Genomic DNA, 91,493 nt, shown 5'->3' with positions numbered 1-91,493 from the left:
CTCTCGCCGATCGAGAGCGGACCCGGCGTCGCGAACCCGCTCTGCTCCACCTCGCGGGACGTGACCTCCGGAGCCACCAGCGGCACCGTCGGGACCCAGCGCTCGAGGCTCGCGATGTCGGTCAGCGGGAGTCCGGGCAGGTAGACGGGGTAGCGGACCTGCCGGACCAGCGCCCGCGCCGTCGTCCAGGGCCCGCCCTGCGAGGCGGTGTAGCTGATGTAGCCGGACTGCGCCTCGCTGCGCGCGTCGGTCGACACCCGCCATCCGGGCAGCGCCACGACGCCGTCGCGCAGCGTGCTGAACGGGGTGCAGGGGAAGAGGAACGCGCCGGGCCAGTCGACGGCGGCCGGCGTCCCGGGCGGCAGGACGTCGTTCCAGGCCACGAGCCGCGCGATCCGGGGGACGGAGAAGCCCTGGTCCGCAGAGGTGTCGGGCGCGCTCACGAGGCGGATGGCGCTCCAGCGGCGGCTGAGCTCCGGGTCGAGGCGCAGGTCCCGGGAGCGCGGGGCGTCGACGGAGGCGGAGGCGGAGAACTGCGTCGCGTCCTCGTCGAGCGGGACCCTGGACGTGCGCCCGGACGAGTCGCGCAGCTCGGCGACGACGTCCCCGCCCGCGACCGGCCCGGTCAGGGTCACGACGACGGGTCCGGGCGGCTCCGGCTCCTCGCCGGTCGGATACGACGCGGAGTCGGGGCCGGGCAGCCGGAACCAGCCGCTGGTGACGCCGGGCCCGCGCCAGCCGGGCAGGTCGGCGCCGGCCATGGAGGGGCCGCCGGGGCCGGTCGTCGGGAGCGGCCCCGGACCGTCCGGGGGCAGGAGGCCGGTGAGCGGGTCGCGCTCGACCTGCAGCCGGTCGGCGATCCCGCACGACCCGCCGGACAGGCTGGCGACCGAGTCGGACGCGAGCGTGTACGAGTCGCGGCGCTGGACCGCGGTGCGGGCGAACGACAGGACCTCGATCGCGACGACGAGCACCACGACGCCGATCGCGAGGGCGGGGGCGACCCTCCTCCCGGTGTCAGCACTGCGGCCATGCTGACGCTGGACGTCAGGATCTCGGGGGGTACGGAGGGCCCGCACCGCGAACCACACCGCCACGACCGCGCCGAGGACCAGCACCGCGTCCGCGAACCGCACCCCGCCGAGCTGCGGCGAGAGCGTCGACCACGTGATCGCGTAGCTGGAGATCCAGTGCCACTGGTTGTAGCCCGCGAGCGTCAGCCCCGAGACGCCGGCCGCCACCGCGACCCCCACCGAGGCACGGCGGTACGACACCTCCGACCGCCGCCACGCATCGAGCGCGAGCAGCGTCGTCGCCGTCCCCAGCACCGCGAACGCCCCGAAGTGGTGCGTCCACTTCGTCGGCGTGAAGGCCAGCGCGACCAGGGAGAGCAGCGTGACCAGCACGACCCGTCGTCCGGAACCCACGAGCTTGTCGCGGGCGCCGAACAGCAGCGCCGCGAACGCGAGCACCAGCAGCAGCACGGGAGCGCGACGGCCGAGGTTGCCCTCCGCGTCGCCGACGGTCAGCAGCGAGGCGTAGCGGACGTACTCGTCGGTCCACGGGCGGTCGCCGCCGACGAGCGTGCGGATGCCGACCGAGTCCAGCACCGACGCCCACGTCTGGTCCGTGTAGACGAGCACGAGCGTCAGGCCCAGGGCGGCGATCCCGACGACGAGGGTCGTGCGGTCGAGCAGCCGCCACAGCGACGAGACGGCGACCAGCAGCGGCACGAACGCCATCAGGCCGGTCGGCGTGACGGCGAGCGTGAACCCCGCGATCGCGAGCGCCCCGATCAGCGCCACCCCGCTCGACCGCTCCACCGCCCGCTCGACCAGCACGAACACCAGCGCCGACCCGACGAGCACCCAGGGTTCCGGGCGGACGCCCAGGTCGTAGGGGAGCCACCAGGCGAGGTAGACGACGCCCGAGAGCAGCGGCAGTGGCGGGACGTCGAGGCGCGGCAGCACCGAGCGCGTCAGCAGGAACCAGCCGGCGATCCCGAGCACGGTCGCGGGCAGGCGCAGCCAGAACGGCGCCGGGTCGACGCCGGCGATCAGCGCGAGGACCTCGTAGAACCAGCCGAACGGCGTCTCCGGCGAGTTCAGCCACCGGAAGACGGTGCCGACCTGCCCGTTCTGACCCAGCGACCGGACGATCCCCGCGATATAGCCGTCGTCGACGGTCAGCGGCCCGATCACCTGCCACAGCAGCAGGCCGCCGACGACGCCGAGGTCGGCGAGCCATCGGCGCCCCGTGGTTGTGGCTCTTGTGACGTCCAGTGTCAGCATGGCCGCACTGCTGACATCCCGCTCCGAGCGGCGGGCCCACACCACCGCTCCCAGCGCCACCAGGAACGCGAGCACCGCCACGACCCCGAGCGCGACCTTCCACCCGCTCGCCGTCGTCTGGAACCGCGTGTCGGCGACGGCGGAGAACTCGAGGCCCGCCGACGTCGGCGCCCCGGTGAACGCCCCCGCGACGGCCGGGCGGACGTCGCCGTCGGCCCGCGCCACCTCCCGCCCGTTGACGCTCACGGTGGTCGCCCCGATCGCCGAGGACACGGTGAGCGCACCCGGCGGAATCGGCGCGAACGTCCGCCCGCCCGCGGTGACGGTGAGCGTCCCGCCGTCGGCCACCCGCACCGTGAGGCCCTGCAACGGCTCGGCCAGCGGGTCGGGCGTCAGCGGGGCGGTGGAGAACAGCACGGTGCCCGGCGGGACGGCCCGCGCGGCGTCGGCCGAGATCGCGAGCGACAGCGACTCCGGCTGGTACGGCAGCATCGGGATCGCCGCGGCCGTGGGCGCCGGGGACGACGGCCAGGCGTAGGTGACGACCGGCCGGTCCACCGGCGCGAACGGGAACGCCAGCGCCGCGAGCACCGACACGACGCCCGCGACGAGCGCCACCAGCCGGGACCGCGACTCAGCCGAGGTACTCACGCCCCGAGTAGGACTCCGCAGCCAGCGTCGGGAACCGGGTGAGCCCCCCGCGCGTGACCGAGCCGACGGTCAGGTCGTAGGCGTCGGTCGGGTGGTCGTAGACGATCCGGTCGACGTTGCCCCACTGCAGCGTGGGCGGCCCGCCCGCGGTCACCGTCGAGTAGACGCGCACGGTCGCCCAGGTCCGCTCCGACTGCACCATCGTGCCGCCCCACGACTCGTAGGTCGGGTTCGTCAGGATGAAGTCCGGCGTGTTCTCGGCGGCCTGGAGCCGGGCGGTCGGGGTCGGCGCGATCCCGTGCGCCACCGACACCTGGTTGACGCAGGGCCACAGCACGGCCGAGAGCTGGTCGGCGAAGACCGGCGGCCCGGATCCGTCGTCGGGACCCGTCAGCGTCTGCACCGGCTGCATCGCCGCGAGGTGCGGCGGGGCCACCGCGAGCGACGTCTCCGGCCCCGCGACCCGGTCCTCGGCCACGATGCGCACCGCGCTCGGCCGGTCGCCCGGCAGCAGGACCGGCACCTCCTGCCACTGCCGCGCGGTCAGCCCGTTCGCGGGGTTCACGGTGACGGCGGTCGTGCGCTGGGGCGTCGCGGGCGGGCCGTAGCCGAACTCGACGACGACGCGCTGCTGGTCCGGGTCGTTGCCGGCGACCGGGATGACGACGTGGGTCGCCGTCGACTCGGCCGGCACGGGGTACCAGCCGGTGGTCAGCGTGCCGGTGCCCGTCCCCTGCTGGGGGAGGCCGGGGTCGGTGGTCACCGCGTCGTGCCACATCGTCGGCCCCGTGCCCGCCGGGGCCGGACCGGGTGGGGGCACGGGCGGGTCGTCGGGACCGCCGTTGCCGGGCTCGGTCAGCGCGAAGTCCCCGGTCGGGACGGCGGGTGTCGCCGGCGCGCCGAGATCGGCGGGGCTGCGCTGCATCACCTCGACGGAGTTCGACAGCTGGCACGGCCGACCGGCGAGGGCCTGCAGCTGTGCCCCGGCGACCGACCAGCCCGGGGCCTGGATCACCGGCGCGTAGACCATCACCGCGACCATGAGCAGCGCCGTCATCACCACCGACGGCACGAGGACCGCGCGGTCGGGGGTGATGCCGTGCGTGCGGCGGCCCTGCCGTCGGCGCCAGGCGACGAACGCCGCGGCCAGCACGGCGAGCCCGATCCACCACCAGAACTGCCGCAGGTACAGCGGCCCGATGTGCGGGGCCAGCTGCTCCATGTCGGCCATCGACAGGTCGGGGTCGAGGTGCTTGCCGAACGGCTGACCGCGGTCGGAGTAGGGCTTCCAGGTGTTGGGCCCGGCGAAGCCGAGGACGGTCGCGCCGGTCAGCAGGGCGACCCCCGCGCCCGTCACCAGTGCCCCCGGGCGGCGGGGCAGCGGCGTCTGCAGCATCGCCAGCGCCAGCAGCAGGGTGCCCGGCGCGGCGATGGCGCCGAAGTGGTTCACCCACTTCGTCGGGCCGAGCGCGAGCAGGAAGAGCGCGACCGCCGTCGTGACCGCCGTGGACAGCGTGTACGCGTGGATCGGGCCGTCGCTGCGGCCCCGCCGCCCCGAGCCGATGGACACGATCACGAGCAGGACGAGCGTGAGCAGCACCGGGAGCCGCCGTCCCCAGGTCCCGGTCTCGATCAGGGTCCGGTAGTGCGCCCACTCCTCGTACCAGGGGAACGTCACGTAGTACCAGGAGTGGACGTTCGTGGCCTCGACGACGTCGCCGAGGGTCGCGTCGCCGAACCCGATCGGCAGCGCGATCGTCCCCGCCGCGATCACCGCGCCGACGACGCCGAGCCGCGTGCGCCAGGTCGTCGTCCGCAGCCACCGGAACACCCACGGCAGGGTCACGACGACGGGTGCGGCCGCCACCAGCCCGGACGGCGAGATCGTGACCGAGAGCGCCGCGAGCGCCGTCGCGGGGATCAGCGGCCCGACCGCGTCCCGGCGCCGGGCGATCTCGGCGAGCAGCAGCACCGCGGCGAACACCGGGACGATGAAGACCTCGGGCCGCAGTGCCATCCCGTACGGCAGGAACCACGCCAGGTGCGCGCCGAGCAGCGTCCACGGGACCCACCGGCGCCGTTCGATGCGGCCCAGGGCGGTCGAGAGCACCCCGCGCAGCAGGAACCAGGTGAGGAGGCCGAGCAGGAACGGCAGGAGCCGCATCCACAACAGCCCCCACCCGGGCATGCCGAGCCAGTTCCCGACGGACCCCCACATCGACATCAGGTACTGGCTGCCGACGAACGGGTTCTCCGTCGCGTCGAACATGTAGATCTGGTTCCCGACGAAGCCGTTCGCGCCCGCGTTGCGGGCCATCAGCAGGTACCAGGAGTCGTCGTTCTGCAGCGGACTCAGGACGATCCACGCCGCGCTGACGACCCCGACCGCCACGTCGGCGCCGTGGAACCGCGGGCGGACGAAGCCGTGGCTGCCGCGGCCCCACCAGCGTCTCGTCGCCAGGACGAGCGTCGCCGCGAGCGCGAGGACGTGCAGGATCAGCAGCGTGAGCTTGAGCGCCGACGGGACGCTGGAGTAGCGGTCGTCGGGGTGGATCGTCGCGGCCAGGCCCGGGGTGCCGGGGGCGTCGGTGGCGAGCTGCGCGACCTGCGGGGCCAGTCCGGCGCCGGCGAAGAGGGTCTGCCCGTCGCGGGTGAGCGTGGTCGTCGTGCCGTCGCTGGCGTAGCGGTAGACGCACGGCGTGAGCGGGAGGACCTCGTCGACGAGGGTCGCGCCGTCGCTGGTGACGGTGACCCGGCCGCCGGAGTTGGTGAACGTCAGGCCGCGGCCCGGGGTCCCGGCGCTGGCCGGCTGGGTCCGCAGGGCGTCGCCGCCGCCGCGCAGCGCCTGGCAGGGGACCTCCGCCGTCATCGCGAGCGGGCGGTAGGGGACCAGCGGCACGCTCGTGGAGGCCGCCGGCTGCCCGGCCTTCGGCCAGGAGACGACCGGGTCGTCCGCGGTCACCGGCGCGAAGGGGATCGCGACGCCGAGCAGGACGGTCACCGCGGCGAGCGCGGCCAGGAACCAGCCCGACCGCACGGTGGAGCGGGCGGTGGTCCGCGGGGGACCCTCCGTGGCGCGCACGGGGGTGTCCTCGACGACGGCCATGAGCAGGAACGGTATCGGCGGTGGTGAGGCGAGCGGAGCGACGGGGGTTCGATGCGGTGACCGGCCCGTGGGGGAGGGTGCCTACCATCGAGGTGTGACTTCGACGGGCGAGCAGCCGGCGGTCGGCCCGGTGGAGGCCGCAGTCGCGCCTGCCGCGCTGGGGCTGCGGGCACAGCTGGTGCGCTTCGTCCTGATCGGCGGGTTCGCCGCGTGCGTCGACCTCGGGCTCTACCAGCTCCTGCTGGTCCTCGGGGTCTGGGCGCCGCTCGCCAAGGGTGTGTCGTTCATCCTCGGCACCACCACCGCCTACCTGCTGAACCGCCGCTTCACGTTCGCCTCGTCCTCCGGCGGGGGCGCCAAGTTCGTCGGGTTCCTCGTGCTCTATGGCTCGACCTTCGCGGTGAACGTCGGCGTCGCCTCCCTGGTGCTGCACCTGATGGACGCCCCGACGGTGGGCACGCCGTTCCTCCCGGCGTTCGTGTCCTGGTTCGTCGCCCAGGCCTGCGCCACCACGATCAACTTCATCGTGATGCGCACGCTCATCTTCAAGGACTGATCGACCAAGATCTCGTTCCGCCGCGCGGAGTGGGGCGGGGACCGATCGGTCCGCGCGGCGCGTCCGGATCTTGCTGTGAGGCGGGTGGAACCGATCCGGCGCCGCACCACTCCAGGGTGGTGTGAGCAGCGATGAGCAGGAGTTCCGTCTCCGGGTCCTGATGAGCGACCAGGACGGACTGGCGACCCTCGAGCAGGCCCGGGCGCACGGGGTCAGCCGCGAGGCGGTGGCGCGGCGGGTGGCCGCGAAGCAGTGGGTGCGGGTCGGGTACCGGGTGGTGCAGGACGCCTCGCACCAGTCGACGCCGCGGTCGATGGTGCGGGCGGCGGTGATGTCCCTGGGCGACGACGCGGTGCTGGTGGGGGAGAGCGCGGCGTGGTGGTACGGCCTGCTCGAGCACCGGCCGCGGCACGTGCAGGTCGCGGTCGGTCGGGGAGCGCGCCGCCGGGAGCGCGCGGGGGTCGCGCTGGTGCAGCGGGACGTCCCGGCCGACGAACGGTCCCGGTACCGCAAGCTGGCGGTGACCACGCGGGTGGCGACGGTGCTCGACGCGGCGGCGACGCTCGGGTTGGTCGAGGGGGCGGCGCTGTTCGACACCGCCCTGCAGCGGGGCGCGGTCACCGTCGCCGGGCTGCGCGCGGGGCGGACCCGCCGCTCCGGACGCCCGGGGGCGGAGCTGCTGGGCCGGCTGCTCGCGCTCGCGGAGGGCGGGGCGGTGTCGGAGGCCGAGCGGCGCACCCACGCGCAACTGCGGGTCGCCGCCATCGTGGGCTGGGTGGCCAACCTGCCCGTGGAGCTGCCCGGGTTCGGGCGCGCGGTGCTCGACGTCGCCTTCCCCGAGCTCAAGGTGCTCGTGGAGGTCGACGGGTGGGCGTACCACCGCGACCTCCCGGCGTTCGTGCGCGACGCCGCGCGACAGAACGCGCTGGTCGCGGCCGGCTGGGTCGTGATCCGCACCAACTGGCACGAGATCACCGGCCGGCCCGAGGTGTTCCTCGCCCACCTCCGTCAGGTTCTCGTCACCCGCCGAGGAGCCAAGATCTCGTTCCGCCGCGCGGAATGGGGCGAGGACCGAGCGGTCCGCGCGGCACAACGAGATCTTGGTGCTCGGTTCCGACGGCGAGTGGCCACCACCCGCCGTCAGGACCGGGACCCCGTCACCTCTCTGGCGACGGGATTCCCGGCGGCGGATCGCCGATCTCGCCCTCGCTCTCGGTGCCCCAGACGGTCTTCTCGCCGCGGACCACCTCCGGCGCGACCGTGTTCGGCGCGTACGGCTGCAGCGCCTCGATGCGGCCCCAGTCCAGGGTCGCCTCGCCCTCCAGGTACGACGGCACGTCCTGCTGGCGCTCCAGCACCTCGATCCAGCCCATCGGGCCGCCGGCGGAGGGCTGCGACCAGGTCTGCCCACCGATCCGGAACTGCGAGGCGTCCGCGATGAGCCGGTAGGTCGGGACCTCCGCGATGCCGTCGGACACGTCGAACGGCCGCAGGCACGGCGACGCGAACTGCACCGGCCACTCCAGGTAGCCCGGCTGGGTCCCGACCGCCTCGGTGAACGGCACCAGCTGCGGCCCGCGCATCGGCGCGACGGCGAGCCAGCCGTCCGGTCCGAGCGAACGGTCCTGGGCGACGAGGCGCACCTCGTCGGCCGTCGCGCCCTTCGTCGTCGACAGGTTGACCTTGATCTCCCGCCACGGCGGCTCGTTGCCGCTGCCCCCGCCGAGCTGGTCCTGGCCGAGGATCTGGATGCGGCCGTCCGGGGACCGCTGGGCGTACTGCAGGAACAGGCTGTTCCCGCCGTCCAGCCGGCCCGCCACGGAGATCACCAGCGGCGTCGTCCCGTCCCGCAGCGCCGGGTCCACCGCCTGCCAGGGCGTGCGCAGCGTCCCGGTGCCCCGGCCCTCGGCGTCGTAGGTGCCCTGGACCTGCGAGGCCAGGTCGTTGCGCAGCGTGTACTCGTAGCCGGACACCCCGGTGCCGCCGCCGGTCGGCGGGACCTCGTCGGGGCGGAAGCCCTCGTTGACCGGGGTCGGGTCGACCAGCTGCGCCAGCGGGCTCGAGGCCGGCACGGTGTCCGGCGGGAGCGGTGCGGGCTGCTGGCCGGGCGCCAGCGGGACCTGCGGCGCGACGATCGGCAGCACGCCCCGCGCCGAGGGCACCACCCCGGTCGGCGGCGGCGCGGGCGGCAGGATCCCGGCGGCGGGGCTGCCCTCCACCTTGACCTGGTCGGCCAGCCCGCACGACGTCGAGAACCCGTGGCGCAGCACGTCGCCGCCGAGCGAGAAGCTGTCCCACTGCTTGTCGATCGCCTTGCCCATCGACGCCATCTGGAAGAGCACCAGCGCCCCGCACACGACGGCGATCGGCGCGGACCCGATCCGCAGGGCGCGGGCGCGCCGCTCGAAGGCGCTGCCCGAGCGCGACCCGCGCAGTTTGCGCACGCGGTCCCGGACCGGGGCGCTCGCCGTCGTCAGGAAGGTCGGAGTTCCCGACGACGAGGCCCGGCGCTCCTCCGGGATGCCCCGGAGGTGCTCGATGGCGGCCACGACGAGGAAGAGGAACGCGATCCCGAGCAGCAGAGTCGAGGCCTGGTGCCCGTCGTAGGAGGGCGGCTTGTCGTTCCAGGGCACGCCCCAGTTGTTGGTGTACCACCAGGTGTTCGGGCCGGTGAACGCGAGCGCGAGGGTCGCGAACACCGCCGCGAGGAACAGCGACCGGTTGCGGCGGGAGCGCAGCACGTCCGACGAGGTCGCGAGCGCGGTCAGCGCCGCGATCCCGGAGCCGAGCGCGGCGAAGGCGCCGAAGTGGTGGGTCCACTTCGTGGGCGTCAGCGCGAGCACGAGGAAGCCGAGCAGCGTCGTCCCGATCAGCCGCTGCGACGGCCCGAGCGCCGCGCCCTTGATGCGGTTGCGGCGCAGCAGCACGACCAGGCAGACCACGAGGCCGAGGATGAGCAGCAGCACCGGCGCCCGGCGTTCCAGCGACCCGTCCGCGGAGACCGAGAACAGCGACTCGTAGCGGACGACCTCCTGGTACCACGTGTAGTTCGGCCCCAGGTTGAAGCGGACCCGGTTGGCCTCCATCACCGCCGCGTAGGTCTGGTCGGCGAAGATCGCCACCAGCACGACGAGCCCGGCCGAGAGGATCGGCAGCAGCACCGGCAGCCAGCCCAGGCGGGCCACCCGCTCCTGGACCAGGCGGAACAGCGGCCGGGCGGCGGCGAGGAACGGGGCGACGGCCATGAGGCCGGTCGGGGTGGCGGCGAGCGCGAACGCGGCCGCCACGAGGCCCAGCGCGACCGGGGCGAGACGGCGGGTCGCTACCGCCCGCTCGACGGAGCAGAACGCCAGCAGCGCGGAGATCACGGCCACCGGCTCGGGGCGCAGGCCGTTGTTGAACGGCAGCCAGAACATCAGGAAGACCATCGCGGCGGCCCAGCCGGCGGCGGACGACCGGCGGACCTGCTGGCCCAGGCGCGGCAGCATCTCCCGGCTGATGAGCAGCCACGAGACGATGCCCATGAACACCGACGGCAGGCGGAGCCAGAGCACGGAGTCGCTGACCTGCACCCACACCGCGTACAGCTCGTAGAACCAGCCGAACGGCGCCTCGGGGACGTTGAACCAGCGGTAGAAGTTGCCGATGTAGCCGGCGCTCTCCCGGCCGCGGGCGATGCCGAGGATGTAGCCGTCGTCGGAGGTCTGGGACCCGATCACCGCCCAGACCGCGAGGCCGGCGACGACCACGCCGTCGCGCCAGGTCGGGACCCACCACCGGCGTGGGGCCAGCCGCGGCGCCCGCCGGCCGGCCCGGGTGTCGAGCACGTGCAGGGCCCACACCGCGCCGAGGAAGCAGAGGATCGCGAGCGCCCCGGCCGCGACCTTGAGCGCCGTGGCGGTGGTCTGGAAGCGGGTGTCCGGGGTGATCGAGACGCTGGTCCCGGTCGTCGGGTCGCGGGACTCGTCGAGGTCGGAGTAGATCCCGACCACCTGCGGGCGGAAGTCGCCCCCGAGGACGACGTCCGCGCCGGCGCCCAGGTTCAGCACGGTCTCGTCGAAGGCCGAGGCGATCGTGACGTTGCACGGGCCGGCGGGCACCGGCTCCTGCGCGGCCTGCTGGCCGCGGTCGGCGATCGTGAGCTGCCCGCCGTCGACGAAGACCTGCATCCCGACCTGCGCGCCCTGCGGGGACAGCGGCGGGGTCGTGGAGAAGACGGTGGCGCGCTGCGGCGTGCGGGCGTCGAGGCTGCGGATCGCCGCGCACGGGATCGTCGCGCTCATCGACTCCGGCCGGAACGCGACCAGCGGGGCGTCGACCGAGCGGGTCCCGGTGGTGGGGCTCGGCCACTGGATCGTCGCGGTGTCCTGGGTGACCGGCAGGAACGGGAACACCAGCGCGAGCACGGTCCCGAACAGGCCGAGCACGATCGCGATCCAGCGCCAGCGCCGGAGCACGCGCTCGTCGTCCCGTCCCGACGACGGGTCCGGCCGGCGGCCGTTCTCGGTGCGGGTGGCGGCGGGCGGGACCGAGTCCGAGGTCAGCACGAAGGGCGTCCTGACATGGTGGGGGGAACCTCCGGGGGGAGACGGAGCGGAGCGGAGCTCGACCGGACCGTCTGGCAGGGGGAGCTCATGCGCGGCGGAATCTCTCGCGTCGACCGAGCCGGACCAGGCGCAGCCACTCGCGCAGCGCCGCCGGGTCGCGCCGCTCCACGAGGAAGTACCAGCCGAAGCGCAGGTGCTCGATGGCGCCGAGCTTGCGCAGTCCGGGCTGGGCGAGCAGGTAGCCGCGGTTGCGGTAGGTGTAGTAGCGCTTGGTCGCGTCGCCCGGGTCCTGGGCGTGCAGACGGCCGCCGAGCATCGGTTTGAACTCGTCGGACCCGTCGGGGTGGACGTAGGCCGTCGTCAGGCACGTCCCGTAGGGAAGACCGGAGCGCATGAGGCGGCGGTGCAGTTCGACCTCGTCGCCGCGCACGAACAGGCGCAGGTCCGGCACCCCGACCACGTCCAGCGTCGACGCCCGGAACAGCGCGCCGTTGAACAGGTGGGCGATGCCGGGCATGAGCTCGCCGTCGCCGAACCCGTCGAGGTCGCTGCGGCGGCGCACCCAGGTCAGGCCCCGGCGCAGCGGGAAGGCCAGGCGTTCCGGGTCGGCGGCGTCCGCGATCACCGGCGAGACCTCGGCGAGCCCCCGGCGCTCGGCGACCTCGAGCAGCGTCGCGAGCACGTGCTCGTCGGCCGGCCGCCCGTCGTCGTCGGCCATCCAGAGCCAGTCCGCGCCCGCCGCGAGCGCGGTGAGCATGCCCAGCGCGTAGCCGCCGGCGCCGCCGAGGTTGTGCCGCGAGGGGAGGTAGGTCACCGGGAGACCGCAGCCCTCGACGACCTCGCGGGTCTTCTCGTCCGGTCCGTTGTCGACGACGACGAGGTGGTCCGGACGGCGGGTCTGGCCCGCGATCACGGCCAGCCCGTCGGCCAGCAGCTCGGGCCGGTGCCGGGTGACGACGACGGCGTGGATCGAGGTCATGAGCGCGCCGGCTCGTCGTCGACGACCGGCGCGCGTTCCCGGCCGATCCGCTTCAGCGTCTCCGGGCTCAGGGTCTCGAAGAGGTCCCGACCCTTGTAGTGGCTCACCACCTCGCGCAGCGGCCCCTGCTCCTTGATCTCCCCGGTGTCCATCCAGATCGCGGTGTCGCAGAGCTCGACCAGGAACTCGTCGGAGTGCGAGGCGAACACCAGCATCCCGGAGCGGTCGACGAGGTCGCGCAGGCGGTCGCGGGCCTTCTCGAGGAACGCGGCGTCGACCGCGCCGATGCCCTCGTCGAGAATGAGGATCTCGGGGTCGATCGAGGTGACGACGCCGAGCGCGAGCCGCACGCGCATGCCGGTCGAGTAGGTCCGCAGCGGCATCCGCAGGTAGTCGCCGAGCTCGGTGAACTCGGCGATCTCGTCGACCCGGCGCTCCATCTCCTTGCGGGACATCCCCAGGAACAGCCCGCGGATCAGGATGTTCTCCAGCCCGGAGATCTCCGGGTCCATCCCGACGGCGAGGTCGAACACCGGGGCGACGCGGCCGCGGATGCGGGCGCGCCCGCGGGTCGGCTCGTAGATGCCGGCGAGCAGGCGCAGCAGGGTGGACTTGCCGGCGCCGTTGTGGCCGACGAGGCCGACCCGGTCGCCCTGCTGGAGGTGCAGGTCGATGTCGCGCAGCGCCTCCACCACGGGCACCTTGGCGTCGGTGATCCGACCGCCCGCGCGCCCGAGGACGGACTTCTTCAGGGACCGGTTCTTCGCGTCGAAGATCGGGAAGTCGACGCTCGCGCCCTGGACATCGATCGAGACCATCTGACTCACACCCAGTACGCGACGCGGGATCGGTAGTTGCGCAGCGCGATCAGGGCCAGCGCCCAGCCGACCACGGTGATCACGCCGACGACGGCCCAGTGCGTCCAGCTCTGCACCTGCCCCACCAACGGCGCCCGGAAGATCTCGATGAAGTGGTAGAAGGGGTTGAGCTTCGCCAGCTGCTCGACGATGGCCCGCGCGCTGCCGGGCTCACCGCCGCGCAGCAGGTCCGGGGTCCAGATGATCGGCGTCATCGTGAAGAACAGCTGCATGAAGCTGGAGACCACCGGCGGGATGTCGCGGAAGCGGGTCGCGATGATGCCGAACAGCAGCGTGACCCAGAGGCCGTTCGCGACGATGACGACGAAGGCCGGGATCGCGAGCAGCGCGGTCCAGCTCAGGCCCGGGTGCAGGACGCCCTGCGTCCCGTCGGCCATCCGGTTGATCATCCGGTAGGGCTCGTCGAGCTGGCCGAAGAAGATCGCCAGCACGATGACGTAGACGACCACGTTGTGCGCGAAGAACAGGACCTGCCGCCACACCGTGCGGAACACGTAGATCATCAGCGGGGCCGGCAGGAACCGGATGAGGCCCTCGTTGGCGATGAAGGTCTCGGTCCCCTCCAGCACGCAGGCGCTGATGAAGTACCAGATCATGAAGCCGACGGTCACGTACGGCATGAAGGTGCCGATGGGCTGGCCGAACAGCTGGGAGTACAGCCCGCCGAGCGCCGCCGCCGTCACGGCCATGCTGATCGTGATCCACAGCGGGCCGATCGTGGAGCGCCGGTAGCGCTGCTTGATGTCCTGCCAGCCGAGGTGGCCCCACAGCTCACGCTGGGCGACCGCCTGGCGGATGTCGGCGAACGCGCGCTTCCACGACCGCGGGGACGCGCCGTGCAGGTCCGACCCCACCTCGTCGGCGCCCGACGGATCGTCGGCGCCGGGACGCGCGAGTGCAGGGACGGCCACGGCGGGTGAGCGTACCCGTGCCCCTCAGAGGTACTGGCCGGTCGTCCCCCCGCTCCCGACCTGCCCGGACGCGCCGCCGGCGCCCGCCGGGAGCCCGCGCCGCATCTGCTCGAGCTGCATCCGCGCCGCCATCTGCTGGGCGACCAGGGCCGTCTGGATGCCGTGGAACAGCCCCTCGAGCCAGCCGACCAGCTGGGCCTGGGCGATCCGCAGCTCGCCGTCGCTCGGGGTGTCCTCGCCGTCGAACGGGGCGATGATCCGGGCGAGCTCCTCGCGCAGCTCCGGGGACAGCGCGGACTCCAGCTCGGCCAGGCTGGACGCGTGGATCTCCTTGAGCCGACGGCGGCTGGCGTCGTCGAGCTCGGTGGCCCGCACCTCCTCGAGGAGCTGCTTGATCATGGTGCCGATCCGCATGACCTTCGCCGGCTCCTCGACGGCCGACGACAGGTCCTCGCGCTTCTCGTCGGACTCCTGACCGTCACCGCCGTCCGTGCCCTCGCCACCCGGCACCCGGACCGTCCCGACGGGCGTGCCGTCCGGTCCGACGATCATGACCTGGTCCCCCGCGGACACGCCGGACTCGCCGGTCTCCTCGCTCATGGCGTCCATCCTGTCGGATCCTCGCCGGCGGGCACGGTCCCCGTGCCGGCAATGGGGCACTGCCGGCACCCGGCGACAGGAGAGCCACACCGTCGGGGAGCCGTCACCGGACCTACGCCGGTCGAGCCCCTGGCCGACGGGCACCCTCCGCCGATCGAGCAGCGGGGCGACCGGCCTCGGCTACGGCGTGAAGCCGACGTACCGTACTGGAGCATGACGGTGGACGTCGCTCGGGTCCGGGGCCAGGTCCCCGCGCTCGGTGACGGCTGGGTCCACCTCGACGCGCCCGCCGGCATGCAGGTGCCCGAGCAGGTGGCCACCGCAGTGTCGTCCGCCCTGCGGGCCCCGGTGTCGCCGCCCGGCGGCGTGTTCCCGGCCTCGCAGCGGGGCAGCGCCATCGTGGAGGCGGCCCGCCGCGCGGTGGCCGACCTCGTCGGGGCCGAGCCGAAGGGCGTGGTGCTCGGCGCCTCCGCGGCCTCGTTGCTGGACCGGCTGGCCGACACGCTGTCGTCGTCGTGGGCCCTGGGGGACGAGGTCGTCGTGTCCCGCCTGGACGACCGCGCCAACACGCTGCCGTGGACCCGGGCGAGCGGGCGGGTCGGCGGGGCCGTGCGCTGGGCCGAGGTCGACATCGAGACCTGCGAGCTGCCGAGCTGGCAGTACGACGACCTGCTCGGCGCGCGCACCCGCGTCGTCACCGTGACGGCCGCCTGCAGCCACCTCGGCACCCGCACCGAGATCGCCGCCATCGCCCGGAAGGTCCACGCGCTGCCGGCGCCGCTGTCCGGGGTCGAGCCGCTCATGGTGGTCGACGCCTCCGCGGCCGCGCCCTACCTGCCGCTCGACCTGGAGACGATGGGCGCCGACGTCATGGTGCTCTCGGCCGCCGCGTGGGGCGGCCCGGCGGTGGGGGCGCTGGTGTTCCGGCAGCCGGAGCTGCTCGACCGCCTGCCTGCGGTGTCCTTCGACGCCGCCGCCCGGGGCCCGGAGCGCCTCGAGGTCGGGGACGCCCCGTACGCGCTGCTCGCCGGTCTGGTGGCGTCCGTGGACCACCTCGCCGAGCTCGACGACCGCGCCTCCGGCTCCCGCCGCGACCGCGTGCTCACCTCGATGTCCTCCCTGCGCGCCCACCACGACGAGCTGACCGCCTACCTCGTCTCGGAGCTGCGGTTCCTCCCCGCCGTCACCGTGATCGGCGACCCGGCCCGCCGCATCCCGACCGTCGCCTTCGTCGTCCGCGGCCGCACCGCCCAGGAGGTCGCCGAGCGCGTGGCCGACCAGGGCGTGTGCGTCCTGATCGACCCGGGCGACCAGGGCGCCCTGGAGGTCATCGGGGGCGCCGAGATCGGCGGGGTCGTCAAGGTCGGGCTCGCCCACTACACGTCGCGCGCGGACATCGACGCGCTGGTGGGGGCGTTGGCGCGGCTGTAGGGGCCCCTCGGCGGGATGTCAGCAGTGCGGCCATGCTGACACCGGACGTCACATTCGCGGGGGGTACGAGCCCGCCGGTCAGCCCTCCCGGACCGTCAGCAGGATCTTCCCGACGACGCCGCCGTCGTCCATCAGCTCGTGGGCGCGGGCGGCCTCCTGGACCGGGATGCGCTCGTGGACGATCGGCCGCACCCGGCCGGACGACACCATCGGCCACAGGTCCGAGCGCACCGCCGCGACGATCGATCCCTTCCCGTCCGGCCCGTCGGTCGGTCGGCCCCGCAGCGAGGTCGCGGCCACCGAGAGCCGGCGGGTCAGCATCTTGGCGAGGTTGATCTCGCCCTTGGCCCCGCCCATCAGCCCGATGATCACCATCCGCCCGCCGGTGGCCAGCGAGTCGAGGTTCGCGTCGAGGTTGCGGGCGCCGATGTGGTCGAGGATCACGTCGGCGCCGTGCCCGTCGGTCGCCTCCTTCACCAGCTCGACCAGGTCGCCGTGGTAGTCCAGGGCCGCGTCGGCGCCGAGGTCGCGGCAGACCTGCAGGCGGTCGTCGTGACCCGCCGTCGCGAGCACCGTCGCGCCCAGTGCCTTCCCGACCTGGATGGCGTGCGTCCCGATCCCGCCGCTCCCGCCGTGGACCAGCAGGGTCTGCCCGGAGCGCAGGCCGGCCGCGAGGACCACGTTCGACCACACGGTGCACGCGACCTCGGGCAGCCCACCCGCGTCGACGAGCGACACGCCGTCGGGAACGGGCAGGAGCTGCGCCGCGGGCACGGCGACCTTCTCCGCGTAGCCGCCGCCCGCGAGCAGCGCGCAGGCCTCGTCGCCGACGTGCCAGCCGCTCACGCCCGGGCCCACCGCGCTGACCCGTCCGGAGCACTCCAGGCCCGGGAGCTGCGAGGCGCCCGGCGGAGGCGGGTAGTTCCCCTGCCGCTGCATGACGTCGGCCCGGTTCACCCCGGCCGCGACGACGTCGAGGACGACCTCCCCGGTGCCGGGCTCGGGGTCGGGCTGCTCGATCCACTCGAGGACCTGGGGTCCGCCGGGCTCACGGATGGCGATGCCGTACACGACGGCGGACGGTATCGGCCTGGCTCAGGAGGCGCAGAAGCGCCGGGGCGACGGATATGATGGAGGAATGCCCACCTCGGAGGAGCCGCGCTGGCTGGACGCCGAGGAGTGGCGTGCCTGGCGCAACTTCATCGCGGGGCAGGCGCTCCTGCTCGGCCGCCTGGGTCGTGAGCTCCAGGACGCGCACGACCTGGCGTTCGCCGACTACGAGATCCTCGTCCGGCTCTCCGAGAAGTCCGACCACCGCCAGCGCATGACCTCGCTGGCCGAGGAGGTCGTGGCCTCCAAGTCGCGGCTGTCCCACCAGGTCGCCCGGCTCGAGGCCCAGGGCCTGGTCCGCCGCGAGGTCTGCGACTCCGACGGCCGCGGCGTCTTCGCCGTCCTCACCCCCGAGGGCTTCTCGCGTCTTGAGAAGGCCGCGCCGGACCACCTCCGCGGGGTCCGCGAGCACTTCGTCGACCTCCTGGACGAGGACGAGCGCCGCGTCATGGGCGACGTCTTCGAGCGCATCGTCGCGAAGCTCCGCCCGTAGGGCCGCCCGGTGTCAGCAATGGTCCGTTGCTGACATCTGACGTCAGGATGGCGCCACTCGCACATGCGGGGCCTTCGGGGACGGCCGGTCCTCCCGTCGCCTAGCCTGGCGCGCGGAAGCGTGGCAGAGCGGCCGATTGCATCCGCCTTGAAAGCGGACGTACCGAGAGGTACCGGGGGTTCGAATCCCCCCGCTTCCGCCCCTTCCTGACGACGGGTCAGGCCGGGTCGAGCTCGACCTCGACGTGCACGTCCGACCCGCCGTCGCGCACCGCCCGCGCGTGCCCGGACCGGTCCTCACCGCCGACGCGCAGCGAGACCGGCCCGCCGTCGCCGAGGAAGTTGCGCCACCACGTCTTCTGCCCCGGCGCGCCGATGCCGATCCACACGTGGTCGCCGTCGCGCCGGTAGGCGACGGGCAGCGAGTACACCTGGCCGGATCGTCGGCCGGTGTAGGTGAGCACCGCCAGCGCCCCCGAGCCCACGCCCGAGCGCACCAGGGGGAGCATCACGCGGTTCACCAATGAGGCCGCGGTCTGCAGGAACGTCATGACGCCGATGGTGCCCCCACCCACCGTGGCGACCTACTGACGTCCACCGTCAGCGGTGTGCCACGGCTGACGGGATCAGGCCGACGGCGCCCGCACGATGTCGCCCGGCCCGACGTGCGCCGGCCGCGGCCGCGGCGCGCCCTCCAGCACCGACCGCACCCGCTCCTCGAGCTTGGCCGCCACCGACCGGTAGAAGCGTCGCTGGGTGAACCGGCCGAACACCATGAACCCCAGCGCGACGACCGGGTTCGGGATCGAGGCCCGCGACGAGACCCCGGTGATGACGAACTCGACCCGTCCCGTCGTCGTGTTCTTGACGACCTCGTAGACCAGCCGGCCACGCTCCAGGTGCTGGCCCAGGGTCTGGTAGCTCCAGCCCCACACCCGCTCGTCCGTGCCGTCCGCCCGACGCCGGGTCTCGTCGACCACCGTGTCGACGCGCACCCCCATCGGGAACCGCAGCACCACGAACCGTCCTTCGAGCAGCATGTCGCGGCCCTTCAGCGGGGCCTCGCCGTGGAACAGGGCGGACATGATCCACCGGTCGGCGAACTCGTAGTCGTGGACGAGGCCGCAGGCGATCTCCCACGGCCCGCCCGGCTCGGGGTCGCCCGGTTCCTCGACCGCCAGCGGGTGGCGCAGCCGGTCGTGGTGCCAGCCCTTCCCGCCGGTCGTCGAGGGGTCGTAGTTCAGTTCCAGCCCTGCGATCTCGGCGAGGTCGGTCGCCGGATCGGAGACCGGGCTCAGCCGCATCGTCCGCATCGGCACCCTCATACCCGTTTTTCACGATCACGCCGGGAGAACGGGCCGCCGGGCGCCCGTCATCGCCCGCCCACCGGGCCACCCGGGCTTCCACACGATGCTCTCAGCGACCGCTCAGGACCCGTCCGTAACTTCCGCGAGCGATGACCATCCTCACCGACCGCCCGCGCAGCGCCGAGCCCACGGGCCGGCTCCTGCAGCCCGCGGCGTCGGGGGAGCGGCGGCTCTCGTGGGACGTCATCCGGGTGCTCGCCGTGCTCTCCGTGGTCGTGCAGCACGCCACCTACACCGCGCAGGGCGTCATGCCCTGGCTCGCGCCGCCGCCGTTCACGTGGAGCGTCGAGGCGGGCGCGAACACGCTGATGGTGGTCTCGGCGTTCTTCATCTGCGTCACCGTGGCCAAGCGCCGTCCGGGGCGCTGGTGGTGGCAGCGGATCGCGCGGCTGCTGCCCGCGTACCTGGTGGCGGTCCTCGTCACCTACGGCGCGACGCTGCTCGCCGCCGACCACGGCTACTGGCGCCCGGGCGTGCGCGACCTGGTCGGGAACCTGCTCCTGGTCCAGGGCTTCGACCCCGACGTGACGTTCATGGACCACTCGTACTGGACGCTGCCGCTCCAGCTCGGGGTGTTCACGCTGGTCGCCCTGACCGTCGGCGTCCTCGGCCGCGACGTCTGGCGGCGGCCGGGTGTCCTGCCGCTGCTCGCCTGGTTCGGCGTGATCGCCCCGGTGCTGCTGGCGACGTTCGCCACCGGCTGGCTCGCGTGGCTCTCCGACGGCTTCGTCATGTGGCGCTGGCAGCTCTTCGCGATCGGCCTCGCGATGTGGCTGGCCAGCACCCGCCGCATCTCGCTGACCCACCTGGCCGCCCTCACGGCCGCCGGCGTCCTCGCCGAGGCCGTGATCACCCCGGACACCGACTCCGCGATCGTCCTCGCCGTCGCGTGCCTGCTGGTCGCGGCCGCGACCCTCGGCCCGGACTGGGACTTCCTCCGCGTGGGCCCGCTCCCGACGATCATCGGCTGGGCCGCGGGCGTCTCGTACGGCGTCTACCTGATGAACCAGCAGATCGGCTACTTCTTCGCCTGGCTCGCCCAGGACTACGCCGGCGTCCACGGCTGGGGCCGGCTGCTCGGCGTCGTGGTCCTGGCGTTCGTGCTGGGCTGGCTGCTCACCCGCTACGTCGAGCGGCCCGCGCACCGGGCCCTCACCCGGCGTCGGGAACGTCGTCAGGAGAAGGATCTGGCGGCCTCGATCAGCAGGTCGTTCTCCTCCGGGGCGCCCGCGGAGATTCGCACGCCGTCGGGGTGAAAGGCGCGGACGACGACCTTGTGCTCCAGGGCGTGCTCCGCGAACGCCTGCGTGCGCCCACCGAGCGGGAGCCAGCAGAAGTTGGCCTGGGTCTCGGGCACCTCGTAGCCGGCGGAGCGCAGCGCCGTCGCCATCCGCTGCGCCTCGGCGGCGGTGTCGCGTGCGTCCGCCTCGAGCTCGCCGAGCACGTCGAGCGCCGCGATCGCCGCGGCCTGGGCGGGGCTCGACACCGAGAACGGGACGGCGACGCTGCGCAGGGCGGCGGCGAGGTCGGGCGCGGCGACGGCGTACCCGACCCGCAGCCCCGCGAGGCGGTGCGCCTTGGAGAAGGTGCGCAGCACGGCGACGTGCGGGTGCGCGTCGAGCATCGTCAGCCCGTCCGGGACCTCCGGGTCGGCGACGAACTCCCGGTAGGCCTCGTCGAGGACGACGAGCACGTGCTCGGGGACGCGGGCGAGGAAGTCGACGAGTTCCCGACGACGGATCGCGGTGCCGGTCGGGTTGTTCGGGTTGCAGACGAAGACGACGCGCGTGCGGTCGGTGACGGCGGCGAGCATGGCCTCGAGGTCGTGCTCCCCGCCGGTGGTGTTCGGCACCGGGACCGCCGTGGCGTGCCCGATGACCGAGACGATCGGGTACGCCTCGAACGAGCGCCACGGGAAGACGACCTCGTCGCCGGGCGAGCACACCGCGGCGATCAGCTGTCCGCACAGCGCCACCGACCCGCAGCCGACGGTGATCCGCTCCCGCGGCACCCCGAGGTGGCCGGCGAGCTTCTCGGAGAGCGCGGTGACGGTGATGTCGGGGTACCGGTTGCCGGCGGCGACGGCCTGCGCCACGGCCTCCTGGACGTGCGGGTGCGGCGGCAGCGCGACCTCGTTGCTCGCCAGCTTGACCGCTCCGGGCACCGTCCGGCCGGCGACGTAGGCGGGCAGCGAGGAGAGGTCCGGACGCAGCGGTGTCACACCCCCACCGTAGTGCTCGGATCCACGCAGGGGAGTCGGATTCGGCCATCGGGGCAGGTCACGCGGCACCCGGTGGTCCGGGCATGGAAGGCTGCTCCCATGACGACCCGCACGGAGACGATCCCGCTCGTCGACGACACCGAGCTCGCGGTGACCGTCGGTGCGCCGGACGACACCCCGGTGCGCGGGGGCATCGTGGTGCTGCACTCCTCGCAGGGGGTCACCGAGCGCACCGTGGGCATCCTGGACGGCCTCGCGGACGAGGGCTGGCTCGTCGTCGCCCCGCACCTGTTCCACGGCAGCGGCTCCGCCGACGACGTCTCCGGGGCCTCCGTGCTCACCGACTCGGACGCCTCGTTCGGGTGGTTGGCCGACCACGGCGTCCCCGCGGACCGCATGGGCATCCTCGGCTTCGACCTCGGGGCCACCGCCGCGCTCGTCGTCGCCTCGCAGCGCTCGCTGGGGGCCGCCGTGACCGTCGCGGCCGCCGGGGTGAAGCAGCCCCTGGCCGACGGGCTGCCGCCCCTGCTGGACGTGGTCGGCGAGCTGACCTGCCCCTGGTTGGGGCTCTACGGCGAGACCGGCGACCCGGTCGACCCGGCCGACGTCGAGCGGCTGCGCGAGGCCGCCCACGCGTCGGGCTCGGTGGTCGACGTCGTCGTCTACCCCGCCGCCGAGCACCGGTTCGACGACACCGACGACCCGGCCGACGCCGCCCGCCCGGACACCCTGGACGAGTCCGAGGGTGCGGAGGGGACCCGGAGCGAGGCGCGGCACCGCGTGCTGAACTGGTTCGACGCGCACCTCAGGTGACTTCGTCACGTGAGCACTAAGTGGGGCTATACGCCCGATTAGTGCTCACCTGCGCCCCGCGCACATGGAGGACCAGGTGACACGGACCCGGGTCGTGGGCGCCGAGGAGGGCGCCGACGACGAGGCCCGCCGCGAACGTCGGCGCCGCGCCCGGATCGCCCGCGTCGTCGTCTGGGCCGCCCGGATCGTCGGCCTGCTCTCGATCGTCTCGATCTTCGCCCCGGCCGCCCGACGACGCTTGGAGCCCGCGGCGTGGTTCGGGCTCCCGGTCGAGGCGTCGCTCGTGGGCACCGTCGTCCTCGCGACCGCCGGGGTCGGTCTGATGCTGCTGGCCACCGGCCTGCGGCGACGCAAGCGGCGGGCGTGGCAGCTGGCCGTCCTGCTGTGCGTCGTCATCGTCGTGTCGCACCTGCTCGGCCGGCACCCGATCGCGCCGATGGTCGTCGCCCTCGTCCTGCTGGTCGGCCTGCTGTGGACCCGCCGCGAGTTCGACGCGGTGCCCGACCCGCTGGGCCGGCTCGTCGTCGTGCGGCTCGTGGTGCAGCTGCTGGTCGCCGGCTTCGTCATCGTCAGCGCGATGCTGCTGTTCGTCCGGCCGACGTTCCTGCTCGACCGGCCGTCGGTCGGGGACAAGCTGCTGCACGCCCTGCTGTCGCTGGTCGGCGTCGAGGGCCCGGTGACGTTCCGGTTCGTCTGGTACGACGACCTGACCTCCGCCGTGGGCCTGACGTTCGGCGTGGGCGCCGTCGTCCTCGGCGGCTACTTCTGGCTGCGCTCCGCCGAGCCGCACCCGCAGCTCTCGCCCGACGACGAGGCCGGCATCCGTGCGCTCCTCGACCGGCACGGGAAGGCCGACTCGCTGGGCTACTTCGCGCTGCGCCGCGACAAGTCCGTGGTGTTCTCGGAGTCCGGCAAGGCGGCGGTCGCCTACCGCGTGGTGGCCGGCGTGGCGCTCGCCTCGGGCGACCCGCTCGGTGACGTCGAGGCCTGGCCCGGCGCGATCGGGGAGTTCGTGACGACGTGCCGCCGGCACGGCTGGGTGCCCGCAGTCCTGGGCTGCTCGGAGACCGGTGCGCGCGTGTACTCCCGGGAGGCCGGGCTGGACGCGCTGGAGCTGGGCGACGAGGCCGTCGTCGACGTCGCGACGTTCTCCCTGCAGGGCCGGGCGGTGCGCACCGTCCGGCAGGCCGTCTCGCGCATCAAGCGGGCGGGCTACGAGACCACGGTCCGCCGACTGCGCGACGTCCCGGCCGAGGAGCTCGCCGAGCTGCACGCCGCCGTCGAGCGCTGGCGCGGCGGGCCGGACGAGCGGGGCTTCTCGATGGCGCTCTCCCGGGTGGGGGACGCCCGCGACGACCCGGAGGCGGTGCTCGTCGTCGCCGTCGCCGACGGAGCGCCGCGCGGACTCCTGCAGTTCGTGCCGTGGGGCACCGAGGGGCTGTCCCTGGACCTCATGATCCGCGATCCCGCCGTCACCGAGAACGGCCTGAACGAGCTGCTGATCACCGACCTGCTCGCGGCGTGCCGAGGACTCGGCGTGGACCGGGTCTCACTGAACTTCGCGGTGTTCCGGTCGGCGCTCGAGCGCGGGGAGCGGATCGGCGCGGGGCCGGTGGCACGCCTGTGGGCCCGGCTGCTGCGGATCGCGTCGCGGTGGTGGCAGATCGAGACGCTCTACCGCTTCAACGCCCGCTTCGGCCCCGCGTGGGTGCCGCGCTACCTGGTGTTCGACGCGGTGCGCGACCTGCCGCGGATTGCCGTGGCCGCCTTCGAGGCGGAGGGCTACGGCGGCAGGCCGCCCGCGGTGCTGCGTGTGCTCCGCAGGTGAGTACTTGTCCGTGTCCTGACACGGGAAAGTGCTCACCTGCGCGAAGCGCACATCTACGGACGCACCAGCACCTTGAGCGCCTCGCGGTCGTTCATGGCGCGGTAGCCGTCGGCGACCTGGTCGAGCCCGATGGTCCGGTCGAACACCTTGCCCGGCTCGATCGACCCGTTCATGACGTCGGGCAGCAGCTCGTGCATGTTCGCCTGCGTCGGCGCGATGCCGCCGGCGATCGTGATGTTGGCGCCGAACTTCCGCCCCGCGTTCGGGATCGTGCCGCTCTGCGGGACCCCGACGATGCCGACGTACCCGCCGGGCTTCGTCACGTTCAGCGCCGTCGAGAGCGCCTGGTCGTACCCGACCGCCTCGATCGTCGAGTGCGCGCCGTCGGTGCCGAGGACGTCGCGGACCTTCTGCTCGCCCTCCTCGCCGCGCTCGGCGACCACGTCGGTGGCGCCGAACTCGCGGCCCAGGTCGGTGCGGTCCTTGTGGTGCCCCATCAGGACGATGCGCTCCGCGCCGAGGCGCTTCGACGCCAGCACGGCCAGCAGGCCGACCGCCCCGTCGCCCACGACGACGACGTCCTTGCCGGGCTCGACCCGCGCCGAGACGGCGGCGTGGTGCCCGGTGCCGAACACGTCGGAGAGCGTCAGCAGGCTCGGCATCAGCTCGGACTCGACCGGCACGTCGAGCTTCATCAGCGAGTGGTCCGCGAACGGCACCCGCGCCGCCTCGCCCTGACCGCCGTCGGTCTCGGCGCCCCAGGCGCTGCCGTTCGGGCACGCGGAGGTGAGCCCGGCGCGGCAGTACTCGCAGGTGCCGTCGGCGTAGAAGAAGGGTGCGACGACGACGTCGCCCTTGCTCACCCGGCCGACGTCCGAGCCGGTCTCCTCGACGACCCCGATGAACTCGTGGCCGATGCGGCCGCCCTCGTCGGTGGCCTCGCGGCTCTTGTACGGCCACAGGTCCGAGCCGCAGATGCACGCGTGCGTGATCCGCACGATGGCGTCGGTGGAGCTCTGCAGCGTCGGGTCGAGGACGTCCTCGACCCGGATGTCGCCCGCTCCGTAGATCAGCGTCGCCTTCACGGCAGGTGTCCTCCTCGGGATCGGTCCAGACCGGGCTACCCCCGGCATCGCCGCACCCATGCGGACCGCCGCACGTGTCACATCGCGCGCAACCGAACTGCGGATGACGATCACGAGTTCGGGAGCGACACGCGCAAGGGATGCTGCGACACGCTCACGAAGTCCCGATCTTGGTTCCCGACGACGGGGCCGCCCGGTCCGGGCGGGGGTGGTGGTCAACCGGGTCGCGGTGCCCGTGTACTGTCTTCCCTCGGTGGGCCCCAGGGCTCCGGGAGGCTTCGCCTAGTCTGGTCTATGGCGCCGCACTGCTAATGCGGTTTGGGGTAACCCCCCATCCCGGGTTCAAATCCCGGAGCCTCCGCAGCGGTGGTCGGGCAGGGCCGCCGTACAATTGAAGATCATGCGCCCGTAGCTCAACGGATAGAGCATCTGACTACGGATCAGAAGGTTAGGGGTTCGAATCCCTTCGGGCGCGCATCACGAGGGCCCGTCACCACCGGTGGCGGGCCCTTTCTCGTGTCACGCCGCGAGCGCGGCCTCGATCTCGTCGCGGTGGTGGTCGGCGGGCATGAGGAGGCTGCCCGTATAGCCGTCGCGATGCGCGATCCGGGAGCCGCACCAGCCGCAGCCGCCGGCCGCGTCGACGACCGCACGACCCTCGACCTCCGCGCGCCGGTCGAGGACCCGGCGCTGCTGGACCTGGTCGTAGACCCACCAGAGGCCGAAGGGCACGGCGAGGATCGCCGCGGTGATCAGGGCCCACTTGATGATCAGGAGAGCGAGGCCGATCAGGAGCAGGACCCCGATGACCGAGCCGAGGCCGGACGAGCCGGAACGTCGCGACGCCATCGTCAGCACCACCACTTCTTCGCGCAGTAGCCGCCGGTCAGGGCGCCGTCGGGCAGTCCGTTGTCCCCGCGACGGGGCAGCGGGACGTACACGTCGTCGTCATCGTCGGACGAGGACGACGAGTTCGAGGACGGAGGGGCCGAACACGTCCGGCCGTTCGGGTCCGCCGACCGCAGCTCGGACAGGTACGTCGGATCGGCCTGACTCGACGAGTCGACACCGGTGTGGTCGTAGACGACCGCGAGAGTCCCGTAGTCGCCGGAGCTCATGTCGACGTAGCGCAGCAGCCGGCCGTTCCGGTCCTTCTCGACGCCGGGTTCGGTGCGCAGCGTGACCTGCTGCCCCTCGAGGAACGTCTCGGCGGTCTGCTTGGCCTGCTTCCCGCCGTACGTGGAGACGTCGCAGGCGTCGATGCCCAGCACGCGGATCTTCTGGCCGTCCGCGACGACGGTCTCGCCGTCGATCACGTCGGTCACCGTCACGGCGTCCCCGGCAGGCTCGACCGGGGCGACCGGAGCAGGGGCCGCCGGGGCCGCCGGGACGTACGTCGCGGGCGCCGCCGCCGCGCTCACCGCAGCCGGCGCCGTCGTCGTGCTCGACCCGTTGTCCGAGAGGTCCCCGATGGCGACGAGGCAGAACACCCCTGCCGCGATCCCCGACCAGACCTTGTATGCCGTGCGCACCTGCGTCGTTCCCCCCGACGATCCTGTGTGTCGAGGCTGATGTCGCAAGATCCGAGGGCCGCGTTACCCGCCTCGTCGGCTCGATGACCAGCCTCGGGTTCCGGTGCGTCGCGCACACGGCGGGCACCGATCGACCGTGCCGGGCGAGGCGTTGCGCGACGCAACTCCGATTCGGGGTCGGGTCACCTCCGTCGGCCGTGTGCGGCTCGCAATGCGCCGGAAGACCGGTGGGCTCCACGGGGAGCCGTGTGCGGGACGCACACGCCGTATGGGCTCCGGACACGACGACGGGCCCGCCACGGTCGGTCGTGGCGGGCCCGGCGGCGGGGGAGGTCAGTTCTTCGGGAGTAGCCGCTTCGAGCTGCGGCGGAAGGCCCAGACGACGACCAGGGCGCCGAGCACGGTCAGCGGCGTTCCCATCGCGATGCGGGCGACGCCGAGGCCGCCGGTCGCGTCGGTGAGGTAGAGCCACTGCTGGACGACGAAGCGGGCGCCGAAGACCAGGGCGGCGGCGAGCGTCGCGACGTCGTGGGCGCGCAGCGCCGGACCGTCGGCCCGCCACCGGTGCTTCCCGCCGTGCAGGAGGTTCCAGACGAGGCCGGTCACCGGGCGCCGGGCCACCAGCGAGCCCGCGGTGACGACGAAGCCGGCCGCCGAGGCCCAGATGCCGATGACGAAGAAGTCCTTCGCCGATCCGGTGAGGCCCACGATCGCGACGGCGACCCCGACGCCGAGGAGGCTGCCGATCGCCTGGGCGACCTTCTCGCCGCGGACCAGCCGGATCACCGTCGTGAAGAACCCGACGGCGAGCGAGATCGCGATGGTCACGGACAGCGGCAGGAAGGCGTTCGCCGCCACGAACACGAGCACCGGGATCGTGGAGTACACGAAGCCCTTCCGGCCACCCATCTGTTCGAGCACCGACGGCGACTTCGGGGCCTTCGGGGTCGTCGGGGCTGCGCAGATCGAGGCGTCGTCGTGGGGCTGCCGGGTCGCATTCATCGGGTTCTCCGTGAGTCTCAGGTGTGCTGGTGTCCAGGGAAGTCCGTGCCGCCACGGCACACTCAAGCCGGACGTGACCCGGACCACTCCCAGGCGCTCGCGGCGGTCCGCAGTCCGGCGATCGACCAGGCCAGCGCGGTGCGCAGCCCGGGCAGTTCCGCGTCGACGCGGGCGCCGAGGGCCCGGATCCCGGCCCGGTGCCGGCGGTGCTCGAGCCGGCCGAGGACGGTGCGGACGTCGCCGTCGACCGCGAGCACCGCCAGCACCGCGTCGCGGACTGGAGCAGCCGCATCACCGGACAGCAGGGCGGCCCGGACCCGCGTCCGCAGCTCCCGCGCCTCCGGCGACACCGCCACCGTCCGCGAGCCCGCGACGCACAGCCGACGCCGACCGGGGGTGATGACGCCGAGCTCCGCCAGGGGCCCCCGGACCCGCGCCTCGGCGGTGTCCCACGCGGTGTCCACCACCGAGAACCAGCTCGCCGTCCCACCGAGGGGGACCGCCGCGAGCACGTCGGCGAGGAACCCGTCGTCGGGACCGCCGAGTGCCGGGACGCGGGCGGCGCGCCCGCCGTCGTCGGTGAGCAGCCCGGACAGGCGGAGGTCGGCGACCGCCGCGGCCCGCAGCAGGGCCCCGCGCACCAGGTCGGTGTCCTCGCCGAGGCGGGCGCGGTCGAGGTCGTGGCAGAGCAGGTACATGGCCCGGGGGAGGTTCATGACGACCAGCCGACACCCTGCCGCCGCGGCACCCTCAAGGACCGATCCGCCCGTTGTGGGCGATTCCTCCCGACCGGCACCATGAGACAGCTCACCGCCGAGGAGGGTCCATGGACTCCGCGTTCGTCTCCGTCGGGCTGCCCGCCGCGCTCGCCGTCGTCATGCTCGGTCTCGGGCTCTCGCTGACCGTCGCCGACTTCCGGCGGGTCGGCCGACGACCGCTCCCGGTGGCCGCGGCCCTCGGCACGCAACTGCTCGTGCTGCCGCTGGTCTGCTTCGGGCTGGTCCTCGCGACGGGGCTCGAACCGCTGCTCGCCGTCGGGATGATGCTGCTCGCTGCCTCGCCCGGCGGCACCACCGCGAACCTGTTCAGCCACCTCTTCCGCGGCGACGTCGCCCTCAACATCACGTTGACCGCGGTGAACTCCGTCCTGGCGGTCCTCACCCTGCCGGTCGTCCTCGGGCTGTCGCTCACGTGGTTCGGCCTGGGCGGGACGGTCGGGCTGCAGGTCGGCAAGACCCTGCAGGTGTTCGCGGTGGTGCTGGTGCCGGTCGCCGTCGGGATGGTCGTCCGGCGGGTGGCGCCGGGGTTCGCCGACCGCGCCGACCGCCCGGTGCGGATCCTCTCCGCGGTCGTCCTCGCCGGCGTGATCGCCGGCGCCCTGCTCGCCGAACGCGACGGGCTCGTCGGACTGCTCGTCGACGTCGGGCTCGTCGTCGTGGCGTTCTGCGTGATCAGCCTGGCGCTGGGCTACCTGCTCCCGCGCCTGCTCCGCGTCGACCACCGGCAGGCGGTCGCGTCCGCGTTCGAGGTCGGGATCCACAACAGCACGCTCGCGATCGCCGTCGCGGTCGGCGTGCTCGGCGTCGAGCGGCTCGCCGTCCCCGCCGCGGTCTACGGCGTGCTGATGTTCCCGCTCGCCCTGGCGGCGGGCGTCGTGTTCGCCCGCGTGCCCACGCGCTCGGAGGAGCCGGTGCCTTCCTGACGACGGGTCCCGCCGTCAGGGAGGTGGGTCCTCACCCGCTCCGCCCGCCGAGGTGCTCGGCGAGGAACCGCTCGGTCGCCCGGAACATGTCCACGAGGTTCTCCGTCTGGGCGAACATGTGGCCCTCGTCGTCGTAGACGCGGTACGCCACCTCGACGCCGCGGTCGCGCAGCGAGGCGACGATCGTGTCGGACTCCGACTGCGGCACCCGCACGTCGTTCGCGCCCTGGAACACCATCAGCGGGGCGACGATCCGGTCGGCGTGCGTGATCGGCGACCGCTCGAGCATGTCCGCGTACGCCGCCGGGTCGGTCGGGTCGCCGACGTAGGCGTACCAGTTGTTCCGCAGCCCCGGGCGGATCGCCTCGGGCAGGGCGAGCATGAACGTCGCCAGGTTGGAGATGCCCACGTAGTCGACGGCCGCGGCGAAGAGGTTCGGGTTGCGGGTGACCCCGGTCAGCGTCGCGTAGCCGCCGTAGGAGCCGCCGAAGATCCCGATCCGCGCCGGGTCGGCGTGGCCCGCGGTGACGGCCCACTCGACGGCGTCGACGAGGTCGTCCTGCATGGTGCCGGCGAACTCGCCGATGGCGGCCTGCATGTGCTCGCGGCCGAAGCCGGTCGACCCGCGGAAGTTCACCTGCAGCACCGCGTAGCCCCGGTTGGCGAAGATCTGGGCCGTCGGGTCGTGACCCCAGGAGTCCCGGGTCCACGGCCCGCCGTGCGGGACCAGCACCATCGGCAGCTGCTCGTCCTCCGCCCGGTCCAGCGGCACCGTCAGGTACGACGGCAGGTCGCGCCCGTCGCGGGCGCGGATCGTCACCGGGACCGTCGGGGCGAGGGTCTCCGGGTCCAGGTGCGGGTGGCTGCGGAAGAGCGTGCGGGCCTCCCCGGTGGCGTGGTCGTAGAGCCAGGTGGCGCCCCACTCCCGGTCGTGGACGAACGAGACCAGCCAGCGGCGGCGCCCGGCGTCGGTGGAGATCGCCCCGAGATCGCCGTCGGACAGCGACTCGAGCCGCTCCAGCACCGCCGCGAACTCCTCGCCGACCGGGACGATCTCCTGCCGTTCGCGCGAGTACCGGACGCCCAGCAGCTCCCCGGCCCGGTCGCGGATCAGCGGCGAGGGCATCGTCGGGAAGACCTGGGCGCGGGTGTCGACGTCGTGGCGCGGATGGCCCGCGACCTCGGTCTCGGTCCCGGTTGCGAGGTCCACGTGCACCAGCCGCAGCCGGTCGGTGTGGCCGTGCCGGCCCAGCCACAGGCCGGTGCCGTCCGGGGTGAGCTGCACCGGGAACGGGCCGATGGGGTGGTCCGCGGCGTCGATCGTCAGGACGGTCCGGACCTCGCCGGACGGGGCGCGGTGCTCGACGGTCCAGTCCCCGTCCTCGTCCTGCCCGACCCCGTACAGGTCGCCGCCGGGGGCGAGCTGCGTGCCCGAGCCGCTGTCGCCGGTGACCAGCACCGTCAGCTCCCCGGTGGCGAGGTCGATCTCGCAGGTGTCGATCTCGTCGGCCCGGCGGTGGTTGATCCACACGACGACGGTGCCCGGGCGCCCGGGAGGCAGGTCACGGCCGAAGACGCGGGCGCCCGGGAAGGGGGTGAGGTCGACGACGGCGGCGTCCGGGTCGTCGAGGTCCACGCGGAACAGGTGGAAGTGCTCGTCGCCCCCGTCGTCCTGGACGTAGACGAGCCACCGGTCGTCGGCCCACGAGTAGTCGTGGATGCTGCGGGTCTCGTCGGCGGTCACGCAGCGGGCGGCGTCCAGGTCGTCCACCGGCGCCACCCAGACGTTGAGCCGCTCCTTCCACGGGGCGAGGAACGCGATGCGCGTGCCGTCCGGGGAGAGCGTCGCCCGGGTGCGCTCGGGCGGCGCGAGGAACTCCTCGACGGGGATGAGCGGGGTCATGACGGGTCCTCCTTCTCCGACTGCCACCACCGGACACCGTGCCGTCGCGGCACACTCAAGGGCAGGATGGGACCCGTGGGCTGGAGCACGCGGGAACTGGCCGAACTGGCGGGCACGAGCCTGCGGTCGGTGCGGCACTACCACGACGTCGGGCTGCTGCCCGAGCCCGACCGGCGCAGCAACGGCTACAAGCAGTACGGCGTCGCGCACCTGGTGCGGCTGCTGCGGATCAAGCGGCTGGCCGACCTGGGCTTCTCCCTGCCGCAGATCGCCGAGCTCGGCGCGGCCGACGAGCACCCGGCCGAGGCGCTGCGGGCGCTCGACGAGGATCTCGCCGCCCAGGTCGAGCGGTTGCAGCAGCTCCGAGCGGAGCTGGCGGACATCCTCGAGCACGAGGTGCCCACCGACCTGCCGGCCGACCTCGCGGTCGCCTCGGGCGCGAAGCTCTCCGACCGTGACCGCAACCTCGTCGCGGTGATGGGCCGGACGCTCGGCGAACAGGGGCGGCGGGCGTACGCGGACCTGCTGCGCGACGACGACACCGACGCCGCCCTGAGCGAGGAGTTCGACGACCTCCCCGCCGACGCCGACGACGCGACCCGTGACCGGCTGGCCGCCCGCTTCGCCGACGTCGTCCTGGCGCGCGCCGTCGCCGACCCGCGGATCACGACGTTCGGGTCCGACGCCCCCGGCGGCCTCACGAAGTACCTGCGGACCCTCGGACGTGCCATGGAGGATCTCTACAACCCCGCGCAGCTCGACGTCCTGCGCCGGATGACGACGAAGTTCCGCGCCCGGTGGGACCCGGAGGCCCTGGCGGCACGACCCGACGTCGGGAAGCATCCGAGCACGTGAGCGACCAGAAGCACCTGATCCGCTACTCGGGCCGCGGGGCGTTCGCCCCGGAGCTGATCGCGCGGGCCGCGGGGAGCTCGGTGTTCACCGAGGACGGCCGGGAGCTGCTCGACTTCACCTCCGGGCAGATGAGCGCCATCCTCGGGCACTCGCACCCGGAGATCGTGGCGACCGTGCAGCAGCAGGTCGCGAGCCTGGACCACCTGCACTCGGGCATGCTCAGCCGCCCGGTCCTCGACCTCGCCGAGCGCCTCGTCGACACCCTGCCCGCGCCGCTGGAGAAGGCCGTCTTCCTGACGACGGGCGCGGAGGCCAACGAGGCCGCGCTGCGGATGGCGAAGCTGGTCACCGGGGGACACGAGGTCGTGTCGTTCGCGCGGTCGTGGCACGGGATGACCCACGCCGCGGCGGCCGCGACCTACAGCGCCGGGCGCACGGGCTACGGCCCGATCGCGCCCGGGAACGTGGCCCTGCCGGTCCCCGACCGGTTCCGGCCCTCCATCGTCGGCGCGGACGGCGAGCTGGACTGGCGTCGCCAGCTCGACCTCGGCTTCGAGCTGGTCGACGCGCAGTCGGTGGGGGCGCCGGCCGCGTGCATCGTCGAACCGATCCTCAGCTCGGGCGGGGTGGTCGACCTCCCGCCGGGCTACCTCGCCGCCCTGCGCGACAAGTGCCACGAGCGCGGGATGCTGCTGATCGTCGACGAGGCGCAGACCGGGCTGTGCCGGACCGGCGACTGGTACGCCTTCGAGCGCGACGGCGTGGTGCCCGACATCCTCACGCTGTCCAAGACCCTGGGCGCCGGGCTCCCGCTCGCCGCCGTGTTGACCAGCGCGGAGATCGAGGAACGCGCCCACGAGCGCGGCTTCCTGTTCTTCACCACCCACGTCAACGACCCGCTGCCGGCCGCCGTCGGGCTGACCGTGCTCGACGTCCTGGCGCGCGAGCACCTGGACGTGCGCGCCCGGGAGCTGGGCGAGCGGTTGCAGGCGGGGCTGCGGTCGCTGCCGCACGAGGTGGTGGCCGACGTGCGCGGCCGGGGGCTGATGGTGGGGTTGGAGCTGGGTGGGGAGGACGCCGACCGGCTCGGCGCCGCCGTGACCGCGCGGTGCGCCGAGCTCGGCCTGCATGTCAACATCGTGCAGCTCCCGGGCATGGGCGGGACGTTCCGGATCGCGCCGCCGCTGACCGCCACCGAGGCCGAGATCGACCGGGGCGTGTCGATCATCGACGAGGCGCTGCGCTCCGTCGGCTGATCGGGAGGACCCTCATCGGTCCGCGAGGGTCGTCGGCGGACCGATGAGGGTCCTCTCGGCGGGGGCACCCCGCGGTGGTCCGAACACCGGCGCGAGCCGCCCCCGCCACGTGGTCGCCGTGCGGACGTCGCGCCAGATCGCCGCGAACTCGTGGTACTGCAGCCCGACGACGTGCTGCGTGGGCGGCGGAGTGGTCAGCCCGTAGCGCGGCCGGTGGGTCTCCTCGGCGTAGGTGCCGAACAGCCGGTCCCAGACGATGAGCATCCCGCCGTAGTTCCGGTCCAGGTACTCCGGGTCGCTCGCGTGGTGCACGCGGTGGTGCGACGGCGTGTTGAACACGAACTCGACCGGCGGCGGGAGCGTCCCGATCCGCTCGGTGTGCACGAAGAACTGGTAGACCAGCGTGATCGAGAACGCCGTGAAGATCATCCACGGCGGCACCCCGAGCAGCGGCAACGGCACCCAGAACAGCATCTCGAACCACGGGTTCCACTTCTGGCGGGCCGCGGTGGAGAAGTTGAAGTACTCGCTGGTGTGGTGCGCCTGGTGGGCGGCCCAGACGAGCCGGACGCGGTGCGCGGTGCGGTGGTAGCCGTACCAGAGCAGGTCCACGCCGAGCAGGACGCCGACCCAGGTCCACGGGCTCGACGGGTCGAGGCGCAGCGGCGTCAGCTCGTACAGCACCGCGTAGCCGAGCAGCGCGATGCCGCGGGCCACGGTGTTGAACCCCAGCGCCACCATCCCGCTCACGACGCTCGTGACGGTGTCGCGCCGCTCGTAGCCGCGCAGGTCGTCGTCGGCGAACACCGCGAACGAGACGGCCTCGAGGACCACGAAGACGATGAAGAACGGCACCGCGACCGTCAGGGGATCCCGCAGGACCGACATGGCGGCATTGTGCCGAACCGGGTGCTCCCGCCCGGATCGGGTGACGCCAGGATGCGCGCATGGCTCTCGTCCCGGTCGACCTGCCCACTCCGACGACGATGCGTGGCCGCTGGGCCGCGTTCGCCGCGATCCTCGCCGCGCGCGGCTGGGGCAGCGGCGCCTTCGCCGAGCCCGGTCGCTGGCACTACGACGACGGCGGCGGCAACTGGGCCGACCTGCACCTGCTCGGCGACGGTCGCGCCGTGCTCGTCGGCCACGACCACGAGTACTCCGACACCTACTTCCGCGCGGCCGCGACCTACTTCCAGGAGGAGGAGACCGACCTGCTCGCCGACGCCCCGGACTGGTGGGAGCCGCCGGTGGCCGCGGCCGAGGGCGACGGGCTGTGGGTCGGCTTCGTGTACGGGTTCGGCGGGTCCGGGTGGTCGCGGGCGCCCTACGAGATCGAGGACGGCTTCGCCTCGCTGCACCCGGTGTTCGCCGACCACGAGCGGTGCCGGGAGCTGATCGTCGAGTTCGTGGAGAACGAGGTCGAGACGCCGGTGCGGCCCGCCGACGTGGACGCGCTGATCACGGCGGACGGCGCGCCGACCCGGGAGCAGCTGCGGGCGGTGGCGGACGTGCCCGGGTGGGACCTCGACGCCGGGGTCGCGGCCGCGGCGGCGTTCCGCGGCTAGCGCCAGACCTGCTTCTCGGTGACGACCGCGGTGATCAGCTCGAACGGCGTGACGTCGAAGGCGGGGTTGTAGACCGGGGTGTGCTCGAGGCCGGCGATCCCGCGCACCTCGTCGGCCCCGCGCTCCTCGACGACGATGTCGGCGCCGGTGGGCGTGGCCGGGTCGATCGTCTCCTCGGGGGCGACGACGAGGAACGGCACGCCCGAGCGCGCGGCGGCGCACGCGAGCATGTAGGTGCCGATCTTGTTCGCGGTGTCGCCGTTCGCGGCGATCCGGTCGGCGCCCACGAGCACCGCGTCGACCAGTCCGGAGGCGATCGCGGCCGGCCCGGCCGAGTCGACGCACAGGCGGTGCGGGGCACCGGCCCGGTCCAGCTCCCACACCGTGAGCCGGGCGCCCTGGAGCAGCGGTCGGGTCTCGCAGGCCAGGACCTCGGTGAGGGCGCCGCGGTCGTGCAGCCGCAGGATCGCGCCGAGAGCCGAACCGCCGGGTCCGCACGCCAGGTCGCCCGTGTTGCAGAGGGTCAGGGCACGTGTCCGTCCCGGATGCAGCTCCTGGACGAGGTCGGCGGCCCGCTCCGTGGCCCGGGCGTTCACGACGGCGGCCTCGGCGGCGACCGCGCGGGCCTCGGCCAGGACCGCCGCCGGGCCGTCGTCGAGGCGGGTCATGGCGCGGCGGACGCCGAGGGCGAGCGGGACCGCGGTCGGGCGGGCGGTGGCGACGCGCTCCGCGGCGTCCGGCTCGTCGAGGGCGCACGCGAGCGCGGCGCCGTAGGCCCCGGCGATCCCGAGACTCGGCGCGCCGCGGACCGCGAGGGTGCGGATGGCGTCGACGAGCTCGTCGACCGTGCGCAGCGTCAGCCAGGACGTCGCGCCGGGCAGCGCCCGCTGGTCGAGCAGCACCACCGCCGGACCGTCGTCGGACCAGTCCACGAACTCCACGCCGTCGATCGTGCCACCGCCGAGTGCGACGTCAGGACGGGGCGAGCTCCGCGTAGGCCGCGTCGACCACCCGGGTGTGCAGCGCGATGTCGTCCGGGCCCGTGAAGAGCTTCTGGGTCAGGACGACGACCGTCAGGTCGCGGGCCGGGTCCACGTGCCAGCTGGTGCCCAGCCCCCCGGCCCAGCCGACGGAGCCCGCGCGTGGCCCGTCGACGGTCACCGACACGCCGTAGCCCCAGCTCAGCTCCGGTTCGAGGAAGCCCGAGGCGTGGGCGCTCTCCCGCTGGGCCGGGGTCAGCTGTTCCCGGGTCATCGGCGGCCGGTCGCGCACCGAGCGGGCGAAGGCGAACAGGTCGTCGACGGTGGACACGAGCCCGGCGGCCGCGTCCGGGAAGGCGGGCGGGCGGGTCCACTTCCCGTCGGGGGCGTCGAACACCTCCTCGCCCGAGTACGCCGTCACGAGCCGGTCGGTGTCGGTGGTCCAGAACGCGGTGTCGACCATGCCCAGCGGCCCGGTCACCCGCTCGGCCAGCAGTTCGGGCAGCCATTGGCCGGCCACGCGGGCCAGGAGGACACCCAGCAGCTGGCCGGACCCGTGGTAGAGCCACCGCTCGCCGGGCTGGGCGAGCAGCGGGAGCTCGGCCAGCTCGGCGAGCCAGGCGTCCTGGTCGGGTGGCAGGTCCGGGTCCGGCGGGCCGATGAGGTTCAGCCGGCCCGCCGTCACCGCCGCCGTCCACGGCCAGGTCGGCTCCCCGAACATCTCCAGGGTCATGCCGAACCCGGCGGTGTAGGTCAGGACGTCCCGCACGGTGATCGGCCGGTCCGCCGGCACGGTGTCGTCGAGCGCCGCGTCGGGCGCCCGCAGCACGCGCGGCCGGGCGAGTTCGGGCAGCAGGCGGTCGACGGGCTCGTCGAGCTCCAGCACCCCGTCGTCGAGCAGCCGCTCCGCGAGCGACGCCATCACGGGCTTCGTGATCGACGCGATCCGGAACAGCGAGTCCCGCCGGACCGGCTCCCCGCCGACCGACCGCGATCCCGCCGTCGTGACCCGCACGTCGTCGCCTCGCGCGGTCAGGGCGACGATCCCCGGCACGTCGGCGGCCGCGACGACCTCCTCGACGGTGCTCACGAGCGGGTCAGCCGCAGCGTCATCCAGGGCTCGTCGGCCCCGGTGCGGTGCCACACGCCGGTCGCGGTGTCGCCGTCGACCCGCAGCACCGAGCGGGCGCCGTCCGTCCCGAAGGTCAGGTGCCCGTCGTCCGTGAGCGCCACGGTCGAGTCCTCCACGGACCCGTCGCCCCCGTACGCGCGGGACGGCACGGGCGAGGCCGACAGCGGCCCGATGACCTCGAGGGCGCGCACCGCCGTCTCGCCCATGCGTACGTCCACGTGGTGGACGACGAATTCCCCGCCCAGCCACTCGTAGGCGTCCGTGCCGCGGATCGGGGTGCCGTCGTCCACCTCGCCCTCGGTGCGCCACGTCCCGACGATCGCGTCCAGCTGTTCCCGCATCCTCGGAACGTATCAGAGAGTCCTGTTGAAGGACTATGGGTCACGATCGGGTGACACCGGCTCACGGCCCGGGCCGCCGCCGCGATGAGCCGGCAGAACCCCGTGTACCGAGGAGTCCGAGGAGTCCCACCATGGCCATGCCCTCGGCGAAGCCGCCCACGCTCGCCTCCGCGCTCGCGCTGCTCGTCGTCCTCGCGGTGATCGTCGGCGCGATGTGGCTGGCCTACGCGGCCTGATCACAGGACGACGGTGGTGTTCCCGTCGCGCATCACGCGGTCCTCGCAGTGCCAGCGGACCGCGCGGGACAGCACCGACCGCTCGACGTCCGCCCCGAGCCGCGTGAGGTCGGCGGCGGAGTGCCGGTGGTTCACGCGGACCACGTCCTGCTCGATGATCGGCCCCTGGTCGAGCTCCTCGGTGACGTAGTGCGCGGTCGCGCCGACCAGCTTCACCCCCCGCTCCTTGGCCTGCCGGTAGGGCACCGCACCCACGAACGCGGGCAGGAACGAGTGGTGGATGTTGATCATCGGGCTGCCGACCGCCGCGAGCAGCGAGCCGGAGACGATCTGCATGTACCGGGCGAGCACGACGAGGTCCACGCCCGCGAGCAGCTCGGCCTGGCGTGCCTCGGCCTCCGGCTTGGTCTCCGGCGTCACCGGGACGTGCACGAACGGCACCCCGAACGACCCGACGGCCGGCGCGAGGTCGGGGTGGTTGGAGATGACGACCGCGACCTCGACGTCGAGCTCGCCCCGCTGCGTGCGCCAGAGCAGGTCGAGCAGGCAGTGGTCGCTCTTCGACACCAGGACGCCGATGCGCTTGGGTGCCGCGGCGTCGGTGACCGTGAAGTCCATCCCGAAGTGCCGGGCGACGTCGGAGGCGAAGGCGGCGCGCAGGCCGTCGAGGTCCCGCGACGGCAGCGCGAACTCGGTGCGCTGGAAGTAGGTGCCGCCGTAGGTCGCGGTGGCGTGCTGGTCCAGCGACAGGATGTTCGCGCCGGAGGCCGAGAGGAACGAGGAGACGGCGGCGACGATGCCGAAGCGGTCCGGGCAGCGCACGAGCAGGCGGCCGACGGTGTCGGCGGGGCGGGACACGCCGGGCAGGGTAGCCGTCAGGTGAGGGCCCGCGGCGAGCCGAGCAGCGAGGCGGCAGCCGATCGGGTCGCGCTCCGGCGGGGCATCCGCACGGGGATGAGCGCCTCGTTGCGGCGGCGCACGATGGCGGTGGCGAGCTCGCGGGAACGGCGCTCCAGCTCGTCGTCCTCGCTGCCGGACAGAGACGCGGCGGCGTCGCCCACCTGCAGCGCGACGCGGGCCAGCCCGTCGAGGAGGTCGGCCGACCAGTCGAAGCGGTCGACGTCGGCCGGGCAGCGCGCCTGCATCTCGACGATCTCGCCGAGAGCCTCGTGGGCGCGGTGCACGAGGTCGCGCAGACGGGTGCGCTCCTCGTCGTCCACGGTCCCCGCCTCCTCGCACCGGCCCTCGCAGGACGCAGCCAGAATGCCCCGTCGATGGCACTTCACACGTCGGCGGGCGACCGTGGGGTGACGGATCGATGAACGGACCGTGACACCGGACACCCCGCTCCACCGGACGGGGAAGACTTCGCCCGATCGGGCCACCGGAAGGGCGGCGACGGGCACGGAGAAGTAAGAAGCCCGGTCGGCGGGGGGACACCGACCGGGCTCACGTCGATCACGGGGGGCATGATCGACGTGTTCGAGGTTCCTCTCCGTGGTGCACCGCGTCAAGAAGAACTCGGACGTCCGAGCTGTGCCGTGAGACTCACCGTCGTCGGGCCCGTGCGACGATGGATTCCCGGTCGGCACGAGGGAGGGGCGACGATGCGCATCCGGCTCCAGGACGGACCCTGTGCGGGCGAGCACGACGTGCGGATCATCGAGTCCGCGCCGCCGCCCGAGGAGTACCTCGTGCTGGTGGAGAAAGGGCCGCGCACGCCCACCGACGGGATGAACGGCGGCACGATCCCCGGGGTCAACGTCTTCGCGGTGCATCGCCTCGCGCGGCGCGACCCGGACGGCACCCCGGTGTACGGGTTCGCCGGGGAGCGCTTCTCCCGCGGTTACTGATCTTCCGACGACGAGCCGGCCGGGCGCGGCCGGACCCGTCGTCGTCACGGAGTCAGCGGAACGCGTCCTTCACCTTCTCGCCGGCCTGCTTGATGTTGCCCTTGGCCTGGTCGCTCTTGCCCTCGGCCTGCAGGTCCTTGTCGTCCTGCGCCTTGCCGACGGCCTCCTTCGCCTTGCCCTTGAGCTCGTCGGCCTTGTTGTCGATCTTGTCACCGGTAGCCATGGGAGCGGAGTACCCGGACTCACTGCGCCACCAACAGCACCCAGACCGGACCCGGGGCGAAGGTGAGGGGTGTGCCGTCGTCGCCGGTGAAGGCGGTCGGGGCACCCGGCGACGAGCGGGACCAGGACCCGGTCAGGCGCCGGCCGTCGCGCAGCACCTCCACCCGCCCCGATCCGACGGTGACCGCGGTCGGCGACGGGGCTCCCGCCACGTCGCGGATCGCGGAGGTCCGCACCGGCACGCGCTGGACGACGATCGTCGCGGGCCGGGCGTCCGCGGGCGCGCCGCCGATCGTCAGGTCCCACCGGTCCCCGCCCCAGCGCGCCAGGACCTCCGTGCGTCCCACCCGCTCCGCGACGTCGGTGGCCTCGCCGGCCGGGAGCCCGGACGGGACGGGCCCGAAGCGGAACCCGACGTCGCGGGGGCCGTCCACCTCCGGCGCGGCGGCGAGCAGGGCCGCCGGGTCGCCGTAGAGGTTGTGCGGGACGGGCCGGTCGCCGGCGCGGCGGTACGCGGCGGAGACGCGCTCGGCGGACTGCGGCACGATCGAGGCGGCCGAGACGGCGGCGTCGAGCTCCGGCGCGTTGCCCGAGTAGGCGAGGGCGGGTCGGCCGTAGGCGGCGAGCAGGTCCAGGTCGGACTCGCGCAGGCTGCGCACGGGGCCGACCGTCGACGGGAGCCGGGACGCGAACACCGCGAGGAGGCGGGTCAGGCCGCCCTCGACCGGTTCCACGTAGACCACGTCCGCGTCGCCGACCCCGGTCCAGGGCCGGCCCTCCGGCGAGTTGTCGACCTTGACGGCGAGCACCGCCCGACCCGGGTCGCCCGCGATCCCGGTCAGCGGCGAGACCGCGCCGTCGGCCGACCGCCCCGCCGTCGGCCCCGGCGCCGTCGGTCCGTCGCGCGTCGCGACCACCACGATCCCGAACACCGCCGCGATCGCGACCGCGATCACCACCCCCAGCGTGCTCGCCCGGCCGCGATCCCCCGCCATCGCAACATCATCGCGGTCGGTGGGCGGACCTATCATCGAGGGCATGGGTCGTCCGGGGGATCGTGACGGGAGACGGTCCCGGCGCGTCGCCGACCCCGTCCACCCCGACGAGCCGGCGCGCAAGCGGGCCTCCGACGCCGAGCGCGAGGACGTGGCCTCGATGCTCGCGCGGGCGATGGTCGCGGGCCGGCTCACGCCGGTCGAGTACTCCGACCGGGCCGCGATCGCCCAGGCCGCCCGGTACCGCGACCAGCTCGACGGCCTGCTCGCCGACCTGCCGGGGGCGGTCCTGCACTCCTCCCACGGCAGCGACGTGCTCGACCTCGAGGCGGGGGTCGGTGGCTCGATCAGCCGTCGCGGCTACTGGAAGGTGCCGCCGACGGTGCGCGTGCGCAGCTGGGTCGGCAAGGTCCTGCTGGACCTCTCCGAGGCGGAGTGCGCCACCGCCGTCGTCGCGGTCGAGCTGACCACCGGGATGTGCTCGCCCACCCTCGTGCTGCCCGAGGGCGCCACCGCCGACGTCGACGACCTGAGGATCTCCGCGGGGTCCGTCCGCGACGAGACCGTGCACCGCCGCGAGCGCGGGGAACTGCACGTCAGCGTGCGGGGACGGCACGCCTTCGGCGACGTGGTGCTGCGCCATCCGGTGCGCGGGCGGTGGGAGCGCCTGCGGGCGCTGCCCGCCGAGGCACCGCGCTCGGTGGCCCGTCGGGTGACCCGTGCCCACCGACCCGCCCGCCCCGACGCACGCGGCTCCGACGGTCCGTCGCGGTAACGTCGGGCTCCGAGTGCACGGCGGCGCTGCGGCGCCGGGGCGGGAGGGAGGGACGCGGTGCTCGATCCGGTGGCCGGCCTGCGCCTGCTCGCCCCCCTCGCCCTCGGGGTGCTGGTGGCGTTGTGCCTCTCCCCGCTCTACCGCGCGCTCGCGACCCGGCGCCGCCAGGCCCTGCTGGTCGACCGCGTCGTCACCGGGCGGGTCGCGCAGCTGTCCGGCCCGGACCGGCGCCGCGCCGTGCGGCACCTGCACCACGAGGCGGGCAACCCCGTGCCCGCCGTCCTCGGGCTCGCCGCCGTCGCCGGGCTGATCACCCTGGTCGCCGCCGTGCTGACCGCGCGCGCCGCGGTGGGCGCCGCCGACCGCCGGGCGCTCATCACGCGGCTGATGGCGGTCGTCGACGACGCCGGGCTCCCGACGCCGTCCTCGGGCTCGGCGGTCCTGGTGGTCGCCGTCGTGGTCTCGGTGCTGCTCGCCCTCGCGATCGCGACGCTCCACGTGGCCACCCTCGACGTCGAGCGCCGCCGCACGATGCCGGTGACCCGGCCGTGGCCGCTGTCGAAACGCCGCACGACGTGGCTCGTCGCCGCGGTCGTCTTCGTCCTGCTGTTCGCGATCGGTCTGGAGAACGGCGCCCTCGCGGCGGGGCTGTTCCTGCTCGGTCACCAGATCACGGTCCGGGCGATGCGCCCGCGGCTGTGCGCGGCGGCCCCGGTCCTGCCCGAGGCGCTGCGCGCGGCCCGGCTGCCCGGCCCGAAGGAGCGCCGACTCATCCGGTCCCGCCGGGGCCCCGCGCCCGGCCTGCCCGGTGCCGCCACCGGGAGCGGCGCCCGGCCGGCCACCGCGGCGCGGCCCAGCGGCGCGGCCGGCGGCGGACCCGACCGCCCGCTCGCGGCCGCCGCGGGCCCGCGCTCCGGCCCGGGCCGCACGCCCCCGCCGCCCCGCTCGACGGCCGCGCCGCGCCCGCCGACCACCGCCACACGCCTGATCGACATGGCGCCGCCCGAGCAGCCGCTCACCCCGCACGACCCGCGGACGGTCGGCGAGTACCAGCTCACCGGCCGGCTCGGGTCCGGCGGGATGGGCACCGTCTACCTCGGCCACCGCGCCGGGACGGCGGGGCAGGTCGCGATCAAGGTCCTCGCCCCGCACCTGCTCGACGACGTCGACGCCCGCACCCGCTTCCTGCGCGAGGGCCAGACGCTGCAGAAGGTCACCGGCGACTACACCGCCCGCGTGCACGGGGTCGGGTTCGACGGGTCGATGCCCTACATCGTCATGGAGCGCCTCGACGGGCCGTCGCTGCACGCGTACGTGTGCGACAGCGGGGCCGTCCGCGACGCCGAGACGCTGACCCGGATGTCGATCGCGCTCGCCCGCGCCCTGGCCGCGCTGCACAACGACGGGATCACCCACCGCGATCTCAAGCCGGGCAACATCCTGCTGACCTCGGCCGGCCCGAAGGTCGTCGACTTCGGCATCGCCCGGGTCGGCGGCCAGACCCACCACACGCCCGCCGGGAACATGGTCGGCACGCCCGGGTACATGGCGCCCGAGCAGGTCACCGGCAACGGGGCCGGCCCGGCCACGGACGTGTGGGCCTGGGCGTGCTGCGTGGTCTTCGCCGCCCGCGGTGACCACCTGTTCGACGGCGAGAACATCGTCGACATCGCCCGGCGCATCCTGGACGGCCCGCCCGCCGACGCCTTCGCGGGCGTCGGCCGGCTCTCCCCGCGCCTCGTGCCGGTCCTGCGCCGCGCCACCGCCCAGGACGCCGCCGACCGCCCGCGGGACGGGGCCGCGCTGCTGCGCCTGCTCGACCGGTCCGGCGCCACCGCGACCGTCGGCAGCTTCGCGTGGGACAAGCTCGTCGGCGCCCGCTGACCCTCGACGGGGGCGAGCGACGCGACGGGGCGGGGTCGGTCCGCTGCTACGGTTCCCCGACGCCGGTGATCGACCCCGAGGAGCGACGCGTGGCCAGCTGGGACGACCTCGTGCTGTGGGTGCGGGTCCGCTACGAGGTGATGGCGCAGGACGCGGAGAGCCTCACGTTCCGGTTGCCCACCGGGGAGGACCGCGACCAGCTCGTCTACGTCCACCACCGGGGCGAGGTCGACGGGCACGACTGGATCCAGATCGAGTCGCCCGTGGCGAAGCTGGACCAGATCGACGCCCGACGGCTCCTGGAACTCGCCGAGGACGCGGTCGTGGGCGGCGCGGCCGCGGTGAACGGCACCGCCGTGTTCCGGCACGCGGCGCCGCTGGAGGACCTGACCTTCGCGGAGTTCGAGGGCCCGTTCCGCCTGGTCACCGCCACGGCCGACCGCCTCGAGCACGCCCTCACCGGCACCGACCACTTCTGAGTCTGGACCCGGGCGGGCCGACCCACCAGGCTGGCTCGCGCAGGAGCCGCCGCCCCGAGGAGAGCCCGCCGTGATCGTCATCAACATCGTCATGCAGATCCGTGCCGAGAAGACCGACGAGTGGCTGGAGCTGGCCGACTCCTACGCGCGCAACGTCAACGCGGAGGAGGGCTGCCTGTACTTCGAGTTCTCCCGCAGCCTCACCGACGAGAACCGCTACGTCTGCATCGAGGGCTTCCGGGACGCCGACGCCGGGTCCACCCACACCTCGCAGCCGTACGTGAAGGAGTTCTTCGAGAAGATGCCGGACCTCGTGGCCGCCCAGCCGCAGATCCTCTACATCGACACGCCCCACGACGGGTTCGGCCCGATGGGCGAGATCCAGCCCCGGTGAGCGAGCTCGAGTTCACCCCGACCCCCGAGCAGTACGCCTGGACGTTCGGCGGGGTCGCCCCGATCCACGAGGTCGACCCGGGCACGGTCCTGCGGTTGTGGTGCGACGACGCCTTCGGCGGGCGCATCCGCGCGGTCACCGACCTGGCGAGCGCGGTGCTCGACCCGCGGTTCCTCAACCCGCAGACCGGGCCGTTCGCGGTCCGCGGCGCGGAGCCGGGCGACACCCTCGCGCTGCACCTGGTCGACCTCACCCCGGCCCGCGACTGGGGCGCCTCCACCCTCGTCCCGTTCTTCGGCGGGCTCACCGGCACCGACCGGACCGCGCTGCTCGACGACCCGCTGCCCGAGCTGACCTGGATCTACGAGCTCGACCGGGCGCGGAACACCGTCACCTTCTCCGCGCGGCGCAGCGACTTCTCGGTCGACCTGCCGGTGGCGCCGATGCTCGGCACGGTCGGGGTCGCCCCGGCGGCCCGCGAGGTGCGCTCCTCGCTCACCCCGGACGCCTTCGGCGGCAACATGGACACCCCGGAGATGCGGGCGGGCGTCACCTGCTACCTCCCGGTGAACGAGCCGGGCGCGATCTTCTCGGTGGGCGACGGGCACTACCGCCAGGGTGAGGGCGAGTCGTGCGGCACCGCGGTCGAGGGCGCGATGGCGGTGACGCTGATCGTGGATCTGGTCAAGGCCGACACCGCGCCCGCCCCGGCGTGGCCGCGGATCGAGAGCGACGACGAGCTGATCACGGTCGGGTCGTCGCGCCCGCTCGAGGACGCCTGGCGGATCGGGCAGAAGGAGATGATCTCCTGGCTCTCCGCGCTGCACGGGCTGGACCGCCTGGACGCCTACGAGCTGCTGACCCAGATCTCGCTGGCCCCGCTGGCCAACGTGGTCGACACCAACTACAGCGCCGTGACCAAGGTGGCCAAGGCGTTCCTGCCCCGCGCCGAGGCCTACGGCGGCCTGCACGCCGACCTGCGCGCCCGCGCGGCGTCACTCTGAGGAGGAGCCGTGGATCTGCAGCTCGCCGGGCGGAAGGCCCTGGTCACCGGGGGCAGCCGGGGGATCGGGCGGGCGGTGGTGGAGAGCCTCGCCGGCGAGGGCGCGCGGGTCGCGTTCTGCGCCCGCGGGGCCGAGGGCGTCGAGTCGGCCGTCTCCGAGCTCACGGCGGCGGGACACGACGTGCGCGGGAGTGCGGTGGACGTCGCCGACGGCGACGCCCTGCGATCCTGGGTGGGCGAGGCCGCCGAGGCGCTCGGCGGGGTCGACGTCGTCGTCGCGAACGTGTCCGCCCTGGCCATCCCGCCGACCGAGGAGAACTGGGAGGCGTCCTTCCGCACCGACATGCTCGGCACGGTGCGCCTCGTCGAGGCGGCGCTGCCGTCCCTCGAGGCCTCCGACGCCGGGTCGATCGTCACGATCTCCAGCGTCTCGGGGCGCGAGATCGACTTCGCCGCCGGACCGTACGGGACCTTCAAGGGCGCGATCGTGCACTACACCCAGGGCCTGGCCCACCAGCTCGCCGGCCGGGTCCGGGCGAACTCGGTGTCGCCCGGGAACACCTACTTCCCCGGCGGGGTCTGGGAGTCGATCGAGTCCGGCGACCCGGAGCTCTACGACCGGGCGCTCGGCCTCAACCCGACCGGTCGTATGGCCCGCCCGGAGGAGATCGCGGTGGCGGTCACGTTCCTCGCCAGTCCGGTCGCGTCCTTCGTCACGGGGACCAACCTCGTCGTGGACGGGGCGCTCACCCGCGGGGTGCAGCTCTAGCGGCCCTAGCGACGCCGGCCCTCGGGCAGGGCGGGGCGCTTGGGCCCGAACACGAGCGTGAGCACGGCCTCCGCGGCGGCCCCGGCCACCGTGACGGCGGCCAGGAGCCCCCGCGCGGTCCAGTCGACGGCGACCTCGACGCCCCGGCGGGCGAGGACCCCGGCCCGGCGCCACGCCGTGACCAGGTCCTCGGTGCGCCGCGCGGGCACGTGTCGCGGGGCGAGGACCAGGTCCGTTCCCGACGACGGGGCGGCGGCGGTCGGCGGGGCGTCCTCGGTGGCGCCACGGGACGCGGAGCGGCGGTGCGGGAGCAGCGGCCCGACGTGCGGGTGCCGGGGCGCGGGGACGTCGGGGGAGAACAGCGCCGGGCCGTCGCCGAAGCGCGCGATGGCGGCCGCCTCCCCCGCGACCAGGTCCGGGCGCCCCGGGTGGTCGGAGCGGTCGGCGCGGTCGGAGGGGCCCGACGGGTCCGACGGCCCCGGCGAGGGGTCGTCCGGCACGTCGGTCATGGCACACCTCTCCACAGCGGTCACGGACGGCGTCGATCGCGGGACGGGGGCGGCGACCAGCGTCGACGACCGGCCGTCCCTGCGCGAGCGGAGGACAGTGTCACCCATCGGAGAGTCACCGGACACCGCTCGCCGCATGTTTCCATCCGGTCACGGAGCGCGCCATGTCCCCCCTGTACCCGCGTGCCCGCGGTGCCGTTGACCACGACGGGGTCCCCTGGCCTGGGGATCCACACGATGTCGGGGCCGGCAGGGGACCGTCGTCGGACGGTGACCGGATCGTGATCCAATCGAGACCGGCGGGAGACCCCGCCGACGTGGACGCGGAGGTGGGCGAGTGGCGGGTGCGCATTCCCGGTCCTCGCGACACGAGCGCCCGGAGCACGCCGAGGTGCCTCCGCCCCCCGCGCCCGACTCCGACGACGGCGCCCGGGACCGCGACTACGGCGAGATCTTCCGGCCGCGCCCGGCCGACGACCCGGCGCCGCCCTCGCCGCCCGTCGGTTTCCCGAACGCGCTGTCGTCCTCGTCCTTCCGTGCCCCCGCCGCGGCGTTCGGCCCGGCGGCCGCGCCGGAGACCCGTGGCGGCGGCGCCGGGCTGCTGACCGGCTCGCGCACCCGCGGCTCCTCGGGACCCACCGCGCTGCAGCCGCCGCCGTCCGTGCCGCCCCCGCCGGCCCGCCCCGCCGGCACCTCCGGCACCGGACGGCCGCCGGCGCGTCCGGTCGTGCACCCATCGCTGCCGGGCTCGCAGCCCGCCCCGTCGCGTCCCGCCGCGCCGGCGTCGTTCACCGGCACCCGTGCCGTCCCCGGGGCCCGCCCCGCTCCGGGTGCTCCGCCCGCCCCCGGTGCTCCGTCGGCTCCGGGTGCTCCGTCGGCCCCGGGTGCTCCGCGCGAGGGGAACCCCCGGACCACCAGAACGGCCGGATCCTCCCCTCGCGGCGGCGAGCCGGCCGGCCGCACGGGGACGGCGCCACGCCCTCCGGCCGCGCCCGGACCCCCGCCGGCCCGCACGGGGTCGGCCCCGATCCGGCCCCCGGCCGGTCCCACACCGCCGCCCGCGCCGACCGGCTCGGCTCCGGCCGGGCCCGCCGCCCCGGGTCGCGCCCCGCAGCCCCGCGGACCGCAGGCACCGGCCGGCCCGTCGGGTCCGGGCCCCGCCCGTCCCGGTGCACCCGCGGGCGCCCCCACCGCGTCGGGCCGCCCCGCGGCGGACGACCGAGCACCCTCGGCGGTCGCCACGAAGGCCGGGCCGCCGGCGGTGCTCGATGATCACGACGACGAGCCCGCCGCCCCGCCCCGGACCCCGGACGGCACCGCCGTCGGACCCGCCGTCACGAAGGCCGCCGACGAGCCGACCACCGCGAAGCCGACCCCGGCCTCGTCCGCGACGACCACCTCGGCCACCTCCTCCACCACCCGCCGGACCGGCACCCCGCAGTCGATGCAGACCCGGGCCGAGCGCCGCGCGGCCGGCAAGGACGGCCTGTCCCGGGCCGCGGGCCGCCGCACGGCGACCGCCGGACGCCGGACCACCGCCACGCCCGCGACCGCCGCGCCCCGGGAGGAGCGCCCCGCCCCGCCGCGCGGCCGTCTCGCCACGGCGGTCGCCGCGCTGGTGACGGCCGTCGCCGCCAAGGTCGCGCTCTGGCCGGGCGGCCCCCACCTCGTGCGCGCGGGCCACTGGGTCGACGACCACGTCCAGCGCTACCTCGACGGCAAGGACGCCGGGTCGCTGCCGGTCGCCGCCCGCCTGTGGCGCCGTCGCCGGCGGATGGGCTACGCGACCGTGGCCACGCTGATCGGCGTCCCGGTGCTGACGCTGGTGCTCGGCTGGCTGCTGATCCCGGTGCCGAACGCGGACTCGGCCGTGGAGAGCCAGCTCAACACGGTCTCCTTCTCCGACGGGACCGTGCTCGCGCGGGTGGCGCCCGGCGAGCAGGGCAACCGGCAGAAGGTCTCGATCGCCCAGGTCCCGCTCCCGGTGCAGCGCGCCGTGCTCTCCGCGGAGGACCGCAGCTTCTACACGAACTCCGGGTTCGACGTCTCCGGCATCGCGTTCGCGGCGTGGAAGCAGCTCACCGGCGGCGCCGGCGGCGGGTCGACGATCACGCAGCAGTACGTGAAGAACGCGATGGTCGGCTCCGAGCACTCCTACTTCCGCAAGTTCCGCGAGCTGATCATCGCCGCGAAGATCACGCAGGAGTACTCGAAGGACCAGGTGCTGGAGAACTACCTCAACAGCATCTACCTCGGCCGCGGCGCCTACGGCATCCAGGCGGCGTCGCAGGCCTACTTCAACAAGCCGGTCGAGGGTCTGACCCCGTCCGAGGGCGCGATGATCGCCGGGCTGATCCAGGCGCCGTCCCAGTGGGACCCGGCCGTCAACCGCGACGGCTCGCAGCGGCGCTGGACCTACGTCATGGACGGCATGGTCAGCTCCGGCTGGCTGTCCCCGACCGAGCGGGCCACGGCGGTCTTCCCGGCGACGGTGCCGCCGCGCAAGGTCGGCAACGGTGTCCCGGACGACGATCGCGGCCACATCTACAACGCGGTCAAGGACGAGCTGGAGACCCTCGGGATCGACGAGGACGCGCTCGTCACCGAGGGCCTGCAGATCCAGACCACGATCGACCCGGAGAAGCAGGAGGACGCGGTCGACTCGGTCCGCGAGGAGCTGGCCGGCAAGCCCGCGAACCTCCGCACCGCGGCCGTCTCGGTCGACCCGCGCACCGGCGCGATCGTCGCCTACTACGGCGGGGACAACGGCTCGGGCCTGGACTACGCCCAGGTCAGGAAGCAGGCCGGCTCGACGTTCAAGCCGTTCGTCCTGCTCGCCGCGCTGCAGCACAGCCCGCCGATCGGGATCAGCACGCAGTTCGACGGGCAGTCCGTGCCCGGGCGGACGGTGCGCAACGTCGACGGGGCGGACTGCAGCAACTGCACGCTCAAGCAGGCCATGACGCTGTCCAACAACGTCGTGTTCACCGCGCTGGGCAACGAGGTCGGGCCGCAGGCGGTCGCCGACGCCGCCCACCAGGCCGGCATCACCGCGAAGCTGGAGAACCCGAACTCCGGCATCTCGCTGGGCAACGCCGAGGTGACGCCGGTCGAGATGGCCGCGGCCTACGCGACGTTCGCCAACGACGGCGTCTACCACAAGCCGCACCTGGTGCAGAAGGTCACGACGGCGAGCGGCGAGGTCCTCTACGACGGCGCGGCCGAGCAGGGCGAGCAGCGCATGGACCCGAAGGTCGCCCGCAACGTCACCGAGGCCATGCGCGACGTCCCGACCTACGACGGCGCCTCGCTCGACGGCGGCCGGCTGTCGGCGGGCAAGACCGGCACGGTGCAGTCGCACGTCGAGGACCAGAACAACGACGCCTGGATGGTCGGGTACACGCCGTCGGTGGTCGCGTCGGTGTGGGTGGGCACGGACGACAACACGCCGATCCGCTACCCCGACGGACGCCCGGTGTACGGGCACGGCATCCCGAGCGACATCTGGCAGACGTTCATGAACGGTGCCTCCCGGGGCACGCCGAAGCAGACGTTCGGCGAGTTCGTGCCGGTCGCGGGCACCGACCCGGGCACGACGGCCACCGGCGAGGGCCAGCAGGCCTCGTCCACCACCGCCTCGCCGACGACGAGCGCGCAGGCACCCAGCACGAGCTCCGCGCCCGCGACGTCCAGCGCGGTCCCGGCCCCCGCGCCCGTGCCGGCGGAGCCCGGCGCCGCGGGCGAGGGCGCCGGGGCGGCCGAGGAACCCGGTGCCGCCGCGGAGCAGCCGGCCGAGCAGCTCGAGGAAGCACCCGGCGACGACGGCTGACCCGCGCCCGGCTCAGCCCGTCCGCGGACGTGGCACCGCCGCGAACGCGGACAGCGCGAACCAGCCGGGCAGCGCGCGTCGTAGCGCCTCCGGCCCCTGTGTGCGGAGCACCCCGCAGGTCAGCGCGTCGTCCCACGACCGGTCACCGCGCCACACCTGCGTGAGACCTCGCAGCGTGCCCGTGATCGTCACGGACACCGGGAGCCCGGGATCGAGGTCGCACACGTCCGCCTCGTGCAGGTCCATCAGCAGCCACCAGTCGCGCACCCCGGGTGCGGTGTCGGAGAAGTGCACGTGCACCACGGTGCGTCCGGGCGGGAGGGCGTCGTGGTGGACGTTGCGGTGCATGTCCCACAGCAGCAGCTGCGGGTCGAGGTCGGGATCGCCCAGGTGCCCGATCCATCGCGTCCCCCACGCGCCGAGGGCCTCGACCACCGCGCGCAGCTCCTCGCCGGCCGGCGTGAGTTCGTAGCGCACCGCGCCCCCCTCGACCCGCCGGTCGACCACCCCCGCACGTCGCAGCTGCTGCAGACGCCGCGACAGCAGCGTCGGGGACATCCGTGGCAGGCCGCGGCGGAGCTCGTTGAAGTGCCGGCTGCCGCACACGAGCTCGCGGACCACGAGCAGGGTCCAGCGCTCGTCCAGCAGCTCCATGGCCTTCGCGACCGGACAGAACTGGTGATACCCGAGTCCCATCCCTCGCAGCGTAGGCATGACGGACGGTGATCGGTACACATCGTGCACTGGTCGAGCCACTCGTCCCTTTCCTACCGTCGGCGGTGTCATCGGCACGAAAGGACACCGACCGTGATCACTCTGGACGATGTGAAGACCCGCCACCGCACGATCTGGGCCGGCGGCGACTACGCCCGCGTGGCCCGCGACCTCATCGCCTCCCTCGGCCCGGTCCTGGTCGACGCCTGCGGCGTCCGGCCGGGCGAGCACGTGCTCGACGTCGCTGCGGGCGCGGGCAACGCCGCGCTTCCGGCAGCACGGGCCGGCGCGTCGGTCGTGGCCAGTGATCTCGTCGACGCCCTGCTCGACCAGGGCCGCGCGGCAGCGGCACGGGAGGGGCTCGACCTGCGCTGGGAGGAAGCCGACGCCGAGGCCCTCCCGTACGACGACGGGAGCTTCGACGTCGTCCTGTCGTGCGTCGGGGCCATGTTCGCCCCGGATCACCGCCGCACCGCCGACGAACTGGTGCGGGTCTGTCGTCCCGGTGGTCGGATCGGGCTGCTGAGCTGGACCCCGGAGGGTTTCGTGGGCCGGATGTTCGCGGCCATGCGGCCGTACGCGCCTGCCCCGCCGCCCGGGGCGCAGCCGCCGGTGCTGTGGGGGCAGGCGTCCCACCTCACGGAGCTCTTCGGCGACCGGGTCGTCGAGGTGACCGCGCACCGCGCCACCGTGCGGATCGACGCCTTCGCCGACGGCGCGGCGTTCCGCGACTTCTTCCGGGCCCACTACGGCCCGACTGTCGCGGTGTACCGGTCGCTGGCCGACGACCCGGACCGCACGGCAGCGCTCGACCGCGACCTCGCCGCGGTCGGCGACGAGGCCCTCGACGACACCGGCGACGGGACGATGTCCTGGGAGTACCTGCTCTGGACCGGCACCCGTGCTCAGGCCGGGTCGGCGAGCTCCCAGTCGGCGTAGTCGAAGCCGGGGGAGACGACGCAGGTCACGAGCACCGCGGCGTCTCCGGCCGGCTCCGCCCGCTGCCAGGTGCCGCCCGGCACGAGGGCCGAGAGCCCGTCGTCGGGACCGAGCCGGTGCTCCACCCCGCCCTCGGCGACGTCGGAGACCCACACCGAGACCGGGCCGCCGCGCTGCCAGAGCCAGAGCTCGTCGGAGCGCACGCGGTGCCAGCCCGAGCGTTCGCCCGGTCCCAGCACGTAGTGGATCGCGGTGGCGGTGGGTCGCTCGCCGGCATCTCCGGCGAGGGTGACGACGGCGGGTGCGGCCCAGATCCGGCGGAACCAGCCGCCCTCGGGGTGCGGCTCGAGGCCGAACTCCTCGGCCAGCTGGGGCCGGTCGGTCACGCCGTCATGTCCAGCGAGGCGACCACCTTCGTCGGGATGATGCGGACGACGAGCTCGCCCGGCACCGCGTTGCGCCGCCCGAACTCCTCGGCGCGGTCGGCCCCCATGTAGCGCCCGCCGAGGGCGGTGGCCGTGCGCAGGAGGTCGTCCGGGTCCTCGGAGAGCTCGACCGTGCCCTGCACCTGGACGAACGCGAACGGCGGCTCCTCCAGGTCGACGCAGAGCGCGACGCGCGGGTCGCGGGCCATCGCCCGGCCCTTGGCGGTGTCCTTGCCGGTGTTGAGGACCAGGGTGTCGTCCTCGAGCAGGAACCAGATCGGGGCGATCAGTGGCCGACCGTCGCTCGCGGTCCAGGCGAGCTTGCCGGTACGGGTGCCGTGGGAGAGGAAGTCGCGGATCGCGGGGTCGGCGAGGTCGGTCATGACGGCGAGCCTAGGGCGCGGGCGAGGCCGCCGACCGCGTTCCGCGCCGTGACCAGCCCACCGACGCACGCACCCACGTCGACCGTGCCGCCCGGAGCGGTGGCCGGGCAGCCGCGGGCGACGTACGCGTCCCGCGCGGCTCCGACCCCGGCCGCCGCCGCGGTGACCGCCGGGTCATCCGGCCGGGCGTTCGCGGCGGTGCGCGCGGTGGACGCGGTCTCCTCGACCCACCGCCCGCAGCGCGGCCAGACCGCGCGCGGGTCGGCGCTCGTGTAGCAGGGGTCGGCGAGGGCCAGGCGCAGCTTGTTCCGGGCGGCGTCCGGCGACCGGTTCTCGACCCCGGGTGCCGCCGCGGCCTCCGAGGACTGCCCGGCCGGGATGTCGGCCGGGGCGGCGTCCGAGCACCCGGCGAGCAGGGCGACCAGCGCGGCGAGGACGACGGAGCCGACGGAGACGACGGTGGCGCGCCTCATCGACCGGTGTCGGCGGGCAGCGAGGCGGCGAGGGCGTCGAGGCCGTCGGCCGGTCCGGTGAGCAGCATCCGCGCATCGTGCGCTCCGCCGTCCAGCCGCGCGAACGCGGGCGGGGGTTCCCACCCGTCGTCGGGGACGACGAGGCGCACCAGGACACGTTCCTCGGGCAGGTGCAGCACCTCCGCCGGCCCGAAGGGCTGCCACCCGCGCGCCCCGGGCGGGGTGAGGTGGATGCCGCGTCGGGCCAGCTTCAGCGTGTAGACGGTCTCGCCCGACAGCAGGCGGGACAGGGCGGTCGCGAGGGCGACGGCGAGCAGGAGCGGGAGCACCAGCGACCACTCCGCGGTGATCTCGGCGACGATCACGACGGCGGTGATCGGGGCCCGGGTGGCCCCCGCGAGGACCGCCGCCATCCCGATGAGGCCGTACGCGCCGGCGGGGCCCGCCACGCCCGGGGCGAGGGCGTCGGCGGCGACGCCGAGCGCGGTGCCGGTCATGGCGCCGAGGAACAGCGAGGGCGCGAAGATGCCGCCCGACCCGCCGACGGCGAGGGTCAGGCTCGTCGCGAGCATCTTGCCCACGAGCAGGAGCAGCAGGAACCCGACCGCGTACTGCCCGGCGACGCCGGCCTGCAGCACCGGGTAGCCGACCCCGTACATCTCCGGCAGGGCCACGAGCAGCAGCCCGACGAGCAGCCCGCCGACCGCGGGGCGCAGCCACTCCGGGCCGCGCCAGAGCGAGTCCGCGAGGTCCTCCATCCCGTAGAGGACCCGGGTGAACGTGACGCCGACCAGGGCGCCGACGAGCCCCACCAACGCGAACAGACCGAACTGGGCGAACGACTCCACCCGAAACGTCGGCAGTTCCAGGAAGGTGCCCGGCGTCTCCAGGACCCGCGCGACGAGGTTCGCGACGACCGACGACGTGCCCACGACGACGACCGAGAGCACCGTGAAGTCCAGCAGGATGATCTCGAGGGCGAACAGCACCCCGGACAGCGGCGCGTTGAAGGTCGCCGCGATCCCGCCGCCCGCACCGCAGGCCACCAGCAGCCGCAGCCGCGACGCCGGCATCCGCATCCACTGCCCCAGGCTCGACCCGATCGCCGACCCGATCTGCACGATCGGCCCCTCGCGCCCGACCGACCCGCCGGTCCCGATCGTCAGCGCCGAGGCGAGCGACTTCACGACGGCGACCCGGGGCCGGATCCGGCCCTCGTTCTCGGCGACCGCGAGCATCACCTCGGGCACGCCGTGCCCGCGGGCCTCGCGGGCGTAGCGGTACACCAGCGGGCCGTAGAGCAGCCCGCCGAGCACCGGCGCCGCGAGCAGGAACCAGCGTCCGAGCTCCGGCCACCACGGCAACGGGGCGCCGGGGGTCGCGGCGTAGTCGGTGGTGCCGGTGACGAGGCGGGTCACCCCGAACACCAGCTCGCGGAACACGACCGCCCCGAGGCCCGCGCCCAGCCCGACCACCACCGCCGCGGCGGCCAGCCCGGCGACCGAGGTGCCCAGCAGGCGCTGCCATCGGGGTGCGGTCACGGCTGGTCACGGTGCCACGGGGTGGTGCCGGCCGCGGCGGCGTCGTCCGGTTCCTGCCCGGATGGGACGGCCGGAGCCTCGTCACCGCGGCCGGTCGCGCAGGGCCGCGTACTCCTCGGGGGTGTCGACGTCGCGGACCGCGGCCAGGTCGGGGTCGGCGGCGCGCAGCCGGTCGTCGGCGAGCAGGTCGGCGGCGCCGAGCTCGCGGACGTCGCTGACCGCGAACAGGTCGCCCGGGCGGCGGGCGCCCGCGGCGAGGAGTCCGGTGGCGCGGGGACCGAGCGTCGTCCGGTACGCCGCCGCGAGCGGCTGGCGGTGCCCGTGGAGCACGGGCAGCGCCACCTCGGCGTCCCCCAGCGCGTCGAGCACGGCGACGACGTAGGCGGGGTGGAGCAGCGGCAGGTCCACCGAACACAGGAACGCGACCTCGCAGCCGGCCCGGCCCGCCGTCGTCAACCCGGTGGCGATGCCCTGCAGCGGCCCGCGGCCCGGCGCGTCGTCGGCGACGGCGAGCACGCGGTCCGACCCCACCGGCCGGGTGGTTCCGGCCGCCGCGACCACGACCACCAGGCCGGGCAGCGCCCCCGTCAGGACCCCGGTCACGTGGTCGAGCAACGTGCCGTCCGCCCAGCTCAGGGCGGCCTTGTCGGTGCCCATGCGGGTCGAGCGGCCGCCCGCGAGGACCACGCCGCCGGCAGTCGTGTGGAACACAGGCCGATTGTTGCGCGGGCGTTGCGTCAATCCACACCCTACGGGGCTCGAGCCGTGGGCCCCATCGTGTGCGGACAGGAGTGAGGACCATGGCCGGCAGGCAGGCAGGCGAGCCCGAGGACGCGCGACGCGGGATGGTCGCGGCGGTGCCCGGCGACGTGCGCGAGGCGGAGGCCGACCGCGAGATGGCCGACGCCGAGCGCGCCGTGGCCACCGGGACGGCCTCCGAGCAGCAGCGGGCCGCCGTCGACCGCATCGCCCACGCGCGGACCCAGGAGGAGCGGCGCAGCCTCTGGCTCGCGGGGGACTAGAGCGCGAGCGTCAGGACGACCGGGAGGGTCACGATCGACCCCACGGTCGTCAGGACGACGGCGGCGGTGCTCTCCCGGTACCAGGTCCGGTACTGCGCCATCAGCACGAACACGGTGGCGGCGTCCGGGAGCGCGCACATCAGCACGATCACCGCCGCCCACGGCGCGGGCACCGCGAACAGGTGCACCGCCGCCACGGCGAGGGCGGGCAGCACCACGAGCTTGAGGACGACGGCGGCGACGATCCCGCCGCGCCGCCCGCCACCCAGGGCCGGGACGGCGCCGCGCAGCAGGATGCCGAGCGCGAAGAGACCGCCCGGGGCCGCCAGGTCGCCGAGGAGCTCGACGGTGGTCGCCACCGGGCGCGGCAGCCGCCACCCGAGGGCGGCGACGGCGAGCCCGAGCACGATCGCCACGACGATCGGGTTGCCCAGCACCCGGCGGGCGACGATGCGGACGAGCAGGCCGCGGGACGACCGGTCGCGGTCCCGGTCGATCAGGGTCGCCGCGACCAGGAAGACCGAGATCGCGACCGCGGTGTGCAGCGTCGAGACGAGCGACGCGGCGAAGCCGGTGGCCGGGCCGAGCACCGCGACCGACAACGGGATGCCCAGGTAGCCGACGTTGCCCCACGACCCGACCGTCCCGACGGCGTTCGCCTCCCGCCAGGGCACCGCCAGCAGTCGGGCCGCACCGACCCCGAGCCCGTAGCCCACCAGCAGCACCCCGAGCGCCACCACGAGGGCGACGCCGGACACGCCCGCGGACAGGTCGGCCTCCGCCACCGAGTCGAAGATCAGGGCGGGCAGCGCCACGTAGTAGACGAGGTCGTTGAGGGTCGCCGCTGCGCCCTCCGAGAACCGCTCCCACCGGGCCGCCACCGCGCCGACGGCGATGACGGCGAAGATCGGGGCGATCGCGAGCAGCAGGGTCGGCAGGTCCACGGACGGCCACTCTCGTCGACGATCCGGGCGTGGTGCGCGGCGTGGGCGCGAGGTCACTTCACGTCGACGCGTGCCGCGGACTCTGCTTGTGTGACCCGTCATGAGCATCCCGTCGGACCTCGAGATCGCCCAGAAGGCGACGTTGAAGCCGCTGGACGACGTCGCCGCGGCCATGGACCTGCCCCAGCACCTGCTGGAGATGCACGGTCGCGACGTCGCCAAGATCGAGCTCGACGCGATCGACGTGATGGCGGACCGCCCCCGGGCCAAGTACGTGGTGGTGACCGCGATCACCCCGACCCCGCTGGGCGAGGGGAAGACGACCACGACGGTCGGGCTGGGGCAGGCGTTCTCGCACGTCGGGAAGCGCGGCGTGGTGGCGATCCGGCAGCCGAGCATGGGGCCGACGTTCGGCATCAAGGGCGGTGCGGCCGGCGGCGGTTACTCCCAGGTCGTGCCGATGGAGAAGTTCAACCTCCACCTCACCGGCGACTTCCACGCGGTCACCAGCGCGCACAACATGCTCTCCGCGGTCCTGGACAACCACCTCTACCAGGGCAACGCCGCCGGGCTCGACCCCTACCGCGTCACCTGGCGCCGCGTGCTCGACGTCAACGACCGCGCGCTGCGCAACGTCGTCACCGGGCTCGGCGGCCGCATGGACGGCGTCCCCCGCGAGTCCGGCTTCGACATCACCTCCGCGTCCGAGGTCATGGCCATCCTCGCGCTGTCGAACTCGCTCGAGGAGATGCGCGCGCGGCTGGGGCGCATCGTCGTGGGCTACACCCCCGACGGCGACGCCGTGACCGCCGAGGACGTCCACGGCGCCGGCTCGATGGCCGCGCTCATGCGCGACGCCCTCAAGCCGAACCTCATGCAGACCCTGGAGAACACGCCGGTCCTGGTGCACGCAGGCCCGTTCGGCAACATCGCGCACGGCAACTCCTCGATCGTGGCCGACCGGATCGGCATCCACGCCGGTGACTTCCTGGTCACCGAGGCCGGTTTCGGCGCCGACATGGGCGCGGAGCGGTTCTTCAACATCAAGTGCCGGGCATCGGGCATGACCCCGGACGCCGCCGTCGTCGTCGCGACCGTGCGGGCGCTCAAGGCGCACAGCGGGAACCACCGGATCGTCGCCGGGAAGGACCTGCCGGAGGCGCTGCTCGCCGAGAACCCCGACGAGGTGCACGCGGGCGGCGCGAACCTGCGCAAGCAGATCGAGAACATGCGCCTGCACGGCGTCTCCCCGGTCGTCTGCATCAACGCCTTCCCCACCGACCACCCCAGCGAGCACGCGGCCATCCGCGAGATCGCCGAGTCCCTCGGGGCCCGGGTCGCGGTCTCCACGCACTTCTCCGACGGCGGGCGTGGCGCGGCCGAGCTGGCCGAGGCGGTCGCGGAGGCGGCGGAGGAGCCCGGCGACTTCCGGCTGCTCTACCCCGACGACGCCCCGCTGCGCGAGAAGATCGAGGCCGTCGCGACGCAGGTCTACGGCGCCGACGGGGTCGACTACGCGCCGGCCGCGAACACCTCGATCGACCTCTACGAGCGCAACGGCTTCTCGAACCTGCCGGTCTGCATCGCGAAGACCCACCTCTCGATCTCGTCGGACCCGAAGCTGCTGGGCGCTCCGACCGGGTGGCGGATGCCGGTGCGCGAGGTCCGGGCGTCGGTCGGCGCGGGCTTCGTCTACCCCATCTGCGGCGACATGCGGACGATGCCGGGCCTGGGCAAGCAGCCCGCGGCGCACTCCATCGACGTGCAGCCCGACGGCACGATCGTGGGGCTCTTCTAGGTGGCGGGCAGCGCCCGCCCGCTCGGCGAGGTGCCGGTCGCGCGGCTCGGGGAGGCGCTCGCCGCGCGGGGCCCCGGCCCCGCGGCCGGGTCCACCGCCGCCGTCACGACGGCGCTCGCGGCCGGGTTGGCGGGCAAGGTGGCGAAGGCGGCGGCGCGCACCGACGCCGCCGCGCTCGGCCTCTCCCACGAGCTCGACACGCTGCGCGCCCGGGCGCTCGGGCTCGCCGACGACGACGTCGCGGCGTACGCGGGGTTCCTCGCCGCCCGGAAGGCGCCGGGCGGCGACGCGGGCGCGACCGAGGCGATCGTCCAGGTCCCGCTCGACGTGCTCGCGGTCGCCGTGCGGGTCGCCGAGATCGCGGCCGCCCTGGTCGAGCACGGTCCCGATGCCCTCTCCGGCGACGCCGTCACCGCGACCCTGCTCGCCGCGTCGGCCGCCGAGGCCGCGTCGTCCCTGGTCGGGATCAACATCGCCGACGGGCCCGAGGCCTGGGCCGACCCGCGCGTCGAGGACGCCGAGGAGCGTGCCGGCGAGGCGCGTCGGCTCGCGGAGCGAGCGGCGTTCTGATGCAGGTCGAGGTCGTCCGCGGCGGGCTCGTCGAGTCCGTGCACGAGGTCTCGCTCGTCGCGCTCGACCCCGCCGGCGATCCCTTCCTGACGGCGGGCGACCCGGGTTGGGTGGTCTACGGGCGGTCCGCGCTCAAGCCCGCCCAGACGGTCGCCGCGCTCCGGGCGGGCGCCGACCTGACCGACGTAGAGGTGGCGATCGCGAGTGCCTCGCACAGCGGCGAGCCGGTGCACCTCGACGCCGTCACCGCGCTGCTGACCCGCCACGGACTGTCCCCGGACGACCTCGGCTGCATCCCGGACCTCCCGCTCGGGGTGGACGCGATGCACGCGTACCTGGCGGCGGGCGGCACCGCCACGCCGCTGGCGATGAACTGTTCGGGCAAGCACGCGGCGATGCTGGTCGCGGCCGGCGGCGACCCGGGCTACCTCGACCCGGAGCACCCGCTGCAGCGTGGCTGCCGGGACGCGCTCGCCGAGCTCGCCGGGCCGGTCCGCGCCGCGAGCACCGACGGCTGCGGCGCCCCCGCGTTCGCCACGACGCTCGCCGACCTCGCGCGGCTGCCGCTCGCCCTGGCGGGCGCGGCCGACCCGGTCGTCGCGCGGGTGGCCGGGGCGATGCGGGCGTACCCGCACCTGGTCGCGGGCACCGGCCGGCTCGACACGGTGCTGATGGACGCCCTGCCCGGTGCGGTCGCGAAGAGCGGGGCGGAGGGCGTGCTCGTCGCCGCCCTGCCCGACGGGTCCGCGGTCGCGGCCAAGGCCGCCGACGGCGCCGCGCGGGCCCTCGGTCCGGCCCTGCTCGCGGTGCTCGACACGGCCGGGATCCCGGTGCCGGACGCGGTCCGCGCCGTGGCCGCACCCGCCGTCGTCGGCGGCGGGCGAGACGTGGGGGAGCTGCGGGTCCGCGCGGACCCCTCCCTGACCGGGTGATGTCTCCAAACGTGTCGGGAGGGCGACGGGGGTGGTGTCGGTTCCGTGTGGGAGCCTGGCCCCGACACCCGCCGGACCCGCCCGAGGAGACCTCATGGCCGTCTGCCTGATCGTGGGCCCGGACGCCGACGTCCGCGAGCGGGTCGCACGCGCCCTGGACCCCGGGTTCGACGTCGTGTGCGGGGTGGTGCCGGGCGACGAGCTGCCCGCCGCCGTCGAGCGCGAGCGGCCCGACCTGGTCCTGGTCGCCGCGGACGCCCCGGAGGGTGGCGCCGGGCCGGGCTGGGTCGCGGTCCTGGAGGCGGTCCGGGCGGCCGCCCCCGACGTCGCGGTCCTGGTGGTCGGAGCGCCGGAGGGCGGGCCGGACGACGAGCACCGCGTGGCCGGACTCGCCCTCGAGCGCGGGGCCAAGGGGTTCCTGCGCGCCGGCGAGGAGACCGGGCCGCGTCCCTTCAGCGCCCGCGGTCGCCGTCCCGCGACCACGGAGCTCTCGCGCCGCGAGCTCGACGTCCTGCTCGGGATGACCGAGGGGCTGTCGAACTCGGAGATCGCGGCGTCGCTGGTGCTCGCCGAGGACACCGTGAAGACCCACGCCCGCCGGCTGTTCCGCAAGCTCGGGGCCGGCGACCGGGCGGACGCCGTCGCGCGGGGCTTCCGCCAGGGCATCCTGCACTGACGCGGGGGGCCGACTTGCATACAAGTCGTTGACCCCTCGCCTCGGGTGTGGTCGGCTGACCGGTCGACGGACGCGGAGGAAGCCGGTGAGATTCCGGCGCGGTCCCGCCACTGTCACCGGGGAGCGGACCCCACGCATGGCCACGGCCGGGAGACCGGCGGGAAGGCCGGGGCGAGCGCCGATCCGGGAGCCAGGAGACTCCGGCCGTCGCGAGGTGCACACCATGCCGACGGCTCCGCGCGGGCCGTCGGAGATCGGGCGAGGAACCCGAGGAAGGCTGCCTGCGATGTCGCACGCCCCGTCACGAGGATCGCTCCGCTCCCTGCGCCGCCGCGGCGCCTGCCCCCGGTCCGCGAGATCGCGGCCGCACGTGCTCGCGGAGCTGCGCAGCGCCCTCGCGCTCGCGTGCCTGGACACCGACGCCACCGTGCCGCTCGACCACCTGGGGGCCGGTCCGCTGCGCTGCCGCGCCGACGTGAGCGCCCGCATCGACACGCTGGCCCGGGCCCTGCTCGAGCGGATGGACGCCGAGGACTGGGACCCCGGCGCCGCGCCGCGCGCGGTGACCTCGGTGCTCGCGGCGTCGGTGCCGGCCGTCGAGGCCGCGCTGCTCCGGGCCGCGGCGGGGAGCGCCCGGCCGGGCGAGGTGCGGTGACGGCGCTCCTGCCCGACGACCCCGCCAGCGACCCGCCGGGGCACGACCTCGCCCACCACGGCGACGCCGAGGTCGGGCCCGGCCTCGTCGACCTCGCCGTCAACGTCCGCGCCGGAACCCCGCCCGCGTGGCTGACCGAGCGGCTCACCGCGTCGCTGGTCGGGCTCGCCGCCTACCCGAACGCGACCGCGGCCCGGGCGGCGGTCGCCGCCGCGCACGGCCGTGACCCGGCGCAGGTGTGGCCGGTGGCGGGGGCGGCGGAGGCGTTCGTGCTGCTCGCCCGAGCCCTGCGCCCCCGTCGGGCCGTCGTCGTGCACCCGCAGTTCACCGAGCCGGAGGCCGCGCTGCGGGCGGCCGGGCACGCCGTCGAGCGCGTGGTGCTCGACGGCGACCTCACGCTGGACGCGGGCGACGTGCCCGAGGAGGCCGACCTCGTCGTCGTCGGGAACCCGACGAACCCCACGTCGGTGCTGCACCCGGCGGCGACCCTGGCGGGGCTCGCCCGGCCGGGCCGGGTCCTCGTCGTCGACGAGGCCTTCGCGGACACCGTGCCCGGGGAGCCGGAGTCGCTCGCCGCGCGGACCGACCTGCCGGGGCTGGTCGTGCTGCGCAGCCTCACCAAGACCTGGGGGCTCGCGGGCCTGCGGGTGGGCTACGTGCTGGCGCCCGAGGAGCTCGTCGCGGCGCTCGCGGCCGCCGCCCCGCCGTGGTCGGTCTCGACCCCCGCGCTCGAGGCGATGCAGGCCTGCACGACGCCGGCGGCCCGGGACGAGGCCGACCGGGCGGCGGTCGCGCTGCGCGGGGACCGGGAGCACCTGCTCGGGCTGCTCGCCGGGCTGGACGGGGTCGAGGTGCGGGGTAGCGACCCCGCCGCGAGCTTCGTGCTGCTGCGGTTCCCCGGCCGCACCGACGTGCGGGGCGCGCTGCGCGACCGCGGCTGGGCGGTCCGGCGCGGCGACACGTTCCCGGGGCTGGACGGCGAGCACGTGCGCGCGGCCGTCCGGGACCGGGCGACCTCGGAGTCGTTCGTCGCGGCGCTGCGGGAGGTGTTGTGAGCCTGGAACCGGGGGATCGGGAGGCGCTGCACCGGGTGCTGGCGGCCCGGCGGGACGTGCGGACGGGCTTCACCACCGAGGCGGTCCCTGACGACGCCCTGCGCCGGGTCCTCGAGGCGGCCCACACGGCGCCGAGCGTCGGCTTCTCGCAGCCGTGGGACTTCCTGGTGCTCCGCGACCCGGACCTGCGGGACGACCTCGCGGCGCTCGCGGCCGAGCAGCGGGCGGCCTTCGCGGCGTCGCTGCCCGCGGCCCGGGCGCGCGCCTTCGCCGGGCTCAAGATCGAGGCGATCCGGGAGGCGCCGCTCGGCGTCGTCGTGACCTGCGACCCCACCCGCGGCGGGCGGCACGTGCTCGGCCGGGCGACGCAGCCCCGGATGGCCGCGCACTCGGTGGCCGGAGCGGTGCAGAACCTGTGGCTGGCCGCGCGGGCCGAGGGCCTCGGCGTCGGGTGGGTGTCGTTCTTCCGCGAACGCGAGCTCGCGGCGCTGCTCGGCGAGCGCGTCGGCCTGCCCCAGCACCTGGAGATCGTCGCGTACCTCTGCGTGGGGCACGTGGACCGGTTCGCCGCGGAACCGGAATTGCAGAGCGCGGGCTGGGCCCGGCGCCGACCGTTGGAGTGGGCCGTGCACGAGGGGACCTGGGGTGCGCACCCCGGCGGGGACGCGCTGGACGACGCGCTGGCGGCGTGCGCGGGGCTGTCCGTGGCCGAGGGCGAGGCGGCCGCGCGGGAGCGGCTGGACCGGATGACGGTGCCGCCGGGGGCGCTCGGGCAGGTGGCCGAGGTCGGGGTGCGGCTCGCCGGGCTGGCCGGGTCGTGCCCGCCGCCGGTGCCGGAACCTGCGGTCGTCGCCGTGTTCGCCGGGGACCACGGGGTGCACGCGCAGGGCGTCACGCCGTGGCCGCAGGAGGTGACCCACCAGATGGTGGCGAACTTCCTCGCCGGGGGCGCCGCGGTGAACGCGTTCGCGCACCAGGTGGGCGCGGAGGTGGTGGTGGTCGACGTCGGGGTGGCGACCACGATCGACGAGGCGCCGGGCCTGCTGCCGCGGAAGGTCCGGCGCGGGACGGCGGACATGACGGCCGGCCCGGCGATGACCCGGGCGGAGGCCCGGGCGGCACTGGTCGCGGGCGTCGAGGTGGCGCGGGACCTCGTGGCCGCGGGCAACAGGCTGCTGGTCACCGGGGACATGGGGATCGCGAACACGACCTCCTCCGCCGCCCTGGTCAGCGCGTTCACCGGGGCGTCGCCCGAGGCCGTCACGGGACGGGGCACCGGGATCGACGACGCGATGCTGGCCCACAAGGCCGCCGTCGTCCGGACCGCGCTGTCGCGGCACGGCCTGCTGCCGGGCCCCGGACCGAGCGAAGGGCCCCTCCGGTCGACTAGTTCGAGCGAAGGGCCCCTCCGCTCGGAACCGGGTGTGGCCGCCGGGACCGGCGAGGGGCGCCCTTCGGCGGATAGATCGAGCGAAGGGCCCCTTCGCTCGGAACCGGGTGCCGCGGCGGACGACCCGCTCGGCGCGCTCGCCGCTGTGGGCGGGCTGGAGATCGCCGGGATCGCGGGGCTGCTGCTGGGCGGGGCGGCGCTGCGGACGCCGGTCGTCGTGGACGGCGTGGTGGCCGGGGCGGCGGCCCTCGTGGCGGCGGCACTGGCCCCGGATGCGTCACACGCGTGGCTGGCGGGGCACCGCTCGGTGGAGCCGGCCCATACGCTGGCGCTGACCCACCTGGGGCTCGAGCCGCTGCTCGACCTCGGGCTGCGGGTCGGCGAGGGGACCGGGGCCCTGCTGGCGGCCCCGGTGGTCGCCGCCGCCGCGCGAGCGCTGGCCGAGGTCGCCACCTTCGACAGCGCCGGGGTCGCCGAGAAGAGCGAGGAGAGTCGTCCGTGAGCACGCTGTACCCCGTCGGGCTCGACCTGACCGGCCGCCGCGTCGTCGTCACCGGTGGGGGGTCGGTGGCCCAACGGCGGGTCGCGGGGCTGCTCGAGGTGGGCGCGGACGTGCACGTCGTCAGCCCGGCCGTCACCACCGCGCTGGAGGCCCTGGCGTCCTCGCGCGAGATCACGTGGGAGCAGCGGACCTACGCGGCGGGCGACCTGGACGGCGCCTGGTACTGCGTCGCGGCCACGGACTCGACCGAGGTCAACGCCGCCGTCGCCGCCGAGGCCGAGGCCGCGCGCGTGTTCTGCGTGCGGGCGGACAGCGCGGAGGAGGGCACGGCCGTGACGCCCGCGGTCGGGCGCTACGACGACGTCACGGTCGGCGTGATCGGCGGGGGCGACCCGCGGCGGGCGGCCGGGGTGCGCGACGGCGTCGTGGAGGCGCTGCGCACCGGCACCCTCGCCGACCGGCGCCACCGCGGCGACCGGAACCCGGGCGTCACCCTGGTCGGCGGCGGCCCGGGCGACGCCGGGCTGATCACCGTCAAGGGCCGGCAGGCGCTGGCGCAGGCCGATGTCGTCGTCACCGACCGTCTCGCGCCGCAGGCCCTGCTCGACGAGCTCCCGCCCGACGTCACCGTCATCGACGCCTCCAAACTCCCCCGCGGGCGCTACATGAGTCAGGACACGATCAACGCGGTCCTGGTCGACGAGGCGCTCGCCGGGAACCGGGTGGTCCGGCTCAAGGGCGGCGACCCGTTCGTCTTCGGGCGGGGCTACGAGGAGATCCAGGCGTGCGCCGCGGCGGGCGTGGCGGTCGACGTCGTCCCCGGCGTCACCAGCGCGATCTCCGTGCCGGCGTTCGCCGGGGTGCCGGTGACCCACCGCGGGATCACCCACGAGTTCGTCGTCGTCTCCGGGCACCTGCCGCCCGGCCACGCGCAGTCCCTGGTCGACTGGGCCGCGCTCGGCCGCCTCACCGGCACGATCGTGCTGCTCATGGCGGTGGAGAACCTCCCGCACATCGCGGAGGCGCTGATCGACGGCGGCCGCGACCCGGAGACCCCGGCGGTCGCGATCCAGGAGGGCGGGCTGCCGGGGGAGTCCACGGTGCGCGCCCCGCTGGCCAAGCTGCCGTCGGCCATCGCGGACGCGGGGCTGCGGCCGCCGGCCGTCGTCGTGATCGGGCCGGTCGCCGACCCGTCGGCCTTCCCCCCGCCCTAGTCGTCCCGGTCCCGGTCGCGCCGGTCCTGGTCCTGCGCGGCCTCGGAGGCCGTCTGCACCTCGATGCTGCCGAACGCCCCGCGCCCGGTGACCTCGACCTGCGGGGCACCGGGCCGCGGGGTGCAGGCGGTGTCGCAGTTCGTGGAGCCGAAGATCGTGGTGCCCGAGGTGGTGGCCTGCGTGCCGTCGGGGACCACGACCTTCGTCGACCCGAACAGCACCCCGACGGACACGTCGGGGGTTCCCGGCGCCACCTGGACGACCTGGCTCCCGAAGACGGCCGCCTGCCCGGTCGAGAACACGCCCGGCGCCACGATCGCGGCGACCCCGATGACGACCGCCGCGATCACCCCCTGGCCGCCGCGCTTCCGGCGGTTCTGCTGGGCCGGGCGGGCATCGTCGTGCCAGGCGGGCTCGACGACGGCGGTCTCCGGCTCGGGGGCCGGCGCCGGTCGCGGTGCCTCGTCGGGGAGGTCCGCCGTCAGGGGTGCGAGGTCGCTGCGGAAGCGGGCTGCGTAGACGGCCTGCGCCCGCTCGTCGTACTCCGCGAGCGTGAGCATCCCGTCGTCGTGGGCCCTCCGGAGGCGCTCGTCGACCTCGCGGCGCTCACGGTCGCCGATCCGCGGTTCCGGCCGGTTCTCCACGGGGCCCATCCTGGCGCGGTTGGCACGACGGGCACCACCACACCTCGCGGGCGAACGGCGCTCCGGAGCCGACGGCGGGCCGGAAGCGGATCAGCGTGCCGCAGCGGTAGCAGGGCCGGTTGGACCGGCCGGTGACCCAGTGGTTCTGCCCCTTGCGCTGCACGCCGGTGGTCGTCATGCCGGTGCCGTGCTCGAGGGAGTGCCGGATCATCTTCCGCCCGAGGGCGAGGAGGGGCTCGAGCGGGACCTCCCCGACCGGCGTCCACGGCCACAACCCGCGCAGGAAGCACAGCTCGACCGCCCAGAGGTTGCCGAAGCCCGCGACCGTGCGTTGGTCGAGGAGGGTCTCGACGACCGGTCGGGCCGGGTCCTTCCCGAGGCGGGCCAGGGCCTCGTCGTGATCGAAGTGGTCCTGGGTGGAGGTCGGCTGCCCGGCGAGGACGTCCGGGCCGAGGTGGCCGACGACGCGGTGCTCGTCGCGGGTCGCGAGCAGGTCCATCACCGGGACCCCGATGGCGACCAGGCTGCGCCCGTCGTCGAGCGTGACCGCCGCCCGGAGCCTCGGGAGGAGGTGCCGCGGCAGGGCGGGGCGGCCGTCGGGGCGGTGCTTGCGCACGATCGTCCACGACCCGTCCATCCGCAGGTGCGAGTGCAGGGTGCGACCGTCGGCGAGCCGGGTCAGCAGGTGCTTGCCGTGGGCCTTCGTGGCGTCGAGGGTCGTCCCGCGCAGGTCGGCCGTGGCGAGGTGGTTGCGGAACTCGGCGCGGGTCACCGTCGCGCCGGCGAGGGTGCTCAGCCGCGCGGCCGCCCGGTGTACGGCGTCGCCCTCCATGCCGCCGGGTGTACCCGGTCCCCCGATGTCAGCACTGCGGCCATGCTGACACTCGACGTCACGAAAGCCGCAACGACGATGCCGCGCGCGGATCCGTACCGCCCACGATTGTGACGTCCAGTGTCAGCATGGCCGCACTGCTGACACCGCCAGGTGCCTACCGCCCCAGGCCCGCCCGGTCCGCCGCCCACGCCGCGGCGCCGCAGACGAGGCCGGTCGGGGAGCCGGCGCCGGGGTCGTCGACACCGGTGAGCGGGCACCCGGTCCGCGCGGCCAGCCAGTCCCGGACGCCCGGCAGCGCCGCGATGCCGCCCCGGACGAGCAGCGGCGGGCGCTCGTCGCCGGTGGAGCCCAGCAGGTCCGCCGTCGCCGCGCCCACCTGCTCGAGGGCGGGCGCGAACAGCGGGCCGAGGTCGGCGTGGGTGATTCGCACGCTGCCCGGCCCCGGGTTCTCCGGCTGCAGCACCGGCACCGCCACGTCGACGTAGCCGTCGCGGCCCAGCCGGGCCTTCGCGTCGTGCACCCCGCGGCGCAGCCAGAACCACGCGCGGTGCGCCTCCGGGTCGGCGGAGAAGCGGATGCGGTCGGCCAGGGCGGGGCGTGCCCGGTCGAGGACGAGCTGGGTCAGCGCGTCGTCCAGGGACTCGGCCCCGACCTCGACCGAGCGGGCGCCCGGGCGGGCGGTCGCCGCGGTCGTCCCGTGCTCGCCCTCGACGCGGTCGACGACCGCGATCTCCGTCCCGCCGCCGCCCAGGTCCACGACGACGACGGGTCCGGTCCCGCCGAGCCGGACCGCGGCGGCCACCGGCGCGCTGACCAGCGCGACCTCGGTGTCGGCCGCCTCCGCGACCGCCCCCAGCGCCGCCCGGCCCGCCGTGGCGAGAGCCGCCGGCCCGGTGCCCGGGTCGGTCCACGACGCCGGGTGGACCAGCGCCAGGACCGACGGCGCCCCGCCCCGGCGGGACACCTCGGCCTGCAGCACCCGGGCGACGAGCGCCGTCGCGACGTTCACCGCGGTGGTCGGCCGCGGCCACGTCGCGAGCAGGGCGTCGTCGCGCCCACCGGTCGCGGCGCCGAGGTAGTCACGGGCGCGGAGCACGGCGGCCTGCGGGTCGGCGTGCGCGGCCTCCAGGGCGGGCCGGCCGGCCAGCACGGCGCCGTCGGTGCGCGAGAGCACGACCGACGGCAACTCCACCGCGCCGTCGACGGCCACCGTCGAGACCCGGGTCCACCCGTCGTCGGGATCGACGTCGGCGACCGCCCCGATGGTCGTCGAGGTGCCGTGGTCGACCGCCAGCACCCACCGCCCGTCACCCATGGGCGCAGTGTGTCAGGACCCCTCCGGCGAGAGCCGCACCGGCAGGGCGGCGAGCGCGTGGATCAGCATGCTGTGCCGGTAGACGATCTCGTCGAGCGGCACGGCGGCCGACAGCCGCGGGAACCGGTCGAACAGCGCCGTGAGCGCGACCTCGGCCTCCAGCCGCGCGAGCGAGGCGCCCAGGCAGAAGTGGATGCCGTGGCCGAAGGCGACGTGGCCGGTGAGGTCGCGCCCGGCGTCGTGCAGCTCCGGGGCGTCGAACCGCTCGGGGTCGCGGTTCGCGGCGGCCACCGAGAGCGTCACCACCGCGCCGCGCGGGATCGTGACGCCGCCGAGCTCGAGGTCCTCGGTGGCGAAGCGCAGCGGGGCGTTCGCCACCGGCGAGGTCCAGCGCAGGAACTCCTCGACCATCGGGGTCAGCGACTCGGCCACGAGCACCCGCTCGCGCAGCGCGTCGTCGCGCAGGACGGCGTGCACGCTGTTGGTGATCAGGTTCGCGGTCGTCTCGTGGCCCGCGATCAGCAGGATCATGCCCATCGCGACGATCTCGTCGTGCGAGAGCGCCTCGCCGTCCTCCGAGGCCCGGATCAGCGCCGAGAGCAGCGCCTCGTCCGGGGCCCCGCGCTTGGCGTCGACCAGGTCGGACAGGTAGGCGGTGAGGCTGGCCTGCGCCTGCCACTTTTCCTCCTGCGGGGAGGAGTCGATCATGGTGTTGGACCAGCGGGCGAAGGCGTCGCGGTCGTCGGTCGGCACGCCGAGCAGCTCGCAGATCACCGCCATCGGCAGCGGGACCGAGAAGTCGGCGACCAGGTCGACCTCCGCGGCCTGCTCGGCCTGGTCGAGCAGGGACGTCGCGATCTGCTCGATCGCGGGCCGCAGCGCGGCGATCCGGCGCACGGTGAACGCCGAGACGACGAGCTTGCGCAGCCGGGTGTGCACCGGCGGGTCGTTGAGCAGCAGCATGTGCCCCGCCGGGCCCGGGATCAACGGCTCCGCGGGCCGCTCGTCGGGCGGCATGGTGGAGCGGAAGTCCTTGGCCAGGCGGGGGTCGACGAAGGCCGCGCGCACGTCGGCGTAGCGCGTGACGAGCCACGTGGACCCGCCGTCGGGGAGGTCGACCTCCCGGACCGGCGCGATCTCGCGCAGGCGCGAGAGGGTGCCGTAGGGGTCCGCCCAGTAGTCGTCGGTGAAGACGGGTCCGGTGGCGAGGTCGGTCACGGGTGCAGTGTGCCCACGCCGGCGTGCGCTCACCGTGATTTCGGTGAGGGTTCCCTCAACGAAACCAGGGTGTTCAGTCCTTCGGCGCACCCATGCCGACCGACGTACGCCCGAACGCGCGCCCGGTCCGCCGGAACTGCTCCTCGAGCTGCGGCACCATCTTCTTCGCCTGCGCCATGATCGGCAGGTCGCCGAGCCAGGAGAACGTGATCGGGCGCAGCCCGGCCAGCAGCCCGACCGACTTCGGCACGAACACCCGCCGCTTGCGCTTCGCGATGCCCTCGAGGAAGCCCGCGACGCACTCGTCGACCGTCGCGATGCTGCCCAGGGGCGGCGGCAGCTTGCGCAGGGTGTCCTCGAAGGTCGAGGAGTCGGCCTTCACGTCGCGCACCAGGTCGGTGTCGATCCAGCCCATGTGCGCGGTGCCGACCCCGATCCCGCGGTGCGCGAGCTCGAAGCGCAGCGCGTTCCCGTAGTTCTCCACGCCGGCCTTCGCCCCGCAGTAGGCGGCCATGCCCGGCAGCGCGGTGAAGGCCGCCAGCGAGGAGACCAGCAGGAAGTAGCCGCGGCGCTTCTCGACCTCGGCCACCGTCGCCGACACCGTCCGCGACACCCCGATCAGGTTGACCTCGAGGACGCGCGCGATGACGTCGGCCGGGCTCGTGGCCACGGTGCCGTGGTTGGCGATCCCGGCGTTGGCGATCACGACGTCGATCCCGCCGAGCTCGGCGACGGTGTGCTTCACCGCCGCGTCGAGCGAGGCTTGGTCGGTGACGTCGCACGGCGCCCAGGTGTGCTGCGGACCGAGCTCGCCGGCGATCCGCTCCAGGCGCTCGGACTCCAGGCCGACGAGCGCGACCCGCGCGCCCCGTGCGGCGGCGGCGCGGGCGGTGGCCTCGCCGATGCCGCGGGCGGCGCCGGTGATGAAGAGGACCCGGCCGGTGATGTCGTAGGTCATGAACGCTCCAGGATCCGTCGGGGGGTGAGGACGTACTCGTCGGTGCGCATGCGGCGCAGGCGGCGGTGGAACGGCATCGTGAACGTCGGCCAGAGCGCCGAGTTGTTGCCGTGCCCGTCGAGGTACCAGGACCGGCACCCGCCGTCGGTCCAGACCGTGCCCTCGGTGAGGCGCTGCATCTCGGCGACGAAGCGGTCCTGCACCTCCTGGCGCGGCTCGACGGCGCCGACCGACCGCGTCCGCAGCCGGCGCAGCACGTCCATGACGAGGTTGATCTGCGACTCGATCATGAAGACGACCGAGTTGTGGCCCAGCCCGGTGTTCGGGCCGAGCAGGGTGAACAGGTTCGGGAAGCCGGCGATCATGGTGCCGTTGTGGGCGAACATCGTGTCGCCCCAGTGCTCGGCGAGCGAGCGGCCGTCGCGGCCGAACACCCGGTGGCTGATCGGCAGGTCGCTGATCGCGAAGCCGGTGCCGGCGATGATCGTGTCGACCTCGTGCTCGGTCCCGTCGGCGGTCACGACCGCGTGCGGCTTCACCTCGGTGATCTTCTCGGTGACGACCTCGACGTTCTCGCGGTCCAGCGCCGGCAGGTAGGTGTTGGACAGCAGGATGCGCTTGCAGCCCATCGAGTAGTCCGGCGTGATCTTCTCGCGCAGCTCGGGGTCCGCGACCTGCGTGCGCATGTGGCGCTCGGCGAGCTTCGCGGCCTTCGCCATGCGGGCCGGGTCCTTGAAGCCGAGCACGAACGTCTCGCGCGCCCAGTAGATCGCCTCGCGCTGCAGCCGCTGCAGTGCCGGGAACCGTCGGAACAGCGCCTTCTCGACGCCGGTGATCCGCCGGTCCCGCCGCGGCATGATCCACGGTGGCGTGCGCTGGAAGACGGTCATCTTCCCGACGACGGGTGCGATCTCCGGGACGAACTGGATCGCCGACGCGCCCGTGCCGATCACGGCGACGCGACGGCCCCGCAGGTCGAGGTCGTGGCGCCAGGTGGCGGAGTGGAAGACCTCGCCGGCGAAGTCGTCGAGCCCGGGGACGTCGGGGAAGGATGGGTCGCTCAGAGCGCCGCTCCCGAGTACGAGCGCGTCGGCGGTCCACGTGCCGCCCGTGGTGGTGACGGTCCAGCGTTGCGTCCCGTCGTCCCACCGCGCGTCGGTGACCTCGTGGTGGTTCCGCGTGAAGCGGTCGATCCCGTACTCGCGGTTCACTCGCTGCAGGTAGGCGTGGATCTCGGACTGCGGCGAGAAGGCGTGGCTCCAGTCCGGGTTCGGCGCGAACGAGAACGAGTACAGGTGGCTCGGGACGTCGCAGGCGCAGCCCGGGTAGGAGTTGTCCCGCCAGGTGCCCCCGACGTCGCCGTGGCGCTCGAAGAGCAGGAAGTCCTCGACGCCGGCCCGGCGCAGGCGGATGGCGGTGCCCAGCCCGGAGAACCCGTTGCCGACGATCGCGACGGACAGGTGGGGCACGTCGGTGCCCTGCTTCTCGACGGCGGGTGCTGCTGTCACGGTGTCCTCCCGTGGTACGACGACGTACCGACTCCTCCGGGAGGATGGTACGAGCTGGTACCATAGGCCAGTGTCTGTGAGCGCGCACACGGCGGATTCCGGCGAGCACCCGGTCGTGGTCGCCATCCGCACGGGGGCGAGCCCGGGGCCGGAGCACCGCGACCGGCTGATCGCCGCGATGGGGGAGCTCCTGGCCGAGCAGGGCTACGCGAGCGTGACCGTCACCGACGTCGTCGCCCGCGCCCGCGTGTCGAAGCGGACCTTCTACCAGCACTTCGCCGACCGCGAGGAGTGCCTGCTCGCCACCTACCGCGTGGTCGCCGAGGCCCCGCTGCACCGCATCGCGGCGGCCGCCGCGCAGACCGTCGGGGCGGGTCTGCCGGTGCGCGAGGAGATCGCGGGCGTCACCGGGGCCTACCTCGCCGCGATGGCCGAGCACCCGCTGCTGACGCGCGCGATGCTGACCGAGGTGGGCTCGGCCGGGCCGGCGGGGCTCGCCGTGCGCCGGGAGGTGCTGCAGCGGTTCGCGGACGGTCTCGTGGCCCTCGCCGCCGCGGAGGGCCGGGACCTGCCGTCGGGCGTCGCGCTGGCCCTCGTCGGCGGGATCAACGAACTGGTCCTCGAGGCCGTGGAGTCGCCGGACGTGCCGGCGTCCGCCATGGCCGAGGCGATCCTCGCGCTCGGCGACACGGTGACCGAGCTGGGCGTGGCGGTGCTCGACCGGGGATGAGCCCTCGTCGGGAGCTGCCCGACGGAGCACTCGCGTCGGCGTCAGGGACGCGCATCCAGGACGCAGAACTCGTTCCCGGACGGGTCCGCGAACACCGTCCACGGCAGTCCGGCCGGGTCGGCGAGCAGCGTGGCGCCCAGCGCGAGCACCCGGGCGGCGGGGTCCGCGTCGGAGGCCTCCGCCCGCACGTCGACGTGGATCCGGTTCTTGCCGCTCTTCGCCGCGGGCTCCGGGCACAGCTCAAGCAGCGGTCCGTCGCCGGACGGGTGCCGGAGGCTCGGGATGCCCGGGGTGCCCTCGGCCCGCTCCCACCCGGTGACCGCCGCCCAGAACCCGGCGTCGCGCTCCGGGTCCGCGCTGTGCAGCGGAAGTCCGGCGAGCGGCCCGCCCTGGCGGTAGACCGGGCGGTCCTCCATGACGCAGAACGGCTCGCCCCCGGGGTCGGCGAGCACGGTCCACGGCACGTCGCCCTGCCCGATGTCCACGGGCACGGCCCCGAGCGCGAGCAGCCGGTCGACGACCTCCTGCTGCTCCCCGCCGCCCCGCAGGTCGAGGTGCAGCCGGGCCGGGGACGACGACGGGTCGGCGACCTGCTGGAAGCACAGGTCCAGGTAGTGGTCGCCGAGGTCCAGCCGCGCCTCGTGGACACCGGGCTCGTCGGTCAGCGCGGTCAGGCCGAGGGTGGCGGCCCAGAACCGGCCGAGCGCTCCCGGGTCGCGGGCGTCGCGCACCACGTTCTCGAGATACACGCCGTGCATCATGCGGCCGGGACGGGCGAGTGCTGCACCAGGCAGGCTCGGGACCTCCGGAACCTGCCGGACGTCGCACTCGGCGGCACGCACGTGGCCGGAACTGGCCCGGCCGGGTGACTCCGAGCAACCTCGGCACGAGGTGGACGTCGTGACTCGGTTGGAGCCGTCACCCCGACGGTGGTTATGGTCGCTCCCCGAACGCGGCGTCCGGTTCTCGTGCGGCCAGCCCGAGCGCCGCCGGCGTCCCTCCCGTCCCGGTACCCCGGGTCGGGGGAGCCGAGCAGCGAGGGAGACGGCCGATGGCTCCAGCCCCGGGCCCGCCCGGCCCCGGCGCGCCCCCACCGCGCCCGGGCGGATTCGCGATGCCCCCGCAGGCACCGCCGCCGCCCCGACCCGGTCCGCCGCCCCCGCAACCCCCGCCGCCGCGCCGTCCCGGTCCGCCGCCTCCCCGGCAGGCCCCGATGCCCGCCCCGCAGCAGCAGCCGCAGCGCACCCGCGTCGGGCCCCCACCCGCCGTCGGGAACCCCCGCCCGCCCCGTCCGGTCCGCCGGGCCCGGTGGGGCCGGCGGATCGCCGCGATCCTCGGGGTGCTCCTGCTGCTGGTCGTCGGGTTCGGCGTCTACCTCGACACGCAGATGACGCGCACCGAGGCGCTGTCGTCGTACTCCGGCCGCCCGGCGTCCGGCTCGGGCACCAACTGGCTGCTCGTCGGCTCGGACAGCCGCGCGGGCCTGTCGACCGCGCAGGAGCGCCAGCTGTCCACCGGCGAGGCGGACGGCAACCGCACGGACACGATGATGCTCGTGCACATCGGCTCGTTCGGCGGGCAGACCTCGATCGTCAGCCTCCCCCGCGACTCGCTGGTCGAGGTGGACGGCACCACCGCCCGGTTGAACTCGGCCTACTCCAGCGGCGGCCCGCAGCTGCTCACCCGCACCGTCGAGCAGTCCACCGGGCTGCGCATCGACCACTACGCCGAGATCGGGTTCGAGGGGTTCGCGGGCATGGTCGACGCGGTCGGCGGGGTCGAGATGTGCCTCGACGAGGCCCTCGACGACCCCAAGGCCGGGATCGACCTGCCGGCGGGCTGCCAGGAGCTCACGGGCCCGAACGCGCTGGGCTTCGTCCGCTCGCGCGCGTTCCCGAACGCCGACCTGCAGCGCGTGCAGAACCAGCGCGCGTTCCTGTCGGCGCTGATGGCGAAGGCCGCCAGCCCCCTGACCCTGGCGAACCCGTTCGCGACGGTGCCCTTCGCGACGGCGGCCGTGCGCACGTTGACCGTCGACGAGTCCACCCACGTGTGGCACCTCGCGAGCCTGGGCTGGGGGATGCACTCGGTCGGGTCGGGCGGCGTGACGACGACGGTGCCGATCTCGCCGTCCGGGTCGGTCTCGGGCGCCGTGGTGTGGCGCAAGGGCGACTCGCAGCGTCTCTTCGACGCCCTGCGCGACGGCGACGACATCCCGGCGGACCTGGTGACGCCCGGGCCCTGATACCGCACACGAATGTGACGTCCGGTGTCAGCATGGCCGCACTGCTGACGCTGGTGGGGGACGTGCTCAGCGGTCCCGCGAGAACAGCACCGCGAGCACCGTGCACCCGATCACGATCAGCACGATCGGGGCGACGGCGGTGACGGTGTCCCAGGACACGGCTCAGCCCCAGGCGGGCGCGCGGTCGTCGGAGCCCGTGCGGTCGGTGCGCAGCACGGCCGCGCTCTGCCGGGTGATGACGACCGTGCCGGCCACCACCACCGCCGCCGCCACGACCTGCCCGAGCAGCGCGACCGGGCTCGTCCGGACGGTCTCGCCGAGCACCAGGACCCCGAGCGTGACCGCGACCGCGGGGTCGGTGGTGCCGATGACGGCGTTCACGGGGGCGTTGAGCCGGCCCAGGTGCAGGGCGCGCTGGGAGAACGTCCACCCGCACAGCGAGGTGACCAGGGCGGCCGCGAACGGCCAGGAGACCACGGCGTCGACCAGGGTCCCGGCGGCGAGCGCGGTGGCGAAGAGCGTGGCGGTCAGCCCGTAGAAGCCGCCGGTGGCGAGGGCCAGCAGCGCGGCGCGCACCGGCTCGGACCAGCCCAGCCCGCGGAGCCCGAGCGACCCGACCAGCAGGGCCAGCACGCCGACCACCACGAGCGGCGTGACCGCGGGCGAGGGCATCACCGCCGGGGCCTCGGGGTGGGCGATCGCCAGGAACGCCGCCAGCCCGAGCACGCAGACCACGGAGGCCCGGAGCAGTCGCCGGTCCAGTCGCCGGCCCGCCAGGGCGGCGGAGGCGATCGTGCCGAACACCAGGCCGGTCACGAGCACCGGCTGCACGAGGGCGACGGGGCCGACGTGCAGCGCCCAGGCGTAGGACCCGAACCCGACCGCGATCACGGCCTGCCCCGCCCACCAGCGGCGGCGCCGCAGGACCCGGGCGAGCAGCTGCCGGGTGGAGCCCGGCTCGTCGATCTCCTGGCCGGCGCGCTGCTGGAGCACGGTCCCGGTGGAGATGCCCGCGGCGCCGACGAGGGCGGTGAGCAGGGCGATCGCGGCGGACATCAGCGGGTCCCCGTCGTCGAGGGCAGTTTGAGCACCGCGGCCAGGTCGACCCCGGCCTGCCGGTCCGACCAGGCGGCTGCCCGGGCGTGGGCGGCGGCCAGCGCGGCCGGGTCGTCGAGCCACGTCCGCAGCAGACCCGTGAGCTCGCGCGGTCGGCGGCACGTGCGGGCCAGGCCGGCCCGCCCGAGCAGCCGCGCGGAGTCGCGGCCGTGGCCGGGCAGCGGCTGGTAGATCACCAGCGTCCGGCCGCACGCGAGGGCCTCCTGCGCGCTGGCGCCCCCGGAGTTGTTCACGACGACGTCGGCCGCGGCGAGCAGCGTCGGCATGTCGTCCACCCAGTCCGGGACCCGCAGCCGCCCGGACGCCACGCGGCGCTCGAGCGCCCGGAGCCGGGCCCGCGCGCGCTCGTCCCGGCCGCACACCGCCACCACGTGGCAGCGCGGGTCGGCGGCCAGCGCCGCGCGGACGGCCCCGGCGATGCCGCCGAGCCCGAGCGAGCCCGCCGTCACGACGACGACGAGCGCGTCCGCGGGCAGGTCCAGCCGGTCGCGGGCCGCACGGGTCGCGTCGTCGGGCACCGGCGCGAAGGGGGCGCCGACCAGCGCCGAGCGCACCGTGACCCCCGCCCCGGGGTCCATGACCCGCGTCGGGGCGGCCGCCAGGTCGTCGAGCACGAGGTACTCGTCGACGCCGGGGTAGGTCCAGTAGGCGTGCGGGGCGAAGTCGCAGATCGCCGCGACCACGCGGGCCTCCAGCCGGCCCCGGCGGCGCAGCCAGGCCAGACCCGCCGTCGCGAGCTGGTGGGTGGAGACGACGACGTCGGGCGCGCCGCCGGCGGCGAGGCGCGCGTGCGGGCCCTCCAGGTCGGCCGCCAGCGCACGCGCCACCCAGGCCCCCATCACCTCGCGGTAGAACCACCGCACCAGCCGGGAGCGGGACACCGCGGCGTACCAGGCCTCCTGCAGCACCGGGGTCCACTGCACGGCGAACTCGAACAGCCAGCGGAAGACGGGACCGGAGCCGTGGCCCATCCGGGCGAAGGCCTCGGCGAGCCGGATGTCGCAGTCGGGCCGGTCGCGCGCGACGATGGTGGCGACCGCGCGCGCGACCGCGGCGTGCCCCTGGCCGATCTCGCCGGAGACGATCAGCAGCCGGGTCGCGCGGTCGATCTGCGGACTCGTCACGGCGTCCAGTCTCCCGATCGCCGATCGGGCACACCCGTCCGGGTGTGCTGTTCATGCCGACGGCGGTCACCGTTCAACCACGCACGGGTACTTCGGCGACCCTTCACCCGTGCCTCATCGTCCGTCCCCCGACTGCACCGATCATGAGTCCCGCGTCGAGGTCCACCGTGGGTCACAGTAGGTTCACGGCAGGGTCACGGCACCCGGACGACCGTCGACGGGAGGAACACCCGTGCCCGTCGGGAGTCGTCACGCCCGAGAGGAGCCCCGCGACCGATGACCGTACTCGGCGTCCCGAGGTCGGCCCGTCCCCGGCGCCGCCCGCCGCGCGCCCCGCACCTGCGGGTCCTGCGCCGCGGCGCGCGTCCGCCGGAGGACCGCCGCCCGGGCGGCCCGGACCGGTCCCCCCGCGTCGTCGTGCTCACCGCGCGCGTCGGCGCCGGGCACGACCGCGCCGCCTACGAGCTCGCCGCCCGCCTCCGGGCCCGCGGCGCCGTGGTGGACGTGCACGACTACCTGGACGCCCTCCCGCGCTACGGGCAGGTGATCATCGGCGACGGCTACGGTTTCACGGTCAACCGGCTCCCGCGGTTCTTCGACTGGCTGTTCTACGCCCTCGAGCACCGCTGGGACGTGCGCGGCATCATCCTGACCTTCCTCACGTTCTCCGAGCGCACCGTGCGCCGGTGGACCCGCGACGCCGACGTCGTGGTGTCCACCTTCCCGCTCTCCTGCCAGACGCTCGGGCGCATGCGGGCCGCCGGCCGCATCGACGTGCCGGTGATCAGCTACCTCACCGACCCGGCCCCGCACCGGATGTGGCTGCACCCGGGGGTGGACACCCACCTGTCGGTGACGAGCGCGTGCGCCGCCGCGGCCGACGCCATGTACGGCGTGCAGGTGCGCCCGGCGGGCCCGCTGGTCGGTCCCGCCTTCTCCCGCGCGCACACCGACGCCGACCGCACCGAGACCCGGAACTCGCTGGGGCTGGGCGACGACGAGACCGCGGTGCTGATCAGCGCCGGCTCGCTCGGGCTCGGGGACGTGCCGTCGCTGGTGGCCGCGGCGCTGACGAACCCGTCCTCTCACGTCGTCGTGCTCTGCGGGCGGAACACGGCGCTGCGGACCGAACTGGACGCGATGCCCCGCGTCACCGCCCTGGGGTGGCGCGACGACGTGCCGGCGCTCATGGGGGCCTGCGACGTCCTGCTGCACAACGCCGGCGGGCTCTCGGTGACCGAGGCGCTCGTCGCGAACCTGCCCGCGGTGACCTACTGCCCCATCCCCGGCCACGGGCGGGCCAACGCGACCGTGCTGGCCGACGCGGGGCTCGCGCCGTGGCCGACCAGCCCGGAGGGGCTCGCGGAGGTCCTGGACGGCGTGTCCCGGACCTCCCCGCTCTCGCCGTGGCCCACGGACCCGCACGGCGACGTCGCCGAGATCGTGCTCGAGGCGGCCGGCGAGCGGGCGGCGGTCGCCGCCGCCTCGTAGCGTCAGGGGGCGTCGACGATCTGGACGACGCCCGTCGAGACCCCGGCCACGAAGAGCCGACCGGTCTGCGGGTCCACGCCGACGGTGTACGGGTTCTGCACCGTCGGGATGCGCGCGACCTCGCGCGGCTGCGGGTTCGTCATGTCGTAGGCGACGACCTCGTTGGTGCCGGAGGAGGCGACGTAGACCCGGTCGCGGACCGGGTCGTAGGTGATGCCGTACGGGCCGCCGGGCTGCGGCACGGCGCCGACCTGGGTGGGCGGGCCGTCCGGGTTCGGCTGGAACACGATGACCTGGTCCCCGCGGGTGTCGGTGGCGATCATCCGGCCGTGCCGGTCGGCCACGAGGTGCGTCGGCCCGGCCCCCGAGGGGGCGCTCCCGACGATGCGCAGCGTCGCCACGTCGTAGACGGTCAGGTCGTTCTTGCGGACGTCGACGAGGCCCACGAGGTTCCCGACCGGTGCCAGCCCGGCCGGCTGCACCGCGTCGGTGAACACCTTGACGACCTGGTCACCGCGGACCGCGGACACCGTCCCGCCGAGCTCGTCGGCGGTCAGCACCGTGCCGTTCGGGGCCTGGGTGGCGTCGTGCGGGACCGTCCCGACGAACAGCGGCGGGTCGCCCTGCCCGCCGGGGAGGGCGACGCGCACCAGCGAGTTCGCGCTCTCCACCGGCACGAGCACCGGACCGCCGGGGGCGGCCAGCTGCAGGTGGCGCACGAAGCCGGGCAGCGGGGTGCGGGCACGCTCGGCGCCGGTATCGGCGTCGAGCAGCACGACCTCGTTCGGGTTCCGCTTGGTGACCGCGACCGTGCGGGTCACCGGGTCGACCACGACGCCTTCCGGCGCCGACCCGACCTGGACCTGCCGTCCCGGGGGCGGCGTGGTCGGCGGCGGCGCGGACTGCGGTTCGGCCGCGAGCGGCAGGTTCGCGGTGTCCGGACGCACGCCCTCGGTCGGGACCCCGGGCGGGAGCAGGCCCGTCGTCGTCGTGGCCGGTCCGGCGGACGGCGGGGGCGCGGCAGGGGGCGGCGAGGTGCTGCACGCACTCAGGGCCAGGCCGGTGGCCAGACCGAGACCGAGCAGGACGCGGGCGCTGCGTCGAGGCATGTCCGGAGTCTTCCGTTCGTCGCGTGTGGTCGGTCGGAGGCGACGACGGCGGGTCCGCCCCGGGCGGACGCCGCCGTCGCCGTCCTGGTGGTCCGTACCGGCGGCGGACCCGGTTCGGCTCGGAGGGTCAGCGCACCTCGGCGGCGTGGATCTCGGCCTGCTTCTCGGCCTTCGCGAACTCCTCGACGAGGGTGCGGCAGAAGGCGGGCAGGTCGTCCGGGTTGCGGCTGGTGATCAGGCCGTTGTCGACGACGACCTCCTCGTCGACCCACTCGGCGCCGGCGTTGCGCAGGTCGGTGGCCAGGCTGGGGAACGAGGTCATGCGGCGCCCACGGACCACGTCGGCCTCGATGAGCAGCCACGGGGCGTGGCAGATCGCGGCGACCGGCAGGCCCGTGGCGAACGCCTCACCGACGAGGCGCACGAAGTTCGGGATGGTGCGCAACAGGTCGGGGTTGGCGACTCCGCCGGGCAGCACGAACCCGTCGTAGTTGTCGGTCTTGACCTGGCTGACCACGGCGTCGACGTCGAAGCGGTCGGCCTTGTCGAGGTGGTGGAACGCCTGGATCGAGCCCGGTGTCTCGGAGATCAGCACCGGGGTGCCCCCAGCGTTCTCCACGGCCTTCCAGGGCTCGGTGAGCTCGACCTGCTCGGTGCCCTCCTTGGCGGCGAGGAACCCGATGGTGCGGCCTTCGAGAGGGCGGTCCGATGTGGCCATGCGGTGTGACGCTCCTTGAGGAGAGGCAGGTGGGATACCCACGGGGGGTACGGTCGGCGCGACGGCCGACGGACAGCGCCGGGATCCCCAGCCGTCGGGGCGCGAAACGCCCGCGAGGTGGGGTGGGCGCCACGTCGCACAGCGGCCCGTGGCACCGTCGCGGGCGAGACACGCACCGGCCCACGTCAGGGAGGACCCCCATGGCCACGACGACGCTCTCGGTTCCCGAGATCCACTGCGACCACTGCCGCGCCGCGATCGAGGGCGCGCTCTCGCCCATCGACGGCGTCGAGGGCATCGACGTCGACCTCGAGAACCGCGTCGTCCGCGTCGAGCACGACGACGAGCTGCAGCTCGGCGCCGTGGTCGAGGCGATCGAGGACCAGGGCTACGACGTCCCGAACCGGGACGCCTACGTGCGGGCCTCGTAGGAGCCCGCCGTCAGCTCGCCTTCTCCTCCTTCTCGTCGTCGCTCTTCTTGCGACGCGAGCGGGTGGTGGAGGACTTCTTCGTTCCCGACGACGAGTCGTCGTCCTTCTTCGCCGCCGTCGACTTCTTGCGGGAGGTCTTCGGCTTCTCGTCGGCGGGGGCCTCCTCGGTCTTCTCCGCCTGGTCCGCCTTCTCCTCCGAGGACGTGTCCGCCGCCTTCCCGCCGGCCGCCTCGACGGAACGACGCAGGGCGGTGAGCAGGTCGGTCATGTCGTCGGCGTCGTCCTCGGCCGCGGGCTGCGGCGCGGGGCGCTTGCCCCCGTGCTCGCGCTTGTACTCGATGAGCTCCCCGACGGCCTTGCGGTAGTCGTCCTCGAACTCGTCGACCTCGAAGTCACCGGACAGCGAGTCCACCAGCGACTGCGCCATCGCCTTCTCCTGCGGGCGGAGCTCGACGTCGCCCTCGAGCACCGGGAAGTCCGCGTCGCGGATCTCGTCGGGCCACAGCATCGTCTGCAGCACGATCGTCTCGCCGCGCACCCGGAGCAGGGCCAGGGTCTCGCGCTGGCGCAGGGCGACCTTCACCAGCGCCATGCGGTCGGTGTCGCGCAGGGCCTCCCGCAGCAGCGAGTACGGCTTGAGCGCCTTGTTCTCCGGCTCGAGGTAGTAGCTCTTGTCCAGCAGCAGGGCGTCGACCTGCTCGGCCGGGACGAACTGCACGACGTCGATCTCGTGGCCGGAGGCGGTGGGCAGCGAGGCGAGGTCGTCGTCGTCGAGCATGATCAGCTGCCCGTCGTCGGTCTCGTAGCCCTTCGCGATCTCGGAGTACGCCACCTCCTCGCCGCAGACCGAGCACGTGCGCTTCTGGCGGATGCGCCCGCCGTCGACCTCGTGCACCTGGTGGAAGCGGATGTCGTGGTTCGACGTCGCGGCGTAGAGCCGCACGGGCACGTTGACCAGCCCGAACGACACGGCGCCGTTCCAGATCGCGCGCATCGCGCGGCTCCCCTCATCCGTCACCGGGCGTCACCGGTGTACGTGGGACAGAATGCCCTACACGCGACGCGGCTCCCAGGATTTCCGCTCGCGGGTACCGCGCCGCGTAGGTGGTCGGCGACTCGCCGAGCAGGGCCGTGACGTCGCGGACCAGGTGTGCCTGGTCGGCGTAGCCGAGGTCGGCGGCGAGCCCGGCCCACGCGATGGGCCGCCCGGACGTCATGCGCGCGGTCACCTCGCCGAGCCGGAACCGCCGGATGACCCACTTGGGTCCGACGCCGACGTGCTCGGCGAAGAGCCGCTGGAGCCGGCGGGGGTGGCTCCCGGTCCGCGCCGCCAGGTCCTCCACGCGGAGCAGGCCCGGATCGTCACGTACCAGGGCGACCGCGGCGGCCGCCTCGAGGGAGCCCGCGGACGGCGCGTCCGGGAGCCGCGCGCCCAGCCAGGCGGCGAGGGTGTCGACGTCGTCGATCCCGGCCGGTCCGTCGGCGGGCCGCTCGTCGTCGGTCAGCCGGACCACCGGGTCGCCGAGCACGTCGCGCGCCATCCCGGGGCGCACCGCGGCGCCGACCACCCGGCCCCGCCCGACGAGCTCGCGCGTGACGTACCGGGTGGTGACGCCGTGCCACCGGGGCGCCGCGCCGTCGCGGGCCGTGAGGTGCACCGACGCCGACGGCGGGACCTTCTGCGCGTACGGGGCGGCGTAGTCCCAGGTGACGGCCCAGAGGTGGTCCACCCACGGCGCGAGGTGCTCCGGCGGCTCCCGGCGCTCGTGGCGCTGGTGACGGCGCCACGCCCCGCCGATCTCCCGCTCGTCGCGCACCGGTCCATCCTCGCCCGGGGTGTCGGCGGCCGGACCGTCGGACCCACGGGGCACCATGGCGTGCATGCAGGACGTCGGCGTGCGCGGGGCCGGCATCCGGCCGATGCAGCCGGTGCCGGGGCGGCTGCCCGTGGGCCCGGAGTGGTCCTACGAGGTCGACTGGAGCGGCATCCGGCTGCTCGCTGACGTCGAGCAGGGCTCGCTGTGCCTGCGGACCCTCGAGGGCGACGACGTCACGGCGCGGTTCCCGGAGTTCGCCCCACTGGCCGACGTGGTGGCCGACGGTCTCTTCGACGGCGAGGCGGTGCTGCTCGACGCGGGGCAACCGTCGTCGCTGGCGCTGTTCGACCGCCTGCGCCGTGCCGACCCGCGCAAGGCCCGCACCCTCGCCCGGGCGCGCCCGGCGATCTTCATGGTCTACGACGTGCTGCGCCTCTACGGCGTCCCGCTCACCGCGCGCCCGCTCGACGAGCGCCGCGCCACGCTGGGGCGGCTGAGCCTCGACGAGGTCGGCCGCATCCAGGTCTCCCCCGTCTACGACGACGGGCCCGCGCTGCTGGCCGGGGTCCGCGAGCAGGGCCTGCCGGGAGTCATGGCCCGCCGGCGCGACACCGGCTACGACGCCGAGGCCGCCGGCGACTGGCTGCGCGTGGTCGCACCCGCCGACACGCTCCCCACCTCGCCGACGGCGGTCGACGTGCCCGGCGGGCCCCCCGCCGGTCCGGCGCTCTCGGCACTCCCGCCGTCCGGGCCCGGCCCGGACCACCCGCCGTCGGGACGGGGCCGCCGCACCCGCCACGGCCGGGACGAGGAGCCGCCGGGCCTGTGGTGAGGGGGGCGCGTGACTGGCGCCTTTCGGACGTCAGGTGTCAGCGATGGGCCATCGCTGACTCGGTCACTCCTCCGGCGGTGCCGCCTCGTCCAGGGCCTCGGCGGTCCACCCGATGATGCGGCCGCCGCTGCGGCCGAGCTCGCGCATCGCCTCGAGCCGCTCCGCGGGGGTGCCGGAGACGTCGATCCGCAGCTCGCGGCGGTCGAGCCGGGCGGCCTCCAGGGTGCTGCGGCCGTCGTGGCCCGCGGTGAGGGTGGAGAGCAGGCCGCCGGTGGAGGCCAGCGACCCGCGGGCGGCGCCGAGCCGGCCGAGGGCGTCGTCCAGGGCGGCGAGCAGCGCGGCCCGGTTGCCCTCGCACATGGCGGCGGTCAGCTCCGGGCGGGTGGCGGCGACGCGCGTGCCGTCGGCGAACGACCCGGCCGCCAGGGCCAGTGCCAGCTCGCCGCCGTCGGCGCCGACCGCGGCCAGCACCGCGGCGAGCAGGTGCGGCAGGTGGGAGATGCGGGCGACGGCGACGTCGTGCTCGTCGGAGGCCGCGGGCACGACGGTGGCCCCGCAGGCCAGGGCGAGCGCGACGACGTCGGTCCACACGTCGAGGTCGGTGTCGTCGTCGGTGGCGACGACCCAGACCTTGTCGTGGAAGAGCTGCAGCGAGCCGGCGTCCCACCCGGAGAACTCGGTGCCGGTCATCGGGTGCCCGCCGACGAAGCGGGCGCCCGCCGCCCAGCGGTCGACGGCCTCGCGGACCGGCTCCTTGACGCTCGTGACGTCGGTGAGCCGGGCGTCCGGGGCCTCCTTCCCGACGACGGCGAGCACGTCGTCCATGCTCGTCAGCGGGACCGCGACGACGATCAGCGCGTCGGCGTCCGCGGCCCGGCGGACCGCCTCGGCGACGGTGTCGGCGACGTCGTAGCCGTCGGCGCGCGCCTTCTCGATCGTCGTCTCCGACGCCGACGCGCCCCAGGCGTCCCGACCGGCGTCGACGGCGGCGCGCAGCAGCGACCCGCCGATCAGGCCGAGCCCCAGCACGCACACCGGCCGCGTCAGGGCCGCGGCGAGCACCGCGCCGTTGTCCGGTTCCACAGTCCCCACGGTCAGGGAGCGTAGGACGAGCCGTCCGGGTGACGGTGATTCACCCGTGCGCGCGACGGCGGGCGACCCCGTCAGCGGCGCAGGACCTCCAGGGCGTACCCCGCGTAGAGGGCGACGCCCGCCACCATCGCGTCCTCGTCGAACACCACGCGGTTGGAGTGGTTCGGCGGCGAGTCCGACGGGTCGATCCCGGGCGGGCACGCCCCGAGGAACGCGAGCGCACCCGGGACCCGGCCGAGCACGTAGGAGAAGTCCTCGGACCCCATGATCGGGTCCGGCATCGGCTCGACGAAGCGCGACCCCAGCACCGACCGCCCGACGTCGGCGACCCGCTCCGCGACCTCGCCGTCGTTCACCGTCACCGGGTAGCCGCGGTCGATCTCCACCTCGGCGGTGCATCCGTAGGCGTCCGCCGTCCCCAGGCAGACCCGGCGCAGCTCGCCGAGCAGCTGCTCGCGGGTCTCCTCGGAGAGGCTGCGCACGGTGCCCTCGAGGGTGGCGGTCTCCGGGATGACGTTGGTGGTGGTGCCGGCGGTGAGGTGGGCGACGGTGAGCACGGCCGGGTCGAACGCGCTGACCCGCCGGGAGACCATCGTGTGCAGCGCGCCGACCATCGCGGCGGCCGCGGGGACCGGGTCGAGCGCGTCGTGCGGGGCCGAGGCGTGACCCCCCGAGCCGCGGACGGTGACGGTGAAGTCGTCCGACGAGGCCATGATCGAGTCCGCGCGGGTCTGCAGCGTCCCGGAGCTCAGCCGGGACGTCACGTGCAGCGCGAACGCCGACGTCGGCAGCGACCCGCCCGCCTCCAGCACGCCCTCGGAGAGCATCGCCAGGGCCCCGTGCCGGGACTCCTCGCCCGGCTGGAACATGAACACGACCGTGCCGGCCAGCCGGTCGCGGCGGCCGCAGAGCAGGCGCGCGGCGGACGCCAGCATCGCGGTGTGCAGGTCGTGCCCGCAGGCGTGCATCGCGCCGTCCACCCGGGAGGCGTGGTCCAGCCCGGACTCCTCGCGCAGCGGGAGGGCGTCCATGTCCGCCCGGAGCAGCACGGCGGGGCCGGGGTGGTGGCCGGTGAGGGTGGCGACGACCGAGGTCGACGTGCGGCCGCAGGTGATCGTCAGCGGCAGGTCGCGCAGCACCGCGAGCACCGCGGCCTGAGTGGTCGGCAGGTCCAGGCCGAGCTCGGGGTGGCGGTGCAGCGTGCGCCGCAGGGCGACCGTGTCGGGCTGCAGCGCGCGGGCGTCCGAGAGGAGCGCCCGCTCCGGCGCGCGGTGGGCGGCGCGACGTCGCACCTCCTGCCGGGCGGCGCCTGAGGTCCTCACCCCTCCGATCCTGCACCCCCGGCCTCCGGCGGGCGACCGCCCGGCGCGCGGAAGGTGTCGATTCGGTGCGTGTGGTGGCCGTGCCCTAGCCGGGCGTGCTCGCGCGCACCTACCGTGGTGACCATGGCAGGACAGGGCGCACAGGCCGCCCCCCGAGGCGGTGGACAGGGCACCGTCGCGCCCCTGGACGGCTGGGCCGTCGCGGTGACGCGGGAGGAGGGCCGGTGGCGTGCGGTCTCGATGGACCGTACCGCGCTCGCCGACCTGGACTCGGCCATCACCGCCCTCCGGGCGCTGCGCTCCACCGGAGCGGTGATCGGGCTGCTCGACGTGGACGACGAGTTCTTCGTCCTCGTGCGCCCCGTGCCCGGCGGGGTGTCGCTCCTGCTCTCCGACGCGGTCGCGGCGCTGGACTACGACGTCGCCGCCGACGTGCTCGACCTGCTCCGCCTCGACGCCCCGGACGAGGACGAGGTGGACGACGACCCGTGGCCCGAGGGCGACCTCGGGATGCTCGCCGACCTCGGCATCCCGGCCGACGAGCTGGCCGTGCTGGTCGACGAGATCGACCTGTACCCGGACGAGCAGCTGACCGCGATCGCGCGGCGCTGCGGCTTCGCCGACGAGCTGGCCCGGATCGTGGAGACCGCGCCTGCGTCCTGAGTCGCTGGTCGACCGCGCCCTCGAGGTCGCTCGGACGGCCCCTCCCGACGACGTCCCGGTGGGCGCGGTCGTCGTGGACGCGGCCGGTCGCGAGCTGGCGGTCGCGACCAACGCGCGGGAGGCGCTCGGCGACCCGACCGCCCACGCGGAGGTGCTCGCGCTGCGGGCCGCGGCCCGGGTGCACGGCGACGGCTGGCGGCTCGAGGGCTGCACGCTCGCCGTGACGCTGGAGCCCTGCACGATGTGCGCCGGCGCGGCGGTGCTCGCCCGGGTCGAGCGCGTGGTGTTCGGGGCCTGGGAGCCGAAGACCGGCGCGGCGGGCTCGCTGTGGGACGTCCTGCGCGACCGGCGCCTCACGCACCGTCCGGAGGTCGTCGGCGGCGTGCGCGAGGACGCCTGCGCGGAGTTGGTGCGGGAGTGGTTCAGGGGGCCTGCGGAACCCGGTCGGGCGCCCTAGTAAAGTTGCTCCCGGTAGCGTGTCCGAGCGGCCAAAGGAGCACGCCTCGAAAGCGTGTGTGGGTTCTGCCCACCGTGGGTTCGAATCCCACCGCTACCGCCATGACGCCGGGTCTCCTCCGCGGAGCACCCGGCGTTCGTGTGTCCGGGACATCCGGCCCGGAACGGACGAACGGGCCGTTCATCACGGTCTTCCGTGACGAACGGCCCGCTCGTGGCTCTGCCCGGGTGCTACGCCACCCCGGCCTGGCGGGTGAAGTTCGCCGGGATCATCAGGTCCTCGGGCGCGAGGTCGTGCACCGAGGCCTTCCCCAGGCCCATCAGCCCCGAGCCGATGCCGTTCTGCAGGATGTCGAGCACGTTCCCGACGCCGGTCTCGCCGGCCGCGGCGAGCCCCCACAGGTAGGCCCGGCCGATCGCGACGGCCTTGGCGCCCAGGCAGAGCGCCTTGACCACGTCCGAGCCGCGCCGCACGCCGCCGTCCATGATGACCTCGACGTCGCGGCCGACCGCCTCGACGATGCCGGGGAGCAGCCGGATCGGGGCCGGGGTGGAGTCCAGATTGTTGCCGCCGTGGTTGGAGACCTGGATCGCGGTGGCGCCGGCGTCGACCGCGCGCTTGGCGTCGTCGACCCGGGTGATGCCCTTGACGCAGAACGGCAGGTCGGTGCCCCACTGCTCGCGCAGCCAGGCGATGTCGGCCCAGCTCGGCGACGGCGTGAACATCCATTGGCCGTAGGCACCGAAGAAGGTCGGGGGCGTCGAACCGTCGACCGGGATGTTCGGCACGGTCAGGTCCGGGATCTTGCCGCTGCGCAGGAACTCGATGCCCCAGCGCGGGCGGGTGACGCCCTCGGGGATGTACTTCAGGATCGTCTTGAGGTCCATCTTCTCCGGGATCGACGGGCTGCCCCAGTCGCGGCCGTGGGAGAACGACCAGTCCAGGGTGACGATCAGGCCCTTCGCCCCGGCCCGCTTGGCGCGCTCGGCGCGGGCGGCGAGGGTCTCCTTGTCGCCCACCCAGTACATCTGGAAGAACGTCTTGTCGTTGACCGCGCACACGTCCTCGACCGAACGGCTCGCGAACGACGACAGCCCCATCGCCGTCCCGCGCGACGCGGCGGCGCGGGCCACGGCGACCTCGCCCTCCGGGTTCACCGCCTGCACCCCGGTCGGCGAGATCATGACGGGCATCGAGATCTCCTGCCCCATGATCGTCGTCCCGAGGGACTTCTCGAACGGCAGGTCCGCCACGTGCGGGGCGAACTGGAGCTCGCGGAAGGCGCCGGTGTTGTCGTCGAGCGTGTAGCCCGCCTCGCTGCCCGCCACGAGCGCGCCGTACACCGACTTCGGCAGCCGCTTCTTCGCGCGGCGCTGCGCCTCCGCCACCGACTCGAACCACTGACCAGCCATGAGCACCTTCCGCAGTCGCGTTTCCCCCGAGGGTAGGTGCGCGGGCGCACACCCGCGCCGCTCGCGCGGGCGGCATCGATCCCGTCCGTCAGGACAGGGTCCCGACGGCCGGTGCGGGCGCTCCGGCGACCGGTCGGATCTCCTGCGGGCGTCCGGTCCCCCGACGGTGCGCCGTGCGGCCGAACCGCCCCGGGGCGTCGCGACGAAAGCCCGGGCGACCGCCACCGAAGGAGTTCACCTCGTCATGACACCGCCCCGTGCCGCCGGGCCGGACGTGCTCGAGCCCGCGCTCGCACGCCCCGCCGCCGGAGCCGCCCCGGCCGGCGCGGACGTGACCGACGCCGACCTGGTGGCCCGCCTCGCGAGCCGCGACACCGGGGCCCTCGACCTCCTCTACGCCCGCCACGGCCGCGCCGCCTACTCGCTCGCGCGCCGGGTCTGCGCGGACGAGACGCTCGCCGAGGACGTCGTCCAGGAGGTGTTCCTGGTGCTCTGGCGCGACCCGGAGCGCTTCGACCGGACCCGGGGCACCGTCATCAGCTGGCTGCTGACCCTCGTGCACCACAAGGCCGTCGACGCCGTGCGCCGCGAGGCCACCCGCCGTCGTCACCACGTGCCCACCGAGGAGCCCGGCACGGACGCCGGCAGCGCAGTGCCCTCCGCCGACCGCGCCGCGCTCGGCTCCGTCATCGCCGAGCACGTGCGCGCCGCGCTGCGCCACCTGCCGTCCGAGCAGCGCCAGGCCCTCGGCCTGGCCTACTACGGCGGCTACACCCAACGGGAGGTCGCCTCGATCACCGGGGTCCCGATCGGCACCGTCAAGTCCCGCATGTTCACCGGCGTGGCGAAGCTGCGTGTCCTGCTGGCCCCGGTGCTCGGCACCTCCGGCCTCGACCTGCTCGGGGACACCTGGTGAGCGCCCCCGTGCCCCCGCACGACGACGAGCTCGCGGGAGCCGTCGTCGGCCGCGCCCTGCACGCGCTCGAGCCCGACGAGGAGGACCGGGTCGCCGAGCACCTGCGCACCTGCGCCCCGTGCCGGGCCGTGCTCGCGGAGACCCGCGCGACGATGGCCGCCCTGGCCCACGCCGTGGCGGACGCCGACCCGCCCGCCGCGCTGCGCCGCCGGGTCCTGGACGCGGCGGCCGCCGACCCCGCGCCGACGCCGCCGCCTGTCGCGGCGGCCCCCGAGCCCCCGCCCGACGTCCGCGTCGACGACCGCGCCGACGTCGGCACCGACGACGCCCCGACGGCGCCCCGCCCCGTCGGCGGCCGTCGCCTCGCCCTGCTCGCGCTGGTCGCGGTCGTGGCCGGGGTGATCGTGTTCTCCGCGCGCGGCCTCGTCACCGGACCGCCCGCCGACGACCGCTCGGTGGCCGCGGCGCGGGCGGAGCAGGTCATCACCTCCGCCGAGCAGCGCGACCCCGACGTGCGGCACGCCTCCCTGATCCAGCCCGGCGGCGTGGTGATGGCGGTGGTGCTCGACGACGCGGGCGGGGCGCGGGTCGTGCCGGTCGACCTGCCCGAGCTCGGGCCCGGGCGCACCTTCGTGCTCTGGCGGGTCGCCGGGGGGTCGGCCACCGCGGTCGGCACCTTCGACCCCGTGGGGACCTACACCCCGACCGGGACTCCTGCCCCGACCGGCACCCGGCCCGGGCAGGGGGCCTACGCGGTGTCGGCCGAGCCGAGCGGGCCCGTGCCGGAGCGGCCGTCCACCGTGGTGGCGAGCGGGCCGCTCGTGTAGCGCCGGCGGGCCGACCGGGCGAGACCCGTCGTCCGGCGGCCCGCGTCCGGCGTGCGCCACCCGGCCGCGCGCGCGACGATGGCGACTCGGCCGTTCGTCGCGTCGTGTCGCTGTCCGGCCGCAGCGCGCCGCGGCGCGCGCGTCGGACGGGCCGTGACCGTCGGGGGGTCTGGCTACCGTGGTCGGCGTCGGCCCACGCAGCGGAGCGGGGAGCCGGCGGCGGACGCCGGAGCCGGGCCGGCGCGACGGGAGACGGGAGGCGCGCCATGTCGTCCTCACCCGCGAGCGCGCCTGCCTCCGACGTGCTGCCCCGCGTCCCCGGGCCGCGCGGCAGTGCCCGGCCGATGCTGGCCTCCGCGGGCGAGCTCCCCCGCGGCGCCGGGTGGGCCTTCGAGTTCGTCTGGTCCGGCCTGCGCTGCTTCGCCTACGCGCAGGACGGCGAGCTCCGGCTGGTCGACGCCGACGGGCACGACGTGACCGCCGGGTTCCCCGAGCTGGGCGTGCCCGCCGCGCACGGGCTGGTGCTCGACGGCGTCGTCGTCGCGAAGGACCCGGTGGGCCGGCCGAGCATGTCGCGGCTGCGTCGGCGACGCCGCGTGGCCCGGCCGTCGCGGGCGCTGGTGAGCGGCACGCCGGTGTCGTACTACGTCTTCGACGTGCTGGAGGTCGACGGGCGCTCCACCGCCCGCATGCCCTACCGGCAGCGCCGCGAGCTGCTCGCCGAGATCGACCTGGCCGGCGGGAACCTCGTGGTCCCGCCGTCGTTCACCGGCGTCGCCGCCGACGAGGTCGTGGCCACCGCCCGGCACTACGGCCTGGAGGGCGTGGTGGCCAAGCGGCTGGAGTCGACCTACCAGAGCGGGCGGCGCTCCCGGAGCTGGATCACCGCCGAGATCACCCGCTCGCAGGACGTCGTGGTCGGGGGTTGGCTGCCGCCGCGCGGCGCGGACGAGGGGGTCGGGTCCCTGTTGCTGGGGGTGCCGAGCGAGGGGGTGCTGCGCTACGTCGGCCGGGTCGCCACCGGGGTCACCGCCGCCGCCCGCCGCGAGGTCCTCGACGCGACCGTCGGGCTGGAGCGCCTGGTGAGCCCGTTCGACGGCGACCTGCCCGCCGACGTCGAGGGCGCCGCCACCTGGCTGGCCCCGCGGCTCGTCGGGCGCGTGGAGCACCGTCGGTGGACGCCCACCGGCCTGCTCGGCCGGCCCGTGTGGCGGGGCCTGCGGGCCGGCACGCACCCGGCCACGGTCCAGGCGCCGCTCATCGCCGCACCGGTCGTCGCCACGGACCTCGCGCTCGACGACCTCGAGACCGTGGACGGTCCACGCACCGCCGGATCGGGGCACCCCGACGCCGTGCACCGGGGGGAGCAGACGGAGACGGCCGTGCCGCAGCCGCCGG

Annotated in this window: 89 protein-coding genes, 4 tRNA genes, 1 pseudogene and 1 riboswitch (1 of these 95 only partly in view); of the genes and pseudogenes, 43 read left to right on the top strand and 51 right to left on the bottom strand. The window is 74.8% G+C overall.

Annotated elements, in window-relative coordinates:
* A partial coding sequence (locus WCD74_RS18100; RefSeq protein WP_337696258.1) for an arabinosyltransferase domain-containing protein occupies positions 1 to 2,942 on the bottom strand: 2,942 nt, incomplete at its 3' end.
* Positions 2,926 to 6,048: an arabinosyltransferase domain-containing protein gene (locus tag WCD74_RS18095; RefSeq protein WP_337696257.1), complete on the bottom strand. Its 3,123-nt coding sequence runs from the start codon at positions 6,046 to 6,048 to the stop codon at positions 2,926 to 2,928. The genes WCD74_RS18095 and WCD74_RS18100, both read right to left, overlap by 17 nt.
* 94 nt (positions 6,049 to 6,142) lie before the next feature.
* Between WCD74_RS18095 and WCD74_RS18090 the strand changes: the two genes are divergently transcribed.
* Positions 6,143 to 6,604, top strand: coding sequence for a GtrA family protein (locus tag WCD74_RS18090; protein ID WP_337696256.1), 462 nt, complete (start codon positions 6,143 to 6,145; stop codon positions 6,602 to 6,604).
* A 160-nt stretch (positions 6,605 to 6,764) separates the two neighbouring features.
* Positions 6,765 to 7,604: pseudogene (locus WCD74_RS29970) on the top strand (type IV toxin-antitoxin system AbiEi family antitoxin); the annotation flags it as partial.
* Positions 7,605 to 7,761: 157 nt separating this feature from the next.
* Here WCD74_RS29970 and WCD74_RS18085 read toward each other — a convergent pair.
* The 5 genes from WCD74_RS18085 to WCD74_RS18065 all read right to left on the bottom strand — a co-directional run bounded on the left by WCD74_RS18085 (position 7,762) and on the right by WCD74_RS18065 (position 14,519).
* Positions 7,762 to 11,151: an arabinosyltransferase domain-containing protein gene (locus WCD74_RS18085; protein WP_337696255.1), complete on the bottom strand. Its 3,390-nt coding sequence runs from the start codon at positions 11,149 to 11,151 to the stop codon at positions 7,762 to 7,764.
* Positions 11,152 to 11,236: 85 nt separating this feature from the next.
* Positions 11,237 to 12,130, bottom strand: a complete 894-nt coding sequence (gene glfT1 / locus WCD74_RS18080; RefSeq protein WP_337696254.1) for a galactofuranosyltransferase GlfT1 — start codon at positions 12,128 to 12,130, stop codon at positions 11,237 to 11,239.
* Positions 12,127 to 12,948: a galactan export ABC transporter ATP-binding subunit Wzt/RfbE gene (wzt, locus tag WCD74_RS18075; RefSeq protein ID WP_286050667.1), complete on the bottom strand. Its 822-nt coding sequence runs from the start codon at positions 12,946 to 12,948 to the stop codon at positions 12,127 to 12,129. Before wzt ends, glfT1 begins: the two co-directional genes overlap by 4 nt.
* 5 nt (positions 12,949 to 12,953) lie before the next feature.
* The gene (wzm, locus tag WCD74_RS18070) at positions 12,954 to 13,862 is read right to left on the bottom strand and encodes a galactan export ABC transporter permease subunit Wzm/RfbD (protein ID WP_337696268.1); all 909 of its coding nucleotides are present in this window, start codon (positions 13,860 to 13,862) and stop codon (positions 12,954 to 12,956) included.
* A gap of 81 nt (positions 13,863 to 13,943) precedes the next feature.
* On the bottom strand, positions 13,944 to 14,519 hold the full coding sequence (locus WCD74_RS18065) for a bacterial proteasome activator family protein (RefSeq protein WP_337696253.1): 576 nt from the start codon (positions 14,517 to 14,519) through the stop codon (positions 13,944 to 13,946).
* A gap of 213 nt (positions 14,520 to 14,732) precedes the next feature.
* Between WCD74_RS18065 and WCD74_RS18060 the strand changes: the two genes are divergently transcribed.
* A complete protein-coding gene (locus WCD74_RS18060; RefSeq protein ID WP_337696252.1) occupies positions 14,733 to 15,950 on the top strand; it encodes a cysteine desulfurase-like protein in 1,218 nt (405 codons plus the stop codon).
* 78 nt (positions 15,951 to 16,028) lie between these two features.
* Here the strand turns inward: WCD74_RS18060 and WCD74_RS18055 are convergent, their stop codons facing one another.
* The gene (locus tag WCD74_RS18055; RefSeq protein ID WP_337696251.1) at positions 16,029 to 17,021 is read right to left on the bottom strand and encodes an NAD(P)H-quinone oxidoreductase; all 993 of its coding nucleotides are present in this window, start codon (positions 17,019 to 17,021) and stop codon (positions 16,029 to 16,031) included.
* Between the two features lie 67 nt (positions 17,022 to 17,088).
* Between WCD74_RS18055 and WCD74_RS18050 the strand changes: the two genes are divergently transcribed.
* The gene (locus WCD74_RS18050; RefSeq protein WP_337696250.1) at positions 17,089 to 17,553 is read left to right on the top strand and encodes a MarR family winged helix-turn-helix transcriptional regulator; all 465 of its coding nucleotides are present in this window, start codon (positions 17,089 to 17,091) and stop codon (positions 17,551 to 17,553) included.
* Between the two features lie 114 nt (positions 17,554 to 17,667).
* A tRNA-Ser gene (locus WCD74_RS18045) sits at positions 17,668 to 17,752 on the top strand.
* 18 nt (positions 17,753 to 17,770) lie between these two features.
* Here the strand turns inward: WCD74_RS18045 and WCD74_RS18040 are convergent.
* Positions 17,771 to 18,103, bottom strand: coding sequence for a nitroreductase/quinone reductase family protein (locus WCD74_RS18040; protein ID WP_337696249.1), 333 nt, complete (start codon positions 18,101 to 18,103; stop codon positions 17,771 to 17,773).
* A 75-nt stretch (positions 18,104 to 18,178) separates the two neighbouring features.
* On the bottom strand, positions 18,179 to 18,865 hold the full coding sequence (locus tag WCD74_RS18035) for a DUF1990 family protein (RefSeq protein ID WP_337696248.1): 687 nt from the start codon (positions 18,863 to 18,865) through the stop codon (positions 18,179 to 18,181).
* Positions 18,866 to 19,008: 143 nt separating this feature from the next.
* Here WCD74_RS18035 and WCD74_RS18030 point away from each other — a divergent pair, with 143 nt between their 5' ends.
* Positions 19,009 to 20,175: an acyltransferase family protein gene (locus WCD74_RS18030; protein WP_337696247.1), complete on the top strand. Its 1,167-nt coding sequence runs from the start codon at positions 19,009 to 19,011 to the stop codon at positions 20,173 to 20,175.
* Here WCD74_RS18030 and hisC read toward each other — a convergent pair.
* The gene (gene hisC / locus WCD74_RS18025; RefSeq protein ID WP_337696246.1) at positions 20,094 to 21,140 is read right to left on the bottom strand and encodes a histidinol-phosphate transaminase; all 1,047 of its coding nucleotides are present in this window, start codon (positions 21,138 to 21,140) and stop codon (positions 20,094 to 20,096) included. The genes WCD74_RS18030 and hisC overlap by 82 nt on opposite strands.
* Positions 21,141 to 21,239: 99 nt before the next feature.
* On the opposite strand from hisC, the gene WCD74_RS18020 reads away from it, so the two are divergent.
* Complete coding sequence (locus WCD74_RS18020) at positions 21,240 to 21,953, top strand: dienelactone hydrolase family protein (RefSeq protein ID WP_337696245.1); 714 nt, start codon at positions 21,240 to 21,242, stop codon at positions 21,951 to 21,953.
* 76 nt (positions 21,954 to 22,029) lie between these two features.
* Positions 22,030 to 23,781 (top strand): phosphatidylglycerol lysyltransferase domain-containing protein, encoded by a 1,752-nt coding sequence (locus tag WCD74_RS18015; RefSeq protein ID WP_337696244.1) that lies wholly within the window; start codon positions 22,030 to 22,032, stop codon positions 23,779 to 23,781.
* Between the two features lie 53 nt (positions 23,782 to 23,834).
* Here WCD74_RS18015 and WCD74_RS18010 read toward each other — a convergent pair whose 3' ends face one another.
* Entirely contained in the window at positions 23,835 to 24,866 is a 1,032-nt protein-coding gene (locus WCD74_RS18010; protein WP_337696243.1) for a zinc-binding dehydrogenase, read from the bottom strand.
* Between the two features lie 271 nt (positions 24,867 to 25,137).
* Here WCD74_RS18010 and WCD74_RS18005 point away from each other — a divergent pair.
* Positions 25,138 to 25,227, top strand: a tRNA-Ser gene (locus tag WCD74_RS18005).
* Positions 25,228 to 25,268: 41 nt separating this feature from the next.
* Positions 25,269 to 25,341: transfer RNA gene (locus WCD74_RS18000), tRNA-Arg, on the top strand.
* Positions 25,342 to 25,385: 44 nt separating this feature from the next.
* Here the strand turns inward: WCD74_RS18000 and WCD74_RS17995 are convergent.
* From WCD74_RS17995 to WCD74_RS17980, 4 genes are all read right to left on the bottom strand, one after another.
* Positions 25,386 to 25,715 carry a hypothetical protein gene (locus tag WCD74_RS17995; protein ID WP_337696242.1) on the bottom strand — a complete coding sequence of 110 codons (330 nt, stop codon included), beginning with the start codon at positions 25,713 to 25,715 and terminating at the stop codon, positions 25,386 to 25,388.
* Positions 25,716 to 25,717: 2 nt separating this feature from the next.
* Positions 25,718 to 26,398, bottom strand: a complete 681-nt coding sequence (locus WCD74_RS17990) for a thermonuclease family protein (RefSeq protein WP_337696241.1) — start codon at positions 26,396 to 26,398, stop codon at positions 25,718 to 25,720.
* Positions 26,399 to 26,731: 333 nt separating this feature from the next.
* Positions 26,732 to 27,400, bottom strand: coding sequence for a DUF3159 domain-containing protein (locus WCD74_RS17985; RefSeq protein ID WP_337696240.1), 669 nt, complete (start codon positions 27,398 to 27,400; stop codon positions 26,732 to 26,734).
* A gap of 62 nt (positions 27,401 to 27,462) precedes the next feature.
* Entirely contained in the window at positions 27,463 to 28,116 is a 654-nt protein-coding gene (locus tag WCD74_RS17980) for a GPP34 family phosphoprotein (protein WP_337696239.1), read from the bottom strand.
* 110 nt (positions 28,117 to 28,226) lie between these two features.
* Here WCD74_RS17980 and WCD74_RS17975 point away from each other — a divergent pair, with 110 nt between their 5' ends.
* Complete coding sequence (locus WCD74_RS17975) at positions 28,227 to 29,102, top strand: bile acid:sodium symporter family protein (RefSeq protein WP_337696238.1); 876 nt, start codon at positions 28,227 to 28,229, stop codon at positions 29,100 to 29,102.
* 31 nt (positions 29,103 to 29,133) lie between these two features.
* On the opposite strand, the gene WCD74_RS17970 is transcribed toward WCD74_RS17975, so the two are convergent.
* Positions 29,134 to 31,005, bottom strand: a complete 1,872-nt coding sequence (locus WCD74_RS17970; RefSeq protein ID WP_337696237.1) for a S9 family peptidase — start codon at positions 31,003 to 31,005, stop codon at positions 29,134 to 29,136.
* Positions 31,006 to 31,080: 75 nt separating this feature from the next.
* Here WCD74_RS17970 and WCD74_RS17965 point away from each other — a divergent pair, with 75 nt between their 5' ends.
* Together WCD74_RS17965 and WCD74_RS17960 are read left to right on the top strand one after the other, a co-directional pair.
* A complete protein-coding gene (locus WCD74_RS17965) occupies positions 31,081 to 31,860 on the top strand; it encodes a helix-turn-helix domain-containing protein (RefSeq protein ID WP_337696236.1) in 780 nt (259 codons plus the stop codon).
* Positions 31,857 to 33,116, top strand: a complete 1,260-nt coding sequence (locus WCD74_RS17960; protein ID WP_337696235.1) for an aspartate aminotransferase family protein — start codon at positions 31,857 to 31,859, stop codon at positions 33,114 to 33,116. The genes WCD74_RS17965 and WCD74_RS17960 overlap by 4 nt, the downstream gene beginning before the upstream one ends.
* Before the next feature lie 12 nt (positions 33,117 to 33,128).
* Here the strand turns inward: WCD74_RS17960 and WCD74_RS17955 are convergent, their stop codons facing one another.
* The gene (locus WCD74_RS17955; RefSeq protein WP_337696234.1) at positions 33,129 to 34,004 is read right to left on the bottom strand and encodes a sterol desaturase family protein; all 876 of its coding nucleotides are present in this window, start codon (positions 34,002 to 34,004) and stop codon (positions 33,129 to 33,131) included.
* Between the two features lie 59 nt (positions 34,005 to 34,063).
* Between WCD74_RS17955 and WCD74_RS17950 the strand changes: the two genes are divergently transcribed.
* The gene (locus tag WCD74_RS17950; RefSeq protein WP_337696233.1) at positions 34,064 to 34,681 is read left to right on the top strand and encodes a proteophosphoglycan 5; all 618 of its coding nucleotides are present in this window, start codon (positions 34,064 to 34,066) and stop codon (positions 34,679 to 34,681) included.
* Here the strand turns inward: WCD74_RS17950 and mtnA are convergent.
* From mtnA to WCD74_RS17925, 5 genes are all read right to left on the bottom strand, one after another.
* Complete coding sequence (gene mtnA / locus WCD74_RS17945) at positions 34,678 to 35,622, bottom strand: S-methyl-5-thioribose-1-phosphate isomerase (protein WP_337696232.1); 945 nt, start codon at positions 35,620 to 35,622, stop codon at positions 34,678 to 34,680. The genes WCD74_RS17950 and mtnA overlap by 4 nt on opposite strands.
* Before the next feature lie 31 nt (positions 35,623 to 35,653).
* A complete protein-coding gene (locus WCD74_RS17940; protein ID WP_337696231.1) occupies positions 35,654 to 36,751 on the bottom strand; it encodes a serine hydrolase domain-containing protein in 1,098 nt (365 codons plus the stop codon).
* Positions 36,748 to 37,134 (bottom strand): hypothetical protein, encoded by a 387-nt coding sequence (locus WCD74_RS17935; RefSeq protein WP_337696230.1) that lies wholly within the window; start codon positions 37,132 to 37,134, stop codon positions 36,748 to 36,750. The genes WCD74_RS17940 and WCD74_RS17935 overlap by 4 nt, the downstream gene beginning before the upstream one ends.
* 236 nt (positions 37,135 to 37,370) lie before the next feature.
* Positions 37,371 to 38,228, bottom strand: coding sequence for a formyltetrahydrofolate deformylase (gene purU / locus WCD74_RS17930; protein ID WP_337696229.1), 858 nt, complete (start codon positions 38,226 to 38,228; stop codon positions 37,371 to 37,373).
* Between the two features lie 17 nt (positions 38,229 to 38,245).
* Entirely contained in the window at positions 38,246 to 38,590 is a 345-nt protein-coding gene (locus WCD74_RS17925; protein ID WP_337696227.1) for a hypothetical protein, read from the bottom strand.
* Between the two features lie 387 nt (positions 38,591 to 38,977).
* Between WCD74_RS17925 and WCD74_RS17920 the strand changes: the two genes are divergently transcribed.
* Entirely contained in the window at positions 38,978 to 39,223 is a 246-nt protein-coding gene (locus WCD74_RS17920; RefSeq protein WP_337696226.1) for a hypothetical protein, read from the top strand.
* A 52-nt stretch (positions 39,224 to 39,275) separates the two neighbouring features.
* Here WCD74_RS17920 and WCD74_RS17915 read toward each other — a convergent pair whose 3' ends face one another.
* Positions 39,276 to 39,446 carry a CsbD family protein gene (locus tag WCD74_RS17915; protein ID WP_337696225.1) on the bottom strand — a complete coding sequence of 57 codons (171 nt, stop codon included), beginning with the start codon at positions 39,444 to 39,446 and terminating at the stop codon, positions 39,276 to 39,278.
* 19 nt (positions 39,447 to 39,465) lie between these two features.
* The gene (locus tag WCD74_RS17910; protein ID WP_337696224.1) at positions 39,466 to 40,440 is read right to left on the bottom strand and encodes a DUF3048 domain-containing protein; all 975 of its coding nucleotides are present in this window, start codon (positions 40,438 to 40,440) and stop codon (positions 39,466 to 39,468) included.
* 43 nt (positions 40,441 to 40,483) lie between these two features.
* Between WCD74_RS17910 and WCD74_RS17905 the strand changes: the two genes are divergently transcribed.
* From WCD74_RS17905 to WCD74_RS17880, 6 genes are all read left to right on the top strand, one after another.
* Complete coding sequence (locus WCD74_RS17905) at positions 40,484 to 41,215, top strand: DUF1707 SHOCT-like domain-containing protein (RefSeq protein WP_337696223.1); 732 nt, start codon at positions 40,484 to 40,486, stop codon at positions 41,213 to 41,215.
* Between the two features lie 57 nt (positions 41,216 to 41,272).
* Positions 41,273 to 43,099: a serine/threonine-protein kinase gene (locus WCD74_RS17900; protein ID WP_337696222.1), complete on the top strand. Its 1,827-nt coding sequence runs from the start codon at positions 41,273 to 41,275 to the stop codon at positions 43,097 to 43,099.
* An 89-nt stretch (positions 43,100 to 43,188) separates the two neighbouring features.
* Complete coding sequence (locus WCD74_RS17895; RefSeq protein WP_337696221.1) at positions 43,189 to 43,578, top strand: type III secretion system chaperone family protein; 390 nt, start codon at positions 43,189 to 43,191, stop codon at positions 43,576 to 43,578.
* A 70-nt stretch (positions 43,579 to 43,648) separates the two neighbouring features.
* Positions 43,649 to 43,972 (top strand): putative quinol monooxygenase, encoded by a 324-nt coding sequence (locus WCD74_RS17890; RefSeq protein ID WP_337696220.1) that lies wholly within the window; start codon positions 43,649 to 43,651, stop codon positions 43,970 to 43,972.
* Positions 43,969 to 44,976, top strand: coding sequence for an acetamidase/formamidase family protein (locus tag WCD74_RS17885; RefSeq protein WP_337696219.1), 1,008 nt, complete (start codon positions 43,969 to 43,971; stop codon positions 44,974 to 44,976). The genes WCD74_RS17890 and WCD74_RS17885 overlap by 4 nt, the downstream gene beginning before the upstream one ends.
* A 9-nt stretch (positions 44,977 to 44,985) precedes the next feature.
* Complete coding sequence (locus WCD74_RS17880; RefSeq protein WP_337696218.1) at positions 44,986 to 45,744, top strand: SDR family NAD(P)-dependent oxidoreductase; 759 nt, start codon at positions 44,986 to 44,988, stop codon at positions 45,742 to 45,744.
* 5 nt (positions 45,745 to 45,749) lie between these two features.
* On the opposite strand, the gene WCD74_RS17875 is transcribed toward WCD74_RS17880, so the two are convergent.
* The 3 genes from WCD74_RS17875 to WCD74_RS17865 form a co-directional block, all read right to left on the bottom strand.
* Entirely contained in the window at positions 45,750 to 46,253 is a 504-nt protein-coding gene (locus WCD74_RS17875) for a hypothetical protein (protein WP_337696217.1), read from the bottom strand.
* 441 nt (positions 46,254 to 46,694) lie between these two features.
* Positions 46,695 to 47,051 (bottom strand): hypothetical protein, encoded by a 357-nt coding sequence (locus tag WCD74_RS17870; RefSeq protein WP_337696216.1) that lies wholly within the window; start codon positions 47,049 to 47,051, stop codon positions 46,695 to 46,697.
* Positions 47,052 to 47,525: 474 nt separating this feature from the next.
* Entirely contained in the window at positions 47,526 to 47,687 is a 162-nt protein-coding gene (locus tag WCD74_RS17865; RefSeq protein WP_337696215.1) for a hypothetical protein, read from the bottom strand.
* 10 nt (positions 47,688 to 47,697) lie between these two features.
* Here WCD74_RS17865 and WCD74_RS17860 point away from each other — a divergent pair, with 10 nt between their 5' ends.
* Entirely contained in the window at positions 47,698 to 50,082 is a 2,385-nt protein-coding gene (locus tag WCD74_RS17860; RefSeq protein ID WP_337696214.1) for a transglycosylase domain-containing protein, read from the top strand.
* A gap of 12 nt (positions 50,083 to 50,094) precedes the next feature.
* Here the strand turns inward: WCD74_RS17860 and WCD74_RS17855 are convergent, their stop codons facing one another.
* Positions 50,095 to 50,778: a winged helix-turn-helix transcriptional regulator gene (locus tag WCD74_RS17855; protein WP_337696213.1), complete on the bottom strand. Its 684-nt coding sequence runs from the start codon at positions 50,776 to 50,778 to the stop codon at positions 50,095 to 50,097.
* Between the two features lie 111 nt (positions 50,779 to 50,889).
* On the opposite strand from WCD74_RS17855, the gene WCD74_RS17850 reads away from it, so the two are divergent.
* On the top strand, positions 50,890 to 51,735 hold the full coding sequence (locus tag WCD74_RS17850; RefSeq protein ID WP_337696212.1) for a class I SAM-dependent methyltransferase: 846 nt from the start codon (positions 50,890 to 50,892) through the stop codon (positions 51,733 to 51,735).
* On the opposite strand, the gene WCD74_RS17845 is transcribed toward WCD74_RS17850, so the two are convergent.
* From WCD74_RS17845 to mobA, 5 genes are all read right to left on the bottom strand, one after another.
* Positions 51,702 to 52,121 (bottom strand): cupin domain-containing protein, encoded by a 420-nt coding sequence (locus WCD74_RS17845; RefSeq protein WP_337696211.1) that lies wholly within the window; start codon positions 52,119 to 52,121, stop codon positions 51,702 to 51,704. The two genes, WCD74_RS17850 and WCD74_RS17845, sit on opposite strands and share 34 nt — an antisense overlap.
* On the bottom strand, positions 52,118 to 52,543 hold the full coding sequence (locus WCD74_RS17840; RefSeq protein WP_337696210.1) for a PPOX class F420-dependent oxidoreductase: 426 nt from the start codon (positions 52,541 to 52,543) through the stop codon (positions 52,118 to 52,120). Before WCD74_RS17840 ends, WCD74_RS17845 begins: the two co-directional genes overlap by 4 nt.
* The gene (locus WCD74_RS17835; RefSeq protein ID WP_337696209.1) at positions 52,540 to 53,016 is read right to left on the bottom strand and encodes a hypothetical protein; all 477 of its coding nucleotides are present in this window, start codon (positions 53,014 to 53,016) and stop codon (positions 52,540 to 52,542) included. The genes WCD74_RS17840 and WCD74_RS17835 overlap by 4 nt, the downstream gene beginning before the upstream one ends.
* Positions 53,013 to 54,557: a chloride channel protein gene (locus tag WCD74_RS17830; protein WP_337696208.1), complete on the bottom strand. Its 1,545-nt coding sequence runs from the start codon at positions 54,555 to 54,557 to the stop codon at positions 53,013 to 53,015. Before WCD74_RS17830 ends, WCD74_RS17835 begins: the two co-directional genes overlap by 4 nt.
* A gap of 81 nt (positions 54,558 to 54,638) precedes the next feature.
* Positions 54,639 to 55,268: a molybdenum cofactor guanylyltransferase gene (gene mobA / locus WCD74_RS17825; protein ID WP_337696207.1), complete on the bottom strand. Its 630-nt coding sequence runs from the start codon at positions 55,266 to 55,268 to the stop codon at positions 54,639 to 54,641.
* An 89-nt stretch (positions 55,269 to 55,357) separates the two neighbouring features.
* Here mobA and WCD74_RS17820 point away from each other — a divergent pair, with 89 nt between their 5' ends.
* The gene (locus tag WCD74_RS17820) at positions 55,358 to 55,579 is read left to right on the top strand and encodes a hypothetical protein (RefSeq protein ID WP_337696206.1); all 222 of its coding nucleotides are present in this window, start codon (positions 55,358 to 55,360) and stop codon (positions 55,577 to 55,579) included.
* Here the strand turns inward: WCD74_RS17820 and WCD74_RS17815 are convergent.
* Positions 55,576 to 56,523, bottom strand: coding sequence for an AEC family transporter (locus WCD74_RS17815; protein WP_337696205.1), 948 nt, complete (start codon positions 56,521 to 56,523; stop codon positions 55,576 to 55,578). The genes WCD74_RS17820 and WCD74_RS17815 overlap by 4 nt on opposite strands.
* 100 nt (positions 56,524 to 56,623) lie before the next feature.
* Between WCD74_RS17815 and WCD74_RS17810 the strand changes: the two genes are divergently transcribed.
* From WCD74_RS17810 to cobA, 8 genes are all read left to right on the top strand, one after another.
* The gene (locus tag WCD74_RS17810) at positions 56,624 to 58,321 is read left to right on the top strand and encodes a formate--tetrahydrofolate ligase (protein ID WP_337696204.1); all 1,698 of its coding nucleotides are present in this window, start codon (positions 56,624 to 56,626) and stop codon (positions 58,319 to 58,321) included.
* Positions 58,322 to 58,891, top strand: a complete 570-nt coding sequence (locus WCD74_RS17805) for a cyclodeaminase/cyclohydrolase family protein (RefSeq protein WP_337696203.1) — start codon at positions 58,322 to 58,324, stop codon at positions 58,889 to 58,891.
* Positions 58,891 to 59,823 (top strand): asparaginase, encoded by a 933-nt coding sequence (locus WCD74_RS17800; RefSeq protein ID WP_337696202.1) that lies wholly within the window; start codon positions 58,891 to 58,893, stop codon positions 59,821 to 59,823. The genes WCD74_RS17805 and WCD74_RS17800 overlap by 1 nt, the downstream gene beginning before the upstream one ends.
* A gap of 94 nt (positions 59,824 to 59,917) precedes the next feature.
* Positions 59,918 to 60,499 (top strand): response regulator transcription factor, encoded by a 582-nt coding sequence (locus WCD74_RS17795; protein WP_337696201.1) that lies wholly within the window; start codon positions 59,918 to 59,920, stop codon positions 60,497 to 60,499.
* Between the two features lie 76 nt (positions 60,500 to 60,575).
* Positions 60,576 to 60,699, top strand: a riboswitch (cobalamin riboswitch).
* 170 nt (positions 60,700 to 60,869) lie between these two features.
* Positions 60,870 to 61,154: a hypothetical protein gene (locus WCD74_RS17790; RefSeq protein ID WP_337696200.1), complete on the top strand. Its 285-nt coding sequence runs from the start codon at positions 60,870 to 60,872 to the stop codon at positions 61,152 to 61,154.
* Positions 61,151 to 62,209, top strand: coding sequence for an Rv2231c family histidinol phosphate aminotransferase CobC (gene cobC / locus WCD74_RS17785; RefSeq protein ID WP_337696199.1), 1,059 nt, complete (start codon positions 61,151 to 61,153; stop codon positions 62,207 to 62,209). The genes WCD74_RS17790 and cobC overlap by 4 nt, the downstream gene beginning before the upstream one ends.
* Positions 62,206 to 64,101 (top strand): 5,6-dimethylbenzimidazole synthase, encoded by a 1,896-nt coding sequence (gene bluB / locus WCD74_RS17780; protein WP_337696198.1) that lies wholly within the window; start codon positions 62,206 to 62,208, stop codon positions 64,099 to 64,101. Before cobC ends, bluB begins: the two co-directional genes overlap by 4 nt.
* The gene (gene cobA / locus WCD74_RS17775) at positions 64,098 to 65,315 is read left to right on the top strand and encodes a uroporphyrinogen-III C-methyltransferase (protein ID WP_337696197.1); all 1,218 of its coding nucleotides are present in this window, start codon (positions 64,098 to 64,100) and stop codon (positions 65,313 to 65,315) included. Before bluB ends, cobA begins: the two co-directional genes overlap by 4 nt.
* Here the strand turns inward: cobA and WCD74_RS17770 are convergent.
* The 6 genes from WCD74_RS17770 to WCD74_RS17745 form a co-directional block, all read right to left on the bottom strand.
* Positions 65,312 to 65,959, bottom strand: coding sequence for a DUF1707 SHOCT-like domain-containing protein (locus tag WCD74_RS17770; protein WP_337696196.1), 648 nt, complete (start codon positions 65,957 to 65,959; stop codon positions 65,312 to 65,314). The genes cobA and WCD74_RS17770 overlap by 4 nt on opposite strands.
* A complete protein-coding gene (locus WCD74_RS17765; RefSeq protein ID WP_337696195.1) occupies positions 65,922 to 66,791 on the bottom strand; it encodes a DNA-formamidopyrimidine glycosylase family protein in 870 nt (289 codons plus the stop codon). Before WCD74_RS17765 ends, WCD74_RS17770 begins: the two co-directional genes overlap by 38 nt.
* Positions 66,792 to 66,948: 157 nt before the next feature.
* A complete protein-coding gene (locus tag WCD74_RS17760) occupies positions 66,949 to 68,109 on the bottom strand; it encodes an Hsp70 family protein (RefSeq protein WP_337696194.1) in 1,161 nt (386 codons plus the stop codon).
* A gap of 12 nt (positions 68,110 to 68,121) precedes the next feature.
* Positions 68,122 to 69,327 carry a cytochrome P450 family protein gene (locus WCD74_RS17755; protein ID WP_337696193.1) on the bottom strand — a complete coding sequence of 402 codons (1,206 nt, stop codon included), beginning with the start codon at positions 69,325 to 69,327 and terminating at the stop codon, positions 68,122 to 68,124.
* A 73-nt stretch (positions 69,328 to 69,400) separates the two neighbouring features.
* Positions 69,401 to 70,285, bottom strand: coding sequence for an SDR family oxidoreductase (locus WCD74_RS17750; RefSeq protein WP_337696192.1), 885 nt, complete (start codon positions 70,283 to 70,285; stop codon positions 69,401 to 69,403).
* Positions 70,282 to 71,793, bottom strand: coding sequence for a flavin-containing monooxygenase (locus WCD74_RS17745; protein ID WP_337696191.1), 1,512 nt, complete (start codon positions 71,791 to 71,793; stop codon positions 70,282 to 70,284). The genes WCD74_RS17750 and WCD74_RS17745 overlap by 4 nt, the downstream gene beginning before the upstream one ends.
* A 70-nt stretch (positions 71,794 to 71,863) precedes the next feature.
* On the opposite strand from WCD74_RS17745, the gene WCD74_RS17740 reads away from it, so the two are divergent.
* Positions 71,864 to 72,523: a TetR/AcrR family transcriptional regulator gene (locus WCD74_RS17740; protein WP_337696190.1), complete on the top strand. Its 660-nt coding sequence runs from the start codon at positions 71,864 to 71,866 to the stop codon at positions 72,521 to 72,523.
* Positions 72,524 to 72,564: 41 nt separating this feature from the next.
* Here the strand turns inward: WCD74_RS17740 and WCD74_RS17735 are convergent, their stop codons facing one another.
* Positions 72,565 to 73,281, bottom strand: coding sequence for a VOC family protein (locus WCD74_RS17735; RefSeq protein WP_337696267.1), 717 nt, complete (start codon positions 73,279 to 73,281; stop codon positions 72,565 to 72,567).
* Positions 73,282 to 73,736: 455 nt separating this feature from the next.
* Between WCD74_RS17735 and WCD74_RS17730 the strand changes: the two genes are divergently transcribed.
* Positions 73,737 to 74,768 (top strand): LCP family protein, encoded by a 1,032-nt coding sequence (locus tag WCD74_RS17730; protein WP_337696189.1) that lies wholly within the window; start codon positions 73,737 to 73,739, stop codon positions 74,766 to 74,768.
* A 162-nt stretch (positions 74,769 to 74,930) separates the two neighbouring features.
* Here WCD74_RS17730 and WCD74_RS17725 read toward each other — a convergent pair whose 3' ends face one another.
* Together WCD74_RS17725 and WCD74_RS17720 are read right to left on the bottom strand one after the other, a co-directional pair.
* On the bottom strand, positions 74,931 to 75,824 hold the full coding sequence (locus tag WCD74_RS17725; RefSeq protein ID WP_337696188.1) for a DMT family transporter: 894 nt from the start codon (positions 75,822 to 75,824) through the stop codon (positions 74,931 to 74,933).
* Entirely contained in the window at positions 75,824 to 77,008 is a 1,185-nt protein-coding gene (locus WCD74_RS17720; RefSeq protein ID WP_337696187.1) for an MGDG synthase family glycosyltransferase, read from the bottom strand. Before WCD74_RS17720 ends, WCD74_RS17725 begins: the two co-directional genes overlap by 1 nt.
* Positions 77,009 to 77,284: 276 nt before the next feature.
* On the opposite strand from WCD74_RS17720, the gene WCD74_RS17715 reads away from it, so the two are divergent.
* A complete protein-coding gene (locus WCD74_RS17715) occupies positions 77,285 to 78,499 on the top strand; it encodes an MGDG synthase family glycosyltransferase (protein WP_337696186.1) in 1,215 nt (404 codons plus the stop codon).
* 2 nt (positions 78,500 to 78,501) lie between these two features.
* Here the strand turns inward: WCD74_RS17715 and WCD74_RS17710 are convergent, their stop codons facing one another.
* Together WCD74_RS17710 and WCD74_RS17705 are read right to left on the bottom strand one after the other, a co-directional pair.
* Positions 78,502 to 79,608 carry a YncE family protein gene (locus WCD74_RS17710; protein ID WP_337696185.1) on the bottom strand — a complete coding sequence of 369 codons (1,107 nt, stop codon included), beginning with the start codon at positions 79,606 to 79,608 and terminating at the stop codon, positions 78,502 to 78,504.
* Positions 79,609 to 79,735: 127 nt separating this feature from the next.
* Positions 79,736 to 80,326, bottom strand: coding sequence for a type 1 glutamine amidotransferase domain-containing protein (locus tag WCD74_RS17705; protein WP_337696184.1), 591 nt, complete (start codon positions 80,324 to 80,326; stop codon positions 79,736 to 79,738).
* A gap of 200 nt (positions 80,327 to 80,526) precedes the next feature.
* Here WCD74_RS17705 and WCD74_RS17700 point away from each other — a divergent pair, with 200 nt between their 5' ends.
* Positions 80,527 to 80,757, top strand: coding sequence for a heavy-metal-associated domain-containing protein (locus WCD74_RS17700; RefSeq protein ID WP_285590973.1), 231 nt, complete (start codon positions 80,527 to 80,529; stop codon positions 80,755 to 80,757).
* A 10-nt stretch (positions 80,758 to 80,767) separates the two neighbouring features.
* On the opposite strand, the gene ku is transcribed toward WCD74_RS17700, so the two are convergent.
* Together ku and WCD74_RS17690 are read right to left on the bottom strand one after the other, a co-directional pair.
* Complete coding sequence (gene ku / locus WCD74_RS17695; protein ID WP_337696182.1) at positions 80,768 to 81,751, bottom strand: non-homologous end joining protein Ku; 984 nt, start codon at positions 81,749 to 81,751, stop codon at positions 80,768 to 80,770.
* 13 nt (positions 81,752 to 81,764) lie between these two features.
* Positions 81,765 to 82,574 (bottom strand): helix-turn-helix domain-containing protein, encoded by an 810-nt coding sequence (locus WCD74_RS17690; RefSeq protein ID WP_337696181.1) that lies wholly within the window; start codon positions 82,572 to 82,574, stop codon positions 81,765 to 81,767.
* A gap of 64 nt (positions 82,575 to 82,638) precedes the next feature.
* Between WCD74_RS17690 and WCD74_RS17685 the strand changes: the two genes are divergently transcribed.
* The gene (locus tag WCD74_RS17685; RefSeq protein WP_337696180.1) at positions 82,639 to 83,406 is read left to right on the top strand and encodes an ATP-dependent DNA ligase; all 768 of its coding nucleotides are present in this window, start codon (positions 82,639 to 82,641) and stop codon (positions 83,404 to 83,406) included.
* A gap of 63 nt (positions 83,407 to 83,469) precedes the next feature.
* Here the strand turns inward: WCD74_RS17685 and WCD74_RS17680 are convergent, their stop codons facing one another.
* Together WCD74_RS17680 and WCD74_RS17675 are read right to left on the bottom strand one after the other, a co-directional pair.
* Positions 83,470 to 84,489, bottom strand: a complete 1,020-nt coding sequence (locus tag WCD74_RS17680; RefSeq protein WP_337696266.1) for a prephenate dehydrogenase — start codon at positions 84,487 to 84,489, stop codon at positions 83,470 to 83,472.
* Between the two features lie 80 nt (positions 84,490 to 84,569).
* Positions 84,570 to 85,820 carry a M20 metallopeptidase family protein gene (locus tag WCD74_RS17675; protein ID WP_373696097.1) on the bottom strand — a complete coding sequence of 417 codons (1,251 nt, stop codon included), beginning with the start codon at positions 85,818 to 85,820 and terminating at the stop codon, positions 84,570 to 84,572.
* 123 nt (positions 85,821 to 85,943) lie between these two features.
* Between WCD74_RS17675 and WCD74_RS17670 the strand changes: the two genes are divergently transcribed.
* From WCD74_RS17670 to WCD74_RS17660, 3 genes are all read left to right on the top strand, one after another.
* Positions 85,944 to 86,483 (top strand): tRNA adenosine deaminase-associated protein, encoded by a 540-nt coding sequence (locus tag WCD74_RS17670; RefSeq protein ID WP_337696179.1) that lies wholly within the window; start codon positions 85,944 to 85,946, stop codon positions 86,481 to 86,483.
* A complete protein-coding gene (locus WCD74_RS17665; RefSeq protein WP_337696264.1) occupies positions 86,473 to 86,940 on the top strand; it encodes a nucleoside deaminase in 468 nt (155 codons plus the stop codon). Before WCD74_RS17670 ends, WCD74_RS17665 begins: the two co-directional genes overlap by 11 nt.
* A gap of 13 nt (positions 86,941 to 86,953) precedes the next feature.
* Positions 86,954 to 87,042: transfer RNA gene (locus WCD74_RS17660), tRNA-Ser, on the top strand.
* A gap of 128 nt (positions 87,043 to 87,170) precedes the next feature.
* On the opposite strand, the gene mftD is transcribed toward WCD74_RS17660, so the two are convergent.
* On the bottom strand, positions 87,171 to 88,352 hold the full coding sequence (mftD, locus tag WCD74_RS17655; protein WP_337696178.1) for a pre-mycofactocin synthase MftD: 1,182 nt from the start codon (positions 88,350 to 88,352) through the stop codon (positions 87,171 to 87,173).
* Positions 88,353 to 88,596: 244 nt separating this feature from the next.
* Here mftD and WCD74_RS17650 point away from each other — a divergent pair, with 244 nt between their 5' ends.
* The 3 genes from WCD74_RS17650 to WCD74_RS17640 all read left to right on the top strand — a co-directional run.
* Positions 88,597 to 89,268: an RNA polymerase sigma factor gene (locus tag WCD74_RS17650; protein WP_337696177.1), complete on the top strand. Its 672-nt coding sequence runs from the start codon at positions 88,597 to 88,599 to the stop codon at positions 89,266 to 89,268.
* Positions 89,265 to 90,095, top strand: a complete 831-nt coding sequence (locus WCD74_RS17645) for an anti-sigma factor domain-containing protein (RefSeq protein ID WP_337696176.1) — start codon at positions 89,265 to 89,267, stop codon at positions 90,093 to 90,095. Before WCD74_RS17650 ends, WCD74_RS17645 begins: the two co-directional genes overlap by 4 nt.
* 266 nt (positions 90,096 to 90,361) lie before the next feature.
* A protein-coding gene (locus tag WCD74_RS17640; protein WP_337696175.1) for an ATP-dependent DNA ligase crosses the window boundary here: on the top strand, positions 90,362 to 91,493 show its 5' portion. 677 nt of this gene lie beyond the right edge of the window; only the first 1,132 of its 1,809 coding nucleotides appear in the window; its start codon is at positions 90,362 to 90,364; its stop codon lies off the right edge, out of view.

This window comes from Actinomycetospora aurantiaca (genome assembly GCF_037401875.1).
In the GTDB taxonomy this organism is placed as follows: Bacteria; Actinomycetota; Actinomycetes; order Mycobacteriales; family Pseudonocardiaceae; genus Actinomycetospora; species Actinomycetospora aurantiaca.
This window is presented reverse-complemented; position numbering and strand designations above follow the sequence as displayed.

What these genes read in the sequence shown, in the direction of transcription:
- WCD74_RS18095 (WP_337696257.1), bottom strand. Translation starts at nt 6,048, where the DNA reads ATGGCCGTCGTCGAGGACACCCCCGTGCGCGCCACGGAGGGTCCCCCG.
- glfT1 (WP_337696254.1), bottom strand. Translation starts at nt 12,130, where the DNA reads ATGACCTCGATCCACGCCGTCGTCGTCACCCGGCACCGGCCCGAGCTG.
- wzt (WP_286050667.1), bottom strand. Translation starts at nt 12,948, where the DNA reads ATGGTCTCGATCGATGTCCAGGGCGCGAGCGTCGACTTCCCGATCTTC.
- WCD74_RS18065 (WP_337696253.1), bottom strand. Translation starts at nt 14,519, where the DNA reads ATGAGCGAGGAGACCGGCGAGTCCGGCGTGTCCGCGGGGGACCAGGTC.
- WCD74_RS18060 (WP_337696252.1), top strand. Translation starts at nt 14,733, where the DNA reads ATGACGGTGGACGTCGCTCGGGTCCGGGGCCAGGTCCCCGCGCTCGGT.
- WCD74_RS18050 (WP_337696250.1), top strand. Translation starts at nt 17,089, where the DNA reads ATGCCCACCTCGGAGGAGCCGCGCTGGCTGGACGCCGAGGAGTGGCGT.
- WCD74_RS18040 (WP_337696249.1), bottom strand. Translation starts at nt 18,103, where the DNA reads ATGACGTTCCTGCAGACCGCGGCCTCATTGGTGAACCGCGTGATGCTC.
- WCD74_RS18035 (WP_337696248.1), bottom strand. Translation starts at nt 18,865, where the DNA reads ATGCGGACGATGCGGCTGAGCCCGGTCTCCGATCCGGCGACCGACCTC.
- WCD74_RS18030 (WP_337696247.1), top strand. Translation starts at nt 19,009, where the DNA reads ATGACCATCCTCACCGACCGCCCGCGCAGCGCCGAGCCCACGGGCCGG.
- WCD74_RS18020 (WP_337696245.1), top strand. Translation starts at nt 21,240, where the DNA reads ATGACGACCCGCACGGAGACGATCCCGCTCGTCGACGACACCGAGCTC.
- WCD74_RS17995 (WP_337696242.1), bottom strand. Translation starts at nt 25,715, where the DNA reads ATGGCGTCGCGACGTTCCGGCTCGTCCGGCCTCGGCTCGGTCATCGGG.
- WCD74_RS17985 (WP_337696240.1), bottom strand. Translation starts at nt 27,400, where the DNA reads ATGAATGCGACCCGGCAGCCCCACGACGACGCCTCGATCTGCGCAGCC.
- WCD74_RS17980 (WP_337696239.1), bottom strand. Translation starts at nt 28,116, where the DNA reads ATGAACCTCCCCCGGGCCATGTACCTGCTCTGCCACGACCTCGACCGC.
- WCD74_RS17975 (WP_337696238.1), top strand. Translation starts at nt 28,227, where the DNA reads ATGGACTCCGCGTTCGTCTCCGTCGGGCTGCCCGCCGCGCTCGCCGTC.
- WCD74_RS17970 (WP_337696237.1), bottom strand. Translation starts at nt 31,005, where the DNA reads ATGACCCCGCTCATCCCCGTCGAGGAGTTCCTCGCGCCGCCCGAGCGC.
- WCD74_RS17955 (WP_337696234.1), bottom strand. Translation starts at nt 34,004, where the DNA reads ATGTCGGTCCTGCGGGATCCCCTGACGGTCGCGGTGCCGTTCTTCATC.
- WCD74_RS17950 (WP_337696233.1), top strand. Translation starts at nt 34,064, where the DNA reads ATGGCTCTCGTCCCGGTCGACCTGCCCACTCCGACGACGATGCGTGGC.
- WCD74_RS17935 (WP_337696230.1), bottom strand. Translation starts at nt 37,134, where the DNA reads ATGCGGGAACAGCTGGACGCGATCGTCGGGACGTGGCGCACCGAGGGC.
- WCD74_RS17920 (WP_337696226.1), top strand. Translation starts at nt 38,978, where the DNA reads ATGCGCATCCGGCTCCAGGACGGACCCTGTGCGGGCGAGCACGACGTG.
- WCD74_RS17915 (WP_337696225.1), bottom strand. Translation starts at nt 39,446, where the DNA reads ATGGCTACCGGTGACAAGATCGACAACAAGGCCGACGAGCTCAAGGGC.
- WCD74_RS17910 (WP_337696224.1), bottom strand. Translation starts at nt 40,440, where the DNA reads ATGGCGGGGGATCGCGGCCGGGCGAGCACGCTGGGGGTGGTGATCGCG.
- WCD74_RS17905 (WP_337696223.1), top strand. Translation starts at nt 40,484, where the DNA reads ATGGGTCGTCCGGGGGATCGTGACGGGAGACGGTCCCGGCGCGTCGCC.
- WCD74_RS17875 (WP_337696217.1), bottom strand. Translation starts at nt 46,253, where the DNA reads ATGACCGACGTGCCGGACGACCCCTCGCCGGGGCCGTCGGACCCGTCG.
- WCD74_RS17860 (WP_337696214.1), top strand. Translation starts at nt 47,698, where the DNA reads ATGCAGACCCGGGCCGAGCGCCGCGCGGCCGGCAAGGACGGCCTGTCC.
- WCD74_RS17855 (WP_337696213.1), bottom strand. Translation starts at nt 50,778, where the DNA reads ATGGGACTCGGGTATCACCAGTTCTGTCCGGTCGCGAAGGCCATGGAG.
- WCD74_RS17840 (WP_337696210.1), bottom strand. Translation starts at nt 52,543, where the DNA reads ATGACCGACCTCGCCGACCCCGCGATCCGCGACTTCCTCTCCCACGGC.
- WCD74_RS17835 (WP_337696209.1), bottom strand. Translation starts at nt 53,016, where the DNA reads ATGAGGCGCGCCACCGTCGTCTCCGTCGGCTCCGTCGTCCTCGCCGCG.
- WCD74_RS17820 (WP_337696206.1), top strand. Translation starts at nt 55,358, where the DNA reads ATGGCCGGCAGGCAGGCAGGCGAGCCCGAGGACGCGCGACGCGGGATG.
- WCD74_RS17810 (WP_337696204.1), top strand. Translation starts at nt 56,624, where the DNA reads ATGAGCATCCCGTCGGACCTCGAGATCGCCCAGAAGGCGACGTTGAAG.
- WCD74_RS17800 (WP_337696202.1), top strand. Translation starts at nt 58,891, where the DNA reads ATGCAGGTCGAGGTCGTCCGCGGCGGGCTCGTCGAGTCCGTGCACGAG.
- WCD74_RS17795 (WP_337696201.1), top strand. Translation starts at nt 59,918, where the DNA reads ATGGCCGTCTGCCTGATCGTGGGCCCGGACGCCGACGTCCGCGAGCGG.
- WCD74_RS17765 (WP_337696195.1), bottom strand. Translation starts at nt 66,791, where the DNA reads ATGGAGGGCGACGCCGTACACCGGGCGGCCGCGCGGCTGAGCACCCTC.
- WCD74_RS17760 (WP_337696194.1), bottom strand. Translation starts at nt 68,109, where the DNA reads ATGGGTGACGGGCGGTGGGTGCTGGCGGTCGACCACGGCACCTCGACG.
- WCD74_RS17750 (WP_337696192.1), bottom strand. Translation starts at nt 70,285, where the DNA reads ATGACCTACGACATCACCGGCCGGGTCCTCTTCATCACCGGCGCCGCC.
- WCD74_RS17735 (WP_337696267.1), bottom strand. Translation starts at nt 73,281, where the DNA reads ATGCACGGCGTGTATCTCGAGAACGTGGTGCGCGACGCCCGCGACCCG.
- WCD74_RS17730 (WP_337696189.1), top strand. Translation starts at nt 73,737, where the DNA reads ATGCCCGCCCCGCAGCAGCAGCCGCAGCGCACCCGCGTCGGGCCCCCA.
- WCD74_RS17725 (WP_337696188.1), bottom strand. Translation starts at nt 75,824, where the DNA reads ATGTCCGCCGCGATCGCCCTGCTCACCGCCCTCGTCGGCGCCGCGGGC.
- WCD74_RS17715 (WP_337696186.1), top strand. Translation starts at nt 77,285, where the DNA reads ATGACCGTACTCGGCGTCCCGAGGTCGGCCCGTCCCCGGCGCCGCCCG.
- WCD74_RS17710 (WP_337696185.1), bottom strand. Translation starts at nt 79,608, where the DNA reads ATGCCTCGACGCAGCGCCCGCGTCCTGCTCGGTCTCGGTCTGGCCACC.
- WCD74_RS17705 (WP_337696184.1), bottom strand. Translation starts at nt 80,326, where the DNA reads ATGGCCACATCGGACCGCCCTCTCGAAGGCCGCACCATCGGGTTCCTC.
- WCD74_RS17700 (WP_285590973.1), top strand. Translation starts at nt 80,527, where the DNA reads ATGGCCACGACGACGCTCTCGGTTCCCGAGATCCACTGCGACCACTGC.
- ku (WP_337696182.1), bottom strand. Translation starts at nt 81,751, where the DNA reads ATGCGCGCGATCTGGAACGGCGCCGTGTCGTTCGGGCTGGTCAACGTG.
- WCD74_RS17685 (WP_337696180.1), top strand. Translation starts at nt 82,639, where the DNA reads ATGCAGGACGTCGGCGTGCGCGGGGCCGGCATCCGGCCGATGCAGCCG.
- WCD74_RS17670 (WP_337696179.1), top strand. Translation starts at nt 85,944, where the DNA reads ATGGCAGGACAGGGCGCACAGGCCGCCCCCCGAGGCGGTGGACAGGGC.
- mftD (WP_337696178.1), bottom strand. Translation starts at nt 88,352, where the DNA reads ATGGCTGGTCAGTGGTTCGAGTCGGTGGCGGAGGCGCAGCGCCGCGCG.
- WCD74_RS17650 (WP_337696177.1), top strand. Translation starts at nt 88,597, where the DNA reads ATGACACCGCCCCGTGCCGCCGGGCCGGACGTGCTCGAGCCCGCGCTC.